The organism is Nostoc sp. NMS8, assembly GCF_017115045.1.
Classification (GTDB): Bacteria; Cyanobacteriota; Cyanobacteriia; order Cyanobacteriales; family Nostocaceae; genus Nostoc.
Genome location: NZ_JABXKK010000116.1, coordinates 98,135 through 213,477, shown reverse-complemented (window position 1 = coordinate 213,477; position 115,343 = coordinate 98,135). Strand labels below are relative to the sequence as shown.

103 protein-coding genes, 1 tRNA gene and 1 pseudogene (1 of these 105 cut by a window edge) are annotated in these 115,343 nt (G+C 42.3%); 41 read left to right on the top strand and 64 right to left on the bottom strand.

Annotated elements, in window-relative coordinates; genetic code table 11:
- Both HWQ39_RS31920 and HWQ39_RS31915 read left to right on the top strand, forming a co-directional pair.
- Nucleotides 1-110: the 3' portion of a glycosyltransferase family 2 protein gene (locus tag HWQ39_RS31920; protein ID WP_292853956.1), read on the top strand. Its footprint begins 904 nt before the window's first position; 110 of the gene's 1,014 nt are visible here — the last part of the coding sequence; the start codon falls outside the window, past its left edge; the stop codon is at nucleotides 108-110.
- Between the two features lie 132 nt (nucleotides 111-242).
- Nucleotides 243-1,496 (top strand): MFS transporter, encoded by a 1,254-nt coding sequence (locus HWQ39_RS31915; RefSeq protein ID WP_292853955.1) that lies wholly within the window; start codon nucleotides 243-245, stop codon nucleotides 1,494-1,496.
- Nucleotides 1,497-1,527: 31 nt separating this feature from the next.
- Here the strand turns inward: HWQ39_RS31915 and HWQ39_RS31910 are convergent.
- Nucleotides 1,528-1,601: transfer RNA gene (locus HWQ39_RS31910), tRNA-Arg, on the bottom strand.
- Between the two features lie 34 nt (nucleotides 1,602-1,635).
- Here HWQ39_RS31910 and moaC point away from each other — a divergent pair.
- Nucleotides 1,636-2,145, top strand: coding sequence for a cyclic pyranopterin monophosphate synthase MoaC (moaC, locus tag HWQ39_RS31905; RefSeq protein ID WP_292853954.1), 510 nt, complete (start codon nucleotides 1,636-1,638; stop codon nucleotides 2,143-2,145).
- A 185-nt stretch (nucleotides 2,146-2,330) separates the two neighbouring features.
- Here the strand turns inward: moaC and HWQ39_RS31900 are convergent, their stop codons facing one another.
- Nucleotides 2,331-3,644, bottom strand: coding sequence for a TldD/PmbA family protein (locus HWQ39_RS31900; RefSeq protein ID WP_292853953.1), 1,314 nt, complete (start codon nucleotides 3,642-3,644; stop codon nucleotides 2,331-2,333).
- A gap of 299 nt (nucleotides 3,645-3,943) precedes the next feature.
- Nucleotides 3,944-4,804 (bottom strand): Tab2/Atab2 family RNA-binding protein, encoded by an 861-nt coding sequence (locus tag HWQ39_RS31895; RefSeq protein ID WP_292853952.1) that lies wholly within the window; start codon nucleotides 4,802-4,804, stop codon nucleotides 3,944-3,946.
- A 257-nt stretch (nucleotides 4,805-5,061) separates the two neighbouring features.
- On the opposite strand from HWQ39_RS31895, the gene HWQ39_RS31890 reads away from it, so the two are divergent.
- Nucleotides 5,062-6,018: an aldo/keto reductase gene (locus HWQ39_RS31890; protein ID WP_292853951.1), complete on the top strand. Its 957-nt coding sequence runs from the start codon at nucleotides 5,062-5,064 to the stop codon at nucleotides 6,016-6,018.
- A gap of 73 nt (nucleotides 6,019-6,091) precedes the next feature.
- Here the strand turns inward: HWQ39_RS31890 and HWQ39_RS31885 are convergent, their stop codons facing one another.
- Together HWQ39_RS31885 and HWQ39_RS31880 are read right to left on the bottom strand one after the other, a co-directional pair.
- On the bottom strand, nucleotides 6,092-6,751 hold the full coding sequence (locus tag HWQ39_RS31885; protein WP_292853950.1) for a class I SAM-dependent methyltransferase: 660 nt from the start codon (nucleotides 6,749-6,751) through the stop codon (nucleotides 6,092-6,094).
- 258 nt (nucleotides 6,752-7,009) lie between these two features.
- The gene (locus HWQ39_RS31880) at nucleotides 7,010-7,270 is read right to left on the bottom strand and encodes a hypothetical protein (RefSeq protein WP_194043036.1); all 261 of its coding nucleotides are present in this window, start codon (nucleotides 7,268-7,270) and stop codon (nucleotides 7,010-7,012) included.
- Between the two features lie 311 nt (nucleotides 7,271-7,581).
- Between HWQ39_RS31880 and HWQ39_RS31875 the strand changes: the two genes are divergently transcribed.
- Nucleotides 7,582-9,651, top strand: a complete 2,070-nt coding sequence (locus tag HWQ39_RS31875) for a tetratricopeptide repeat protein (RefSeq protein WP_292853949.1) — start codon at nucleotides 7,582-7,584, stop codon at nucleotides 9,649-9,651.
- Between the two features lie 25 nt (nucleotides 9,652-9,676).
- Here the strand turns inward: HWQ39_RS31875 and HWQ39_RS31870 are convergent, their stop codons facing one another.
- Complete coding sequence (locus tag HWQ39_RS31870) at nucleotides 9,677-10,489, bottom strand: hypothetical protein (protein WP_292853948.1); 813 nt, start codon at nucleotides 10,487-10,489, stop codon at nucleotides 9,677-9,679.
- 249 nt (nucleotides 10,490-10,738) lie between these two features.
- On the bottom strand, nucleotides 10,739-12,235 hold the full coding sequence (locus tag HWQ39_RS31865) for a DUF1565 domain-containing protein (protein WP_292854026.1): 1,497 nt from the start codon (nucleotides 12,233-12,235) through the stop codon (nucleotides 10,739-10,741).
- Nucleotides 12,236-12,276: 41 nt separating this feature from the next.
- On the opposite strand from HWQ39_RS31865, the gene HWQ39_RS31860 reads away from it, so the two are divergent.
- On the top strand, nucleotides 12,277-12,456 hold the full coding sequence (locus HWQ39_RS31860; RefSeq protein ID WP_292853947.1) for a hypothetical protein: 180 nt from the start codon (nucleotides 12,277-12,279) through the stop codon (nucleotides 12,454-12,456).
- Nucleotides 12,457-12,761: 305 nt separating this feature from the next.
- On the opposite strand, the gene HWQ39_RS31855 is transcribed toward HWQ39_RS31860, so the two are convergent.
- The 6 genes from HWQ39_RS31855 to HWQ39_RS31830 form a co-directional block, all read right to left on the bottom strand.
- Nucleotides 12,762-13,292, bottom strand: coding sequence for a pentapeptide repeat-containing protein (locus HWQ39_RS31855; RefSeq protein WP_292853946.1), 531 nt, complete (start codon nucleotides 13,290-13,292; stop codon nucleotides 12,762-12,764).
- Between the two features lie 227 nt (nucleotides 13,293-13,519).
- Nucleotides 13,520-14,731 (bottom strand): bifunctional phosphopantothenoylcysteine decarboxylase/phosphopantothenate--cysteine ligase CoaBC, encoded by a 1,212-nt coding sequence (gene coaBC, locus HWQ39_RS31850; RefSeq protein ID WP_292853945.1) that lies wholly within the window; start codon nucleotides 14,729-14,731, stop codon nucleotides 13,520-13,522.
- A 75-nt stretch (nucleotides 14,732-14,806) separates the two neighbouring features.
- On the bottom strand, nucleotides 14,807-15,019 hold the full coding sequence (locus tag HWQ39_RS31845; RefSeq protein WP_094351471.1) for a DUF2555 domain-containing protein: 213 nt from the start codon (nucleotides 15,017-15,019) through the stop codon (nucleotides 14,807-14,809).
- Nucleotides 15,020-15,173: 154 nt separating this feature from the next.
- Complete coding sequence (locus HWQ39_RS31840; RefSeq protein ID WP_292854025.1) at nucleotides 15,174-15,794, bottom strand: alpha/beta hydrolase; 621 nt, start codon at nucleotides 15,792-15,794, stop codon at nucleotides 15,174-15,176.
- Between the two features lie 408 nt (nucleotides 15,795-16,202).
- Entirely contained in the window at nucleotides 16,203-17,360 is a 1,158-nt protein-coding gene (locus HWQ39_RS31835) for an AAA family ATPase (protein WP_292853944.1), read from the bottom strand.
- Between the two features lie 78 nt (nucleotides 17,361-17,438).
- Complete coding sequence (locus HWQ39_RS31830; protein WP_292853943.1) at nucleotides 17,439-18,224, bottom strand: RNA ligase family protein; 786 nt, start codon at nucleotides 18,222-18,224, stop codon at nucleotides 17,439-17,441.
- Nucleotides 18,225-18,889: 665 nt separating this feature from the next.
- Here HWQ39_RS31830 and purH point away from each other — a divergent pair.
- Nucleotides 18,890-20,410, top strand: a complete 1,521-nt coding sequence (gene purH / locus HWQ39_RS31825; protein WP_292853942.1) for a bifunctional phosphoribosylaminoimidazolecarboxamide formyltransferase/IMP cyclohydrolase — start codon at nucleotides 18,890-18,892, stop codon at nucleotides 20,408-20,410.
- A 382-nt stretch (nucleotides 20,411-20,792) separates the two neighbouring features.
- Here purH and HWQ39_RS31820 read toward each other — a convergent pair whose 3' ends face one another.
- Entirely contained in the window at nucleotides 20,793-21,305 is a 513-nt protein-coding gene (locus HWQ39_RS31820) for a DNA topology modulation protein (protein WP_292853941.1), read from the bottom strand.
- Nucleotides 21,306-21,432: 127 nt separating this feature from the next.
- Between HWQ39_RS31820 and gatB the strand changes: the two genes are divergently transcribed.
- Entirely contained in the window at nucleotides 21,433-22,932 is a 1,500-nt protein-coding gene (gatB, locus tag HWQ39_RS31815) for an Asp-tRNA(Asn)/Glu-tRNA(Gln) amidotransferase subunit GatB (RefSeq protein ID WP_292853940.1), read from the top strand.
- A gap of 561 nt (nucleotides 22,933-23,493) precedes the next feature.
- Here the strand turns inward: gatB and HWQ39_RS31810 are convergent.
- A complete protein-coding gene (locus HWQ39_RS31810; RefSeq protein ID WP_292853939.1) occupies nucleotides 23,494-24,816 on the bottom strand; it encodes a serine hydrolase in 1,323 nt (440 codons plus the stop codon).
- Nucleotides 24,817-25,222: 406 nt separating this feature from the next.
- The gene (locus HWQ39_RS31805) at nucleotides 25,223-26,401 is read right to left on the bottom strand and encodes a GNAT family N-acetyltransferase (RefSeq protein WP_292853938.1); all 1,179 of its coding nucleotides are present in this window, start codon (nucleotides 26,399-26,401) and stop codon (nucleotides 25,223-25,225) included.
- Between the two features lie 417 nt (nucleotides 26,402-26,818).
- Between HWQ39_RS31805 and HWQ39_RS31800 the strand changes: the two genes are divergently transcribed.
- Both HWQ39_RS31800 and bchM read left to right on the top strand, forming a co-directional pair.
- Entirely contained in the window at nucleotides 26,819-27,139 is a 321-nt protein-coding gene (locus HWQ39_RS31800; RefSeq protein ID WP_292853937.1) for a multidrug efflux SMR transporter, read from the top strand.
- A gap of 507 nt (nucleotides 27,140-27,646) precedes the next feature.
- The gene (gene bchM, locus HWQ39_RS31795) at nucleotides 27,647-28,333 is read left to right on the top strand and encodes a magnesium protoporphyrin IX methyltransferase (protein WP_292853936.1); all 687 of its coding nucleotides are present in this window, start codon (nucleotides 27,647-27,649) and stop codon (nucleotides 28,331-28,333) included.
- Between the two features lie 52 nt (nucleotides 28,334-28,385).
- Here the strand turns inward: bchM and HWQ39_RS31790 are convergent, their stop codons facing one another.
- On the bottom strand, nucleotides 28,386-28,637 hold the full coding sequence (locus HWQ39_RS31790) for a hypothetical protein (protein WP_292853935.1): 252 nt from the start codon (nucleotides 28,635-28,637) through the stop codon (nucleotides 28,386-28,388).
- A 553-nt stretch (nucleotides 28,638-29,190) separates the two neighbouring features.
- Between HWQ39_RS31790 and HWQ39_RS31785 the strand changes: the two genes are divergently transcribed.
- The 3 genes and pseudogenes from HWQ39_RS31785 to HWQ39_RS31775 form a co-directional block, all read left to right on the top strand.
- Nucleotides 29,191-29,670, top strand: coding sequence for a hypothetical protein (locus tag HWQ39_RS31785; protein WP_292853934.1), 480 nt, complete (start codon nucleotides 29,191-29,193; stop codon nucleotides 29,668-29,670).
- Between the two features lie 93 nt (nucleotides 29,671-29,763).
- Entirely contained in the window at nucleotides 29,764-30,144 is a 381-nt protein-coding gene (locus HWQ39_RS31780) for a DUF423 domain-containing protein (protein ID WP_292853933.1), read from the top strand.
- 147 nt (nucleotides 30,145-30,291) lie between these two features.
- Nucleotides 30,292-30,486 (top strand): annotated as a pseudogene (locus tag HWQ39_RS31775) (ATP-binding protein); the annotation flags it as partial.
- Between the two features lie 20 nt (nucleotides 30,487-30,506).
- On the opposite strand, the gene HWQ39_RS31770 reads toward HWQ39_RS31775, so the two are convergent.
- Nucleotides 30,507-31,259: a nucleotidyltransferase domain-containing protein gene (locus tag HWQ39_RS31770; RefSeq protein WP_292853932.1), complete on the bottom strand. Its 753-nt coding sequence runs from the start codon at nucleotides 31,257-31,259 to the stop codon at nucleotides 30,507-30,509.
- Between the two features lies 1 nt (nucleotide 31,260).
- Here HWQ39_RS31770 and egtC point away from each other — a divergent pair, with 1 nt between their 5' ends.
- The gene (gene egtC, locus HWQ39_RS31765) at nucleotides 31,261-32,049 is read left to right on the top strand and encodes an ergothioneine biosynthesis protein EgtC (RefSeq protein ID WP_292853931.1); all 789 of its coding nucleotides are present in this window, start codon (nucleotides 31,261-31,263) and stop codon (nucleotides 32,047-32,049) included.
- A 615-nt stretch (nucleotides 32,050-32,664) separates the two neighbouring features.
- Here the strand turns inward: egtC and HWQ39_RS31760 are convergent.
- The 3 genes from HWQ39_RS31760 to HWQ39_RS31750 form a co-directional block, all read right to left on the bottom strand.
- Nucleotides 32,665-32,982, bottom strand: a complete 318-nt coding sequence (locus tag HWQ39_RS31760) for a hypothetical protein (protein ID WP_292853930.1) — start codon at nucleotides 32,980-32,982, stop codon at nucleotides 32,665-32,667.
- 1,011 nt (nucleotides 32,983-33,993) lie between these two features.
- Nucleotides 33,994-35,679: an NAD(P)H-quinone oxidoreductase subunit 4 gene (locus HWQ39_RS31755; protein ID WP_292853929.1), complete on the bottom strand. Its 1,686-nt coding sequence runs from the start codon at nucleotides 35,677-35,679 to the stop codon at nucleotides 33,994-33,996.
- A 168-nt stretch (nucleotides 35,680-35,847) separates the two neighbouring features.
- The gene (locus HWQ39_RS31750) at nucleotides 35,848-36,567 is read right to left on the bottom strand and encodes a response regulator transcription factor (protein ID WP_292853928.1); all 720 of its coding nucleotides are present in this window, start codon (nucleotides 36,565-36,567) and stop codon (nucleotides 35,848-35,850) included.
- 397 nt (nucleotides 36,568-36,964) lie between these two features.
- On the opposite strand from HWQ39_RS31750, the gene HWQ39_RS31745 reads away from it, so the two are divergent.
- Nucleotides 36,965-38,059: a hybrid sensor histidine kinase/response regulator gene (locus HWQ39_RS31745; protein ID WP_292853927.1), complete on the top strand. Its 1,095-nt coding sequence runs from the start codon at nucleotides 36,965-36,967 to the stop codon at nucleotides 38,057-38,059.
- Nucleotides 38,060-38,097: 38 nt separating this feature from the next.
- Nucleotides 38,098-38,238 carry a hypothetical protein gene (locus HWQ39_RS31740; RefSeq protein ID WP_292853926.1) on the top strand — a complete coding sequence of 47 codons (141 nt, stop codon included), beginning with the start codon at nucleotides 38,098-38,100 and terminating at the stop codon, nucleotides 38,236-38,238.
- Nucleotides 38,239-38,363: 125 nt separating this feature from the next.
- Here the strand turns inward: HWQ39_RS31740 and HWQ39_RS31735 are convergent, their stop codons facing one another.
- Both HWQ39_RS31735 and HWQ39_RS31730 read right to left on the bottom strand, forming a co-directional pair.
- Complete coding sequence (locus HWQ39_RS31735; RefSeq protein WP_292853925.1) at nucleotides 38,364-38,546, bottom strand: CsbD family protein; 183 nt, start codon at nucleotides 38,544-38,546, stop codon at nucleotides 38,364-38,366.
- Nucleotides 38,547-38,976: 430 nt separating this feature from the next.
- Nucleotides 38,977-40,905: an alpha-amylase family glycosyl hydrolase gene (locus HWQ39_RS31730; protein WP_292853924.1), complete on the bottom strand. Its 1,929-nt coding sequence runs from the start codon at nucleotides 40,903-40,905 to the stop codon at nucleotides 38,977-38,979.
- Nucleotides 40,906-41,382: 477 nt separating this feature from the next.
- On the opposite strand from HWQ39_RS31730, the gene HWQ39_RS31725 reads away from it, so the two are divergent.
- The 3 genes from HWQ39_RS31725 to HWQ39_RS31715 all read left to right on the top strand — a co-directional run bounded on the left by HWQ39_RS31725 (nucleotide 41,383) and on the right by HWQ39_RS31715 (nucleotide 45,185).
- A complete protein-coding gene (locus HWQ39_RS31725) occupies nucleotides 41,383-42,444 on the top strand; it encodes a hypothetical protein (RefSeq protein WP_292853923.1) in 1,062 nt (353 codons plus the stop codon).
- 350 nt (nucleotides 42,445-42,794) lie between these two features.
- On the top strand, nucleotides 42,795-44,624 hold the full coding sequence (locus HWQ39_RS31720; protein WP_292853922.1) for a serine/threonine protein kinase: 1,830 nt from the start codon (nucleotides 42,795-42,797) through the stop codon (nucleotides 44,622-44,624).
- A gap of 342 nt (nucleotides 44,625-44,966) precedes the next feature.
- The gene (locus HWQ39_RS31715) at nucleotides 44,967-45,185 is read left to right on the top strand and encodes a hypothetical protein (protein ID WP_292853921.1); all 219 of its coding nucleotides are present in this window, start codon (nucleotides 44,967-44,969) and stop codon (nucleotides 45,183-45,185) included.
- 25 nt (nucleotides 45,186-45,210) lie between these two features.
- On the opposite strand, the gene ribD is transcribed toward HWQ39_RS31715, so the two are convergent.
- Entirely contained in the window at nucleotides 45,211-46,422 is a 1,212-nt protein-coding gene (ribD, locus tag HWQ39_RS31710) for a bifunctional diaminohydroxyphosphoribosylaminopyrimidine deaminase/5-amino-6-(5-phosphoribosylamino)uracil reductase RibD (RefSeq protein ID WP_292853920.1), read from the bottom strand.
- Nucleotides 46,423-46,838: 416 nt separating this feature from the next.
- Here ribD and HWQ39_RS31705 point away from each other — a divergent pair, with 416 nt between their 5' ends.
- The 4 genes from HWQ39_RS31705 (at nucleotide 46,839) to HWQ39_RS31690 (ending at nucleotide 51,754) form a co-directional block, all read left to right on the top strand.
- On the top strand, nucleotides 46,839-47,600 hold the full coding sequence (locus HWQ39_RS31705; RefSeq protein WP_292853919.1) for a DUF2993 domain-containing protein: 762 nt from the start codon (nucleotides 46,839-46,841) through the stop codon (nucleotides 47,598-47,600).
- Nucleotides 47,601-47,709: 109 nt separating this feature from the next.
- The gene (gene crtO / locus HWQ39_RS31700) at nucleotides 47,710-49,404 is read left to right on the top strand and encodes a beta-carotene ketolase CrtO (protein ID WP_292853918.1); all 1,695 of its coding nucleotides are present in this window, start codon (nucleotides 47,710-47,712) and stop codon (nucleotides 49,402-49,404) included.
- Nucleotides 49,405-50,047: 643 nt separating this feature from the next.
- Nucleotides 50,048-50,791, top strand: coding sequence for a tetratricopeptide repeat protein (locus tag HWQ39_RS31695; RefSeq protein WP_292853917.1), 744 nt, complete (start codon nucleotides 50,048-50,050; stop codon nucleotides 50,789-50,791).
- A gap of 78 nt (nucleotides 50,792-50,869) precedes the next feature.
- The gene (locus HWQ39_RS31690; protein ID WP_292853916.1) at nucleotides 50,870-51,754 is read left to right on the top strand and encodes an NAD(P)-dependent oxidoreductase; all 885 of its coding nucleotides are present in this window, start codon (nucleotides 50,870-50,872) and stop codon (nucleotides 51,752-51,754) included.
- 20 nt (nucleotides 51,755-51,774) lie between these two features.
- Here HWQ39_RS31690 and gcvP read toward each other — a convergent pair whose 3' ends face one another.
- The 3 genes from gcvP to gcvT form a co-directional block, all read right to left on the bottom strand.
- Nucleotides 51,775-54,732 (bottom strand): aminomethyl-transferring glycine dehydrogenase, encoded by a 2,958-nt coding sequence (gene gcvP, locus HWQ39_RS31685; protein WP_292853915.1) that lies wholly within the window; start codon nucleotides 54,730-54,732, stop codon nucleotides 51,775-51,777.
- A 226-nt stretch (nucleotides 54,733-54,958) separates the two neighbouring features.
- Complete coding sequence (gcvH, locus tag HWQ39_RS31680) at nucleotides 54,959-55,348, bottom strand: glycine cleavage system protein GcvH (protein WP_179065104.1); 390 nt, start codon at nucleotides 55,346-55,348, stop codon at nucleotides 54,959-54,961.
- Between the two features lie 124 nt (nucleotides 55,349-55,472).
- Entirely contained in the window at nucleotides 55,473-56,609 is a 1,137-nt protein-coding gene (gene gcvT, locus HWQ39_RS31675) for a glycine cleavage system aminomethyltransferase GcvT (protein ID WP_292853914.1), read from the bottom strand.
- A gap of 186 nt (nucleotides 56,610-56,795) precedes the next feature.
- Here gcvT and HWQ39_RS31670 point away from each other — a divergent pair, with 186 nt between their 5' ends.
- Nucleotides 56,796-57,293, top strand: a complete 498-nt coding sequence (locus tag HWQ39_RS31670) for a pentapeptide repeat-containing protein (protein WP_292853913.1) — start codon at nucleotides 56,796-56,798, stop codon at nucleotides 57,291-57,293.
- Nucleotides 57,294-57,374: 81 nt separating this feature from the next.
- Here HWQ39_RS31670 and HWQ39_RS31665 read toward each other — a convergent pair whose 3' ends face one another.
- Together HWQ39_RS31665 and HWQ39_RS31660 are read right to left on the bottom strand one after the other, a co-directional pair.
- Nucleotides 57,375-58,715 carry a tetratricopeptide repeat protein gene (locus tag HWQ39_RS31665; protein WP_292853912.1) on the bottom strand — a complete coding sequence of 447 codons (1,341 nt, stop codon included), beginning with the start codon at nucleotides 58,713-58,715 and terminating at the stop codon, nucleotides 57,375-57,377.
- A 222-nt stretch (nucleotides 58,716-58,937) separates the two neighbouring features.
- Nucleotides 58,938-61,328, bottom strand: coding sequence for a tetratricopeptide repeat protein (locus tag HWQ39_RS31660; RefSeq protein ID WP_292853911.1), 2,391 nt, complete (start codon nucleotides 61,326-61,328; stop codon nucleotides 58,938-58,940).
- Between the two features lie 134 nt (nucleotides 61,329-61,462).
- On the opposite strand from HWQ39_RS31660, the gene HWQ39_RS31655 reads away from it, so the two are divergent.
- Nucleotides 61,463-61,723 carry a hypothetical protein gene (locus HWQ39_RS31655; protein ID WP_292853910.1) on the top strand — a complete coding sequence of 87 codons (261 nt, stop codon included), beginning with the start codon at nucleotides 61,463-61,465 and terminating at the stop codon, nucleotides 61,721-61,723.
- Nucleotides 61,724-61,871: 148 nt separating this feature from the next.
- Here the strand turns inward: HWQ39_RS31655 and HWQ39_RS31650 are convergent, their stop codons facing one another.
- The 4 genes from HWQ39_RS31650 to nfi all read right to left on the bottom strand — a co-directional run bounded on the left by HWQ39_RS31650 (nucleotide 61,872) and on the right by nfi (nucleotide 65,598).
- Nucleotides 61,872-62,171, bottom strand: a complete 300-nt coding sequence (locus HWQ39_RS31650) for a hypothetical protein (RefSeq protein ID WP_292853909.1) — start codon at nucleotides 62,169-62,171, stop codon at nucleotides 61,872-61,874.
- A gap of 95 nt (nucleotides 62,172-62,266) precedes the next feature.
- Entirely contained in the window at nucleotides 62,267-64,225 is a 1,959-nt protein-coding gene (locus HWQ39_RS31645; RefSeq protein WP_292853908.1) for an FHA domain-containing protein, read from the bottom strand.
- 48 nt (nucleotides 64,226-64,273) lie between these two features.
- Entirely contained in the window at nucleotides 64,274-64,825 is a 552-nt protein-coding gene (locus HWQ39_RS31640; protein WP_292853907.1) for an FHA domain-containing protein, read from the bottom strand.
- Nucleotides 64,826-64,932: 107 nt separating this feature from the next.
- Nucleotides 64,933-65,598, bottom strand: a complete 666-nt coding sequence (gene nfi / locus HWQ39_RS31635; protein ID WP_292853906.1) for a deoxyribonuclease V — start codon at nucleotides 65,596-65,598, stop codon at nucleotides 64,933-64,935.
- Between the two features lie 243 nt (nucleotides 65,599-65,841).
- Between nfi and HWQ39_RS31630 the strand changes: the two genes are divergently transcribed.
- On the top strand, nucleotides 65,842-66,363 hold the full coding sequence (locus HWQ39_RS31630) for a hypothetical protein (RefSeq protein WP_292853905.1): 522 nt from the start codon (nucleotides 65,842-65,844) through the stop codon (nucleotides 66,361-66,363).
- A 362-nt stretch (nucleotides 66,364-66,725) separates the two neighbouring features.
- Here HWQ39_RS31630 and HWQ39_RS31625 read toward each other — a convergent pair whose 3' ends face one another.
- The 3 genes from HWQ39_RS31625 to lpxA form a co-directional block, all read right to left on the bottom strand.
- Nucleotides 66,726-67,994: a DNA cytosine methyltransferase gene (locus tag HWQ39_RS31625; protein WP_292854024.1), complete on the bottom strand. Its 1,269-nt coding sequence runs from the start codon at nucleotides 67,992-67,994 to the stop codon at nucleotides 66,726-66,728.
- Between the two features lie 56 nt (nucleotides 67,995-68,050).
- Nucleotides 68,051-69,241: a lipid-A-disaccharide synthase gene (lpxB, locus tag HWQ39_RS31620; RefSeq protein WP_292853904.1), complete on the bottom strand. Its 1,191-nt coding sequence runs from the start codon at nucleotides 69,239-69,241 to the stop codon at nucleotides 68,051-68,053.
- Nucleotides 69,242-69,373: 132 nt separating this feature from the next.
- Entirely contained in the window at nucleotides 69,374-70,192 is an 819-nt protein-coding gene (gene lpxA / locus HWQ39_RS31615; RefSeq protein ID WP_292853903.1) for an acyl-ACP--UDP-N-acetylglucosamine O-acyltransferase, read from the bottom strand.
- Nucleotides 70,193-70,251: 59 nt separating this feature from the next.
- Between lpxA and HWQ39_RS31610 the strand changes: the two genes are divergently transcribed.
- Nucleotides 70,252-70,425, top strand: a complete 174-nt coding sequence (locus HWQ39_RS31610) for a hypothetical protein (RefSeq protein WP_292853902.1) — start codon at nucleotides 70,252-70,254, stop codon at nucleotides 70,423-70,425.
- 81 nt (nucleotides 70,426-70,506) lie between these two features.
- Here HWQ39_RS31610 and fabZ read toward each other — a convergent pair whose 3' ends face one another.
- The 4 genes from fabZ to purC form a co-directional block, all read right to left on the bottom strand.
- Nucleotides 70,507-71,031, bottom strand: coding sequence for a 3-hydroxyacyl-ACP dehydratase FabZ (gene fabZ / locus HWQ39_RS31605; RefSeq protein ID WP_292853901.1), 525 nt, complete (start codon nucleotides 71,029-71,031; stop codon nucleotides 70,507-70,509).
- Nucleotides 71,032-71,130: 99 nt separating this feature from the next.
- A complete protein-coding gene (gene lpxC, locus HWQ39_RS31600; protein WP_292853900.1) occupies nucleotides 71,131-71,979 on the bottom strand; it encodes a UDP-3-O-acyl-N-acetylglucosamine deacetylase in 849 nt (282 codons plus the stop codon).
- A gap of 204 nt (nucleotides 71,980-72,183) precedes the next feature.
- A complete protein-coding gene (locus HWQ39_RS31595) occupies nucleotides 72,184-74,700 on the bottom strand; it encodes a BamA/TamA family outer membrane protein (RefSeq protein ID WP_292853899.1) in 2,517 nt (838 codons plus the stop codon).
- Between the two features lie 128 nt (nucleotides 74,701-74,828).
- Nucleotides 74,829-75,566, bottom strand: coding sequence for a phosphoribosylaminoimidazolesuccinocarboxamide synthase (purC, locus tag HWQ39_RS31590; RefSeq protein ID WP_292853898.1), 738 nt, complete (start codon nucleotides 75,564-75,566; stop codon nucleotides 74,829-74,831).
- A 654-nt stretch (nucleotides 75,567-76,220) separates the two neighbouring features.
- On the opposite strand from purC, the gene HWQ39_RS31585 reads away from it, so the two are divergent.
- A complete protein-coding gene (locus HWQ39_RS31585; protein ID WP_292853897.1) occupies nucleotides 76,221-76,496 on the top strand; it encodes a hypothetical protein in 276 nt (91 codons plus the stop codon).
- A 50-nt stretch (nucleotides 76,497-76,546) separates the two neighbouring features.
- On the opposite strand, the gene HWQ39_RS31580 is transcribed toward HWQ39_RS31585, so the two are convergent.
- The 6 genes from HWQ39_RS31580 to HWQ39_RS31555 form a co-directional block, all read right to left on the bottom strand.
- Nucleotides 76,547-79,132, bottom strand: coding sequence for an adenylate/guanylate cyclase domain-containing protein (locus HWQ39_RS31580; RefSeq protein WP_292853896.1), 2,586 nt, complete (start codon nucleotides 79,130-79,132; stop codon nucleotides 76,547-76,549).
- Nucleotides 79,133-79,331: 199 nt separating this feature from the next.
- The gene (locus tag HWQ39_RS31575) at nucleotides 79,332-80,471 is read right to left on the bottom strand and encodes a glycosyltransferase family 1 protein (protein WP_292853895.1); all 1,140 of its coding nucleotides are present in this window, start codon (nucleotides 80,469-80,471) and stop codon (nucleotides 79,332-79,334) included.
- Nucleotides 80,472-80,477: 6 nt separating this feature from the next.
- Nucleotides 80,478-80,630 carry a hypothetical protein gene (locus HWQ39_RS31570; protein WP_292853894.1) on the bottom strand — a complete coding sequence of 51 codons (153 nt, stop codon included), beginning with the start codon at nucleotides 80,628-80,630 and terminating at the stop codon, nucleotides 80,478-80,480.
- On the bottom strand, nucleotides 80,627-81,121 hold the full coding sequence (locus HWQ39_RS31565) for a DUF4291 domain-containing protein (RefSeq protein WP_292853893.1): 495 nt from the start codon (nucleotides 81,119-81,121) through the stop codon (nucleotides 80,627-80,629). The genes HWQ39_RS31570 and HWQ39_RS31565 overlap by 4 nt, the downstream gene beginning before the upstream one ends.
- Nucleotides 81,122-81,133: 12 nt before the next feature.
- Nucleotides 81,134-82,288 (bottom strand): NAD-dependent epimerase/dehydratase family protein, encoded by a 1,155-nt coding sequence (locus HWQ39_RS31560; protein ID WP_292853892.1) that lies wholly within the window; start codon nucleotides 82,286-82,288, stop codon nucleotides 81,134-81,136.
- A gap of 210 nt (nucleotides 82,289-82,498) precedes the next feature.
- On the bottom strand, nucleotides 82,499-83,029 hold the full coding sequence (locus HWQ39_RS31555; RefSeq protein ID WP_292853891.1) for a hypothetical protein: 531 nt from the start codon (nucleotides 83,027-83,029) through the stop codon (nucleotides 82,499-82,501).
- A gap of 140 nt (nucleotides 83,030-83,169) precedes the next feature.
- On the opposite strand from HWQ39_RS31555, the gene HWQ39_RS31550 reads away from it, so the two are divergent.
- From HWQ39_RS31550 to HWQ39_RS31525, 6 genes are all read left to right on the top strand, one after another.
- Nucleotides 83,170-83,436 (top strand): hypothetical protein, encoded by a 267-nt coding sequence (locus HWQ39_RS31550; RefSeq protein WP_292853890.1) that lies wholly within the window; start codon nucleotides 83,170-83,172, stop codon nucleotides 83,434-83,436.
- 223 nt (nucleotides 83,437-83,659) lie between these two features.
- Complete coding sequence (locus HWQ39_RS31545) at nucleotides 83,660-84,013, top strand: hypothetical protein (RefSeq protein ID WP_292853889.1); 354 nt, start codon at nucleotides 83,660-83,662, stop codon at nucleotides 84,011-84,013.
- A 78-nt stretch (nucleotides 84,014-84,091) separates the two neighbouring features.
- The gene (locus HWQ39_RS31540) at nucleotides 84,092-85,603 is read left to right on the top strand and encodes an AAA family ATPase (protein WP_292853888.1); all 1,512 of its coding nucleotides are present in this window, start codon (nucleotides 84,092-84,094) and stop codon (nucleotides 85,601-85,603) included.
- Between the two features lie 141 nt (nucleotides 85,604-85,744).
- Complete coding sequence (locus tag HWQ39_RS31535; protein ID WP_015136553.1) at nucleotides 85,745-86,095, top strand: DUF1257 domain-containing protein; 351 nt, start codon at nucleotides 85,745-85,747, stop codon at nucleotides 86,093-86,095.
- Nucleotides 86,096-86,386: 291 nt separating this feature from the next.
- The gene (locus tag HWQ39_RS31530; RefSeq protein ID WP_292853887.1) at nucleotides 86,387-86,539 is read left to right on the top strand and encodes a hypothetical protein; all 153 of its coding nucleotides are present in this window, start codon (nucleotides 86,387-86,389) and stop codon (nucleotides 86,537-86,539) included.
- Nucleotides 86,540-86,572: 33 nt separating this feature from the next.
- On the top strand, nucleotides 86,573-86,773 hold the full coding sequence (locus tag HWQ39_RS31525; RefSeq protein ID WP_292853886.1) for a hypothetical protein: 201 nt from the start codon (nucleotides 86,573-86,575) through the stop codon (nucleotides 86,771-86,773).
- Between the two features lie 82 nt (nucleotides 86,774-86,855).
- Here HWQ39_RS31525 and HWQ39_RS31520 read toward each other — a convergent pair whose 3' ends face one another.
- The 5 genes from HWQ39_RS31520 to HWQ39_RS31500 form a co-directional block, all read right to left on the bottom strand.
- Nucleotides 86,856-88,232, bottom strand: coding sequence for an alkaline phosphatase family protein (locus tag HWQ39_RS31520; RefSeq protein WP_292853885.1), 1,377 nt, complete (start codon nucleotides 88,230-88,232; stop codon nucleotides 86,856-86,858).
- Nucleotides 88,233-88,247: 15 nt separating this feature from the next.
- Nucleotides 88,248-89,474: a metabolite traffic protein EboE gene (eboE, locus tag HWQ39_RS31515; RefSeq protein WP_292853884.1), complete on the bottom strand. Its 1,227-nt coding sequence runs from the start codon at nucleotides 89,472-89,474 to the stop codon at nucleotides 88,248-88,250.
- Between the two features lie 293 nt (nucleotides 89,475-89,767).
- Nucleotides 89,768-90,700 (bottom strand): UbiA-like protein EboC, encoded by a 933-nt coding sequence (eboC, locus tag HWQ39_RS31510; RefSeq protein WP_366932316.1) that lies wholly within the window; start codon nucleotides 90,698-90,700, stop codon nucleotides 89,768-89,770.
- Nucleotides 90,701-91,021: 321 nt separating this feature from the next.
- Nucleotides 91,022-91,903 carry a TatD family hydrolase gene (locus HWQ39_RS31505; RefSeq protein WP_292853883.1) on the bottom strand — a complete coding sequence of 294 codons (882 nt, stop codon included), beginning with the start codon at nucleotides 91,901-91,903 and terminating at the stop codon, nucleotides 91,022-91,024.
- 91 nt (nucleotides 91,904-91,994) lie between these two features.
- Nucleotides 91,995-92,885, bottom strand: a complete 891-nt coding sequence (locus HWQ39_RS31500) for an EboA family metabolite traffic protein (protein WP_292853882.1) — start codon at nucleotides 92,883-92,885, stop codon at nucleotides 91,995-91,997.
- A 479-nt stretch (nucleotides 92,886-93,364) separates the two neighbouring features.
- Between HWQ39_RS31500 and HWQ39_RS31495 the strand changes: the two genes are divergently transcribed.
- The 3 genes from HWQ39_RS31495 (at nucleotide 93,365) to HWQ39_RS31485 (ending at nucleotide 96,025) form a co-directional block, all read left to right on the top strand.
- Nucleotides 93,365-94,567, top strand: a complete 1,203-nt coding sequence (locus HWQ39_RS31495; protein WP_292853881.1) for a 3-dehydroquinate synthase — start codon at nucleotides 93,365-93,367, stop codon at nucleotides 94,565-94,567.
- 502 nt (nucleotides 94,568-95,069) lie between these two features.
- A complete protein-coding gene (locus HWQ39_RS31490) occupies nucleotides 95,070-95,765 on the top strand; it encodes an IS5 family transposase (RefSeq protein ID WP_292853880.1) in 696 nt (231 codons plus the stop codon).
- Nucleotides 95,766-95,797: 32 nt separating this feature from the next.
- Nucleotides 95,798-96,025: a transposase gene (locus HWQ39_RS31485; RefSeq protein WP_292853879.1), complete on the top strand. Its 228-nt coding sequence runs from the start codon at nucleotides 95,798-95,800 to the stop codon at nucleotides 96,023-96,025.
- A gap of 3 nt (nucleotides 96,026-96,028) precedes the next feature.
- On the opposite strand, the gene HWQ39_RS31480 is transcribed toward HWQ39_RS31485, so the two are convergent.
- Complete coding sequence (locus tag HWQ39_RS31480; RefSeq protein ID WP_292853878.1) at nucleotides 96,029-96,463, bottom strand: hypothetical protein; 435 nt, start codon at nucleotides 96,461-96,463, stop codon at nucleotides 96,029-96,031.
- A 44-nt stretch (nucleotides 96,464-96,507) separates the two neighbouring features.
- Here HWQ39_RS31480 and HWQ39_RS31475 point away from each other — a divergent pair, with 44 nt between their 5' ends.
- Nucleotides 96,508-96,750: a type II toxin-antitoxin system Phd/YefM family antitoxin gene (locus tag HWQ39_RS31475; RefSeq protein ID WP_292854022.1), complete on the top strand. Its 243-nt coding sequence runs from the start codon at nucleotides 96,508-96,510 to the stop codon at nucleotides 96,748-96,750.
- A complete protein-coding gene (locus HWQ39_RS31470) occupies nucleotides 96,747-97,055 on the top strand; it encodes a Txe/YoeB family addiction module toxin (protein WP_292853877.1) in 309 nt (102 codons plus the stop codon). The genes HWQ39_RS31475 and HWQ39_RS31470 overlap by 4 nt, the downstream gene beginning before the upstream one ends.
- A 1-nt stretch (nucleotide 97,056) precedes the next feature.
- Here the strand turns inward: HWQ39_RS31470 and HWQ39_RS31465 are convergent, their stop codons facing one another.
- Entirely contained in the window at nucleotides 97,057-97,755 is a 699-nt protein-coding gene (locus tag HWQ39_RS31465; protein WP_292853876.1) for a YdcF family protein, read from the bottom strand.
- A gap of 311 nt (nucleotides 97,756-98,066) precedes the next feature.
- Between HWQ39_RS31465 and ctpB the strand changes: the two genes are divergently transcribed.
- Both ctpB and HWQ39_RS31455 read left to right on the top strand, forming a co-directional pair.
- Nucleotides 98,067-99,407, top strand: coding sequence for a carboxyl-terminal processing protease CtpB (ctpB, locus tag HWQ39_RS31460; RefSeq protein WP_292853875.1), 1,341 nt, complete (start codon nucleotides 98,067-98,069; stop codon nucleotides 99,405-99,407).
- Between the two features lie 95 nt (nucleotides 99,408-99,502).
- Nucleotides 99,503-100,492, top strand: a complete 990-nt coding sequence (locus HWQ39_RS31455; RefSeq protein WP_292853874.1) for a glycosyltransferase — start codon at nucleotides 99,503-99,505, stop codon at nucleotides 100,490-100,492.
- A 203-nt stretch (nucleotides 100,493-100,695) separates the two neighbouring features.
- On the opposite strand, the gene HWQ39_RS31450 is transcribed toward HWQ39_RS31455, so the two are convergent.
- The 11 genes from HWQ39_RS31450 to HWQ39_RS31400 form a co-directional block, all read right to left on the bottom strand.
- Complete coding sequence (locus tag HWQ39_RS31450) at nucleotides 100,696-101,553, bottom strand: MetQ/NlpA family ABC transporter substrate-binding protein (RefSeq protein WP_292853873.1); 858 nt, start codon at nucleotides 101,551-101,553, stop codon at nucleotides 100,696-100,698.
- A 17-nt stretch (nucleotides 101,554-101,570) separates the two neighbouring features.
- Nucleotides 101,571-102,467 (bottom strand): MetQ/NlpA family ABC transporter substrate-binding protein, encoded by an 897-nt coding sequence (locus tag HWQ39_RS31445; protein ID WP_292853872.1) that lies wholly within the window; start codon nucleotides 102,465-102,467, stop codon nucleotides 101,571-101,573.
- Nucleotides 102,468-102,868: 401 nt separating this feature from the next.
- Nucleotides 102,869-103,690, bottom strand: coding sequence for a hypothetical protein (locus HWQ39_RS31440; RefSeq protein ID WP_292853871.1), 822 nt, complete (start codon nucleotides 103,688-103,690; stop codon nucleotides 102,869-102,871).
- A 67-nt stretch (nucleotides 103,691-103,757) separates the two neighbouring features.
- Entirely contained in the window at nucleotides 103,758-105,113 is a 1,356-nt protein-coding gene (locus tag HWQ39_RS31435; RefSeq protein WP_292853870.1) for an LLM class flavin-dependent oxidoreductase, read from the bottom strand.
- A 28-nt stretch (nucleotides 105,114-105,141) separates the two neighbouring features.
- Nucleotides 105,142-106,194: a PhnD/SsuA/transferrin family substrate-binding protein gene (locus HWQ39_RS31430; protein ID WP_292853869.1), complete on the bottom strand. Its 1,053-nt coding sequence runs from the start codon at nucleotides 106,192-106,194 to the stop codon at nucleotides 105,142-105,144.
- Nucleotides 106,195-106,419: 225 nt separating this feature from the next.
- The gene (locus tag HWQ39_RS31425; protein ID WP_292853868.1) at nucleotides 106,420-107,475 is read right to left on the bottom strand and encodes a hypothetical protein; all 1,056 of its coding nucleotides are present in this window, start codon (nucleotides 107,473-107,475) and stop codon (nucleotides 106,420-106,422) included.
- Nucleotides 107,472-108,254 (bottom strand): ABC transporter ATP-binding protein, encoded by a 783-nt coding sequence (locus tag HWQ39_RS31420; protein WP_292853867.1) that lies wholly within the window; start codon nucleotides 108,252-108,254, stop codon nucleotides 107,472-107,474. Before HWQ39_RS31420 ends, HWQ39_RS31425 begins: the two co-directional genes overlap by 4 nt.
- Nucleotides 108,241-109,119 (bottom strand): ABC transporter permease, encoded by an 879-nt coding sequence (locus HWQ39_RS31415; RefSeq protein ID WP_292853866.1) that lies wholly within the window; start codon nucleotides 109,117-109,119, stop codon nucleotides 108,241-108,243. The genes HWQ39_RS31420 and HWQ39_RS31415 overlap by 14 nt, the downstream gene beginning before the upstream one ends.
- Nucleotides 109,120-109,860: 741 nt before the next feature.
- On the bottom strand, nucleotides 109,861-111,195 hold the full coding sequence (locus HWQ39_RS31410) for an LLM class flavin-dependent oxidoreductase (RefSeq protein ID WP_292853865.1): 1,335 nt from the start codon (nucleotides 111,193-111,195) through the stop codon (nucleotides 109,861-109,863).
- A gap of 611 nt (nucleotides 111,196-111,806) precedes the next feature.
- Entirely contained in the window at nucleotides 111,807-114,308 is a 2,502-nt protein-coding gene (recG, locus tag HWQ39_RS31405; RefSeq protein WP_292853864.1) for an ATP-dependent DNA helicase RecG, read from the bottom strand.
- A 130-nt stretch (nucleotides 114,309-114,438) separates the two neighbouring features.
- Nucleotides 114,439-115,281, bottom strand: a complete 843-nt coding sequence (locus HWQ39_RS31400) for a hypothetical protein (RefSeq protein WP_292853863.1) — start codon at nucleotides 115,279-115,281, stop codon at nucleotides 114,439-114,441.
- Nucleotides 115,282-115,343: the final 62 nt, after the last annotated feature.

Here is a 115,343-nt window from a genome sequence, read left to right as displayed (position 1 = left end):
AGTTGTTTTGCTTCGGTCTTTTAGCAGAATTACTCATGCGTACATACCACGAATCCCAAGGACGGCCCATATATCGCGTGCGAGAAGTAGTAGCAAAAAATGTTAAGTAAGGTAACAATAGTAGTCATTAGTCATTGGTCATTGGTCATTAGTAAATAATTAAGAGTAAATATTGGTTGACTCTAGACAAAGGACAAATGACAAATGACTAATGACTAATGACCAATTAAATCGCATCTACCTTGAAAGCATTTAATACCTTTGACACCGAACTACGGCCTAGCCTGCTTGTTTTATTTACAGCAGGTTTATTATTCTGGTCGAGTATATCTTCGCTCTTACCAACCCTACCGCTTTACATTGATGAAGTGGGCGCAAGCAAGCAAGAAATTGGGCTGGTTATGGGCAGTTTCGCCATTGGGTTATTACTATCTCGCCCGACGCTGGGACGGCTAGCCGATGAACGTAGCCGCAAAATTGTCTTGCTGATTGGGACAATAGTTGCTACAATCGCACCCTTTGGTTACTTAGCAACCCAATCTATTGGATTGTTAATTCTGGTGCGAATTTTTCACGGCATTAGTGTTGCTGCTTTTACCACTGGCTACAGTGCCTTAGTCGCAGATTTAGCTCCCGCCCAAACTCGTGGTGAAATCATTGGTTACATGAGCCTGACAACTCCCATTGGTTTAGCAATTGGCCCTGCCTTGGGAGGGTATTTAGAAGCTACAAGTGGTTACGGCCCGTTATTTTTGTTATCTGCTGAATTGGGTTTTGTCGCCTTCTTGGGGATTGTACAAGTCACTAATCCGCCAGTGCAAACACAGGAGCAAACTGAAGGAGGGAATCGCAACTTTTGGCAAATTTTGGTCAGTCCACGGGTGAAAGTTCCAACTATAGTTATGTTGCTGGTTGGTTTATCACTTGGTGCTATACATACCTTTGTGTCGCTGTTCCTCAAATCCACTAATGTGGACTTCAATGGCGGACTGTTTTTCACAGCTGCGGCAATTTCTAGTTTTAGTATCAGAATATTTTCTGGTAAGGCAAGCGATCGCTTCGGTCGGGGTTTATTTATTACCTTTGCTATTTGTTGCTACGTTGTAGCGTTACTACTGCTGTGGCAGGCTAACAGCGCGATCATTTTCTTACTGGCTGCGATCGCTGAAGGTGTGGGTGGTGGTACACTCATCTCGATGATGATCACGATGATGGCAGACCGCTCCCTGCCTCAAGAACGGGGAAAAGTTTTTGCTATATGCATAGCTGGGCTTGATATGGGGATTGCGATCGCTGCTCCTCTTTTGGGTATCATCGCCGAACTTGTAGGCTACCGGAATATGTTTGGCTACGGTGCTGCAATCACTTTTTTAGCACTTGTGATCTTTCTCACCCAATCGAGCAAAAATTTATCCAATTCCCTACGCTTCGCACTAGGTCTAGCTCCAGATGCTTACGCCTTAAACGACTTAAAACTTAGGAGTGATGAAATTTAACTCATCACTCCTAACTCTCAACTCTTAAAAACGGGCGAGGAGGGATTCGAACCCCCGACACCGTGGTCCGTAGCCACGTGCTCTAGTCCACTGAGCTACACGCCCTCACCGACAATCTATATTAACACGTTCTAACCAAATGACGCAAGATAAATTTCCATCTAATTTTGCGAACCTAACCCATCTAGATCGCCAAGGACAGGCACAGATGGTAGATGTGACGGGTAAAGCACCCACCATTCGCCAAGCCGTAGCCGCCGCCAATGTGCGGATGTTACCAGCCACCTTCGCTGCCATTCAAGCCGGAAATGTACCAAAAGGGGATGTGTTGGCAACTGCAAGATTGGCTGGAATTATGGCAGCCAAGCAAACAGCCACTTTAATTCCTCTGTGTCATCCCTTGCCTTTGCAAAAAATCGCAGTCGAAATTACACCCGATCCCCAACTACCTGGTTATCAAATTCAAGCCACAGTCAAAACTAAAGCTGAAACTGGTGTAGAGATGGAAGCCTTAACCGCTGTTTCTGTCGCTGCCCTGACTTTATACGATATGGCAAAGGCTTTAGAAAAGTCGATTCAAATTGAATCCATTCGTTTAATAAGCAAGAGTGGCGGGAAATCAGAAGATTATTTCTCGCCGATAAGCTGACTATTTCAGGGCATTGAAAAGAGGCAGAGGGGCAGGGTGCGGGGTGCGGAGGGGAAAATTCTAAGAATTAATGGGACAGACCACTAGTGGTGTTAGCGAAGCGATCGCAAGTCAGGTCAACAAAAAAGTCACCGTCCCCCTACCAAGAAGCAAGAGTGTCTTGATTCTGAATTCTGAATTCTTCTTCAATTGTTTCTCCCTGTGGTGGATAGCCCTTCTACTATCAAAGATGGAGTATAACAAGAACCATTCCAATCACCATCGTTGCCCAATGTCACCAATTGCTTTAGAGCTGTGTAGACATTACCTGCAACCATAGTATCTTTTACGCGCCCAATTACGTGACCATTTTGGACGCGGTAGCCTAAATCAACGTTGATTGAAAAATCTCCAGAAATACTGCCGCCACCACCCAGCATTTGATCCACAATTAAGCCATCATCTAATTGTCTAATCAAATCTGGTAGTGATGCCGAACCTGGCTGGATGAGAAAATTAAATAAACCAGGGGTGGGATAGCTGCCTAAACCGGGACGAAAGCCATTTCCGGTGGTGTTAGTACCGAGTTGGCGTCCAGTGGTGCGATCGCCATAGAAGTGCTGTAAAACCCCATTTTGGATAAATACTAAAGATTGAGTCGGAGTGCCTTCATCATCGAAAGGACAACTGTAAGGGCCAGCTTCCGGGTCTTGGTAGAGGGTGAGGCTGGGTGCAACTACTGCCTTACCCTGGTGTTCTGCCCAAGGAGAAGCTACTTCTAAGACTCGCTTGCCATTTAACGCTGCTTGCACAGTACCCCAAAGCATATCAGCAGCTTTAGAAGTGAACAAAACCGGGATGCGACCAGTCGGAGGTGAGATATTTTCTCTAGCCCAAATTAACCGTTGTAAAATTTGGTTAGCTAATCTCTCCGGGTCGAGTCCACCCCGTTGAGTTTGTCCATCGGCAACATTCAAAAAATCATCGCCACGTACCCATTCGGCGGATACATAGCAACTGAGGGTAGTGTCAGTATAGTGACAATCTAAACCTTTGGTATTGACTAGTCTAGTGGTTTCAATATCACATTCCCAGTCACCATTGCACACAATATCGGGATAGGAATCACGGATGAGTGCGATCGCTTCTTTGCCCCAATCTACCAAAACCTCTATGGGCACACTTTCCCCTAAATCTGGGTAGGAGGGCTGAAAGTTAGAGCCCAATTCTACTGGTTCTGGTTGATTAAGTTGACTTAATGCCAGAGCTTTTTCCACCATAACTTCGGCCGTGACAAAACCGTAAGCTACCGTCAGTCCCGGACGCCCGTTTCGCCAAAGCCTTAGTGCTGTACCTTCAGATTGGTTGGTTTCTAGCTGTTTGAGCCGGTTTGCCTCAAAAAACACTGGACGAGAAAGCGATCGCGACTGATACACCTCAGCTGCTTCTGCTCCAGATTTTATAGCTAGTTCCAGCAGCTGTTCTGCTAGTGTATCTTGTGACAAATTTTCAGAACCCATGACCCTTAGTGAATTGTGGATTTTGAACCGCATATCAACGCTGTCCAAGAAAATCTAAATTGCCAAAAGCCGACAATTACACTTTCCGCTGATAAACGCAGATAACCATCCAAAAATCATCAGCATGTTTCAGCAGTTGCGTTGAAACCACAGATCAACACTGATGGACGCAGTTAATTATCCCAAATCATTGCCATGTCTCAACGTTTCTAGTCATTAGTCATTGGTCATTGGTCATTGGTCATTGGGCATGGTTATTCTCTTTGTCTCCTCAGTCCCCAGTCCCCCAATACCCATATTCAAAGATTAACCTCTTGCAACAGCCAAAAACCAGCAAAAGATTGGGCTTTGGGATCAGACTGTACACCGATAAAATGCACACCATTAGCTTTTTGCTTGGCTTCTTCAAAACCTTTGGCTTCTGCTAAAATTTGAGGTTTTTTGATATTTGCTACAATCCAGCTTTCAGTTACACCAGTTTCTAACAGCAATCTTGCCTCTTCACTGTTATCAAATCTTAAGAAAGCCAATTCTAAACCAGACATCCAACCTGCCAAGGGCAAGGCTCTTGGTGAGAAAATTAAAATACCAGGAATACGAGCTTCGGGTGACACTTGCACCAAATCTAAAGGGAAAGCTTCACCAAAGCCAATTTCCCACTCTGGCATTTCTGCCAAATCCGCAGCATCTAAGGTGACAAATACCCACTGCTGTCCTTCCAAAGCATCTGGTAAACGTTGCGGCAAAGGTTTTTCTAAGCGGACTGAGGGATTAGTCCCCCCTTGATACCCTGGTTCTTGGGGATAGAATTCCTTGAGCCGATGTTCTAACCATTGGTTGAGAACTAAAGTCCGGCGGCTAGGCTGGGCGGGAATGCCCAAATCTTGGCAGGCTTTAGTAATCATATTGTTCATTTGGCGGCGGAAAAAGCGGATTTTAGTTGGTGCTTTTCCAGCTTGGTTAATAGCCTCCTGCAACGCTGTCCGCAACCAGCCCGAATTTACCTGGGTACTGGGACAATATTGAGCATAACGAAACAAAGAATCTGCTTTTGCGCCAATATCTAAGGGGCTTTCGCAGACTAAGACTTCCCAAACTTTTTTTTGGTTAGCGTCCAAAATCGGACGAGAGTAAAAATCGATTTCCCAAATACTGCCCATGTTTTGCGGTAAAAATCTGGCTGTTATGTTTTCCTGATATGTTGATCATACGAGTCTTGGGGCAGCATTTGGCATTGAGAATTGGGATTGGGGATGGTGGGGCCCCCTCTGGGGATAAGGGGTAATGGGGAGTGGGCGATGAACGTTTGTAATTCCGCCTTGCTGTACTAGTAGTAATTCACACTTCAGATAGCTGTTGAGCAAATATTTGCAGCTTAAACTAACAATTGACTCAAAAATTCTTAAAGAAGGTAGATATGCAAACCAAACAGCTTGGTAATTCAGAGCTTCACATTACTCCAATTGGCTTTGGGGCCTGGGCAATTGGTGGAGGTGGATGGGCTTTTGGTTGGGGAACGCAGGACGACCAAGAATCCATTGAAGCGATCAATCGCGCTCTCGATCTCGGCGTTAATTGGATTGACACCGCAGCTATTTACGGTCTGGGACATTCGGAAGAGGTTGTTGCTAAAGCGCTCAAAGGTCGATCTAGTCGCCCCTACGTTTTCACGAAATGCTCAATGATTTGGGATGAAAAGGGCGAAATTGGTCGTAGCCTCAAGGCGGATTCTGTGCGGCGCGAGGTTGAAGATAGTCTGCGCCGACTTGAGATTGAAACCATTGATCTCTACCAGATCCACTGGCCCAATCCTGACTCAGACATTGAAGAAGGTTGGACAACTCTGGCCAAGCTCAAGGATGAGGGGAAGGTTCGCTATATCGGGGTTTCAAATTTCAATGTAGAACAGTTGAAACGTATTCAGGAAATTGCACCAGTTACGTCATTGCAACCGCCTTATTCTCTGGTGAAGCCCGATGTAGACAAGGAAATTCTGCCTTTTGCTAAGGAAAATAATATCGGCGTGATTGTGTATTCACCTATGCAGTCTGGCTTGCTCACAGGAGCGATTACACCTGAGCGGGTTGCTAATTTGCCAGATGATGATTGGCGCAAGAATAGTAGTGAATTTCAGGAGCCACGCCTATCTCGTAACCTGAAGCTGGTGGAGGTGTTGCAGCACATTGGTCAACAACACGATCGCTCGCCGGGTGAAGTAGCGATCGCTTGGACTTTAAACAATCCGGCGGTGACAGCTGCGATCGTTGGTGGACGCAATTCTAAGCAGGTGGAAGGAATCATCGGTGCTGGTGAATTTCGCCTTAATCAGCAGGAATTAGATAAAATTACTGATTTCTTGCGCGAGAATCCCTAAAATTATTAAATAACTCCACCGCTCAAGCTGTGGGGTTATTTAATAATTTATTCCGCAACCCCAAACAGTTTTTTCACTTTGTCGCTACGCCAATAATATGAGGACTAACAATCGGCAATGTTGCATCAAATCGCTCATAATTAATGCTGCTAAAACCAGCATTTTCTAAGGCTATCCAAGTTTCTCTATCTGGATAACAACCATCACCGATTGCTTTCCAAATCGGACTAATTCTGTTTTGCATTTGTCGCAATAAACTTCCTTGAGGTGCAGCGACATGTTCAATAAATAAGAAGCGTCCACCTGGTTTCAGTACTCTTAAAATTGCCTGTAATGTATAGTCTATATTCGGTACTGAACACAAAACTAATGTACTAACAACAGTATCTATGCTGTTATCTTCTGCATCTAACCATTCTACATTGCCAATGCGGAGGTCGATGTTTAAATTAAGTTTTTCTGCCTGTTTTTTGAGATAGGAATGAATATGTGGGTTTGGCTCAATTCCTATCCAGTGGATATCTTTAGGGTAGTAGGGTAAATTAAGGCCTGTTCCTGGGCCAATTTCTAATACTTTACCTTGGAGATTCGCAAAAAGTGAACGTTTGCGATCGCCGATAATTTTATCATACGTGCCGCTACTTTTCGCCATCATCCAGGCAAAAAAACGTTTACCAAAATTGCCATAAATCTGATTTGGTGAATCTCCCATAATTTGGTTTACAGTCATCATCTACTTCCTAAATTTTGAGTCTATAAATTGCTGTATCAAGCAACCAGTTCTAGCCTTAAGGTACTATATTTTGTATTTTTTCTGCCTCACCCATTAGATTCACCTAATAGGGTGAATCGGATTAACTTTAGATACTTTAAAAGATATTTATGCTCCATCTCAAGATAATAAAGAGCGTTCCGCAATTGGGAACGCCCTATTTTTGTAAATTCTATTAAGATAGTATGGATTTAAATTAAAAATTGCTTGTTGCCAAAATCAAGCATGGAGATTTGCTTGTTCTTGCAACCAAGGATCTACAGGTTGTCCATCTTTACGTCGTAATTCAATTTCCACTACCATCACTTCTTTGGAACCAGGAGGCGCAGGTTTTTTATGGAAAATAATGTCATAATCTTCTGGATTATGTTTGCGTTCTTTTAACCATTCCTGTACTTTTGTTGTGGCAAAAAATGATTGCCCTTGTTCAAACATTCGGGTAATCTGCAATTGCAGTGTATAAGGATTGATGCGACCCATTTTCTACCGCCTTTGTTAAGTTATTTTTCGGATGAGTAATCTGTTTACCCTAGATAATCTAATGCTAGTGCCAATTGGTTTTTGCCCTCTTTGGCAGTAGGTACAACTTAAGTAATGTTATAATGATAAGTCCAAAAATGACTGCACTCCACTACTGAAGTTGTATGTACAATAAAGTACGAAGAAACAAATTAGTTAAGGATTGTTCAGCATTTCTCATGGTCTCTACAACATTTCACTACTTAATTCTGTTATAGATTGAAAAGAGGCACGCCGCTTCAAAAACTGACCGACAGACTGAGATGGTTGTTATGAAGAGCAAAAATCAAGCTGTTTTCGCTTTAATTGTCAAAAGCACTATTGTTTTTTTACCCTTACTGTTATCCGTTGGAATTGCCAGTGGACAATCTGCACCATCACCTAATCCAGTATTAACTCCTACTCCGGTGTTATCGAATCAGGAACGGGAAGAACTAGCACGACTACGAAGGGAAAAGCGAGTTCAACAGCAAGTCCAATCTGATCTTAATAGCGCTTTTAGCCGTACAACTATCTTACTTGATGTTTGGCTAGTTATATTGAGTCTATTTCCAATTGCAGTCCTGGCCTCGTTATGGCTTCTGCGACGAACGGTAATTCGTGAAATTGTTGATAGGGCAATGCAACAACTACAGGGAATGGAAAAATTACAAAATCAGCTTACCACTGCTAAAGAAGAGGCTGAAAATGTTATTCAAGAAGCCAAAAAAATAAACTATGAATTAGAACAGGAAACTATTGCTTTACAACAAAAAATTAAAAGCGAACAAGAGAATGTATCTATTTTTACATCTGAGCTAAATTTAGCTAAATCACAGGTATTAAGTAAATTAGAAGCTGAACTCCAAAAATCTCAAGAAAATATAGAAAATTTAGAGTCTAAATTTGCTTCTAGTCTATCTAATTTAGAGTTAGATTATCAACATAAAAGAGATATAGCACTGGAGAATCTCGGAAAATTAGCCTCTGTCATAGCAGAAGAACTAGCTGATTTGAAGTTAGGTGTGCAACAACAGCAAGAATTAGCTATTGCTGATTTAGAAGTATCAAAGTCTGAGTTTACATCTCAACTTTCTGGATGGCAGTCTGATGCTCAAAAGCAAAGAGATATAGCTTTTGAAAACTTAAATAGATTGCAGTCAGAATTTGCTGCAAAATTATCAGAATTACAGATAGATGCTCAAAACCAAAAAGATATCACGCTGGGAAATTTAAGAATATTCGATAAAGAATTGAAATTTCAATTATCTGAATTACAAATAGATGCTGTTGAGCAAAAAAATAAAATTGTTGATAATTTAGGAGCATTACAATCAGAGTTTGCGGTTCAGCTATCTGAGTTACAAGTAGATGTTCAAAAGAGTAAAGAACTAATCATTGAAAATTTAGAAAAATCTGGTTCTGAATTTACTTCGCAATTCTCAGAATTACAATGGAATACTCAACAACCAAAGATTCTAATTTTGGAGAAGTTAGAAAGATTAGAAACTGAGTTTGTCTCTCAACTATCTGAGTTACAGTTAGATGCTCAAGAAAGAAAGAATCTCATCCTTCAAGAATTAACTGAAGTTATACCTGAATCTGTTTCAGAGGTAGTGAATTCTGAAATTGAAGAAGAAATACAGGAACAGCCACAACAACCAGAATTCACTGCTGATGAGTATGTAAAACAGGGAGATGCCTTGTTTTCTCAAAGACGCTATGAAGATGCGATCGCAGCTTACAACCAAGTGGTTAAAATCCAAGCTGATGAACCTGTGGCTTGGTTAAAACGAGGGCTAACTCTCGGAAGGTTAAAACGCTACAAAGATGCAATTTCGTCCTACGATCGCGCTATTCAGATTCAACCAGATTATCATCAAGCTTGGTGCGATCGCGGCGTTGCTTTGGGAAACTTACAACAACATCAGCAAGCCTTTGCCTCATTTGAGAAAGCTACACAAATCAAGCCTGATGATGCCGTTGCTTGGTTGAATCGCGGTCTTTCTCTAATAGCATTAGAACAATATGAAGAGGCAATAGTCTCCTTCGATAGAGCTTTAGAATTCCAGCCCAATTCTCCCAAAATCTGGGATAAACGCGGTTATACTTTAGTGAGATTGGGACGCGATGATGAAGCGATCGCTAGTTTTAACAAAGCCTTAGAAATTAAGTCAGATTATGCCAGTGCCCATTACAACAAAGCAGCTTGTTACGCACTGCAAAGACAAGTTGAACGATCTCTGCTAACTCTACAACAAGCAATTGAACTCGATCCCAGGTATAAAGAAGACGCAGCAACCGACCTAGATTTTGATGAGATTGCCGACGATGAGCGTTTTAAGCTCTTAGTTACAGAATAAAAACCTAAAATGCATTGGGCATTAGTTATTCCGCTCTTGCTTCCCCTGCTCCCCTGCTCCCCTGCTCCCCTGCTCCTCTTCGCCCACTCCCCACACTTGAATTCTGTTCCCCAGACATCGCTTTAAGTTTAGAGGTAAAAGAGTCAGAGCGATCGCTTGTTTCTGGAGTAAATTGCCCGATTGGGGCATGAATAGTAGCAGGCGGCAGCAGTTTTGGCTGTCGTTGATGATGGCTTAGTGATGGGGAAGGTGGAGGACTTTCTTGTGAAGTTTGCCTTTGGCTGACAGTAGATGCTAGCTGAAGGGTTGCCGAAGAGGCAAATTTCCCAGAAAGCGAAGACTTCAAAGCAGTTTTATTCTCTCTATCTTCCTGCTTTCCTTCTTCTTCAGCTAAAGATGCCTTTGATTGGGAGCTTTTCAGTTGTAGAGTTGCAGTATTGCTGTATTGATAGCCGTTGCGAATCTTTGATGGTGGTAATTGAGGACTCGTCACTTTCTCTACAGTGGGATTTTTCTTCGCTGGTGCTAGGGCTGGTGTCGGCGATGAGGTTAAGCTTTGGGGAAACTTGCTACAAACCATACGTTCAAATTCCATATTGAAATGATATGTAGCCTGATCCCGGCGCTGCCAAAATACTAAGATTTGTTGTACAGAAACCGCTTTATAACGACCTTGATATAGTGCCTCAATCACTGCCAGGTGTAGCCAATTAAGTGGGTATTGCGTTTGCCAACGCTCAACTAGCTCATTGGCACTATATCCACTGAGATCAAAACTATAGTTAATTAATAAGGCGATCGCCAAGTTGGCAGAAGTATCTGGAAGTGTTGTTAACATGGGGCTATTAGCTTTAGGCAATAGGTCTAAGATTTGTCACCCACTGCATATTAGCCTAACGTGCTTTTAACTACATGGTTTTTTTCCCACAAGTTACCAAAACGATAAGCAGTGTCCCCTATTTTACTTGCCAACTCCTAGAATGCAACCCTACATAGACTGATTTATATAAATTTTCAATTATTTACACTATGAATGAGATGGGGATTGGGGACTGGGGCATTGCATTGGGCATTTAGTGTACTTTAATTAGTTTAAAAGCTCTGTAATCGGCGGTGTTCTCCCAATGGCGACTAATGCCTGATAAACCATTGCTGCAACTTCGGCGCGTGTTGCTAAACGTGAAGGTGCAAGCACTTTCGGATCTGGATAGTTGACAACTATTCCCCATCGTGTAGCAGTAGCAACGGCTTTTCGGGTATAGTCGGGAATGGTATGACGATCGCTATATACTTCCAAAATATCGCTATCAACTGCTGGTAGTCCCACTCCATTCACTAGGGAGACAATCACCTGTAGCCGCTGCACATGTTGATCGGGGCGGAAAGTGCGATCGCTAAATCCGCCAACAAAGCCACCGCTAGCCGCAATTTGGATAGCGCTATAAGCCCAAAAATCCTTGGGTACATCCGTAAAATCAGGTGCTAGGATTTTGGAAAATGGGTTAAAGGCGATCGCCACCATATCTGCATACTGGGCGCGAGTCATGGATTTATCTAGCTGGTAGCGACTATCAGCAAAAGCATGAGTTAAATTCATGCTCACTAATGCCTGAATAAATGGTTCTGCCCAATGTCCATTTAGTTCGGGAGATGGGGATTGTGTCGAGGTATCAAAATAACTAGTGCTAACTGCTACTTGATTGATTGGGAGCAATTCTATCAAACCCTTGACTAGAAGAGGATTTAATTGATTACCTACGGAAACTAATTTTTGTGTAGTAGCATTATATAAATCAAATTCATGATTATCACGAAAAATATTATTGGCGGGATTTTGGGTATTACCTAAATCGGGGACTGCATTGCCATTGACTAATAGACCACCTTGGGTATTTTGAGCAATGAGATTTTGACGCAGTAGAGGTTGGGCGTTGCGAGAAAGTGCGATCGCTGTGCGATTTTCTGATAATTTATTATTGGCGATCGTTGGAGCCGCAAAATCACTAATTGCTATGCCTAAAGGGTTTCTTTGAAATACATTCCGCAGTACTTCTCCCTGGCTATGACCTGCCATTACTAAACCGCTAGCAGTATTTTGCACAAATATATTATCTGAAATTGTGGGCTTGGCAGTACCAGTGGTAAACACACCTTCTCGCCCACAGTCACTTAAAGTATTGTTAGCTAAAGTAGGTACAGCCGATTCAATCCAGATACCAGTACCCTTGACCGAAGGATTGGTAACAGTTACACCTAAAACACAGGCATTATCTACCAAGAGCAGTGTAATATTTTGCATACCAAAGCTGAGACTTTGATACTCACCACTCCCGTAAATTACAATCTCTGCACCCTTTTTTGCTTCATTACCCACCACTGTCGTCCCTCCAGGGATGACCAGTGGGAACATCTCACCACTAGCAGCGCTGTAATTTCCCGATTCCAGATGAATTATCGTCTGGATTTTGGTTAATTTTAAGGCACGGGTGAGGCTTTTAAACGGACTCAACCGTGAACCAGTATTGGTATCATTCCCTGTCAGAGGGTTGACATAGAGTGTGACAACGAGGGTAGAGTTCACCATTGATAGTTGAGAGTCAATTGTTTTAATTATGACAATCAACAGTGACATTAAAGCGGCTCGTTGCTCTTTTGGAAGAGGATGAAACAGATGAATATGGAATTTTACAACCGAGCCAATCCGCTTTTAAATTAGCTATGCGATTGGTTGTAGATGCCTATGATACTATGGGCGATCGCTTCCCCAAACCATCGGTTTCAACGGATGAACAAGGCGGCATTTGACTAACATGGAGCAAACAGCCACCTGAATGTGAAGTTAGATAGGTTTGCCCAGCCTCAGATGAACAACAAGCTTAAGTAGGTGGGTGAGAAAATTTATAACTATGTCATTGCGAACGTAACGAAGTGGAGTGAAGCAATCACAAGGTTTTCACCACTTTTACTTTTCGTTACATAGTTATATTTATTTGTGCCTGCCTACTTATCTGTATTATGAATTGGGAGATAATTACGCCGTCGAACGGGATGTATGTGACAGCATCGATATTGGTGCAGTGGTTGGAGTGGCTAAACCAAGTATGAGTGTGTCAAACATTCTCATCAAGGATTGTTCCTTCTATATTGGCTCCATCCAAATTTGCTCCGCTCAAATTAGTCTGGTTCAAATCTGCTTGAGTAAGATTCGCCTGAGACAAGTCAGCTACAGTTAAATCTGCACCACTTAAATCGGCTCCATCTAGATTCGCCGCTATCAAACTTGCTTCCTGTAAATCTGCCTCACTCAAGTTAGTGTCAATTAGTTTCGCAACCGTCAAATCAGCGCGATTCAAATTAGCTCCTTCCATTGCAGCTCCATCCAAGATAGCTCCCTCCAAAATAGCTCCGCTTAAGTTGCTACCACTGAGATCGGCATTGCTCAAATCTGCTCCATTTAAATCTGTCTCAATCAAACTGGCGTGGCTTAAATTAGCGTGACTCAGATTAGCTCCATCTAAAATTGCTTTATCTAAAATTACACCACTGAGATTGGCTTCCCTTAAGTTGGCCTCGCTCAAGTTAACACCAGTAAAATCTCTGACACCTGCGGCATAGTTTTTCAGAAGTTGATCTGCTTTCATATTTGTCGCTATGCTAAAGAACATTTAATTGAGGCTATTAACTGAGGCTATCCAGAGAGGCAGTGAATTTCCCTCCAGTACGCGCCACTGAAGATTTGTGTGGTGAATCAAACCAGAGTGAGTAGTGAATCAACTTTATCTAGATTAGCCATCCTTAACCACTAACGCCACTATCTAGAGTTATGAGTTACTTTCACACTTAAGAGGGATGTTGAGAGATTTAAAATCTAAAATTCCGTAATGACAAAATCAAATAATTGATGAGCCATTTCTAATTTAGAACAAGGTGCAATTTCTAGCTGATTTCCTTGACTATCTAAAAATATCGCTTGATTATTATCGCTACCAAAACCACTATCAGGTCGATCGATGGGATTGGCAACGATCGCATCGAGTTTTTTATTTTCTAATTTTTCTAACGCAGGCTTGACAATCTCCCCAGTTTGTGCTGCAAAACCAATTAATATTTGATGCGGCTGTTTATGTTGTGCTAACTGGGCGACTATATCCGGTACTGGTTCCAAAGGTAAAGCTTGGGGGAGCGATCGCTTGGGCAATTTTTCTGTACTATAATCTCGTGGCTTCACATCTGCCACGGCTGCCGACATCACAATGACATCAGCATTGGGTAAACATTCCACCATAACCTGCTGCATTTGCTCGGCACTAATGACAGGAATTGCTTGCACTCCCAATGGGACATCCCAATTAGCTGGGCCATGTACCAAGGTGACACTTGCCCCTCGATGAAGTGCCGCCTGCGCTAAAGCTAATCCCATTTTACCTGTGGAAGGATTACCAATAAACCTTACTGGGTCAAGATACTCTCGCGTTCCCCCAGCGCTAATTAACACTCGTTTACCGACTAAATCTCGTTTACCTTGAGTGTGTAACAACGATTGGACATGAGCTAAAATTTCTGGAGGTTCTGCCAATCTACCAGCACCGACGCGATCGCACGCTAATAATCCTGATGCTGTACCCATCCCATGATATCGGTAATCTATCAATAGCTGTTGCCAATTCCGCTGCACCGATTGCTGTTCCCACATATCCGTATTCATTGCAGGTGCTAACAGCACGGGACAAGTAGAAGCCAGCACAGTATTTGTGAGTAAATTATCCGCCATCCCGTAGGCTAACTTTGCTAATGTATTAGCTGTTAAAGGGGCAATTACCATGACATCTGCCCATTCACCCAACTCAATATGCAGCGGACGAGAGTGAGTTGCTTGCCAAAAATCATCATCTGTGTAGGCGGGATGACGAGATAGGGTTGCTAGAGTCAGAGGTGTGATAAATTCTTGTGCCGAACGGGTGAGGATGACTCGGACTTCTACCCCAGTTTTAAACAGTCTCGAAACCAGTTCACAAATTTTGTAGGCGGCGATACCGCCACCTACACCAATTAGAACCCTGTTCAATTTTGGATTAGTCATGGTAAAAAGTTAGGAGTAAGTAGTTACAAAATAGTTATAAATCCTAACTCTTAACTCCTAACTCCTAACTCTCAACTAGGCTTCATCGTAAGGTTCTAAGTCTAAGAGGTAGATATAGGGTTCAACTAACTCTGGACGCTGAAATGCGATCGCTCGCAATAGATGCCAATCATTTAAACCCTCAAAAGCATTACTATAATTATCCAGTTCCAGACGTGTAGCTAGTTCTTCTACTTCTACTGCGCTCATGGCAGCAATTTCTTTTTGGGAAATGCTTAGAGTTGTCATAATGCTTGCCCCTCCCTTATGCAGCACTCGCCTTCAGCCTGGGTTAAGTTGCACCAAACGCAGCCACCCAATATATATTACTCATTAGAGGCCATTATTTTCGTGAAAATTGTCAGAATTTGTACGAGAATTTATCAAAAATTTGTAATGCTGACTAGCCAATGGTATTGACAACGAAATTTCGTAGCACTTCTAACGTTGGTAAATGTATTTCATGCCCCATATCAAATTCGTGGTATTCTACCGCCACTCCTAGAGACTTGAGAGTTTCCTGTGCCTTCAAAGCAGCTTGCAGGGGAACAACTTCATCATATCTACCGTGAGTGATTAAAGTCGGCGGAATTTTACTTTTAGCTGCTGTTAGTGCATCAGGATGTAAATATCCGCTCATGACAACTAAACCTGCTAGGGGTAATTTTGAGCCGACATCCAAAGTCATTGCTCCGCCTTGAGAAAATCCACTTAAAATGGTGCGTGATAAAGGTATGCCAGTGCTACTTTCTAAAGATTCCAAGAAATCTGTTAACAGTTGCCGACTTTCTGGCAACCCTTCATACATATTTTCCACCCGTAGATCATACCATGCCCTCCCTATCGGGGAATAGGCATAAGGAAAAGGTGCATTGGGCAATACAAACTGGTAATCAGGTAAGTTGAGCGAGGGTAACAAAGATGCTACATCCTCAGCGTTAGCACCCCAACCATGCAAAGTGACAATTAAGCCTGCGGGGGGTTGAGAAGTTGCTGTGGGAACGGTAATAGCTTGTAAAGACAGAGGTTTACTCCTAAATTCTACTTTTGTACATAGATCCTATCTCTTCAAGCAGCTTAGTATTTAGCGGTATTTGCTACTAGACCAAAGAATGCGATCGTCATCTTAGACACTAGTTGGAGTTGAATCGGCAAAATAACTAGATAACTCTGAATAGGTAGGTATAAAATAATTATGGACGAGCAGCTAATTGCCGCTATTGAGTCACGTGATGCCCAGCGTGTAAAAGAATTATTGGCTACAGGCGCAAACCCCAATGCCAAAAAAGGTAATGAAACAGCCTAAGCTGTTGGTTAAGGCAAGAGACGCGATGAATCGCCGTCTCTACAATAATGAGTCTTTTGTTTTAATGACGATTTATGAGTCTTTTGTTTTAATGACGATTTATCGCGTCTTTGTGATCTCGAATTTTCATTTTACTATCCAATCTATAGCAGATGCTTCGGTAATATCAGGCACTTCTAGACGATTTTTCATCCGGTAAAGTACTTTTTCTGGCAGTTTTGCAGTCCGATCGCCATTTCTTCTCAGCAATTCTTCCCAAGCTGCCTCTAAATACACAATCCGAATACTGGCTTGGTAACTGCCAAACAAACGAACTAGCATCCCCCGCAGTTGGCGGCTGAGGTTGGTTGCATTCCATACAAAGGATTGTCCACTTCGCATATACTCTTTAGCGATCGCCTTCGCTGCATTTGCTACTGCACCTTGGTCGTCTTTAGGATTAATTCCCATTGTCTTTCGCAGTTTATCTAAAGAAATTACGCCCCACTCAGGGAGATTTTCTTGAATCCAAGTATCTTTTCCAGAACCAGGTAATCCTGACATCATCACCACCTGAAAGCGTGTATCATCATAAGCTGCATAGTCTGGGTTGCCATCTTCTTTTTGAAAATAAACAAACCGACTATGGGCTGACGAAAATACTCGTGGCCGATCAAAACAGTGATTTTCCTGGCAAAATTCCCGAAAAAACTCAATTCGTTCCAATAACTGTATTTGATCGTCACAGTTGCGCCCTTTCACATCTGCTTCTGCAAGTAAACCCAGTAAATCGCAACGAATAATTTGACTTGTTTTAATGACTGCCCGTTCGGGGTTGGGTTTGTCCCAAAACCACAAGGGCAAGCTACCATATTTCACCAAAGCTACAATTGCCTGTCGTTGATGAAAGGGCACATCCAAATCCCAGAGAATCTCCTGTGCCATTTTTGCACCTTGCAGTACATGACCTTTGGAGGTGATGCTGCCATCTGTTTCTATTTGAGTAGAAGCAGGTTTAGCGACATCGTGTAGCAAAGCCGCAGCAAACAACACAGAACGTTCTGTAGCTGGCAATGCCCGCCATTGGGGTAATGCCACCAATGCCTCGCATACTAGCTTTGTGTGGGTGAGAACATTTCCTTCAGCATGATAACGTGGGTCTTGGGGGCAATCAGCAAGCAATCGCAACCAATCAAATTTTGCTTCCAATGCTGACCAATCTATCGACCAGTTGCGTAGGCGCAGCCCGTCGTAGACATCGCTGGGGCAATAAGGAAATGACCAAAATTGCACCGAAGTATTCATATTGCTATCCTCAAATTTACTTGTTTGTTTTATATTTTTAATGACCTTTAACTACCTTTCGCCACAAAGTCCAGAAGGTCATGCGAACAAATCAGCACCGATACACAACTGATTTGGTATTATTGGGCGGTTCAGCCAATGCCTATCCGATTGCAGAATGGTTGTTAAAAAGCTCGAACGCACATATTTATACCGATGAGTAACGATATGTCTCGGCTCAACTTTGATGTATAAACCTTCCATCAAAGAACTTTGGTCAGTTTGTTTTAGGGAACGCTCAACATCAAGTCCAAGTTCCTGACAAATTTGCTGGAAACGTTGCATATATGCAGCAGTTTGATAATGGGACTCACCCACCAACTTAATAAGTTGCTTGTAAGATTGGAGTTCACCAGCAAACAATATGGGTACTGAAACTAGAGGTAGCCCAGCAAGTAACTGCTGACGGCTTTTAGTGGACAGAAAAACTTGCTTTTCTAAATCCAGCACATCGTATTCTAGAAAGTAGTGGGGTAAAGCATCGTAAAAAACCGTGTGCTTGGCATACAGCCATTCTCCAAAGAGAATAAAATGACTTCCCAAAACTTCCCAAAATGCTGCGGCGTAAGTGTGTGCCCACTGTTTAAATAAATTAAAGTGCTTTTCTCGCGCCCCACCAGTTAAGTAGTGTCCCCGGCTTTGCAGTCGGATTTGTCCATCAGATGTAAAGCTAATAGCTGCGTTTGCACCATCAACTTTTTCTTCAACTACTACATACTGGTTTTTAATCGCACTAAAAGGAATGCTATTGAGGTCTTCATCCCCAGGTTGCAAACGCGAACCCTCAATGTGATGGGTACGCGGATATTTATAAATTTGTTCCATGACTTTTCTGCCTTGGTGACTGCAATCAAATAATTTCTTGGCAAATTTTCACGAACAAGTAATTCTCCTAGAGTCCGTTATCTAAGGATTGTTAGCATTCGCCATTGAAGTAAGTTTGATTGATACCAGGGACTACATAAGTCTTTACCGCAGATTTTCAATAGTAGTATTCTTATAATACATATATTTCACAGTTTGAGGTATCGTTTTCGGAAACAAGCAATGTTTTACATTAACTGTATGTTATCTGCTTCATCTTCAAGCAGGATGGTGTTCAGAAGATTCAATTCGCTGGATGCCAGAAAATAGCGATCGCTAAAAACTGTTGATTTCTAATGAAATTTTAGGGATTTAATCCAGCTTGCTGAAAGATTGCATGAGGGGTAATTTCCAATTCTGGTAGTAAATCATCAGTAATTATTTGATGAGATCGATAAGTAATCGGTAAGGAAGATGGCTACAGTTACAGTTCTAGCTTTTGATATTTAGAGACTAATACCAATTTGAAAAATGATTGCCACAGATGGTTTCACAAAACCCAGACACAGAAAGCGATTCCCAATCCAAAATCTAAAATCTAAAATTCAAAATGGTCTTGAAGTAAACCAAGGCTTATGCAAAACTTGAGATCCTTCGCTTCTAGCCTACTTTTAAGGAATTGATCAATGGCGCGTCTAGCCCTGCTGAGTGTATCTAATAAAACTGGTATAATTGACCTAGCCCGTAGCTTGGTTGAAGAATTCGACTTTGATTTAATCAGCAGTGGGGGAACAGCCCAAGCCCTCAAAGATGCGGGACTCCCTGTCACCAAAGTTGCAGATTATACAGGTTCTCCAGAAATTTTAGGTGGACGTGTAAAAACACTACATCCCCGAATTCATGGCGGGATTTTGGCACGGCGAGATTTTCCCGAAGATATTACAGATTTAGAAAATAACCAAATTCGCCCGATTGATTTAGTGGTGGTGAATCTATATCCTTTTGAGGAAACGATCGCTAAACCAGGGGTAACATTATTAGAGGCTGTTGAACAAATTGATATTGGTGGCCCAGCTATGCTACGGGCATCATCGAAAAACTTTGCCCATCTCACTGTATTATGCGATCCAGCACAGTATGACGAGTATTTACAGGAATTGCGCCAAAATAACGGCGTAGCTTCCCTAGAGTTTCGGCAGAAGGCGGCATTAAAAGGATTTTCGCATACTGCTAGTTACGATCGCGCGATCGCCTCTTACCTCGCAGAAGCACAACAGTACACCCTGAACGGTACACAATTGCAATCTCTGCGTTACGGTGAAAACCCTCATCAACCCGCCACTTGGTATCAAACTGGTACTACTCCAACAGGATGGGCAGCTGCGACAAAACTCCAAGGTAAAGAACTTAGTTACAATAACTTAGTTGATTTAGAAGCCGCACGCCGAATCATTGCTGAATTTACTGATACCCCAGCAGCAACGATTATCAAACATACAAATCCCTGTGGTACGGCATTGGGAAGTACAATTTCCGAAGCGTACCAAAAAGCTTTTAACGCTGATTCTACTTCTGCCTTTGGCGGTATTGTCGCACTCAACCGTCCGATTGATGCGGCTACGGCTAGCGAGTTAATCAAAACATTTTTAGAATGTGTGGTTGCACCAAGTTGTGATGCGGAAGCCCAAAAAATCTTGGCAAAGAAATCTAACGTCCGGGTTTTGACTCTAGCTGATTTGAGCAGCGGCCCTAAGGATACAGTGAAAGCGATCGCAGGTGGTTTCCTTGTCCAAACTAGCGATGACATCATTGCTGATACCAGTCAATGGCAAGTTGTCACCGAACGCCAACCTACACCCGACGAATTAGCCGAATTGTTGTTTGCTTGGAAAGTATGCAAACATGTGAAATCTAATGCCATTGTTGTGACCAGCGATCGCACTACACTAGGAGTAGGCGCTGGTCAAATGAACCGCGTTGGCTCAGTTAAAATAGCTCTAGAACAAGCCGGGGAAAAAGCCAAAGGTGCAACTCTCGCCAGCGATGGATTCTTCCCCTTTGATGATTCAGTCAAAACAGCCGCAGCCGCAGGAATTACAGCCATTGTCCAACCAGGGGGAAGTTTGCGCGATAAAGATTCTATCATTGCTGCTAACGAACTGGGTTTGCTGATGGTCTTAACTGGTGTACGTCACTTTTTACACTAAATTATTGACCATAAAGTGTACACTTTTAAAAGTGTCACATTATGTACTTGCTTTTGATAGAAGCAGTGATATGTTAAAGTCGTGTGTGAGGAGCAAGTTAAAAATAAAAAGCGTTTGGGGTGGAAACACGGCAACACTCCCAAGCGCTTTTTAATTTGTCAGAAGTTGGATTGCCTGTGCAGTTTTGAAAATGTTACTCAATATACTTGCCATTTAATAGAAGTAGTGATAATATCTATTTGTGTGTGAGGAGCAAGTTAAGAATAAAAGATGTCTGGGGTGGAAACACGGCAACACTCCCAGGCATTTTTTAGTTTGTATACCATTATCGCTAACCCAAGGATATTGTTTTAGTCGTAGGGATGCTAGGCGAGAGCTAGTGTTAATAGTAGGAAATCTTTTCTAAAAGCTCTCTGACTTCAGTTGGGTTGCGGAGAATAATAACTTGCTGGTTTGGTCTTGGCTGACTAAGTTTTTCTAGAATTCCAGGACGACGAGTAATTGGGTATGACCAGATATATTTGAGAAATTCCCAGTTCAATCTCTCAGGGCAATCTGATGCCATATCAGGTCTAGATTGTCCAGCATAGATGAAACGACGTTTAATTACTCGCGACAAACATAAAATCCGGGGAAAATCCAAAAAAATTACCGTATCTGCAACCGACAAACGAAGGTCGAGAGTACCGCCATAGTTACCATCCATAATCCAAGATTCTCGTAGGGTTAGGTCTTGGATTATGCTTTGCCATTCAGTTTTTGGAGTCTCAACCCAACCAGGATTCCAGTACCAAGCATCCAAGTGAATTACTTCTAAACCTAAAATGCTTCCCAGTGCGCGAGCTAGAGTAGATTTACCAGCACCCCCAGAACCAATAATCAAGATTTTCTTCACTTTAGGTTTGCACCTTCTTCAAGCTCAACACGGTAAGCATTGCTCACCCAAATAACCGTCTTCAGCGCAACTCAATACGCCGCTACAATAGTACCACTACAAGGATTATGCCCAAATTATTGATATTATGACGACTGCTACGACTGTAAAAACTGAGTATGAAGCGATTATTGGTCTAGAAACCCATTGTCAACTGAGTACCAACACCAAGATTTTCTCTAATAGCTCTACGGCATTCGGTGCTGAACCCAATACTAACATTGACCCGATTTGTATGGGTTTACCTGGGGTTTTACCTGTACTCAATGAGAAAGTATTAGAATACGCTGTCAAGGCTGGTTTGGCACTAAATTGTCAAATCGCTAAATATAGTAAATTTGACCGCAAACAGTATTTTTATCCAGATTTACCCAAAAATTACCAAATTTCTCAATACGATCTACCGATCGCAGAACATGGTTGGTTAGAAATTGAGTTGGTAGATGGTGAGGGGAATCCAATTCGCAAACGCATTGGTATTACGCGTCTGCACATGGAGGAAGATGCGGGAAAATTGGTACACGCAGGCAGCGTTGGCGAAGCCTCTCGGAACGAGACTCGCCTTTCTGGTTCTTCCTATTCTCTGGTAGACTACAATCGCGCAGGTATCCCATTAGTAGAAATTGTTTCAGAACCCGATCTGCGTTCTGGAGTAGAAGCTGCTGAATATGCCGAAGAATTACGCCGGATTGTCCGGTATCTCGGCGTGAGTGACGGTAATATGCAGGAGGGATCTCTGCGTTGCGATGTCAACATTTCCGTGCGTCCGGTGGGACGAAAGGAGTTTGGCACCAAGGTAGAAATTAAAAACATGAACTCCTTCAGCGCCATCCAACGGGCGATTGACTATGAAATTGAGCGCCAAATCGCCGCCATCGAAGCAGGCGATCGCATTATCCAAGAAACTCGTCTCTGGGAAGAAGGCGCTCAACGCACAAGTAGTATGCGGATTAAGGAAGGTTCAAGCGATTACCGCTACTTCCCCGAACCAGATTTAGCACCAATTGAGGTGTCAAATGCACAATTAGAGCAATGGCGGAGCGAACTACCAGAATTACCAGCCCAAAAACGCCATCATTATGAAAGTGAGTTGGGGCTTTCCCCTTACGATGCGCGAGTGTTGACAGAAGATCGTTCAATAGCCGAATATTTTGAAACTGCGATCGCATCTGGAGCAAATGCCAAAGCTGCTGCTAACTGGATTACTCAAGATATCGCCGCACACCTCAATAAGCAAAAACTCAGTATTACTGAAATCGCCCTGACTCCCACCAATTTAGCGGATATCATCACTCGCATTGAAACGGGTAAAATTAGCAATGCTCAAGCTAAAGAAAAGCTCCCAGATTTGCTGAGTGGTATTTCTCCTGAGAAAGCCTTTGCCGATCAAGAGTTAATCACCGATCCTAGTGTACTGGAACCCATTGTTGATGAAGTCATAGCCGCCAATCCCAAAGAACTAGAAAAGTATCGCAACGGTAACACCAACCTCAAAGGCTTCTTTGTCGGACAAGTTCTGAAAAAGACAGGCAAACGTGCCGATCCTAAGCTGACTAACGAATTGGTCGAGAAAAAACTGAATGTTTAAGTAGTTCGGGGTAAATAATTATTGTTGGCATAAGGTAGGGGGCAGGGGAGAATAACCAATGCCCAATGCCCCATACCCAATTCCCAAGTAAGTATTTTCCCGGTCTTCCTTCACAAAGTCTTCATATAAAAGCTGGTGACAACCCTCATACCTAAAATGATATGCTGTGGTAAGTAGATGCACCCTGATGATCTGGAGAGCTGCTTAAGTAGCTCTCTTTTTTATTTTATTTTTGTGGTATTTACGTATATGATTCAATACAGTTCAGAATGAGCAACAAAACACTTGTATAAACGGCGATTTATCGCGTCTCGAAAACTCAAAATTGTTGCCAGTAGCCCTTAACGCAAGCGTATTGGGATATCATAAAATTTTTAGAAATAATCTCAATAAATAAGTATTAACCCTTAAAAAATAGATGAGAGAGAGTACAATACTGCTGGGGTTTTGTATTTTTAACTCGGAATTGGGTTTTGGGAAAAGGTTAAAGGTTTCCCCTTTTCCCAAAACTCGACAAGTATTGAGAGGTTGTATGAAATATTAACTCCCCGCTTCCCATTGCTAACGAGTGCGTAGGCGTAGCCCGCCGGAGGCATCGCTAGAGTTCGGTTCTATATTGCTAACTGTGGTTTGGTTTAGGTAATTGTAGACTCTTCTCGAAACTTCACGGACAAAATCTCCAGCTTTGCGATCGTAGTTTGGTCTTTGCACCAAAATGCCTGCTAAATAGCTTTTTCCGTTGGGCATTTCAATAATACCTGCATCCCCAATGATAAATCTCAATGTGCCAGTTTTGTGAGCAATGGTAGCTCCTTTACCAATACCAGCCGGTAGCAAACTATTAGTTTTGACACGACGCATGATCCCTAAAACTTGATTGCGGCTGTTTGGGGATAGTAAACGATTGTTAGAAACTAACGCCGCCAATCTGACCAAATCTTTGGAACTCGTTGTATTTGTGCCAGCGATGTCTGGAAGTAGATTCCGCATTGCTGTATTTTGTAATCCCCAACTACGAAAACGTTGACTAACTTTTGCTGCACCACCCAAGCGATCGAGAACCAGATTTGTGGCGGTATTATCGCTGATTGTCATCATCAAGGTAGCAGTTTCTAGGACGCTAAATTTACTTCCAATGGGTTTATATTGCATAATTCCAGATTCGCCAACCTTTAAATCGCGCCGCATCACTAATTTATCTGTTAGTTTAATTCTACCAGCATCTATTTCTTGGAAAAGAGCCACTAACAAGGGAAATTTTATTGTACTTGCAGCAGCAAATCTTTTTTCGCCATTAATATCTATATAGTTACCTGTATCTAAATCTAAGAAAAATATTCCAGGGTTTAATGATTTATAAGTTGCTAACAATGCGCGAATTTGAGAACTGATGCCCTGCATTTCTTGACCAAGATTGACAACTCCTGCAAATGTTAACGCATCAGTGGAATTAATGGCAATATCTTCTCTGTTTTCCCCAAAAATGCTATTGCTTTGGCGGTCAAAAGAGTTAAACTTTACAATCCAATGGGAACGAGAATCTCCCTTAATGGATAAATTACGAGAAGTAATATGATAACCTGGAGCAAATTGGATGACAAAACGAGTTGTTTGACTGTCCAGTTTACCAATTCTAATTTCTTTGATCGCATTACCAAAAGCTTTTTTAACACTATCTGAATTAAAATTAGTTCCAGGTAAGTCAATTACTAATCGATTAGGATTATCTAATAAAAAGGCTTTTGGTTGGATTCCCGAAGTTGTAGTTAGGTGTAATTGGTTTTGCTGAGAGTCAAAATACCAAGACTGTAATCGTGAGGCTTTAGCTTGTCCTGCAACTAGAAGCAAACTGCTTAAACCGATCGCAAGTAAATGTGATTTCATGTTGTGATTGTAGGTGTGCAACGATGTAGCAACTAATCAACTTTACCTTAGATTGTTTTCTGAGGATCGTACTGGAATTCCGGAGAAAAATTCAGAAATGCTGTTGAGTTATTTTTTAAAATGATGTTTAGGATTAGCTCGGCACAAAAAATCATCATTACTTATTAAAGTAAATCGCTCACAGTTTCATTGATGATCTGAGTTGACAACCACAGAAATTGTTAATCTAGCGGAACGACGAGCCAAAGATTAATTATGTTTCCAACTTAGGGATTATCAAGAAATTATCCAATTTTATGGGGTGGGGTCTCGCTTGCTCATAAATAAGGGCGGACAAGATGTCCACCCCACAAGAAAAGTTAGATGTTTTTTTATTTGGAAGTCCCTTATATTTTATACACTCATGTTAAAAGAAATCAGCCACCCAAGGCGATGCACCTGCAAATATTTGCGTAGCTGCTGATATAGCTGTTTCTGTTCCATGCAGTTTTCCGGCTATTTGTAAATGGTAGGGAGTGAACAAACTTGTATATAGTGGTGCTAGTTCTCTGACATCTAGCTGCAATTCACCTTTTCCACCTTTTGTAACTTCACCCCGTCCATTGGCAACAGAAAGGATGAATTTACCATTGTTTGCATCTAGCAAATTATCCTGAATATCTAGGTGCAATTCAGCTTGAATACCCGATGGATAACCACGCATTTCCAATGCCTTGACTACATCTACTACCCGCAGCATCCAACGCATCGTATGTTTGAGTTTGGCAGTTTGCTCTGGTAGCAGCAATGTCAAGGAATCGCTCACAGAACTCCTCCATCGCACCTGCTCAATTTGGGAGCGATGACTGGCCAGAAAAGACCAGAATGATTGTGCAGCCGCAACTGTGAGAATTACCCAATCCTTGACTCGCAGGATGGTGCTATCTTCTGTTGAATGTTGACTGAAGAGGATATATCCTTGGGGTTTCTCTTTAGTACCAATAAAATATGCGTAAAATGTTTCTTTATCATCTGGCTGGATTAAGCGCTCCCAAATTGCTGGATGTCGGTCTAAATATCCATGCGTTAGTCTCGCCTGCTGCTGATATAGTTCGTGAAAGACTTGATGATTTAGCGGAAATATTGGTTGCAAAGGTAGAGGTTGCTCTCGCAATTGGATACTTTTAGTCGGAACTTCCCAATTACACCAGCTACCCCCCTGTTCATACCCGACTTTTCGGTACAAGCCTTGAACTGCTGGATAGAGAGCAGAGAGCGGTATACCCCTAGCATAAAGTTCTTTGAGGGTATGTTCCATAAGAGCGATCGCAGCTCCCGAACCACGATACTCTGGAGCAATGCCCACTACTGCAATTCCTGTCATTGGTACACGCAAACCACCCCACCACTGGCCCATATCCAAAGTTGCCAATCCACCAATTAATTGCTCTGACTCACGAATAATACGGAAATTTTCCACGCCAATCAGATTGATATAAGCTTCCTCACCTCCAAGTGCGCTGATAAAACACTGCTCAAAGATATGCCCAAGGTGCTGGATATCTTGTGAATCGGTAAGAGTGCTGTATTCAAATTGAGCCGTCATCTCTTATACCATTAGTAGAACAAAATCACAATCATAGTACAGCAGGCGTTGCCTCAATGCTTTACGGAATTCTAGATTTTAAATTTGGGATTTTGGAATTGAAGATTTAAAATTAAAAAGTTACCTCCAAATTTAACGCCAGAATAAATCTAAAATCCAACAATTAATCAATGAACCTCTGACTTGATTGCTGGGGTCAATCTAAAATCTAAAACCCAAAATTGTTTGACCAATCTCATAGTCACAAATCCCCAAAATCAAGCTAAAATATACTACTGTGCCTTTACGTTTAACTGTCGAAAGACTTATACTTAATTAAATGTATTTGTTAATAGGTGGCTTCAGGACTGTTTTTTACATTCATAAGGTGTGGTGCATCACCCGTCAGTTGCTCTTAACAAATCACTTACAAAAAATATGTTCCTAAGCTGGATTTACCTCATCATCGCAATCCTCTTTGAGGTTTCAGGCACAACATGCATGAAGTTATCGGAGGGATTTACAAAAATAGTTCCTTCAGTATTAATATTTGTCTGCTATGGATTTTGTTTTACTTTTTTGACCCTTGCTCTCAAGAGACTTGAAGTAAGTGTCGCTTATTCCGTTTGGGCTGGATTGGGAACTATTCTAATTGCTATTATTGGGATTATTTGGTTTCGTGAATCTGCCACATTCATTAAACTTTTGTCGATTTGCTTAATAATCATAGGGGTAATTGGCATAAATGCAAGTCAATAAAAATACCTCGTAAATATTATAAAACGAGGTAAACAAACTAAAACCGTTCATTCTGCTTGTTGCTATTGTAGTGAATAAGTAAGTCGGCGCGAAAAAACCAAACTATATTCAATACACTTTAGATAAAGCCAAAACACTTGTAGAGACGACGATTTATCGCGTCTTTATAACCTAAAATTGTTGCCAGTAGCCCTTAACCCAAGCGTATTAAACTATATTTTACGAAAAGAAGTAAGGATTTTTAGAATAATGGGATAGCTTTTTAAAAGAAGTAAAAACAAAACTTTTGAATCATGGTAAAAATGAAAGGGTCAGCTATACAAACGACAATGGAAAAATAAGTGCAAGATGTAAATCTACCCAAGAATTCGGCACTCTAATTTCTCTACATACGTAAGTATTCTTGCCCATCGGCAAACTATCATCTAGAAAAATCTGGAAGGCCGCTCTTATGGGTTCCTATCAATGATAATTTTAAGCATTGGGAACCCCTAAAAATCAAAGTTTATGAACGTAGCCGACGACAAAACGATTGTTCGCGAGTATTTCAATTCCACAGGGTTTGACCGTTGGAAGCGAATCTACGGTGATGGCGAAGTCAACAAAGTCCAACTAGACATCCGCACTGGACACCAGCAAACCGTGGATACAGTACTCGGTTGGCTGAAGGCTGATAACAATTTAGCAGAGCTATCAATCTGTGATGCTGGGTGTGGTGTCGGTAGTCTCAGCATTCCTTTAGCGGTAGATGGTGCTAAAGTCTATGCCACCGATATTTCTGAAAAAATGGTGGAAGAAGGCAGGGATAGAGCCAAGCAAACCTTGGGAAATGATGAAAATCCAACTTTTGCTGTACAGGATTTGGAATCGCTGAGTGGTAGTTACCATACTGTTATTTGCCTGGATGTTCTCATCCATTACCCTCAAGAAAAAGCCGATGAGATGATATCTCACCTCTGTTCTTTGGCACAGTCACGGATAATTCTCAGTTTTGCGCCGAAGACCTGCGCCCTGAGTATACTCAAGAAAATTGGCAGTTTTTTTCCTGGGCCAAGTAAAGCCACTCGTGCATATTTGCACCGTGAGGCTGATGTGGTAAGAATCTTGGAAAGTAACGGCTTTTCTTTGGAAAGACGGGCAATGACGAAGACTCGCTTCTATTTTTCTCGACTACTGGAAGCTACACGCAAGTAAAGTTAAAATCGCAGCAAAGGTCTATCATATCCTTTGCTGCGATTTGACAATCTCAAACCTGAGATATGGTAGATATTGCCGTTGGCATCAAGCTTTGTTTTTTCTCTAAATGACCGTTGTTCTGCTTTGCAAAATTATACATGATTACAAAGGTAGCGATCGCAGCTGCTCCTAAGAAAATAATTCCAGTAAGTAACCAGATTTCTCCTCTATTCTGATAAACTTTATCTTTAGGAGCTTTAACAGAAGATACATCTTGTTCAGACTTCTGGGGCTGTTGACTCAAAGCACCGCTTTGAGTCATTTTGCTTTTGATTTTGCCTAGTTTCAGGTATTTGATTCAGAGTTTCGTAGGTATATTTAACTTCTTGTTTATATAGTTTCTCTGATTCCATAATCTCATGCCATAACGGGTGACGTTGTATTAACCAACGCCGGACTAATTCGATTTTAAGTTTACTGCCTTGCTTGTTTAAAAAGCCCTTTGATGCTAGTTCTTTAGTTAATTTTTTCTGCAAATCTCTTGACAAAACATCATCATGACTTTGAAGTAACATCAACGGGTTTTTCTCTAGCTGTTGGTCTTTTTTTTTCTATAGCTATTTTTTGCGCCTCAGCCACCACCGAAAAAACTACTTTCTCTGGTACAGATAAAGCTTCCCAAGACCATGCAAAACCAGCTTCGGCAAGCTCAACCGCCCTATCTATAATCTTAATAACACTGTTTCTTCAAGCAAGGTAGGCAAAAAGTCTAATGGAAAAGCTAAAAAACTGTCGCTGGCATTAGATTGATATAGTGGAACCTTTGTGAAAGTCAGGTTAAAATCACTAGCAAAGTGTAAATCTGAAGTGAAATTATGAAAACTGCTGAAAAATTAGCTGCCGGTTGGCTACTGACACTCGGATTCATGTTTGTAACGCTATCAGCAACAGCGGTATTTGAAAAATTTGCTACACGTAAAGTGATTATAGTGCCTGAAGATAAGTATGATTTCCCCTCACCTTATGGTACTTATGAAAATAATGATAGTGCTGTTAGTGGTCTAATTTTTGGTGTCCCTACCCTAACACTGGGCACATGGTTAGCATTGGGATTATACCGTCAAAGTCGGCAGGAGAAAAAGGCGCTTAATCAACAAGTTAGCGATCGCCTGCAATCGATTTTTTATGAGATGCTACAAGAAAATCAGGGACGCGTAACTGTTTTAGGCTTTGCGATGCAGTCACAATTACCCGCAGCCCACGCCAGACAATATTTAGATGAAAAAGCTAAAGAATTCAATGCAAACTTTAAGGTGAACGAAGAAGGGGCTGTATCATATCATTTTGATGTCTAATTGTCATTTGTCATTGATTATTTGTCCTTTGTTATTAACTAATGATTAATGACCAATGACTAATGACTAATAATCAACTTACGGCTAAGTCTAATGACGCAGATTTTTTTGAGCGTAGCTGCCATTTTAGGCGGTTTGTCGGTTGCTGCTGGTGCTTTTGCTTCCCATGCCTTGCGGGAAAAAATTAGTGAGCGATCGCTAGAAATTTTTGAAACTGGCGCTCGCTACCAAATGTATCATGCTTTAGCACTTTTTCTAGTAGCCATATTAATTAGTCGTACCGAGTCTCCTCAACCCACTCTAATCGCCAGTGGATGGCTATTTCTCATTGGCATTGCTATTTTCTCAGGAAGCTTGTATACCCTTAGCTTAACCGGTATTAAATCCTTAGGAGCGATCGCACCACTAGGCGGTGCAGCTTTTCTTGCTGGCTGGGGCACTTTAGCTTTTGCCGCCTGGAATTTGAAGTTGTAAAAAATTAGAGTTAGGAATTAAAAACTCTTAATTCCTAATACCAATTCTTTTTAAAGATGCACATAATAAATCTCCCTGTAGTCTCCTAAATGCATCGGTAGATAAATTATGTAGCTTCAATATACAAACTTTATTGTGTTATCTTTGCGGAACTTTTCTCGCTTTGACCCTTTTTTTACAACTAAGCCAGTTGGGAAAGGTACTGGTTTACGTTTAAACATTTGTTATCAAATAATTGATAAACACCAATAGAAAATAGAAGTGATGTCGCAATTTGAACAAGGGATGGAGTTTGCAATCATTTTACCTAAAACACAAACAAACTGGTACCGTTGTCTATAGGTAATGTATAATTTAACAACTCATAATTCACTCCTCAATCTCAGGTGTACCAGCAAATTATGCAAAGCCACAGTACATGAAGGTGCTTCAGGTAATTGGCTAGATTGAGATGCCTCCTGTAACTGATTACGCAGACGCTCATATTCTCTTTGATGAAAAGGTACATTAATATCTGGCAAAATAGACCTTTCTGTACCTGCTAGTTTTTGGGCAATTAAATCAGGAATATATGATAAGTTAAAAACCTCATTTAGCTTAATTAAATTAGCCTCGATTACTCCTGTCTGCATCAAGTAAATTCCAGTTAACAATACTCGGTAAACATAAAGTAATGGCTTAACTTGATGCGTATATTCTTTATGAAAAAGTTTCCATTGTGTTGTGGCAAAGCCAAGATAATGGTAGCTATGATGACGAGTAATACAATCTCTAGCAATAATTTTCAATTCCTGATGTTCTGGTGAAGTTGTTAATATTAAAGGAGAATATAATTGTTCTAATACATAACCATTCTTTTTAATCAGCATCAAAAAGAATTTTTTGACATCATGAGTTACTAAATCAATTTCTAAAGAATCGCGAACTTCTGAAACTTCAATAGTTTCATTTATAGTTTTTAATCCCACTACTTCTTGAACTGGTAAAATATGCACACCACGCAAATCATAATCATGTGAAGGAAAACCATATAAGTGGGAACCACTGATAGTGGTGAATAAAAACGGGTAAGGCTGTTGCCTAATAATTGTGTTGATAGAAGGTGGAATATTCATAATGTGCCGTTTACTTGCTTACCTCGGTTCGCCTGTTTCTTTAGAACATCTTCTGTATAAACCAGAACACTCACTCATAGTCCAGAGTTATCGACCCCGCGAAATGCTATCTGGGGTAGTAAATGCAGATGGCTTTGGTGTGGGTTGGTATCATAATCAAAAAGATACTGATCCTTTTATCTATAAAAATACTCTACCTATTTGGAATGATATAAACCTACCCAGTCTCAGCCGTTACGTTGAATCAAAGTGTGTACTTGCTTATGTCCGCAGTGCTACACCAGGACAAGCTGTAGATTTTGCTAATTGTCAGCCTTTTAACCATCAACAACAGCTATTTATCCACAATGGACGAATTGAGAATTTCCGCAAAACATTACACAGAAAAATCCGCAGCGCTTTAACCCAAGAATTTTACGAAAAAATTAATGGCAGTACTGACTCCGAACACATTTTTGCATTATTACTTTCACAAAGTCAAATTAACAAACATCGACCTCCAGAATATGCTTTACGCACTACATTATTAACGCTTTTAGAGATGGCAAAACGCTATCAAGTAGAAGCCTCACTCAACGTGATTTTTAGTGATGGAAATCGTTTAATAGCTTCTCGTTTTGCTACCACTTCACCGCCTCCATCTCTTTACTGGATAAGAGATGATCCGACTTTTCCAAAATCCGTAATTATTGCGTCTGAACCGCTATTTATAGGTAATTGGATTGCTTGCCCAGAAAACAGCATTATTAGTGTAGGAACAGATAGTGAGATCAAAATTGAGCAAATCTGAGCAAATTTAGTGTGAAGGAGGTTATTTTTCAAGCCTTCGATGAATGTCGCCCGAAAACTTTTGCACTATTCCAGGATGATGGCGAGTTTCTGTACTTTGTAATTTTTCACAATACATACAACTGGAAATTGTACAGTATTTTTTTAGTGAGTACGTTACTTTTAAGTGCGTACTTTTCATTTTATATATTTGTTCTATTATTTAAATAGTATTGAAACAAATTCGTGTCATCAAGTCATTTCCGAAACCACTAATACCATTTCTTTATAAGAGGTTGTTTGAAAAGTGTTTCGCTGTGGCCTTAGGCACTTTAGATCCCCCCTAACCCCCCTTTTTAAGGGGGGAACCGGAATCAAAGTCCCCCTTTTTAAGGGGGATTTAGGAGGATCTAAAATTTTTGATACCGACAAGATAACTTTTCAAACATCCTCTAAGGTGTAGCGGCTTCCCGCATAATACGAGAGCCGCTATAGATGATATTTGTCCTACCCCAACAAAGGAGAAAAATTAAAAATCTCTCACTAGTGTAGTATTTTCACCAGGTAATATTGTATATCATGTATGAATTTAGATACCTGTCAGCCCAAGCAAGTAAACTCAATATTTAGCCGCTAATTATTGCTGCATTGAAGGTGTGGGAAAAATTCTGCTGGAAATAGGAACCCGTAGCTTCTGCTTATTTTCTGTTATATTGGCATCAGCCACAGAAGAGTTACTAGATGATGCTTGAGAGAGAATAGATGATTTACTATTAGTAGAATTGACAAAATCACTCAATTCAATAGTAGAAGATGAATTTGGAGATATGGAATTAATCTTATCAGTATTTTGACTGTTGGGTTTTGCTGGAGTTTGAGCTTGACACGGAGTAATGATGAAAGTTGAACTTGTTCCTAGTATTAGTAGGAGCAAATGAGAAATATATTGTTGCATGGGAATTGCTAAAATGGGTTGATAAATATTCAAAACTGAAAGAAGTTGTGTTTGTTATTAATTGGAAAAAAACCGCAATTTGCCAACATAAATCATGACGCTGTTGTTTAAAAAAACCTGATTACAGCGATTTCTAAATGAATAGACCTACTAATTATTAGTACGTTAATCCGCTACCTTTTATATCAGGCAAGGTGAAAAAAACTTTTCCTTCGTAAAAAGAGAGCGCTTATTTTAGTACTAATGAATCGGTATAGTAGAGAGTTGACAAATAGATACACCTGGAATAATTGAAGTTTTTTATCAACTAAGCCAGCACAACTATTAATATTTTAGTTAAATTTAACTTGTTACTAAAAGAGCAATGTTACTGAACTTTTTTAAAATGCTGATTTATCTAAAATCAACTCTTAATTCGCATATTTAACTAACTCAAACAAAAAGTATATGAATTTTTAACACAACCTGAGTTTGATTAATTAGCTTTCGTCAATAAATACGTGTATATGTTCAGCAATAGATACAAATCTGACTATAGCAATCCGATTGGATTTTTAAAATTATTTGCGTGGTGTGCGTTGGCGTTGGCGAAGCGTGTCGTAGAGAAGCGCAAGCCCGATAAGTGGGGAGTAGGCTTCTGCTGTGAGCCGACTGAGGCTTTGCCTGCCGAACGTCCTGAGCTTTTTTAAATTAAATAGGAGTTCTATAGTGTCAGGTAAATGCTGATACCAATTTTTTATAAAGCTGTGTTAACGATCGGGTGATAAGCGTTTGTTAATCAAATATCAGGATGCAGATACTCTCAACAATTCTAGTTTTTATAAAGATTGCTTTTCTGTCCATAGAAGAAGCAAGTATTACTCATACGCAACCTAATTATTTATACTATCATGCAGTAATTATCGGTTGCGTAGAGCATTTAGGCAAAGTCATCACCTAATAAAAACCCATAGACGGGTAGTAGCTAGTTGTAGACAAAACTCTTTTAGACAAATCTATTAGTCAAAAACCTTACTTCAAAGTTCCCAAAATGGGCGCTACCTCAACCTCTGAAATTTGCGGAACCAATAAATTAGCATAAATCTGGGGATTTGTTTGCGAGACTATGGCATAAGACTGGCGAAGATTAGCATTCACTGCAACTGTCTTCACGTCGTACATCTGCATCGCCATTTTGGGATAGAAACCAATACCAATAATCATTAGCAGAAAGCAAGCAGCGATGAAGACCTCACGGGGTCTAGCATCCTCGTAGACTGCATCTTCTGGTACCAGACAGTCTGTACCAAAACAAACTGTTCCGTCATCTTCTTGATTTTCCAAGCCTGCGTTATTAATGTCGCATAGCAGTGCTGCGTCTTTACCATAAAACACCTCTCGCAGCATAGAAAGTAGATAGATTGGTGTGAGGATGACTCCAACTGCGGCTAGAAAAACTGTGACGGTGCAGAAAGTTGAACTATAAACATCGCTGCTTGTCATCCCAACAAATACCGATAGTTCGCCAGCGAAGCCACTCATACCGGGAAGTGCTAGGGATGCCATTGTTCCGATTGTGAACAAGGCAAAGACTTTGGGCATGGCTTGACCAATACCGCCCATATCTTTCATTACCATTGTGTGGGTGCGATCGTAAGTAACGCCTGCCAAGAAGAACAGCACTGATGCAATCAAGCCATGCGAAATCATCTGCAACATCGCGCCGTTGATTCCCAAATCAGTGAATGAGGCAATTCCAAGCAGTACAAACCCCATGTGAGAAATCGACGAATAAGCCAAACGCCGCTTCATATTGGTCTGAGCAAAGGAGTTCAATGCACCATAGATAATATTGACAACACCCAGAATGGCTAGAACGGGCGCAAAGTAAATGTGTGCATCGGGAAGCAACTCAAGATTTAGGCGAATCAGTCCATATCCGCCCATTTTCAGCAGCACACCTGCCAAAATCATCGACACAGGAGAGGATGCTTCGCCGTGGGCATCAGGCAACCAGGTATGCATGGGGAAAACAGCAAGCTTGACACCAAATGCAATCAACAATCCTGCATAAAGTAGCAGTTGTAGACTCAGAGGATATTCCTTGCTGGCGAGGGCGGTGATGTCAAATGTCATATTCCCGCCGCCATATAACCCCATTGCCAGGGCTGCAACTAAAATGAATATAGAAGCCGCTGCGGTATACAACAAAAATTTCGTAGCCGCATAACGACGCCTTTGCCCACCCCAAATGCAAACTAGTAAGTAGACGGGAATTAGTTCTACTTCCCACATAATGAAAAATAGCAGCAAGTCTTTGGCAACGAACACCCCTACCTGTGCTGAATACAGCACCAGCATTAAAAAATAGAAGAGGCGCGGTCGATGATCAACTTGCCATGCCGAAAAAATCGAGAGTGTAGTGACAAATCCTGCTAGAAGCACAAGTGGCGCTGAAAGTCCATCCACCGATACCGCCCAGTTAAAACCTAACTGAGGCACCCAAGCATAATTTTCCACAAGTTGAAAACTAGCACTACTGGCATCGTAATGGTTCCAAAAGGCGTAGCACATTAAGGCAAAGTCTGCAATACCTACACCCAGGGCATACCACCGCACGCGCTTGCCATCTTTATCAGGCAGTACAGGGATGAGCAGGGAAGCAAAGAGTGGCAGCAAGACAATTGCGGTAAGCCAAGGAAATTGATCCGCTATCATGTATATGATAAAAAATACTTATTTGCCAATTATGTCATTCTACTAAACTTTGTAACAATTTCTTAATAAATCTTTGTCCTAGATAACGGGGATTGGGGAGTTACGTTAATTGTTTATTTATTTGTTGAGTGTTCTTGTGTAGGCAGTTGATGATGACTACGTTATTGCTCACGGTACTAATCCAGCACGCAAAGCACGGACAGCAGCTTGTGTCCGGTCAGCAACACAGAGTTTATTGAGAATACCTCGAACATGAGTTTTGACAGTACCGACTGTTAGATAGAGTCTTTTGGCAATTTCTGCATTGTCACACCCAGCGACAATCAACTCTAAAACATCCATTTCCCGATGAGTTAAAGGATAGCTGACTATACTTTTCTCAACATCTGGGTCAATGCCTTCAATCAAGACTCTTTTTCCAGATGCTCCTCTGCTACCATCGGGGAAATCTTGACGTATTTGTTGTAATACAAGGTCTGCGATCGCTGGATCGATCCATGAGCTACCGGCATAAGTCGTTTGCACAGCCTCTATTAGTTTTTCAGTTTCTATATCCTTCATGCAATAAGAATCTGCACCTGCTGCAAATGCTGCTAAAACTGCTTGTTCGCTATTTTGCATCGTTAAAATTAGCAGCTTTGTTGTATAGTCCTCATTCTCTGCCTGATGTTGCCTAAATGTGCGTGTTAGCTCAATACCATCCATGTCAGGCAAACCAATGTCAATAGTAGCAACATCCGGCTTGAGAGTTTTCAGAAGCTTGATGCCGTCGGCTGCATTGGCTGCTTCACCAACAATGTTAAACTCTGGCTGAGTTTGTAAGGCAGACCGCAAGCCGATTCTTGTCAGGTTGTGATCTTCAATCACAAGGATCTTGATTTCACTCATAGTTGCTTAACTTTACTGTTATTTATCTAAAGTACAGATTAAAATAATCTCGTTCTTCTATTCGGGATCTTATACAAAAAGCAATGCAGTTGCTATTATTCCCTAAAGTTCATCTCCCATGAGACATAAATAACCTTATCTTGTAAGCCTTTCTAAGGCAAGAGTTTCGGTGTCAACAACTCAGATATAAAGACAGTGGGATTCTAGACTAAAACAAACTAAGTTATAATTAACACACTTAATTTGAGTTTAGATCGTATAAATACTTAAAAAGTAGAATATTTAGCTCAGGAAACTCTAAAAGAAAATCTAAATTCTTAATAATGTCAGCGCTCGTAAAGTAAGCTATTACTAGATTTGCTAGGAATAGCCAAGCACTTCTTTTTTTATTTAGCCTATGTCTTTAACTAAAACTGTCAAAAAAGATAAAATCCTTGTTGTCGATGATGTTTTTGACAATCTACTGGTCTTAGAAGCAGTCCTAGAAGATGAGGACTATGAAATTACGTTGGTGGAAGATAGCAAAATAGCTCTGGCTATGGTTGAGGAGTCACCACCTGACATAATTCTTTTAGATGTGATGATGCCGGAGCTTGATGGCTATGAATTTACTCGACGCATCCGAAAGAATCAGGCGTTGCCATTTATCCCCATTCTGCTGCTCACGGCTCACTATCAGTCTAGTGTTGTGGAAGGACTTGATGCTGGTGCAGATGACTTTATTCGTAAACCATTCGATCCTGATGAACTACATGCACGAGTGCGATCGCTCTTGCGTCTCAAGCATAGTATCGACGAACGAGATCAGATGGCTAACCTCCGGGCAGATTTTGTCTCACGTTTTACTCACGATTTACGCATACCCCTAGTAGCTTCTAACCGCGTATTAAAATTATTGCTAGAAGGCAGGTTTTGCGAAGTCTCGCCACAATTGCAAGAAATAATTGATACCATGATTGGCAGCAATCAAGACCTGCTGGAAATGGTAAATACCTTGCTAGAAGTTTATCGTCATGAAGCGGGCTGTAAAATCTTAAAAATTTCTCCCTGCAATATTCAGGAATTAGTGAGTGAAGTTTCCCAAGAATTAACTCCCCTAGCTGAAGAAAAAGGATTAGTTGTAAACCTTGATAAAGACAAAACCGCAAGCACCATCATGGGCGATCGCGTTGAACTGCGGCGAGTTTTGACAAATATCATTGGTAATGCTATCAAATTTACAGACAATGGTTCTGTAGATATTCACTGTCATCTCACTCCTGTAGCTGTGAATATTGATATCCAAGATACAGGGCCAGGAATTTCTAAACCAGATCAGGCAATATTATTCGAGCGATTTCGTCAAGGGAAACACCAACGTTCTGGTAGTGGTTTGGGACTATATCTATCTCGCTATATTATCGAAGCACATCAAGGCACTATCGATGTGATATCTGAACCAGGCAAGGGTAGTACATTCACTATACGTCTACCTGTGGCTGGTGAACACTAAAAACAGGTAAATAGAAGAGTAATCATGAATTAGCAGCTGTGAAAAAATCAGTGAAAGCTTTGAGAAAATATTTTGCGATCGCTGTTGTCCAAATTCCTAAAAATCTCAGACAAAACACAGATTTAATAACTAAAGAAGGTTCAGCAAATAACTATTTACTGAACCTTCTGACTAAATAAATTTCTACCTAGTATACTACGGTGTAAATCCAGCTAAAATTTAAACTAACGAGACAATTAGGGGAAATTCATGACTTGCCCCTAATTGAGCAAATTATTAAAGCTAGGGGAAACTTCCGCCTGCATTAGTCTAAAGTCTTTTTAACTTCATCTTTGATATTCTCAGCAGTGTTGCGAACTTCAGCTTCAGCTTGTTTTGCTTTACCTTCAGCTTTATCTTTAGGATCGCCAGTTACTTCGCCAATTGCCTCTTGTACTTTTCCTTCGACATTTTTAGCAAAAGCTTTTGCTTTATCTTCAATACTCATTTTATTTGTTCCTAAAGTATGTTAATTGTTGATTTTTTTGCTCACTTGAAAAGCGCTGCAATATCTATAATTTACTTTTAAACAAGTTTTAATTCTTCTATCTGACGATGTTATTATGACAAATATTTGTGTCCGTTGTACATAGTTATTCAACGCTTAAATTCATCTTTGAGAATTCAAGTAATATCCAAAAGAGGGAAAGGTATCATTATATTGTTCTATCTTGAGACAAAAATAATTTATAACTTCAGGTAGATAGCGATGATGGTGAACTGCAAATTGGCTTATTACCACTGGATATGGTAAATATGTCAACAGGATGCCAACAGGGTACGCAAGCTTGCAACTTAGTGGTGATAGTGCAGGGTAAAGCCTTCTCTTCAAGAGGCTTTACCCCGCGCTATCTGCTTCCTGCCTTTCTTGATAAACTCTATGATTCTCTTCCTGATGCCCAGGTATCACGCCATTTGACAGTACCTTCTTTCGCAATCACCCAGCGGCGGTTTACCAGATTTTCGCGCAGAGGCGATCGCCCTTCCCGCCACATGGCATATTTATAAGCAATCAGCTTACCAGTACTTTCATCAAAGGGAATCTCCGCAGACCAGGTATTGGTGTTGATGTACTCTAAGGGATACGCTTTGCTGATATCCCAGTTACCTAACTCTGGGCAATCTCCTGTCACTACAATGATTTCACCTGGTTGGGTTTCTACGCCATTGAGTTGGACGCGGACAATTGTTTGTGCTTTGATCCGTTCGCCAACGTGGCTGAAAACAAGCACTCCTCGTTCTTCTAATACCAGATTATAAATCTTGCCGTCTTTCACTTCATACTTGTTGCGAGTCACCACGCAGGTATGTTCTCCATCGGGCAATTCTGTTTCTACTTCTGGTAAAGTAACTTCTCCTCCCCGGTTTAAAGCTACAAAACACACAGAGTCACGATAACGGCGTACATAGCAGTAAACATCTGGTGTTAAGTATTTTTGCCAGTGGCTACCCATTGATACGGCTGGATTCAGTCGCCGTAAGCCAGATAGCAGCCTGATGCAACGATAAATTTCACTATCAGTATCCCAATTTTCCATCATTGGGCGGTTGTATGGGTCGTTACCGCCATCGGTGTCGTCATGGAGATACTGTTCTGTACCGTAGTAAATGCAGGGAATGCCGCGACAGGTCATAATTAAGGCGATCGCAACCTTCAACATCGCTGGATCGGGGTTCAGCGATTGAAAGCGAGACATATCATGATTATCGATGAAGGTAACTAGCTCTGTTGCCCCCTTGTAGCGATGATCTTGGTCAAAAATGTATTGAATTGTCTGGAATCCCATTTCTGAACCTTGCCCTAATGCGGCTCGAATTGCCACACACAAGCCAAAGTCTAGAAGTGTCATCCCTGAGTGGTTAACAAATTCCACTGAGCGATCGTCAGTCGGATTACTATAAATCCATTCACCAAAAATGAATACATCTGGTTTGTGATTGGTCATCTCGCCAGTGAATTCTTGCCAAAACCAAATCGGCATGTGCTTGACAGTATCCACCCGCAGTGCATCCACACCCCGATCTAGCCATTGTTTGATTGCTGACTTAATATATTCCCGATATTCTGTATTGTTTTCATTAAAGGTTGCTAGACCACATAGTTCACAGTTCTGTACTTGCCAATCGTCTTCCCAGTTTTGCACTTCACCATAGTGGTGATACCAATGATTGACATCATCATTGAAATCAGCAATTTTAACGCCATCGTCATACAATTCGCCTTTGCTACCACTAGTGTCAGGACTGCTATGGTTGCAAACAATATCTAGCACTAGCTTCATATTCCGCTTGTGCAGTTCTGTAATTAACCAGTCAAAGGTGGTATTTTTTTCTTCTTGAGTAGCGTTTAAAGAAGGGTTCTCTCCGTCAGCAATGTAGCGAGGATTAATCCGCTTAAAGTCTTTTGTCCAATAGCCATGTAGCGCTGCATTTCCAACAAATAGCTCTTCAACCTGCTCAAACAGTGGAGTTAACCAAATGGCTGTCACTCCCATATTTTTGAGATAATCTAATTTATCGATGACACCTTGCAAATCGCCACCCCAATACTTACCCCAATCTTTTCTAGTTGGATCGTACAGTTCTGAGTTTGCACCTTCGCTATTATCTGGATCGCCATCATAAAAGCGATCGACCACAAGAAAGTAAATGGTTTCCTGACGAAATTCAATATCTCTGGTGTAAAGAAACTCTAGGTCAATCTCACTTTCTGATGGTGGTGTTTCTATGATAGCGTCTACTTTTTCTTGTGCAGAATCAACTTTATATTGATCTGGTGAAAACTGAGATGGAGGGGTTTGTACCATAAAATAACTCAAAATTTAATGTAATTCATACTTGTAGACCACACTACAACGTTTCGAGTATTGTGTATTGCTACAAACTTTGGTATTGTGGCATCCTGCCAACGGTATAGGTATCTATCGCTAGCTAGTTTATAATTCTATCGATAGATATAATTCATCTGCTAGAGGATAAAAACAAAGAAATATAGCAGTTATTAACGATAATTGCTCGATCATAAAAATTTACAATATTTAGTTAAATTGACTTGCGGTAAATATTGAGACTATCTAGTGTTTAAGTGTATATTTGAAAACAGATTTTAGAACACCTGAAACCTTTAGAGATTAGCTGTCAACAAGGTTTTGTGACATCTGAGCAATACTGAGTAAACCACGTATTAGCCAACTTTTTCTCTAGAAGATTCGCTCCATTGGTAAACTGACCATTGTCACTTTCAATCTGTTATTACTATCAAGGAATTAATTTAGGTAGCAAATATGACTAAATATGACAAGGTTTTTAACTCACCAAAGACATCAGAGGAATCACTAAGTCCAGAGGAAGCGGTGGCGGCGATCGCAACTGTCACTGCGATCGCAGATTCAGTGATTGACGAGGTAGATGCAGAAAGTTTAGCGGGTATTCTCTGGGAATTCGAGGTTTTCGAGGAATACTCAGAAGATGAAATCACAGAAATAGTTGATAGACTCATCTCCATTGCCGAAGAAGAGGGAATTGGGCCTTTGTTTAATGTCGCTAAAGTATCTCTCTCAGATGAATTAGTGCTAGATGGTTTTGCGGCTGGGGTAATAGTACTTTTAGACGATGAACTCGCCATACCCAAACCGAAACAAGCCTACCTCAAAAAGCTACAAGCAGCCTTAGAACTGGAGGATGAAGAAGCAGAGGAAATCATCAAGGAGGTAATTGCAGCCTTTAAAGAAGCAGAAAATGAAGAATATATAGACGATGATGATGACGATGATGATGAAACAGTAGTCATCGAAGATTTTAGTGAACAGGCATATCAATCCCCACTAGGTAATTTTACCGTGCCGATTCCGGTTGATCCCCAGCAGGGCGGTAGAATTCAGAGCCAGGAAGGAGTAGTTGGCTTTTCGGATGACATCGGTACTTTGCTGAGAATCGATTATTATCCTTTCCCCCTGGAACAGTTAGAGGAATTGGAGGCTGTTGGACAAGAAGAATATTTACAAACAATTTTAGTAGACAAGTATGTACCGCAGGCGATTTTTGCCAATGTACCAGATGCTTCTGTGGAGCATACGGAATATCTGGAAAATACTTTGCGAGGCGCTTACTACGTTTTAATCGATATGCCCAAAGGTTCCACAATTTCTAAGCAAGAAAATAATGGAACTGCGATCAGATTAGATGCGTACCGAGGACTGCTTACCTTTATCAGGGGTGAATTTTTGTATATAGTTAGTAGTCAACACAGCTTTATTGACGGCGAAACTCCCGATTCTGTTGAAGAAGAGGCCGAAGACATCAAGGAGAGTATTTTAGAGTTTGTTGAAACTATAGAGTTCGCCTAGTAAGAATTATTATTGGGATAAGGCAGTTCTTGCTGGGAGCAGGGGGAAAGAGGGTTTGAGCCTTGTTTACTTTTCTTCACACAGTTTGGTTTTATTGTGCCGACTTACTTAGACACTCCGAGACTCTTTACTGAAGATTGGGCAAGAAATTTCTTGATGTTTTGCTTAGTATCTGAATCCCCATTACCCCTTATCCCCAGAGGGGGCCCCACCTTCCCCAATCCCCAGCCCCTAATTTAATGTCCATAACTCATCTGATGTACATTTGGAAAGGGCGATGTCTGACGACAAGCCTGGAGAAGACAGGAAGTCTCTAGCTCCACATTGGGTGTCTACGCTTATAATTTTTCATGACAATAACCCTGCTGAACAATCGCTATCAAATTATCCAGGTAATCGGCGCTGGTGGGTTTGGCGAAACCTTTCTAGCAGAAGATGTTCACATGCCTTCTCGCCGTCGCTGTGTGATTAAGCAACTCAAACCAGTCACTAATAATGACCCGCAAACCTATCAACTTATTCAACAGCGATTTGAAAGGGAAGCCGCAACCTTGGAGTATTTGGGTGAAAGTAGTTACCAAATTCCTAAACTCTATGCCTACTTTTCTGAGAACGGGCAATTTTACCTCGTCCAAGAATGGATTCACGGCCAAACCCTGACAAAAATTGTCGAAGCCAAAGGATCTGAGAGTGAAAGTGTGGTTCGTCAAATCCTCTTGAGTCTGCTTTCAGTTTTAAATTATGTTCACAGCAAAGGGATTATTCACCGCGATATCAAGCCAGATAACATTATTCTTCGTTCTGTTGATAGCGAGCCAGTTTTGATTGATTTTGGGGCAGTTAAAGAAACAATCCGTTCTGTGGTGAATCCTTCAGGATACCCGACGCGATCGCTCGTTATTGGTACACCCGGATATATGCCTAGCGAACAAGCTGTTGGCCGCCCAGTTTACGCCACTGATATCTATAGCTTAGGTTTAACAGCCATTTATCTATTGACTGGCAAACACCCGCAAGAACTACTAACCGATCTGAAAACTGGGGAAATACTTTGGCATCAGCACGCGCCTCATGTCTCTTCTCAATTGGCGGCGATACTCAATCAGGCAATTAGGCCTCATGCTGGCGATCGCTACAGCACTGCCAGTAAAATGCTATATGCCCTGCAATCTGCTAGCAATATACCTCCTGAGTTAGCTGCAAATACTGCCACAGTCAGTTTTTCTGCTACTGCGACATCGACTCGACAAACTCAGCCATTATATTCTCCGCAAAAAAATTCTGCAATCGCAGGATCTTCCGCTCCTGGAAACTGGCAAAAATCTGCTGTAATTGTTGGTAGTTTGCTGGTAGGCGGTTTGATTGGTGCAGTCGTCATTCCTAGCATCATTCGTCAGCAACAGCCAGAAACAACCATTGCCAAAAGTCCTACCCCATCGCCAGAATCTTTTCCGAATCCTATATCTAGCGAACCGCCCATTTCTTCCCAAACTTCTCCACTTTCAGTTCCAGCTGTACCGATCTCACCACAACCACAGCCAGTAATTCCCGAAACTTTGCCAACTTCTAATCCTCCGGTTATATCTATACCACAGCCAAAAAGGAAGCCTATAACTTCAAATACCCCAACACCAGTAGCAGTACCTATACCACAGCCAGAACCAAAGAATGAGGCGAGCGCAGTTCGCACACCAGAAGCACCTTCAGCGCCACAAACCAACGAACAGCCGCCCAGTAAAGTCGCTAGCGTTCCGGCATTTCCTACAGGTACACCAAGAAGCGCTGTAGAGGCTACCCTTGGCAAACCAAATCAAGATTTAAGAGGCGCATGGGGTAAGACTCGTGCTGTCGTTTACAAACTAGTGCCAAACAAAATTGACCTTGGCTACTTATTCGATCGTAATTCTAAATCGCTGCGCCAAACTGAGGTATCTTTTGCCCAATCAGTAGACCCACAAGTAATGGAAGATACCTTGAATGGAATGTTAAGTGGGCAAGCCACTGAAGAAATTAAGCAGGGACTTAAACAGGTACAACAGCGTAAATCTGATAATTTTAGTTTTAAGAATGGCTCAGTTAAAGGCCAGATTATCCGCCAACAATGTGATTTTATTTATATCAGCATTTGGGATGTAGATTTACATGATTTTGTCAGTCCATCTACAGCCAAACAGTGTTAATTTTCTGAAAAATATTGTTCTCAAAAGCTAAATTTTTGTATCCTATAAGACAGATTCAGTATTCAAGATAGTGCTTACAAAACTGTCTTAATTGGGCTATGATCGAGACAATTTCAGTCTTCACAAGCACAAAGAACTAAATTTTTAGAATTAGCCCGTTTGTTTTCTTGCCCATTGCCCCATGCCCAATGCCCATTTCAAATTCTTAATCTTCATAAAGTTATAAATACCATTATTAAGTTTTTAATAATACTTGTCTCAGCTTCTACATTCATGTCGTAAATTGCGATTGAAATTGTGTAATCTAAAAAGAGCAAAGCTAAATTATTCAATTGAGGTCTGATGACTCCTACAATAATGCGTCAGCTTTGGTCAGTGGTTGAAACCGCCCAAGCCAAGCTCCTCTTACAACTGGATGATGCTAGCTTGGTGCAGTGGTTAGTGAAACAAACCGAAACGCAAGTTTTGTTAGATTCTCACGAAACTGATTATCTGTGCCACTACATTCAATCTCGGCTAGCCCTAATACGCGATATTGCCCATGAACGCCAGTGTTCATAATCGCAAAATCATCATGAATTGATAGTCAACTGGCTTTTTGAGGAAAATAACCTTCCACTAAGCAGTCAGAGCCTACTACACGCCAACGAACACGTTCTAGAGATAACGCCTCGGTCATGGTAGTAAAACCTAAATCGCCCACTGGTGTGGGAGCAATGTTACCACCAATGATTTTTGGGGCAATAAATGCCAAAACTTTTTGTACTGCTCCTTGAGCGATCGCACTAGCAGCTAAGGTACCACCACATTCCCATAGCACGCTACAAAAGCCTCGTTCATATAAGTATGCCATTGCCTTATCCGGTGTCAGTGATGTTAATTCCACCACCTCCACACCCTGTTTGAGCAACAGTTCTTGAAAATTGGGGTTAGCACCTTTCTGTGTCAACACCAAAGTTGGAGCATCCGTAGTTTGCCACAGATGGGCACTTTCCGGTAAGTTAAGATGGCGACTCATCACCACCCGCAGGGGATTATGTGCCTCTAGTTGATGGCTGGTTAAATAAGGATTATCCTGTCGGACTGTATTACCGCCGACAATTATGGCATCACAACCCGCCCGCAGTTGATGTACTTCATTGCGGGCCTCTTGGCTTGTCACCCAAGCGCTATGACCAGAGGTAGTAGCAATTTTCCCATCTAAAGTCATGGCATATTTTAAAATTCCTAAAGGTCGTTTGTAGAGAATGCGATGCACAAAAGCTTCATTTAGCTGACGACAAGCTTCTTCTTCTACTCCTACCAAGACTTCGATCCCCGCCGCCCTCAAGCGGGCGATACCACCTCCAGCTACCAATGGATTGGGATCAACCATACCCACTACTACTTTTGCTACCCCTGCTTGGATCAATCCTTCCGAACAAGGCGGAGTACGTCCGTAGTGATTGCAAGGTTCAAGTGACACATAGATTGTTGCACCACGAGCAGCGCCAACGCCTGCTGCTTTTAAGGCAAACACTTCTGCATGAGGCTCACCTGCACGAGGATGAAATCCTTCGCCGATAATCTGGCCATCCTTGACAATGACTGCTCCCACTAGAGGATTTGGCGAAGTCCGCCCTAAAGCGCGGCGAGCAAGTTCCAAACACCGCAACATCATGCGAGAGTCAAAGTCAGTTCCTACTTTTTGCTTTGGTGGTGAATTTGAGCCAACTGCTGACTGCACTATTCGTATATTTTCCTGAGTGTAGTTTGGTAAGGATGCATCTGCTTGAGCGACCACTGGGGAATTATCCATAATTTTAGGCAATACTGTAAATATTCTGCACGCGATCGCGCAGCCTCTCCACAGGAGAATCGCGCTTTGATCCTGGTAATTAAACAGTAATATCCAGGCGCTATTATTGCCTGTCTTAACTTGGATCAGCCTGTCATATTGACATTACAATTCAGCGTAACTGAAACTTTAGCAGATTTGAACTGGGGATTGGGGATTGGGGACTGGTACTAGGTACTGGGGACTGGGGAGTTTTAAGATAACTGGGTTCGACGAGTTATATAGTATCCAATCTAATTAGCGGTAAAAAAATAGACTACTAAGACAATACTGTTTGGTTCCGAGTCGGAGAGGACATATACCCGAATATAGATTCACTCTTCAGAACTAGCCTTTACAGTAACTAATAATAGGATGTTTAGGAGATTACTACATTTATGCCTGAAGAGCATCGCTTGGAGGAAAAATTTCTATCTCAAGAAGCTGAAAAAAGAATATCCAGTCAGCTAGATGAAGTAGAACAAATAGAAATAGATATACAAACCGATCTATCGAAAATAGTTCAAGGACAGGCTGATGGAGTTTCGCTTACAGGTCAAGGATTAGTTATCCAGCAAGACATTCGCGTACAGGAAATAGAACTGCAAACAGATAGTATTGCTATCAATCCTTTCAGCGCTCTTTTTGGTCAAATAGAACTCAATCAGCCACTAAATGCCATTGCTCGAATTACACTCACTGAATTAGATATTAATACTGCTTTGGACTCAGCCTTTGTTCGCAAGCAAATACAGAATTTTGAGTTAAATGTAGATGGTGAAATTGTAAATTTTGAGCCGGAAGAAATTAAGGTATTTTTACCTGGTGATGGCAAAATAGAATTTAGGGGAAAGTTGCTGTTAAAGCAAATGGGAAATACTCGCCCTTTAGCTTACACTGCGATCGCACGCCTACCAAGTCATTCACAACCCGCGATGCTGGAAGGTTTTAACTGCACTGAGGGAGAGGGAATTTCAATAGAATTAATTGTAGCATTGATGCAGAAAGCTAAACAATTAATGAGTATACCATATTTTGAATGGGAAGATATCTCTTTTAATCTCAAAAATATAGAAGCACAAAAGGGTAATTTAATCCTTATGCTAGAAGCTCAGGTAAGGCAAATACCCTCATCATCAACTCTACTACTATCTCCTTAGTAAGATTGACAGGAGTTAAAGATAATTTTTGTTACTGAAGGATGATGTCAATATCAGAAAAGTTTTCTAACATAGCTTTGGAAAGCTAGTTATTTTTAAATTTCAAGTTATGCAAGAGTATGATGTTGTCCTGATCGGTGCTGGACATAATGGGCTAGTTTGTGCAGCTTATTTACTAAAAGCTGGTTATAGCGTTCTGTTACTAGAAAAACGTCCTGTTCCAGGTGGTGCAGCAACAACTGAAGAGTGTTTACCCCAAGAAGCCCCAGGATTTAAATTTAATTTGTGTGCTATTGACCATGAATTTATTCACTTAGGGCCAGTTGTTGAAGAATTAGAATTAGAAAAATACGGCTTGCATTATTTAGAGTGCGATCCAGTTGTTTTCTGTCCTCATCCTGATGGCAAGTATTTCTTAGGACATAAGTCGGTGGAAAAAACTTGTGCCGAAATTGCTCGTTACAGTGAACGTGATGCTAGAAAATATGCAGAATTTGTAGATTTTTGGCAGCGAGCGCTAGGTGCAATGGTTCCGATGTTCAATGCACCGCCAAAGTCAATTATAGACATCCTTGGTAACTACGACATCACAAAACTGAAAGATTTATTTTCGGTGATTGGTTCTCCAAACAAAACGCTGGACTTCATTCGCACGATGTTAACCAGCGCTGAAGATTTACTTAACGAGTGGTTTGATGAGGAATTTCTAAAAGCACCACTAGCCAGACTAGCAGCAGAACTTGGCGCGCCGCCATCACAAAAAACCCTTGCTATTGGTGCAATTATGATGGCAATGCGTCATAATCCAGGAATGGCCAGACCTCGCGGTGGAACTGGCGCACTTGTGCAAGCTTTGGTGAATTTAGTCACAAGTAAAGGTGGCGTGATTCTCACAGAGCAGCATGTTGAAAAAGTTTTAATTGATGATGGCAAAGCTGTAGGTGTACGCGTTGCTGGTGGTAAAGAATATCGCGCTAAATATGGAGTTATTTCTAATATTGATGCCAAGCGATTATTTTTACAAATGACTGATCAAAGCGATGTTGATGCAGCCGATCCAAATTTATGGGAAAGACTAGAACGCCGCATCGTTAATAACAACGAAACTATCCTCAAAATAGATTTGGCTTTAGATGAACCCCTACGCTTTCCACAGCACGACCACAAAGACGAATATCTCGTCGGTTCTATCTTAATTGCAGATTCCGTAGCTCATGTAGAACAGGCTCATAGCAAATGTACCTTGGGAGAGATTCCTGATGCTGACCCATCAATGTACTTGGTAATGCCTAGTTATTTAGATCCCACATTAGCACCATCAGGTAAGCATACCCTATGGATTGAATTTTTTGCCCCTTATCAAATTGCTGGCGCAGAAGGCACTGGTTTAAAAGGTACTGGTTGGACTGATGAATTGAAAAACAAAGTTGCAGATAGAGTAATTGATAAGTTGGCAGACTATGCACCAAATGTCAAGAATGCAACTATTGCCCGTCGTGTAGAAAGTCCAGCAGAACTAGGAGAAAGGTTAGGTGCATATAAAGGCAACTATTACCATGTTGACATGACTCTAGATCAGATGATCTTTTTCCGCCCCTTGCCAGAAATAGCGAACTACAAAACACCAATTGATAATCTATTTTTGACTGGTGCAGGTACTCATCCAGGTGGTTCAATTTCGGGAATGCCGGGACGCAATTGTGCCCGCGCATTTTTACAGGCAAAACATCCCATTAGCCAAACTTTAAAGGATGCGCGAGATTCGATTAAGTCAACTGTTGAGTCAGTTTTTGGTATCAATTAAAGCTTGCAAAAATAGAGCCTATTCTCTTCTATTTTTTGCCTTCGTGTCTTAGTACTGAAAATATTATTTTGGTATTACAAAGACATGAAGGCAAGTTATTGCACCTACAAATTGCATTTTACAGCTATTTTCAGGTAAATAGACCACGCACTAGGGGCAAAGCAATGCTGTGCCCTTACGACAGATGTGGTTCAAATACATGAAAACTGCTGTAAGCTGCATATTTTTAATCGCAAGAAAGATGCAAAGACAGAATTTGAATAATGATTAGCTTAGACAATTGCTTGATATAATAAAGCAAATAACAGCCTTTTATCATCAAAAGCTACTACAATCGCACCCTTGTTAATTAAAGGGAAATACTACATATAAGAGTGCTATGTCTATGACGAGCTATGCTTACGTAACGTATGTAGCAACACAAATATATTGTTTTTTGATTGAAATAGAACCTAAGTGATTGCTTTGTGTGTATCTAATATGATAACGTGATGTACGTTTGATTTTAATAAAAATCTCTGCATCGCTAACAAAGCTCTTTCTTAAAATATAAATAAATTAATGGCTAAAAACTAGTGTATTTTGATAATACTCAAAAAACAAACAGATTTTAACATCATTTAATAAGTTTTGTAGGTACAGCATGGTTTTTCGGCACTGCTTCGTTGCATCTAACATGATAGTTTTCTTAGCATTTGGTTGTAGTAGTGGAGCAAATTCATCGATAGAAAATACTACACAATTTGTTCAAGAAAGTAATGTAACCCAACTTTTCATAGAAGCGAAGGCTACGCAAAAAGCAGAAGATTTATTTCATCAAGGCAATCATTTATTAGATGGACAACTTTATGAAGATGCGATAAAAGCTTATGACAAAGCGATCGCCATCAAAGTTGAGAATCCTGAAGCTTGGATTAACCGTGGCATAGCCTTAACATCGTTGCAACGCTACCAAGATGCTCTTGTATCTTACGACAAAGCGATCGCTATCAAGCCCGACAAATATGAAGCTTGGTATAATCGCGGCATCGCCCTAACATCGTTGCACCGCTACCAAGATGCTCTTGCATCTTACGACAAAGCGATCGCTACCAAACCTAACAAATATGAAGCCTTAATTAACCGAGGCATAACTCTGACAAAGCTGCACCGCTACCAAGATGCGATCGCATCTTATAATAGAGCGATCGCCATCAAGCCAGATTTGCACCAAGCATATTACAACAAAGCTTGCTCTTATGCTTTACAAAGCAATCTGGAATTAACAATTGAGAACCTAGACAAAGCAATTAAGTTTGTTCCTGATAAATACAAGAAATTAGCAAAAACTGACCCAGACTTTAGTAAAGTGCGTAGTGAAAAGCAGTTTCAAGAATTACTGCAATAGTATTTCATCACCACACTTCAGTGTAAAATACAAGCGTAACAAGATTTTTTTCGTGATGCTAGCGGTTTACGATTAGACATGAAAAAATTGTTAATCACCGGAGCAAGTGGTTTTTTAGGATGGCATCTTTGCCAGCTTGCAAAAGAAGAATGGGAGATTTATGGCACTTATTTATCCCATCCTTTAGAGATTCCTGACATGAAAATGTTAAAAGCAAACTTAACAAATTTTCAGGAATTGAAACGTATATTTAATGATGTCAAACCGACGGCAGTTATTCATACTGCTGCACACTCGCAACCAAATTTTTGTCAAACCAACCCCAAAGAATCCCACGCAATTAATGTTATAGCATCCTGCAATATTGCCGGACTGTGTGCAGATAATTCTATTCCTTGTGCTTTTACCTCAACCGATTTAGTTTTTGATGGCTTAAATGCCCCATATCAAGAAACAGATGCCGTGTGCCCTGTAAATCTTTACGGTGAGCAAAAGGCGATCGCAGAAGCAGATATGCTAGAAAGATATCCCATGACCGCAGTGTGTCGGATGCCGTTGATGTTTGGTGCAGCAACACCCACAGCTAAAAGCTTTATTCAGCCATTTATTCAGACTTTACAAGCCGAACAAGAATTAAGTTTATTTATAGATGAATTTCGCACACCAGTAAGTGGAACAACTGCTGCCAAAGGGCTTTTATTAGCATTAGAAAAAGTGAACGGCATCATTCACTTAGGTGGCAAAGAGCGGATTTCGCGTTATGATTTTGGACAAATATTAGTAGAAGTATTTCAACTTCCTAGAACTGGTCTTAAATCCTGCCAACAACAAGATGTGAAAATGGCAGCACCTAGACCAGCGGATGTTTCTTTGGATAGTTCCAAAGCTTTTGCGTTGGGGTATCAGCCTTTATCTGTAAAGGAAGAATTAGAGGAGTTAGAAATTAAGATTCCTAACTCCTAACTCCTAACTCCTCACTTCAGTTAATAAGCATCCATTGGCAGACAAGAACAAACAAAATTCCTGTCGCCAAAGGCTGCATCAATGCGACCGACAGCAGGCCAGAATTTATATTCACGAGTCCAAGGCGCAGGATAGGCAGCTTGTTCGCGAGAATAGGGATGATTCCATTCTCCAGTAATCAGACTTTCGGCTGTGTGGGGTGCGTTCTTCAAAACATTATCTTGAGCATCCACTTTACCAAATTCTATTTCGGCGATTTCTTGGCGAATAGAAATCAACGCATCACAGAAACGATCTAACTCTTGTTTAGATTCACTTTCTGTAGGTTCCACCATGATTGTACCCCCGACAGGCCAGGAGACAGTCGGCGCATGGAAACCGTAATCCATCAGACGCTTGGCGACATCATCGATTTCGATCGCAGCTGATTTTTTGAGCGATCGCAAATCTAAAATACATTCATGGGCAACTAGACCATTTTTCCCCTGATACAAAACCGGATAATACGATTCCAGTTTCTTAGCAATGTAGTTAGCGTTCAGAATCGCCACCTTCGTTGCATGGGTTAAACCATCTGCACCCATCATCGCAATGTACATCCAAGAAATTACCAAGATACTCGCACTACCCCAAGGCGCAGCAGCCACAGCACCAATATGCTGGGTACTGGGGATGGGGGATTGGGTATCGGGAATTTCCTCTTTCCTAGTCCCCAGCCCCCAGTCCCCAATCCCTACCACAGGATGTCCAGGTAGGAACGGTACAAGATGAGATGCAACCCCAATAGGCCCCATACCAGGGCCACCGCCACCATGAGGAATACAGAAGGTTTTGTGCAGATTCAAGTGACAGACATCCGCGCCAATATCTCCAGGACGACAAATCCCCACTTGGGCATTCATATTTGCCCCATCCATGTAAACTTGTCCACCGTGACTATGTACAACAGCGCAGATTTCCTGAATTGGTTCCTCAAATACACCATGAGTTGAGGGATATGTCACCATTAAGGCGGCGAGTTCATTACTATGTTTTTCTGCCTTACTCTTCAGGTCATCAACATCAATATTACCTTGTGAGTCACAAGCAACAGCTACCACCTTCATCCCGCACATCACCGCACTTGCTGGATTTGTCCCGTGTGCCGAAGTGGGAATCAAACAAACGTTGCGGTGTGCTTCACCTCGATTTTCGTGATATTGACGAATTACTAAAAGTCCAGCATATTCGCCCTGAGAACCAGCATTTGGTTGTAGAGAAATTCCCGCAAAACCAGTAATTTCAGCTAACCATGCCTCAAGTTGCTGGAATAGGATTTGATAACCTTGTGTTTGTGACGCAGGTGCAAATGGGTGAATCTTGCCAAATTTCTCCCAACTTACCGGAATCATCTCAGCAGTTGCATTCAACTTCATTGTGCAAGAACCCAAAGGAATCATCGAAGTAGTTAACGACAAGTCCTTGCTTTCTAGCTTGTGCAGATAACGTAATAACTCCGTTTCTGAGTGATAGCGGTTAAAGACTGGGTGAGTGAGATAGGTACTGGTGCGGGAGAGAGAGAGATGAGAGGATGAGGAAGTTAATTCTTCTAAAGTGAAGGGTAAATCATCTGTGCCAGCAAAAATCTGCCAAAGGTCGATTAAGTCTTCTGGTGTTGTTGTTTCATCCAGCGAGATACCAACAGTAGTTGCATCAAAAACCCGTAGGTTAATTTCAAGCTGTTCGCTAGCTGCCAGAATATCTTTTAAATTTTGTCTTTCCAGTTCTACTCGCAGCGTATCAAAGAAATCTTTGGAACTGATGCTATACCCCAAACGCTTCAGTCCTTCCGCCAATAACACCGTTAAAGAGTGGATATTTTCGGCAATTTGCTTCAGTCCAGTTGGGCCATGATAGACGGCGTACATACTCGCCATTACCGCCAGTAGCACCTGTGCAGTACAAATATTACTAGTGGCTTTTTCGCGGCGGATGTGCTGTTCGCGGGTTTGCAAAGCGAGACGTAATGCAGGCTTACCTTGAGCATCTTTTGATACTCCCACAATTCGCCCTGGAACCAGCCGCTTATACTCTTCCTTCGTAGCAAAGTATGCCGCATGAGGGCCCCCAAAGCCCAAGGGAATACCGAATCTCTGAGTGCTACCGACAGCAATATCAGCGCCAAATTCCCCAGGAGGGGTTAGCAAAGTTAAACTTAGAGGATCTGCTGCTACCGTCACCAATGCACCCTTAGCATGGGCTTTTTCTATAAAAGCGCGGTAGTCGAAAATGGTGCCATCACTTGCAGGGTATTGCAGAACAGCCCCAAAAATTGGTTGATCGAAATCAAATGTTTGATGATCGCCGACAATAATTTTAATCCCCAATGGTTTAGCGCGTGTTTGCAACACGTCAATAGTTTGGGGATGACAATCATGAGAGACGAAATAAGCATTTGCCTGATTTTTGGAGACACCATAGCTTAGACTCATTGCTTCAGCTGCGGCTGTGGCTTCATCAAGTAAGGAAGCATTGGCAATTTCTAAACCTGTGAGGTCAATAATCAGGGTTTGGAAATTCAGCAGCGCTTCTAGTCGCCCTTGGGCAATTTCTGGCTGATAAGGAGTGTAGGCAGTATACCAACCGGGGTTTTCTAGAATGTTACGCCCAATCACAGGTGGGGTAATACTGTCGTAATATCCCATACCAATGTATGAGCGAAAAACCTGATTTTTGGCTGCAACTTTTTTTAACGATGCCAGTGCTGCATACTCACTTTCTGCTGCTGGTAACTTTAGCGGTTGCTTCAGCCTGATTGACTGTGGAACTGTTTGGTCAATTAGGGCATCCAGGCTAGGAAACCCCAAAACTTTCAGCATTTGGTGGATGTCATCAGTGTTAGGGCCAATGTGTCTTGGCACAAAACCACTTAACTTTTGACTTTTTTCGTCCAGCACTTGCTGCTCATTAGACTTGAGAATAGGGGCGTGTGATACCACAAATTACTCTCCAGATGGTACTATTTAATATTTTGCAATAAATACTGATGAGAAGTAGGTGTAACTTTTCAGTTCATCTAAATTTCATGACTTATTTTCGAGGGGAGTGGAAAGAGGCAGGGGGCAGGGAGCAGGGAGCAAGGGGGATAGAAAAGAGGCAAGGGAGCAGGGAGCGGGCAGAGTTGGGGAGAAGAATTTGTAGTTTTTCCCCCTGCCCCCTTACTCCCTACTCCCCTTCTACCAGTGCGCGATACTGAGCCGCTGTCAAGTCGTCGTCAACTTCACCAGGATCATCGACGCGTACTTTCAAGAACCATCCTTCGCCGTAGGGGTCATCTGAGACTTGTTCGGGATCGTCAATCAAAGCATCATTACGTTCTATGACTGTGCCGGTCACTGGTGAGTTCAATTCTTCTACGGCTTTCACTGATTCAATTGTGCCAATTTTATCTCCCTTGCTAATAGCTTCGCCGATATCTGGCAGTTCCAAAAACACGATATCACCCAATTCATGTACGGCAAACTCAGTAATGCCAATGGTGGCAATTTCACCATCTAGTCGCACGTATTCATGAGAATCTAAGTATTTGAAATCTTCAGGATATTCAAAAGACATATCACTTTCTCTCCCTTATTAAAAAATTATTGCCTCGATAGTCATCCAAGCCATATCTGGTAATGAACCTTAGTGTAGATTGAATAACTCACAACACATTATTCCTCAAAAACCTTGGCGCTTGTTAGTTGGCAACACGATTTTTTGACCGATAGAAGGGACGTTTAACCACAACTGCTGGATAAGGTTTGCCGCGAATCTCAACTTCTAGCTGTTGACCGATACCTGCTAGCTTGGTAGGAACGTAAGCTAAGGCAACGGGATAACCAAGTGTAGGTGACAAGGTGCCACTGGTAACTTCTCCCACGATTTTACCTGCGGATAAAACTTGATAGCCATGACGGGCAATGTTACGTCCTTGGGTTTGCAAACCGACCAATCGGCGCTGCACTCCAGCAGCTTTTTGTTGTGCTAAAACTTCCCGACCAATAAAATCGCCTTTGGTATCTAAGTGAACTAGCCACCCCAAACCTGCTTCTAAGGGTGTGGTGATGTCATCGATATCTTGTCCGTAAAGTGCCATCGCCGCTTCTAGGCGCAGAGTGTCTCTCGCACCGAGTCCACAAGGGATAACACCAGCTTTATAGAGACTTCGCCACAATGCTATCCCCACATTTGGGTCTACCATCACCTCAAAGCCATCTTCTCCGGTGTAACCTGTGCGGGCTAAGAAAGCAGGTTTACCTAGTAGGGTTGCTTCCAAATGTCCAAAGGCTTTGATTGGTTGTAAGTCTTCTTGCACTAATGGCTGGAGATATTTAATCGCTTTTGGCCCTTGGACGGCGATTAAGACTTTATCTGGTGAAAGGTCTTGGAATTCCAACTTATCTAGGTCAAGGTGTTGCAATAGCCATGCTTTATCTTTGCTGGAGGTTGCCGCATTAACTATGATGAATGCTTTCTGTATCCCAATGGTGTCTTCACCTTGATAATAAACAATGATATCGTCAATAATTCCGGCTTGGGGATTTAACAATACGGTGTATTGTGCTTGACCAGCTTGCAAACGACTCAAGTCAGAAGGCACTAGTGGCTGGAGTTGGGAAATTAGGTTTTTACCTTGGAGGGTAAATTTGCCCATGTGGGAAATATCGAACATTCCGGCTGTATTTCTTACAGCTTCGTGTTCGCGAGTAATTCCACTAAATTGCACAGGCATTTCCCAGCCGCCAAAGCTGGTAAAACGGGCTTTGAGTTCTACACCCAATTGATATAAAGGGGTTCGCGCCAAGGATTGGGCGTTGTCTTCTTGATTAGCCACAGGTAATTATTTTGCGATCGCACCTCAACATCTATCATCCTACGAGAGATTAGGGAAGAGGTGACAGGGGACGGGTGATGGGGAATAATCTCTACCCTGTAGTACCCTATTCCCTTGTCCCCTTTGTCCCCTTCTGTAAGGTTTAATAGTTAAGGTGAAAGTGTTGAGATTTATTAAGAAGACATTATGAAATATTGGCAACTGTTAGCTAGCTTTGCCTTAGCTATGGTTCTTTTTTTGTTTCCTCTATCGGCACAAGCTGCAAGTTCTTCCAGTATTACCCGTTCTGTGGGGAATGATGAACTTAAGGGCAAGGATTACTCTGGTCAAAGTTTAATTGGTACTGAGTTTACCAATCTCAAATTAGATAATGCTAATTTTAGCAATGCTGACTTACGTGGTGGCGTGTTTAACGGTAGCGTATTGGAGGGAGTAAATCTGCATGGTGCTGATTTTAGTGAAGGCATAGCCTATCTAACAAGGTTTAAGAATGCTGATTTAAGTGATGCTGTGTTGACCGATGCCATGATGCTGCGTTCTACTTTTGATGGCGTGGATATCACAGGTACCGACTTTACAAATGCAATTTTAGATGGGGTTCAAGTGAAAAAGCTTTGTGTTAAGGCAAGTGGTGTGAACTCTAAAACTGGCGTAGATACTCGCAAGTCTCTAGGATGTAAGTAGGGTTTTACCCCTCTTCATCAGGGAAGAAGAGGGGAATATTATTTTAACTAATTACGAATTACGAATTACACACAGCGATCGCTAATGATATGCTGCTTCTCTTAAACAGCTTGTATAATTTTCCCGAACTGTCATAGTTGTAGGATGACTTACACCTAAAGTTCGTTCACAAATTTTCAAAGCTTTCTCAAATAAGGGTTTGGCTTTCCTATAGCGTCTTGCATAACGGTAGAGTGCGGCGAGATTATTCATGCTAATGGCAACATCGGGATGGTTGTCTCCCAGCAGGCGTTTACTCAGTTCTAAAGCTTTCTGATACAAGGGTTCAGCTTTGGTATGGCGTCCGGTAGATTCGTAGAGTTGTGCTAAATTATTCAGGCTAGTGGCAACATCGATATGTTCTTCTCCCAGCAGGCGTTTTCTCAGTTTTAAAGCTTGCTCAAGCAAGGGTTCGGCTTCGCTGTACCGTCTTGTATAACAGTACAATGCTGCTAAATTGTTCAGACTTGTGGCAACATGGGGATGTTCTTCTCCCACGAGGCGTTTCCACAGTTCTAAAGCTTGCTGATACAAAAGTTCGGCTTTGGTATAGCGTCCTGTAGATTCGTAGATTAATGCTAAATAGCTGAGACTAGTGGCGACATCAATATGTTCTTCTCCTAGCAAGCGTTTTCTCAGTGCTAAAGCTTGTTCAAGCAAGGGTTCGGCTTCGTTGTAGCGTCCCGTAGATTCGTAGAGTCCTGCTAAATTGCTGAGACTAGTGGCGACATCAATATGTTCTAACCCAAGACGATTTTGAGTCAGTTCTACACACTGTTGTAACCAAGGTTCTGCTTGCTGATAAAGTCCTTGACCTTGATAAAACCAGGCTAATTTGGTAAACAGAGTAATGAGATTTTCATCACTGACATACTGGGACAGGTGGGTTGCAACTTCTGTAATGTGTGGGATATGTGGAGTCAGGTTGAGAATATCTTCAGGGTTAGGCTGTTGCGGAATTAGCTTTGCTACCTCGAACATCATGGCGGCGAATTTAGTTTTTGCTTCATCCGCCTCACTTGACTTATCCAACTTCATTTGGAAAAGTTGCCGAATATCTGGATTGAGACAATAAATTCCTTGACTTTTCTGTTGTAGCAAATGCAATTCCAGTAAATCGGCTATGGCTTTCTCGTTGAGTTCTTGTTTTTTGTCATCTTCTTCTATGGTCTCAATAGATAAGGGAATGTCAGCTAAGGCACACAAACTTAACAAACAGCCAAAGCTTTGGCCATTTACATCTAATTTTTCCCAACTCACTTCAAAAGCTTCAGCCACACCATATTCAGAAGGCATCAATGAATTAGCATTGACCACTGGTTCGTGTTCCACTCGTTTCTTCTCTAGCCGTGTCAGCAATGTTTCCAGAGATACATCTGGCATTTTATCCAGATATTCTCTCACTAACTCTAACGCTAATGACAAATATGTATGTTGTTAATAGCATGAGAATCGAACCGCCAAGAACGCCTTTGGATAGCGTCTCGCAGAGAAGGAAGAGTGAAGAAGGAGCGATCGCCCTTTGAGGTTACAATTGATGACGAAGCCTCTGGTTTTGATAGTAATAATACTTAATGCTCAATTTTGTGAGAAAGGGTGCGATCGTTAGCGATATGCTTCTCTTAAAAACCTGGCATAATTTCCCCGAACCGTCATTGTAGTGAGATGACCTACACCTAAAGTCTTCTCACTAATTGCCAAGGCTTGCTTATACAAGGGTTCGGCTTTACCGTAGCGTCCTGTATGAAAGTAGAGTTCTGCCAGATTGTTAAAGTTATTGGCGACATCAGGATGTTCTTCTCCCAGCAAACGTTTGCTCAATTCTAAAGCTTGCTGTAACAGTACTTCGGCTTCGCTGTAGCGTCCTGTATAAAAGTAGAGTAACGCAAGATTATTCAGGGTAGTACTGACATCGGGATGTTCTTCTCCCAGTAGGCGTTTTCTCAATTCTAAAGCTTGCTGATACAAGGGTTCGGCTTCCCTGTAGCGTCCTGTAGAACTGTACAGTCCTGCGAGACTGTCCAAGCTAGTGGCGACATCGGGATGTTCTTCTCCCAGTAGGCGTTTTCTCAATTCTAAAGCTTGCTGATAAAGTGGTTCGGCTTCCCTGTAGCTTCCTGTATATTCGTAGAGTCCTGCAAGATTGTGTAGACTAACGGCGACAAAGGGATGTTCTTCTCCCAGCAAGCATTTGCTCAGTTCTAAAGCTTGTTGATAAAGTGGTTCGGCTTCCCTGTAGCTTCCTGTATATTCGTAGAGTCCCGCAAGATTGTGCAGGCTAGCGGCGACAAGGGGATGTTCATCTCCCAGTAAGCGTTTGCTCAGTTCTAAAGCTTGCTGATACAGCGGTTCGGCTTTCCTGTAGTGTCCTGTAGATTTGTAGAGTCCTGCGAGATTGTTCAGGCTAGTGACGATATGAGGATGTTCTAAACCAAGACGATTTTTAGTCAGTTCTACACACTGCTGCAACCAAGGTTCTGCTTGCTGATAAAGTCCTTGACCTTTATAAAACCAGCCTAAGCGTGTGAACGGTGTGATTAAATCCTCGTCGCTAAGATATGGAAATAAATCAGTTGCAAGTTCTGCAAGGTGCGGAATATATAAAGTGAGGTTGAGAATCTCTTCACGGTTAGACTTTTGAGGAATTCGTTTTGCCACCCTTACCGCTTGCGCTGCAAAGGAGGTTTTTACTTCATCTGCCTCACTTGACTCATCCAGCTTCATTTGGAAAAATTGCCGAATCAATGGATGTAACTTATAAATTCCTTTACTTTGTCGTTGTAGCAAATGCAATTCCAGCAAATCGGCTATGGCTTTTTCCCATACTTCTTGTTGTTCATCATCTTCTATCGCCTCAACAGGTAAGGGAATGTCAGCCAACGCAAACAAACTTAATCCACAACCCATCTTTTGTGCATTTTCATCCAATTGTTCCCAACTCAATGCAAAAGCTTCAGCGACACCGTATTCATAACGCATTAATGGGTTAGCTTTGGCGATTGCTTCGTGTTCCAGTCGCTTTTTTTCTAGCCGCTTCCGCAGTGTTTCCAGAGACAAGTCTGGCATTGTATCCAGATATCGCCCCACTAACTCTAACGCCAAAGGCAAATATCCCAAGAATTTACAAATTTTTTTCGCAACCCAAGGGTCACTTTTCAGTCGTTCTCTGTCAACTAACGATTTTAATAATTTCATCGCCGCCAATGGTTTGAGAACACCTAAAGGTAATTGCGGCAAAGTTCTATCAAAGCCCAGGCGCGTTGTTAGCAATACTTTAAACCGGGGTGATTCTGGGGGTAGATAAGGCTGAACCTGTTTTTTGTAGTCGGTGACATCATCAAACACCAGCAGCACTTCACCTTGTTGCCAATTCTGCCAGCAGTATCTCTGCCTATCTGCTAATTCCCAATCGTCCGGTGCAATGAGTTTAAATTTCAGTTCAGCAAATCTGAGAATCTGGATTCCGACATCTATTCCCTGTGCAGATAACCAGCAAACCCCACCTTGATAATTCTGCAAATGCTGTTTGGCATATTGGCTAGCGAGTTCAGTTTTGCCGACTCCACCCATACCCGCAACAGCTACAATCGCAACTTGCCGAGATGTTTGTAATTGCTGGTGCAGTTTTTTTAGTTCCACCTCACGTCCCACAAATTTTTCAAATGGGACAGCAGGGGGAATATTTTGATGAATTTCTTTAATTGTGGGTTGGGCATCTTGCCCGCCATTATATTTTGCTGTCAGACAAGCCCGTAACTTTTCTAGCTTACCCCGGTTTTCAGAATTGGCTAATTCAGGATAACTCTTGGCAAACTTTTCATAAACCTCAGTCATCCGCTTTTTGAAAGCAGCAGCGCCAATGTTCAACTCGCTGGCTAGTTTTGCCTCACTCTTCCCTGAGTTTTCAGTCTTCAAACGCTCTACAAAAGCTGCCGTTTGCTCTGGGGATAAGCTATTAGTAGCAGCTTCATTGGCTAGAAAATCAGCCCATTGCATAGACAGCTTGTGAGATTTCTTCTCGATTCTACTTAATTTCTACCTTCTTTCTACTTTGTCTCTATTTCTAGGGAATCTCCTCTTCTTCTGGCAGAAATACGATTTGCATATAAAGATTTAGAAGAGGTTCTGCCGTGAAAACTGCCTTAACAACTCCAGTCAACTCCAATCAAACCACCCAAACTTCCCAATTAATCCCTGCCTCGCCAACATCGATAGAGAATCCATCTACTTGGATGCGAGATGGATATAGCCCTACTGAAATTATTCTGGCGGCGGCAATTTTAACTTCATTGTCCATTGGGGGAATTGCCACTGTGATTGTGGCGATTACGGGTTTAGTTAAAACTTTAGTGCCTGTGATGGTACAGCCGACAAGAGAAAATAAGAAGTAGTCAATTTAGAACTGGGGCGAATGGAATTCGCGGCTATACAAACAAAGTCCGCCTACGCGGACTAATAGAAAATTGAAGGTTTGAAACCCACGGAGGTGGGTTTTGCTTGTGTAGACGCGGTTTCTAACCGCCGATTTTATTCACGATATCAGAGAACAAGAATTCTGCGTAGGCGTAGCCAGTCGTAGACATCGCCACTTGAGCCTTTTATCCTCAACGTTGAGCCTTTTAACCTCAACGTTGCACCTTTTATCTTCAACGTTGCACCTTTTATCTTTAACGTTGCACCTTTTATCTTCAACGTTGAGCCTTTTATCCTCAACGTTGCACCTTTTATCCTCGAAGTTGCACTTTTTATCCTCAACGTTACACCTTTTATCTTCGACGTTGAGCCTTTTATCCTCAACGTTGCGCTTTTTATCCTCGAAGTTGCGCCTTTTATCCTCAACGTTGCACCTTTTATCCTCGAAGTTGGGATTTGCTACTCAAAACAGCCAGATAAATACTCTATCCCTCCTGCCCCCTGCCCCCTGCCTCCTAATACTAAGGTGACTGATTTAACACCCACTTCAACCACTGACTAAAGGAACTTACAACATTCAACTTTTGCACTCCAGTAGCACGGGCGGCGGCGAGTCCATCAACGGCGACTAATGCGGCGTATTGCAAGCCCAAAAAACTATCAACTGCTGCATAAGGGCCACCTAAAGTAATAGCTCCAGCCGCATACATTTGACCTCTATCACTACGCATTTCTACCAATTCAAAATTGTTCGCTACAGTCAATCGCCCCAGATGATTCACTGGGAGGTTGTAATGTTTCACCAAATCTGCTAATAGGGGATTGGTATCTACCTTGGCATCCAGTCCAGTAGCATCAACAATAAAGTCAGCGAGCAATTTCATTTCCCCAAAGCTTTGCTCTCGGATACTGGTAATAGTCCGGTTTTGGGCATCTCGTTCTACATCCAGCACTTCACCGAAGGTAATTTGATACCAACCTTCGCTTAACCCTTGGGCGGTAATTTGCTGCCAGTCTTGACGATCGGCGGTGGTAGTTCCACCCCAGTCTGCTAGTAAACGCTTGCGTTCATCGGGACTAGCTTTTTCTAACATTGCCCGGAGTTCGCCGCCCCAACAGGCTTTCGGCCAGTTAAAGGGTTGAAATTCGTAATGATTTTTGACTAGGCGCGTGGCTCTTTGAAATTTGTTACCTTGGGGTTTAGGCGATCGCATTAAATGCAAAACTGCAATATTCCGATTTCGTTTTCTGGCTTCATAAATGCGCTGCACAATCCGCGAAGCCACAATTCCCCGTCCCCGAATCAATACCGTACCACCATGTTGCTCTAGTTGTTCATAAACATGATCGTGGGCTTCATAAGCATTGACGACAGATTTAAAATCTTGATATTTTTCCCTATAAGCTTGCAAATCTGGGAGAAACTGAATTGCAGGATACCCAGTAGCTAAATGTAAGTAACGACTAACTAAAAAAGCATAATTTCCAGGGCCGCGAGAATAGGCTACGCAATATCTGCCATCATCAGTTTTGCGAATTCCCCTAACTCGCCCATAGCGATAAATTTGATTCCAGCCAATACGCTTTGTCTCCCTATCTATGGAATCAAAGACGTTACCCGCACGGGGAGTATAAGTTTCGGCAAATGTTGGTTCAGCAAAGACTTGCCATAAATACTTGAATGCTGACTTTATCTCTCCCTTGGCTAAGTCTCCCCAAGCTTCTCGCAAGGCATAACTAGGCCAACCCCAAATATTATCAGGACAAGAGTCAGAATTAGAACGCAGTCTTTCATATAAGGGAATTTGCGAATTCAGACAAAGGCGCTTGTAACGGGCATAAGGTTCCGCCTCTAATCCCAGAGCCACAATTTTTTCAGCACGTACACCACTAATTCGCAGCAAATCAGCCCATAAAAAGCTACCCAATCCCGCCCCGATCGCTAGATAATCAGATTCATCTACTGGCAATCCCGTAGCATGAAGTGCTTGCACAGCGACCTTTTGTGCTTGAAATGCCAATGGCGGGAAATTGCTTGTCAAAGGCGTTAGCGGCTGGACTACAGGCAAGCTGGGGTCTGGAAGATTGGTATTTGCGTTAAAGCGAATCGTTGAAGGGGGGCTAGTATCTGGTGCGGAGGCGTTAGCAACAAATGTCACTGTTATTAAATAGGGGCCAATTTGCAAGGTATCGCCATTAGCCAGGATACTCCGCGTTTGTGGTTGACCATTGACATAGACACCGTTAATACTGCCTTGGTCAATCACTAATAGATGGTCTTGTTCCCACTCAATTAGGGCATGGTAGCGAGAAACTTCGTTACTGTTAAGCAGCATCCGAGAAACGCGCACTCCCTTAAGTTCAGCAGGTAAACGAGCGAATTCTCGACCAAAAGCGATCGGCATATTCAACCTTGGTTCTCGCCGTTCACCTGTCGCTGGTTCTTCCCAACTTAATTGGATTTGTAAGTCATTTGTCATTTGTCATTGGTCATTAATTATTCTCCCCTGCTCCCTGCTCCCCACTCCCTAATTCCTTGCTACCAAAACACTTACAGCCGCAGCTAAAGATGTCCCACACCAATGACAGCCAATTTGTAGATTCTCTCCTGGGGAAACTTTATGACATTTGGGGCATTCTAAGCCATAAACTCCTGCTGGCGGTGGTGCGAAGGGTGTTGGTGGATGGTGGTGATGTCCGATGTTTACTGGTGGATGGGGTGGCAGCAAAATTGTTGCTGGAATGCTACCCGTCGAAACGCTAGTAACATTGAGTTTTATTTGTCCCAAAGTGATACTAGTGCCCTCACTTAAAGGCATTTCACCTTGGACTAATTGCCGTCCATCGACAACGGGGGGATTTTGCGATCGCAAATTTCTAATATAAAAGCGCTGTTGCTGGTGATGAAAAAAGATTTCAACGTGCAGTCCAGAGACGGTGGGATGACTCAGAACAATATCGCACCGGAGGGGGTCGCGACCGATGCGGACAGTGCCAGGATTTTGACTTGGCTGTTGCTCGTAAATATTCTGAGTTTTATCTTGACCTGCATCATGCCACTGTAAAGTTAGTGCGTTCATTGTTCTAACTTTGTAAATCGTATTTAGCTACTTCAACATCTTCCTGTGCGATTCCTAACACGATTGAGTAGGTGGAAGCAAGTATTTAGAAAAAACTTCAACAAGCTTTATCTGTCCGATGCTAATTTATCAGCAATGCGTGTAGTTTCAGGCAGACGATATTTTGGCGTGCAGCGTAATACATAGTCAATCGCTGTCGGTAAGCTAATTCGATGACCACTGGAGATGTAGAGAGGTTTTACTCCTGTGCGCGATCGCAAAACAGCCCCAACGGTTTCACCCTCATATATCAGTGGTTGCGTACTGCCTTTGGTTTCTGCCAATTCTTCATGTTTCCCTAACAACCTGGACTTAGCGACACCAATTGTTGGCATATCTATAAGTAAACCTAAATGGCTAGCTATACCTAATCTGCGGGGATGAGCAATTCCCTGACCATCACACAGGATGATATCAGGTGTTGTTTTAATTTTTTCTAGAGCATCGAGAACGGCTGGAATTTCCCGAAATGAGAGAAACCCAGGAACATAAGGAAAGGTCGTAGGACGATGTGCTAGGCTTGTCTCAATTACTTGCAAATCAGGAAAACTCAATACTGCGACAGCTGCACGGCTAATGGTTCCATCAGCTTCAAAACCCATATCTACTCCAGCAACGTACTGGATAGGTTCTTGTAGTTGATCCTCAGTAATTACTCGATTTCGCAGCGTTTCTTGGATAACTATCGCTTCTTCTAGCGTCGATGGCCAAGCATGATCTCGATAAAACTTCATATTGTTGAAAATTGGAAGTAAACTGATTAATCAATCTTGTTAATTTGGCAAGCACAAAAACACTAGTTTTTGATGTTGATATAGGGAAATATAATTTTTGTAAAAATCTGTGTAAAGACTATCTTTATACTAAATATTTTAGCTCAGATTAGCTGAGATTTTGCATCATAATGTTACTTAAGGCTGTCAAGAGGGAATCCTGAGAATATAAGTTTATTTTCCGAGATTTTTCTTTTAGTGGTTATGACACAGCCAAATATTCTCAAACTTGCAAAGCAGGGAGATGCAGATGCGATCGCATCTCTGATGAACCGCCACCTACACCCCAAAAGGATCAATGCAAAAGTTGCCTTTAATGATGCTTGCTTAGAGGTAATACTAGAATCTACCCAAGTACTAAATCAGCAAATTTTAGTTGCATTTATCCGCAAAGGTTTAACAGCTTTAGGGGCTGCATCTGTTGAAATAGTCAAAGTTTATGGACAACAAACGGGTAAGGATTTTCCAGATTGGAGTAAAGAGTTTGATTTGGGTATAGAAGAAGCTGAAATAGAAGCGGTAGAGAATGAACAGTCTTACAGTAATCTTCAAAATTTAACTATTTGTATTAACTTAAGTGGCGATACCGCACAAGGATTAACAAACCAAGATTTTGAATTTATTGCTAATCAAATCAGCACCGATATTTTATCATCTTCTACTAACGTTTTTATTCAAAAAGTAAGTATTAGTAATGGTAGCTCTGTAATTACAAAGGAACGTTAATGTTTAATTTATCTTGTGCGGAGAGAAAGCCTAAAATCCGGGCTTTTGTAATAATTTTAATAAATATATGTAAATTTTAAATATAGGCTGGAAAGATTTTCAAAATGTTGCTTTTACCTGTAAATAGGGAATCCTGAGATAGAACCCACATTCCGCAGATGTGACTGAGATTATTGATATTTTTGAAAAATCCCAGCCATAAAAATTTTATCTACCTAATTTTTTTGATTGAATTTAACTTTATCTGCTCAAAAATAGAGCATATTAAGTAAATTAATTTTACGAGTTTTGAAAAGAATGAGAGTGTATAATTAATTATTTAAACTATACATCTGGTGTCTGCTACACTACATCTGCTTAACTTAACAGTCACACTGATAATATTGTGCCGCTTGCGACATATTAAATTGTAATAGCTTTTCCTCTCCCAACTTGTATCGCAAACTGGGCTTAAAAGGCGAAATATTCAAACTGCGAATAATTTCTGACGCCACAGCCTTTGCTAGTAGCGGTGGTACAGAGTTACCAACTTGCCGAAATCCGTGCCATTTCGTTACATGAAATCTAAACCAATCTGGGTAAGAATGCAATCTTGCTGCTTCCCTGACGGTGACACACCGGGGCGTAGATGGATGAATCGGTCTTGGAGATGTGAAAGAACCCCTATACCTGTCTGTTCCGGCCCTTAAAGTATTGCAGACACCAGCAGGATGTAGCTTATGAAAACGACTAATTTTTTCTCTCTCGCCTTGTTGAGTATCCTGAAAACGTTTAATAGTTTCCGCAGAATGTTTTGTTCTTAAACTTGAAGAAAGTATTCGCAAGTCATATTCACGTTTATAAGAATAATCATCATCTAGGCACTTAAGACCACGAAGTACAAGAGCATATTTACTAGGTTTTTCGTATTCTGCTACAACCCAATCTCTTGTTAATAATTCAGGATATTTTTCTATTTCAGGTAAATCTCTAATTGCATCCCATACTGTAGGACTCGATGGAATATCAGATATTTTTTTAGAATTTAAATTATTTAGCAGTGCTTGTTTAGTAATCGGCTGAGGGTATCTTGGTAACTCTACATCTTCCCTTGCACCTATCAGAAATAATCTCTCACGAGATTGTGGTACTTCGTAATTTGCAGCATTGAGAATTTGGTAATTTTCTTCTACTTTATAGCCGTGAATTCTAAACTCGCTAATTAAAGTTTGGAGGATTTGTTTATGTTCGCCAACTGTGATACCCCGAACATTTTCCATCACAAAGAATTTCGGTTTTAGCTCAAAAACCAGCCGATGAAAGTGAAATACCAAAGAATTTCGTGGGTCATCAACAGCCCGTTTACCAATTAGAGAAAATCCTTGACATGGTGAGCCACAAATTACCACATCAATCTCGCGATCGCCAATCTTAGAGCGATTCCTAATTTCTTCCCCGGTTATATCCACAACACTTTTACATAACACTGAGCAATAAGGAAAGTTAAATTCATGTGTTGCACAGTGGATCGGGTCAATTTCCACAGAGGCTAGCACATCAAAACCAGCTTGTTCAAAGCCAAGAGTCATACCACCCGCGCCAGCGAACAAATCAACTGCGATCGCTCTTTGTTTTTTCATCTCATAAGCCATGACACCTCTTTGGGGATTGGGGATTGGGTATGACGTATTAAATATAGAAAATTTTCCTAGTCCCCAGTCCCCAGTCCCCAGTCCCCAGTCCTTGGCAACATTTGCAAAATTTCTAGAGCAGCGCGATCGCACACCCCAACTTCCCCTAAACATCGCCGCATTTCTTCATAATCTAGCAAAGTTTGCTCTCTACGACTGGGATTGAGTAGTAATTCCATTGCTGCTTGGATAATATTTTCTGCCGTAGCTTCCTCTTGTAAAAATTCTGGCACAATGGGCTTCATCACTACTAAATTAGGTGGCGATGCAAAGCTTATAGAACCTTGGAGGATTTTACGAGCTATCCAAGCAGTTAGGGAACTGAGGCGGTAAACTACAACTTGCGGCACGTTTAACAAAGCAAGTTCCAGGTTGACAGTACCAGATTTGCTAATGGCTAAATCAGCCGCAGCAAAAACTTCCTTTTGTTGAGCTAATAGAACTGTAGCCCGTAAACCGTAACGCTTAATAGCCTTTTCAATTGGCTGTCTATAGACTTCCAGCGACAGGGGAATCCAGAAACGAACTTTAGGTAATTTAGCTTGAATAGTTTGAGCAGCTTCAAAAATAATTGGTAAAAGATATTTTAGTTCTTGGTGACGAGAGGCGGGGAGAAGTGCGATCGCAATCTCTTCTGGCGCAATCCCCAGGGTTGCACGGGCTGCTTCCCGACTAGGAGCATCCTGCATCCGGTCAAGCAAAGGATGCCCTACCCAACTAACTTCTGCCCCTTTCTCACGAAAGTAACGGGCTTCTTGTGGAAAAATTGCCAACAGCTTATCTGTAAAACCAACAATTCGGTTAGTATTACGCACATTGATCGACCAAGCCCACTCTTGGGGAGCGATGTAATACACCACAGGTACATCTGGTAAATGTCGTTTCATGTAAGTCCCAATTCCCAGATTCGGACTCATGTAGTCGATTAGTATCACTAAATCAGGTGGATTTTGCTTTAAGGAAGCGATCGCTTGACGTTGCACCTGGAGAGTCGGTAAAAGATAAGGTAGCCCTTCTAGAATACCCATTGAGCCAATACTGCTAGTATTACCTAGCAGAACTGCTCCAGCCTCTACCATTTTCTCGCCTCCCAGCGCCACAATCTCTAATTCCAACCCAATCGCCCCAGCTTGACGCTTCAGCGCTGAAATTAGCAGCGATCCTTGTAAATCGCCAGATACTTCGCCAGTGCTGATAAATATCCGCATTTGATAATTAAAGTTAGAAGTTAGGAATTAAAAGTGAGGAGTTAGCAGTTAAAAGTTAGGAATGAGAGTGAAGAGTTAAAAAATTTAATTTATCAACTCATAACTCATAACTCCTAACTTCTAACCCCTAACTCACGATTCATCACTCACGCCTTTTTTCCCTTTACCAGGAATTAAGCCACGCCTTCCTGGCATCTGAGAAAGTAGCAGAAAACGGCGTAGATGCTGCAACTCTTCGCTATCCCCTAAAAATTCCAACTTTTCCAAGGCATCCTTAAAAGACAAATCAGAACGGTAGAGAATGCGGAAGGCTTTTTTCAGCGTCAGTAAATCTGCTGAATCCATACCAGACCGTTTGAGTCCGACAAGGTTAAGGGTTCGTACCCGCGCTGGATTTCCTTCCACCAGCATATATGGGGCCACGTCCCGATCAATACGTGCCATACCTCCCACCATTGCGTGTCTACCAATACGCACAAATTGATGGACACCTAAAACCCCACTCAGCCTAGCGCGTGACTCTATATGAACATGACCAGCCAACGCCACAGAGTTAGCAATCACTACTTGGTCTTCAATCACGCAGTTATGAGCCACATGGACATAAGCCATCAGTAGATTGCCATCACCAATTACCGTTGCTTCACCAGCACCAGTAGCGCGGTTAATAGTAACGTACTCACGAATCAAATTGTTATCACCAATTTTGACCCAGGTTGGTTCTCCCACAAACTTGAGATCCTGGGGTTCCATACCGATGGCTGCACCTGTAAAAATCTGATTTTGCGCCCCAATTTCACAAGGCCCCTCTAGCACTGCATGAGCGCCGATTATTGTTTCAGGGCCGACTTTGACATGCGCTCCAATCACAGCATAGGCACCGACTTGCACTGTATGGTGGAGTTCCGATTTCGGATGAATTACAGCAGTTGGATGAATTAGCGTTTTCAAGGGTGAATCTCCAGAACTGTCTTGATAAGCCAGCGCCGGGCCGGGTTTCTGGGCAGTGTATGACTCTCTTAAAAAGAGTTAGTTATACCAACTGCCGTCCCATCGAGGCGACTGACATTGTTGAGCGTGAAGTATTTTCAGTGAACGAAAGTGCCGGGCAAAGCAAGTTAAGTGTGTTTGTGAGTGCGTCTCGTAGAGAGGGCGGCAAAAATCAAGAAATTATCAGATGCTAGTGTGGATTTTTTGACTGTTATCCTTTTTCAGAATGCAGTAGGGGCATTTCACGGCTATGCCCACACCACGAAAGCAAACTTTTAGTTAACTAGAGAAAACATTAATTCCCCTTCACAAGCAAGTTGACCGTCAACTTCGGCACGACCTTGCATCTTACCGAAACGACGTTGTTTTACCCATAACAGTTCCACCGTCATTACTAGTTGATCTCCCGGTATGACCTGGCGACGAAAGCGGACTTTATCGATACCAGCGAAGACAAACAGTCTATCTTCTACCGGAGACATTTGAGTTAAGACAATGCCCCCAACTTGTGCCATTGCTTCGACAATTAACACCCCTGGCATCAGTGGACGCCCAGGGAAATGTCCTTGAAAATAGGGTTCGTTGATAGTGACATTTTTAACACCAACAGCTTTTTTACCTGGAACGTAGTCAATTATTTTGTCTACAAGTAAAAATGGGTAGCGGTGGGGTAGTAATTTCTGAATTTCTTCAGATGTGAAAGTTGTTTTAATCTCAGAACTGATTTTAGTCTCATTTATAGCCTGTGGTTCGGTAGATGTAGTCGTATCGATCGTATTCACTTCAGTGAGGATTGACATTGGCCGTGTAGTTGATTTTTCATCTGAAAGTTGAGTAGGCAGCCGTATATCCAAAGTCTTATTAATCCTAGATTTTAGGCTTTAGTTTGAATCTAAAATCTAAAATCCCAAATCTAAAATTCTTTGAGCCAGTTGAATGTGTAAATTATGACTGGCTTTATACGCCAAGAAATGAGCGCGAGGAAAAGTTCCTAGTAAACTTAAATCTCCTACTAAATCCAAAATTTTATGACGGGCTGGCTCATTTGCAAATCTCAATGGTGGATTTAGCCAGCCTTCAGGCCCACAAACGAGTGCATTATCCAAACTGCCACCTTTAATTAACCCTGTTTTTTGTAAGTGTTCAATTTGATGCAGTAACCCAAAAGTACGCGCAGGAGCAATTTCCACAGCAAAGCTAGCAGAAGTTGTTCCTTGTTCAGCTGTTAGTGACCAACTATGCCATTGATTACCAATGGCTGGTAGGTCAAAATCAATACCGTAACTAAACCGGGTTTCTGGTGCTGGGAGGGCAGATACAAAAGCATCTCCTTCATAGATCCATAAGGGTTCTGTAATAGCCAACGGAACTTGGTTATTAACGGGTTGTGATATTAAGCCAACTTGGGCAATGTTGGCTGTCCACACACTTGCTGAACCATCTAAAAGTGGGACTTCTGGGCCATCAATTTCAATTCGGGCATTATCCACGCCCATACCCGAAAGTGCTGCTAACAAATGCTCTACCGTGCGAACAGATATCTCACCCTTACCCAACTGAGTTGAGAGAACGGTGTGGCTAACTGCTGCAACTTGGGCTGGAATGATTGGCAAATCCGGTAAATCTACCCGCACAAAGTAGCGTCCACTTCCCGCCTCCGCTGGTAGTATCCGCACTTGGGTATTCACACCGCTATGCAGTCCCACCCCTATTTGGGTGATTTGGGCTGCTAGAGTGTGCTGCTGCATAGCCGAAAAGTCAATATATTTCCTTTAGTATTGTTCATCATCTGTTTTGGTAAAATCCCTGATATTCCCCGAAAAATGTCATTAATCCCTTTATCGGAACAGTATTGAGGTAAATGTAAAAATTAGCAAGCTAATCCAAAAAAGTTAATTGTCCTTTGTCCTTTGTCAGCTGTCCTTTGTGATTCACTAATGACTAACGACAAATTAAAACCTTTCGCCAATACCGAAATTAATCCGACTGTCACCATCATCGTTGATACCGTAGTCAATGCGAATTGGCCCCAGTGGAGACTGGACGCGAACGCCAAGACCATAGCCGAAACCACTACCATTTTTGTTCAACACTTCAGCGGCTCTAGTACTAGTTCCCAAGTCACTACCGAGATCAAAAAATAGTGCGCCGCTGACTACTGAAAAAACTGGAAACCGATACTCAACTGATGCTTGCACATAAGAGCGTCCACTACCTAATGCTCCTTCTTCATAACCACGAACGGAGTTGCTACCCCCAAGGGTAAAAGCTTCGTATGGAGGCAAGTCACCAAGGATGGTTCCTGCTTGCAGGTTAAATGCTAAGGTTTGTGCCCCTTTGCTGAAACTAAGCAGCTTGATGGGTAAATATTGGCTGTAGCTACCCCGGAATCTGGTAAGGAAAATGTTGCCTAGTCCGACGGGAACCGACTGATCAATTCCGAAGCGGAGATAAGAACCGCTAGTGGGTTGCAGGGGGTTATTACGGAGATCGCGCTGTGCCCCCACTTGCAGCAGTAGTAAATCGTCTTGACCTCCTGGAGACAGGGTAAGTGGAATTTCGATTGGTTGACCGTTGCTGGTGGGGTTTCCATTCTCATCGAGAGGAATTCCATTATCATTGAATACCGCTCCTGTTTTTTTGAGATTGCCATCGGCATCACGGGCGGAAACTCGCTGATACTGTATACCTGCCGAGGCAGTCCAGACGGAAGTTTTGTAAGGATTGGAGGATAGTGGACGGGTAAAGGTAACACCGCCACCTATACGGAGAATGCGGGGGCGATCCTGAGAATCTTCATTAGTGGGATTAGCTGGGTCAAATGTCCTAACATCTTCATCTTTGCCATCAAAAATCAACGAAATAGAACTACGGCGGAAAATATTGGTTGTGTAGGAAGTCCGGTAAGGATCTCCCGCAATCCAGGGGTCAGTATACCGCAGGTCAAACAGCAGTTCTCGTTCTCCCACCTGTACTTCTGCGCCTAGTTTTTGGTTCCTACCGTTCAGGTTTTGCTGTTGATAGCTTACTGTTCCAAAAAGTCCGCTAGCAGAACTAATCCCTGCCCCAGCTGCAATCGAACCACTGCTGCGTTCAGCTACATTTACTACTACATCTACCTTACTGGGGTCAGTACCAGGGTCAAGGGACACATTTACATCTTCAAACAGTCCCAACCCATACACACGCTGTAGGTCTTTTTGTACTGTGTTGCGATTGAATACTTGTCCTGGCTTCAATTCTACTTCTCGTGTAATGATGTAATCTTGTGTCCGTCCCCGAATCGGTTGTCCTTTCTCGTCTGTCTCTTGACCATCTTTATTGCGGAACCGGACTCTAATATTTTCTACTACCCCTTCTGCTACTTGCAAGGTAACAACTCCGTTTTCAGAGACTTGTGGCGCTCCAATCACGTTGGCTAGCACGTAGCCTTGGTCTTGATACCGCTTGTTTAACTGTTTGATGCCTTCTTGCAAGTCACGCAAGTTGAGGATTTTGCCATACTGCTCACGAAAAACTTCATCCACAGTATTAGCTGGTAGTACAGAAGCGACACCAGTGCCAGGATTGGCTTGCACTTCTACCTTGCTGAGGACAGGGTTAGGCTGCACTACAAAGCTGACTCGCACTCCCAAGGGGGTATCTTCTGGCGTTGCTTGGACGTTGGAGAAGAAGCCAGTACCAAAAATGGCGTTAATATCTTCTTGCAGTTGGCTGCGGGTTGTGGTTTGCCCTGGTTGGGTACGAATTACTTTGTAAACTTGGCTTTCTAGTTCTGGTGATAGTTGCCCAGCTTGCGATCTAACTAGTACTTCCGACACCAGTACGCGGGGGTCATTAGCTTCTGGGGCTGTGTTGGGTTGAGTATTTCCCGGAGTTGTCGGTGGGTTAACATTCTGCGGACTGGGAGTAGCGCCTGGGCGTGGGGCAGGTGTTCTTTGTTGATTACCTGGGAATGGAATGTCTGGAGTACTTGATGGTTCTGGAGTTGTGGGTAATAAAGGTTCCGTTGTGGGTGGATTGACATTTTCTGGGACTGGAGTGGTCTCAGGAGTTGGGGAAGGCGCTGGTTGTTGAATTTCTGGAGGGGGAGACGGCTGTTGAGTAGGGCTGGGATTGAGTTGAGAGGTTTGTGCCGTTTTTGGTGTTGTAGAGGCTGACACTTTTACCCCTGGGGTTGTGTATGCGATACCTGCCGCAGGCATCGCTGCTGGATTGGCAGGATAAATTGCGATAACGCGGGATTGGGGACGCTCCCCTTCTATAACCCCTGTGGATTTAGATAGAGATTCTAGACTTTTACTAGAGTTAAGCTGACCAGTGTCTTTTTCTGGCTGCTGATTTGTTTCTAGTGTGAAAACTTCTGTTGTCTGTTTTGAACTGTTGGCGGTTTCGGCATTTGCACTCAATGAACCACCCAAAGGGGCTGCAATTGCCACTGCTGCCAGCAATACGGGGGATAAACGCATTTTACTTATATTCCTCTTCACGACCACACACACCATCACAAATAGTCATTAGTTCATTGGTCATTAGTCATTGGTGAATAACAAAGGACAAATGACAATCCACACGAGTTTAATTTATTTTTGCTCACTTAATTATTACTCTCTACTGCTTTTAGCACTCTTTGTAAAACCTCCTGGTAGGCATCCTCTACTTTTCCTAAGTCCCGACGAAAGCGGTCTTTGTCCATTACCCGGCGGTTTGAGTCTTCTTCTGCGGTATCCCACAAACGGCAGGTGTCGGGGCTAATTTCATCTGCCAAGAGCAACTGCTGTTGTGAGTCCAAACCAAACTCTAGTTTGAAGTCTACTAGGGTAATGCCGCACCGCTGCCAAAATTTATTCAGAAATTCATTGATTTGCAATGCTAGATGTGTAATTGCGTCTACTTGTTCCGCAGTCGCTAGTTCTAGCAGGTACAGGCGATCGCGTGTCAACAAAGGATCTCCTAACGGATCGTTTTTGTAATAAAACTCAACCAAAGGCTGTTTCAGAATTGTACCCACTGGTAATCCTGTTTGCTGACACAGACTGCCAGCAGCAATATTTCTGATCACCACTTCTAAGGGGAAAATCTTGACTGCCCTCACCCGCATCTGATTTGGGGCAGGGCTGTCGATAAAGTGAGTCTTTATACCATAAGCCTCCAACTGTTTAAAAAGCTGGCTGGAAATGCTACAATTTATCTCTCCTTTACCTTGGATACTGCCACGCTTTTGGGCGTTAAACGCCGTGGCATCGTCCTTAAAATCAGCCAACAAGACTTCCGGTTCGTCCGTTGTATAGAGAATTTTCGCTTTGCCTTCGTATAACTTGGAATTAACAGACATGGTGGCAGGTAAAGTTTTAGGCGATGGACAAAAGTTGTCCTCTGAGGCTTCACCATTTTATCTTTAGTTATTAACTATTAGCCATTGGTGATTATTTTAATGAGGGAGAAGAATTTTCCCCTCTGCACCCCGCCCCTGTGCCTCTTTCCAATGCCCAATGCCTAATGCCCTCTTGTTGGTCATTCTTCAGTAGCTAGTTGCTAGAGATTTAGTTCTGAATCTCTAACTTTTAATAGAGGACAATTTGCTTTTCTGCATAGTATATTTACTTAAGTAAGTTTATTAAAATAATTGTCATTATTATTGCAAATATAATTTTGCTAAAATATCTGGGTATGTTTTATCATGTATCTAATTGTTTCGAGTGAAGTTGATTACAGTTTGAACTTCATAAATATAAGATGAGATAAATTGACAACTGGGAGGAAAGTCAAATATTCTCTCTGGTTACTTTAGCAGAAGGTTTTTTGTAACATTTACAACAAAAATATTTTAAGCTTTATCCTCTAGTCTCAAAATCTAAATTAACCAATTCCTAGATCACCAATTGGAAAAGGATTTGGATGATTGGGTTCACCCCAGTCTGACAAAAGAAAGATTAGGTTAGCTAGTGATTCAGCTTCAAAGATTCAAATAGAAGGAGAATTGAATAAATTGGAGAATAAAATAGTGAACAAGGATGATTTTCTCTTCCCTCGTGGTCGCTACTACGGTCAGGTAAAGCCAGAAAACTTGGTTTTTAATGCAAATTTACAGGAATTTGCTCAACGTGTCAGCTACATTTGCAACTTAGAAACAGGTGGAAAACTACCTCCAGGTTCAGCTTACGAACAAATAAAGGATCTATGGAAACAGTTGAAACGCTCAAAAAAAGAGCTAGGAATTGGCGAAGATCCGTTTCAGGATGATCAGGGAGAGGCTAAAGATTGAAGGAGGGACGCACGGAATTGGGCGTTGGTCAAAGGGAGAATGACTAATAATTACTTAGTAAGCATTGTCCATACACCATCCCAGGACTCTGGAGGCGGAGTTTGTTGATAATTACGCGCACGTTCTAGGTGCATATTAACAGCTTGGTCTTGGGGTTGGATGCCTTTGGCGGCTTCAAAACAGGCGATCGCTTGTGAGAAGTTGCGTGATAAATAAGCAGCGCGTCCAGTATGATAGTGAAATAGAAACTCTTGAATGTTGACATCTAGGGGAGTATTGCGATCGCCAATTAACTCGTAGATATTCACCGCTTGGTGTTTCCCTTTGACTCGAATTTTATCTAACTGGCGCACCCAAATGCGATCACTGCATAATTGGTAAGTAAATTCGCTTAAAATAATATCACAACCGTAATCCTTTGTTACCGCTTCTAAGCGCGAACTCAAATTTACACCATCTCCAATTACGGTGTAATCCATTCGTTTACGGGAACCAATATTACCCGAAACCACATCCCCAGAACTAATCCCAATACCAATATTAATTTGTGGTTGCGCCTGGATAATTCGCCGTTGGTTAAATTCCTCCAAGCGTTGCCGCATATCTAACGCGGACTGTACAGCCCTCCAAGCATGATTTTCTGTAAGTGGTAGCGGCGCACCAAATACCGCCATTAAGGCATCTCCAATAAATTTATCGAGAGTACCTTCGTGGTTAAAAACCGCCTCCACCATCGTTTCAAAATACTGATTTAGCAGCAATACCACCTCAGCTGCACCAAGATTTTCTGTAAGTGTTGTGTAGCCTCGGATATCAGAAAACAAGATGGTTACTTCTTTGCGCTCACCTACCATTAAAGCATCTTCCCCCAGAGCCATCACTTGTTCAGCGACATGAGGCGTTAGGTAGCGAGACATGGTAGTTTTCATCCGTTTTTCCTGACTGATGTCTTCCAACACCACCAAACCACCGCGTACACCGCCTTCTGGGTTAGTCAGGGGATTAACAGTGAGATTAGTACTGCGCTCTAATATTTGTACCTCATCAGCAGTGAGAAACTCAGATTGGGGAATAAGGGGTTGATTCCAGGGAATGAAAATATCGGGGTTAGTGCGATCGCGTACTGCTAAAATTGAGTGGTGAGTCCTGAGAGTCTCACTTTTAACTCCTAACTCCTCACTCATAACTTGGTATAGTCCCACCATCAAACTTTGCTCTGGCACATAATGTTTAGCTCCAGTTTTGAGACTATCTTCTAGTCGCATTTGGAGATTTTCAATCGGCACAACTTCCCAAACTAAGCGACCAATCAAATTTTGTTCCCACAAAAGCTTGTTGTTCTTGCTATTAGCGTCTCCTATCGGACAACCTAGCAACTCCAATGCTGCATCATTAATCGTGACAATTTGTCCTGCCATATCTGTAGAAATCACGGCATCTGACAGACTTTGTAAAATATCTTTTTGATACTGTTTTTCTAACAGCACATTTTCAAACAGACGAGCATTTTCTAAGGCAATTCCTGCTTGATTATTAAAAGCCCGCATAAACTCTTCATCAGAAGCAGTAAAACTCCCTTGTTGCTTATTAATTAATTGCGTAACGCCAATTAATTCATTTGCAGAATTAAATACTGGCAAACACAGAATATTGCGAGTTACATAGCCAGTTTTTCTATCTGTCGTTGGGTCAAAACGGGGGTCTTTGTAAGCATCAGAAATATTTAAGGCTTCACCCGTGGAAGCTACATATCCAGCAATACCACGGTTAGCAGAAATGCGGATTTCTATCAAGTTTGTGCCATCTGCCGCCGCTGCCACTTTCGTCCAGAGTTCACTCATCTCTTTACGATATAAAAATAGTGTGCTGCGGTCTGCCTGCATGAGAATTCGGGCTTGTTCCATGACTATCTGCAAAGTTGCTTCTAAATCCAGACTTTGCCCTAGTGTCTGAGTTGCCCGTAACAAAGCTGTTGCGCCTCTTTGATTACGAGCAGCGACATAAAAAGATTGGCAGGTTTCTAGAATAATACCAATAGAAGCGGCAAAGTCTCGAAACCGTTCTTCATCATCATGATTAAACGGAACATTCCCGGTTTTATTAGCTAGTTGCACTACCGCTACAGTCTTGTTTTTGCTACTAATAACAGGCATACATAAAATGTTACGTATTTTGTAGCCCATTTGTTTTTCAAGCTCTGGGCTAAATAGCGGATGAGTATAAGTTTCAGATATATTGAGATATTGACCTGTACTCGCAACATGACCAGGGATACCCACTGTAATGGGAGTACGAATTTCTAAGAATTTTTGAGTATTATCTTGAGGAACTTTTGACCACAATTGACCTTTGTCATAGTCAACTAAAAAAATAGCTGTATGTTCTGCTTGGAGAATTTGACCGATTTTGAGTGTGATGGCTTCTAATACTTTCTCCAACATAGTTTCTAGAGCTTCATTATTGATTAGTTCAATAGCTCTCAGAAATTGTTGGAACTCAGCAGTTATGAAGTCAAGTAAGCAAACAAATTCGTTAACAGATAAGTCTTTAACGCGACGCAGTAAGGCGTGAGTACGATTAACTTGAGTTAATTCAGTTAATGTAGCCAAGACGCTGCCAGGGTTGGGGAGTGTCACGTCGCTTCGCTCCGAATTAAAAATTCAAAATTCAAAATTAATAATCCCCATAAATAAATGAGCTTGTATCATGAGTCTGTTTCAGTCATGGGAATTTTAGATTTTAGATTTTGGGCATGGGGCGGCATTGGGGGTTAGAAGTGCTAAGTGCTGAGTTAGGAGTTTTGTTTATCTCCCTCATCCCCCCACTCCCTACTCCCTACTCCCCGATTTTCCCAACTGTTGAGAAAACTATCACTTTTTGATAGTAATCTTGTAGCTGACTAGTGGCAGCTGCCCAACCCCAACTTTCTGCTTCCTGGCGAGCATTTTTACGGATGATATCTCGTTGTTGTTTTTGTTCCAAGAGGCGAACAGTAGCAGCTAATGCCCCTTGAATATCTGCTGTTGGCTCAAAAAGATATCCATTTACGCCATCTGTCACAATATCAGGAATTCCCCCGGAACGGGCTGCTACCACTGGACAGCCAGCAGCCATCGCTTCTAGTAATACTAAGCCCAGTGTTTCTGTACGGGAAGGAAAGATAAAGGCATCAGCACTCGCAAAGGCAGAACCTAATTCTTGCCCCATAAGATACCCCACAAAATAAGTATTTGTGCCAGCAAAGTGTTTTTGCAATGCTTGACGGTGGGGGCCATCCCCAACCAATGCTAACCGCCCTTGGGGAATTGCTTCTAAAATTGGTTTGATGCGCTCAATTTCTTTTTCAGCCGAAAGCCGCCCAACGTAAAGTAGTAATGGACTTTCTGGATGATTTTGCGATAAGCGCGATCGCATCTCTACACTAGCTAAATCGGGGTGAAATAATTCTGTATCTACCCCGCGCTGCCATAAATCTACACGTTCAATACCGTGTGCTGTCAGTTCCTCAACCATTGCTGTGGAGGTACACAGATTCAAAGCTGCTTGATTATGAGCGCTTTTCAGTAATTCCCAAAGAAACCCTTCTAACATAGCCAAACCGTAATGTTGGAGATATTGGGGTAAATGGGTATGATAAGACGCTACTAAAGGGATTTTGAGGATTTTGCTATAAAATATACCTGCTAAACCTAAAACTGCTGGATTGACGACATGAATAATATCAGGCTTAAACTCTTCTAAAACATAACCAATAGCTGGGCGGGGTAATGCCATTTGCAATTCTGGATACAATGGCAAAGGAAAGCCAGTAACACCATAAACTTTAGCGCCTTTGTGTTCTGTGATGCCTCCATCTGGGGCAATCACCAACACTTGATTACCACTGCGCTGTAGATGGTCAACAGTATGACGTAGGCGCGTTACAATGCCGTCAACCTTGGGTAAAAAGGTTTCGGTAAATAGAGCAATTCTCATAAAAAACTATTCAGTCCAGGCAGATAATCTCAGCTTTGCTTGCGTTTCGCTATCAAACACAGAATAGACTCTCTCCTGTGGTGTAATCAACTCTGCACAGTCAGATTTAATATTTTGGCGCTGTTTTTGTACAAAGTCCGAGATGTCCTCAATGTTCACAATCCAATCTTTGGATAAGCAGCTAGTACTTCACCACGTAATCCAAACTGAATAGCGCGTCTTTCTAATTTTGTCCCAGATGGGTTATGGTCTGGATCCCATTGTAGGCGGACTTGCGATCGCTTCAATGCTCTTTGCCATGTACTTTTATCGGGATAAAGTTCTGGAACGTAGCTGGAATGAACAGCCGCCACTAAAATTTCATTAAAAGCCGAACGCTTCAGCCAAATAGCTAACACTACCTCTTGTCCATTTTGTGTGCCCCATCCAGAACGATATATCATCCAGAGGAAGTTAGGTTTTATCCAACTCATACGGTCAAAACTAAACTCACCACCAAAATAACCGTAGGTGGCGGCGAAGTTACCAATAGATGGACGATACGCAGAGTAAACAACAATTGAATGGTCGTCATATTGTGCTAAAACATGACGACCATTTTTAGGCCAATTACTGACTTGAGTTAAATAAGGTTCTGTTATCAGCCGCACGCAGAGTTTACCCTAATTTCTGTGCCAAGAGACTTTAGGCAGAATTTGTTTGCGATCGACTCGTTCTTGATACTTGATGGCAAAGTTTAACAGAGAATCAAGTAGAGAATCAGAGAGTAAGTGAGGCTGTAAGCCTAAATCGAGCAATTTAGTATTTTTCGCGTTGAAGTAATGTTCTTCTTTCTCAACTCTGGGATTATCTAGGTGATTGATTTCTACGTTCAATCCGATAGCGTTACCAGCTTTTTTTACCATCAATGCCAATTCGCCAACGCTGAATAGTTCGGTAAATTGGTTAAATACGCGGAATTCTCCAGCTTGAGCAGGGTTAGCGATCGCTAATTCCACACACCTTACTGTATCCCGAATATCCAAAAATCCGCGAGTTTGTCCACCTTTACCGTAGACAGTTAACGGATGTCCAATTGCTGCTTGAATACAAAAGCGGTTCAGCGCAGTACCAAACACACCATCGTAATCTAGCCGATTAATCAATAGTTCGTCTATCCCCGTTTCTTCAGTTAAAACGCCATAAACCACACCTTGATTTAAATCCGTTGCTCGCAATCCCCAAATCCGGCAGGCAAAGTGGATGTTATGACTATCATGGACTTTGCTTAAGTGGTACATTGAACCGGGCTGCTTGGGATAAGGTAAGGTATCCTTGCGTCCATTGTGTTCAATGGTGATATACCCTTCCTCGATATCAATGTTGGGTGTACCGTATTCCCCCATCGTCCCCAGCTTCACCAAATGACAGTCGGGGAAATCTTCGCGCATAGCGTACAGTAAGTTCAAAGTCCCAACTACATTATTGACCTGGGTAAGAACTGCATGTTCGCGGTCAATCATGGAAAATGGAGCCGAACGCTGTTCACCAAAATGCACTAGGGCATTTGGCTGAAATTGCTGTAATGTTTTATGGAGAAATTCGTAATTTGTAATATCGCCGATGAACAAGTCAATCGATTTACCTGTCAAATCTTGCCAGCGCTGGAGGCGTTGCTGAATTAGTGCGATGGGAGTAAGAGTTTCGACACCAAGTTCATTATCCCAGTGCCGCCGCACCAAACTATCTAAAATTCCAACTTCATAACCTCGATTGGAAAGGTAAAGAGCAGTTGCCCAACCGCAATATCCATCACCACCAATAACCAGGACTTTCATCTTCACTAGTTTTTACTCGCTGATAGCTAAATTTATCAGGTTTCTGTACCCTCTCAATCATCATTCTGAGGGAGATGTGGATTTTAGGCATTGGGTTGGGTATGGAGAAGAGGCAGAGGGGCGGGGTGCTGCTCTTGCTGGGGGAAAACTCTTCTCCCTTGCTCCCTGCTCCCTTGCTTTTTCATCTCCCTTATCCCCATGCCCCATAACTCAAGACTTCGTAATCCGATACTGTTGGGCAATGTAATAAAACAAACGATAGTAATCTTGAAATTTTTGGCTATTGCTTCGTCCCCGCAAATAGTATTTCACTTGACCCTGAGTTAGTGTCAGTGTCATCGAACCTACTTGTCGATCAACTTCTACAACTACCACCCCAGATACTCCTTGGGTGGTTTGAAAATTGGGTTTTATCTTTTTCACCGACTCTTGATCTGTAACAATCGAATTTGGTAACTGATGACTTGCCCATCCCCGAATTTCCACTGAGTTATCCTGTGATGAAATAAACGCAATTCCATCATCATTTGCTGGGGCTGCTAAAGGAGTCCAGTTACTCGGATATGGAAATTCAAAGCCATAACGAGAGTTAGTATAAGTCTTCCAAGCGATCGCTCCAGCGTTAAAATCATTCGCAGTACAACCCCACAGGATTATTAGCAGGGCAATGACTCCGCTAACGCTGGCGGCAAACCGATAAATTCTTCGCCCCAAACTACAAGTTTTATTAGCAGTAGCCATTTACTTACATATTTTGCCAAGATCAATACCTTGCACTAAAAAAGCACTCATTAAAAGTTCAATATTTTTTCAGGATATTTACCATTCTCTTTTAAGCTCTCAGTAGAGAAGCTTATAAAGAGTGCTTTATCAGACGGTTTATGTACAATGCATCTCAGACAGTCGAGCTAACTTTAGAGCTTTTTCACTTCCAAACCAACACATCTTTACAATTTCCAGCCAATCTTTCGGTAATTTGCATCGGTAAGCCAAATGACCCAAAACCACCTGATATTGATGTTTCTGGCTTATCAGGTTCGGATGTGGTGTCTCGCATTCACGCGCAAATTTGGATAAATGGGGATCTGGCATTTCCTGTAGATATCAGTTGTTTACAACCGGAAAGGTATTCAACTTTAATCCGCTGACGCTCCAAATCACTAGAAAATAAGCCAAGTCCGGCAATCATTACTTTATTGTTGTTGGTTTAGCGATCGCTAATTCCCTGTTTCAGCCTGATTCATTAGCATCTCATCTCCAAATGTAAATAAATGTAACGAAACTGCCGTTAAAACGTTTTACTGTCTTGACAAGCAAGAAAAGAACCGATAACTTGATATACATACCCGGGTAAGACCGTTAAAGAGTTATATGCAAACGCAAACTAAGCAAAAGGTTACTTTGTATTTATCGTCAGAGTTGCACAGAAAACTGAAGATTCGTTCAGCAATCGATTCCGAGCCAATGTCAGAACTTGCCGAGCGTGCCCTTGGTTTTTACCTGTCTAATCAAGAATTAGTTGAAGAGTTAGAAGATTCGAGTTATGGGCGGACTCATAGAGTCTATTCATGCCCGAGTTGTGATAGCTCACTAGTATTACGTGATGGGGAACTGGTTACTTTAGGCAATCAACCAGGAGTAGTTGGTCAAGAGCATCTTTCTATTGATGAGATGGATGAAGATGAAACCAATCCCAAGGGCGAGGAAGAGTTAGTTCCTTGCTAAATAGATATTCATGATTTGGTTGTCTTTACCAGAAGCAATGTCTCTACTGTCTCTATAAGGTCTCAAGTAGGTCGAAGTATGAAAGAAGAGCTCAGTATCCTAATTCAAGCTCAATACCCTTTAATCTACCTTGTGACCTCCGAGGAAGAGCGGGCCGAGCTAGCAGTTTCAACAATCGCCCAGGATTTAAAGCCCCAGCGCCGAGTATTTATTTGGACAGTAACACACGGGATTGTCGAGTATGGTCAACCCCGAAATGTCACCCAACATAATACCGTGTCTCCAGAGGCAGCGATTGAGTGGATAATTCGGCAGAAAGAACCAAGTATATTTATTCTTAAAGATTTACACCCCTTTATAGATGCGCCTGCAACAAATAGATCGTTACGTGATGCGATCGCTAGCTTTAAAGGTATGCAAAAGAACATCATTTTGATGTCACCGATGCAACAGGTACCAATAGAGTTGGAAAAAGAAGTTGTTGTTATCGATTTTACACTGCCAGATATGGCAGACTTGAATAAAGTACTGACTTATCATATAGACCAAAATCGTGGTCGGCGCTTGACAACAGAGGCTAGAGAAAAACTTCTCAGAGCAGCTTTGGGTCTAACTAAAGATGAAGCTGAGAAAGTCTACCGTAAGGCACAGGTAACTAAAGGGCGTTTGACGGAAGATGAAGTAGACATTGTTTTATCTGAGAAAAAGCAACTAATTCGGCGCAATGGAATCTTAGAATACATCGAAGAAGATGAAACCATTGATGCTGTAGGTGGCTTAGAAGAGTTAAAAAGATGGCTCAAGCAACGCTCTAACGCTTTTACAGAAAGAGCTAGAGAGTATGGTTTGCCTCAACCAAAGGGGATGTTAATTTTAGGAGTTCCCGGTTGTGGTAAATCATTAATTGCTAAAACTACTTCCCGACTGTGGGGTTTACCACTGTTGCGGTTAGATATGGGGCGAGTCTACGACGGCTCAATGGTGGGACGAAGTGAGGCAAATCTGCGAAACGCCCTGAAAACAGCAGAATCTATTTCCCCAGCGATTTTGTTTATCGATGAATTGGATAAATCCTTTGCTGGTAGCGGAGGTTCATCTGATTCTGATGGGGGGACTTCAAGTAGAATCTTCGGCTCCTTCCTCACATGGATGCAGGATAAGAAATCACCAGTGTTCGTGATGGCAACCGCCAACCGAGTAGAACGCTTACCTGGCGAATTCTTGAGGAAAGGACGCTTTGATGAAATATTCTTTGTCGATCTGCCAACACCGGAAGAACGGCAACACATTTTCAATATTCACCTGACGAAACGCCGTGAAGACATCTCTCGATTCGATCTTGAGCAACTAGCCAAGATGTCTGATGGCTTTTCTGGGGCAGAAGTTGAGCAAGCGATCGTTGCGGCAATGTATGAAGCTTTTGCCCAAGATCGGGAGTTCACCCAACTAGATATTATTGCTGCACTGAAGGCAACATTGCCGCTGTCTCGAACGATGCAAGAACAAGTAACGGCTCTGAGAGATTGGGCCAGACAGCGTGCGCGCCCCGCAGCATCCTCCGTAGCTGAATATCAGCGAATGGAGTTTTAAAAGCTTTCCTCTGCCATCCCAGGGGGAAAGGCTAGCAGAAAATGCTAGCAGTTTTAAGAAAAGCCGCATCCTGTTAAGCGCGGCTTCGCCCAAAACAAACCGTTGTCGTTTTTCTCAATCTTCTCATTGGAGGAAACCCAAATGTCTCACTTTAGCACCCTGCGTACCAAAATCACCGATGCCGAAATCCTCAAGGCTTCCTTGCGCGACCTCGGTATCAGCGTAAAGACTGAAGCTGATGTCCGTGGTTATAACGGCCAGCGTGTCCGTTCTGACATCGTTGCCGTGTTGGAAGGCGAATATGACCTCGGCTGGTCTCGCAATAGTGATGGTTCTTTTGACCTAATCGCTGACTTGTGGGGCGTTGCTAAGAAGCACAACCAAACCGAGTTGATCAACTCAATCAACCAAAAGTATGCCGTTAACAAAACTTTGGCTGAAGTAAAACAGCGCGGTTTGCAAAACGCCAATGTGAAGTTGGTATTGCAATAACAATTTCTCTGCGCGTTCCCAAAGCTGCACGGGTTAACCATATAAATAGCGGTTAGCCCGCTTTTTTATCGGGACTGAGATTTATTTCTCAGTCCCGATTTTTATTTTTTTGGGACACATAACTTGAAGCCAGTTCAACTAGATATTCCCTAATTTCTTGAATCGTTTCGTTGAGGAACTTTTCCCATAGTATATGTGCAAATTTTTTTCGCAGTTCTGGTGGTATCGCTGGAAGGCGATCACATTTTATCCATTTGCAAGTGAGAATAGAGAGAAGTATTTGCAAGAGCTATGAGTACCCAAATCATCATTACCCTGCCAGACTATATTTATCAACGTGCAGAACACTTTGCCCGGTTGGCAAATCGTGATGTTGCCAGCATTTTAGTAGATACCATTTCAACTTTCAATTCCGCCTGTCAGTGGCGAGATTACCGATCTTGAGCCTGTCTCTATCTTTTCTGATAACAAGTCCTAGTGCTGACCGAACTGCAAATGGAACCAGAACAGGATGCCCAGTTGAGCGAACTGCTTGATCGCCAACAATCAAGTATTCTTAGTGAAGGCGATCGCTCAGAGTTACAAACCCTGATGCAGGCCTATCAAGAAGGACTTTTAAGAAAAGCCACTGCGTTAAGCGAAGCTGTCAAACGTAGGTTGATTGAACTCTTAAGCTAGTGATCCAGATTCCTGAACAAGTCCGGGCGCAGATACGGATACAGGCAAATCATCAGTGTGGTTATTGCCTTAAGATATGTCCCTACTTCTGATTTAAATGTTTGAGAATCAATGAGAAAACATCTGTCGCCTCAATTCGATTTTCATCAACTAGGTGAGTTTGATGGGTGATAAATAGAGGACCTTCATTGGGAGAGGTGGTAATAGTACCATGAGAGCCACACACCAGGGAAGCATCTAAAGGAATCACGTCCATGAGGTAGCGAAAACCTAGTTGTTTCTGAAGTAACTTGAGAGCAATTTTTCCTTGAGGAAATTTAATTTGCGGATCGAGGAAAAGTTCTACAGGATCGTAACCAGGTTTACGGTGGATATCTACAGTTCTAGCAAAATCAGGCGCTTTTGCATCATCTAGCCAATAATAATAGGTAAACCAAGCATCAGATTGTGCGATCGCTACTAACTCTCCCGATCTAGGATGAGCAAGATGGTAGGCTTGTTTACCTTCGTCATCCAATACTTGGGCTACGCCTTCGGTTGCTTCTAAAACCGATCGCACTTTCGAGATATATGCTGGATCGTTCACATATACATGAGCAATTTGGTGATCGGCAACAGCAAAGGCAATACTAGCACCAAAATCGAGTAGTTCTCGCCCCAATTCTTCTCGTACAGCAATTAAACCATTTTCCCGCAATACACGGTTCAAATCTACAGCTTTAGAAACTGGCGTAATGCCATATTCAGAAAGAATAATTACCTGAATATTACGTGCTTGATAATATTCAATTAGATCGCCACAAACAGCATCAATTTCTTGTAAATCTGCTTGAATCTGTGTTTGATTGTTACCAAATTTTTGCAGACAATAATCTAAATGTGGTAAATAAACTAGTGATAGTGTCGGGCTGTAACGTTCCTCAATCCATTTTGCAGAATTGGCAATCCATTGACTAGAACTAATGGAAGTTTTTGGCCCCCAGAAATCGAACATAGGGAAGTTTCCTAAATCAGATTGAATTTGCGATCGCACATTAGCCGGATGGGTATAAATATCAGGTAATTTTCTCCCATCGGCGGGATACATTGGGCGCGGCGTAATGGCATAATCTACAGAAGAATACATGTTATACCACCAAAAAAGGTTGGCACAAGTGAAGCTTGGATCGATTGATTTAGCGATTTCCCAAACTTTGGGAGCCTGCACTAGTTTATTAGATTGTCGCCAAAACTTCACTTCACATTCGTCGCGGAAGTACCAACCATTAGCGACAATCCCATGTTCATCAGGCAATTTTCCTGTTAAATAAGTAGCCTGAACAGAACAAGTTACAGCAGGTAACACTGTTGCGATCGAAACTAATTGCCCTTTTGCAGCCCAAGAAGATAAAAACGGTGTATTTTCTCCTATTAAGTTAGGTGTTAATCCTACGACATTTAGAATAACTGTTTTTTTCATAAACTTAGTTCCTTATTAATTTGCAGCGAGTTCTTTTAATACCCACTCATATTCACGCTGAATAGAAGTCAGCAAATCTATCTTCATTTCTGATGGCAATACATCCCAAGTGTAAGTCTCAATTTCTAAATGTGAGCAAGCATTATTTGTCTGAAGTAGATGCAAAACAGTAGCAATGTCATCTTGGGTAGATTGCAAAATTTGATAATCATGAATAAAAATTGGGACATGAAAGTGAGTACGCCATTCTTCAGCTAGAGATTGCTCTAAATGTGGTAATGCAGTTATTAAGTCAGGATAGTGATGGAGTGTACCATCGTTACGAAGTTCTATTACCTGGTGAAGATAGGTAGATTCTGCAAAAGGACGTAAACGTTCAACTATCAAACTACGCTTCTCAACATCAGCAGGTATTTTTACTTTAATTGCAGCGCTGATTTGAATCTTGCCAATCTTAATTCCTGCCGATTGCAAACGTGTAAATACAGACTTTGGCTGCTCATATTCTACTGAAAAATGACAGGTGTCATAGCAAATACGAACATGTTCTAGCAATTTAGTCTCTGCTAAACTCTGTTGAATATTTAGCTTTTCTGATAAATAGTTACCGCCGATTGGCAATAACCAATTTTGATAGAAATCAATTATTTCTGAAGTGTTTTCAATTAAACCATCAGGTTCAGGTTCTAAATCAATATGGAGTGTCTTTCCTGTGTCTTCGCAGATGCGAATCATTTCTACAACAACTAGTGCTATATTCAAACAACTCTTTTTCAAAACTATCTCGAAAGTTGCTTGGTCTTCTTCGCACCAAGGTTTATAAGATAATGGTAGTGTAGAAATTCCGCCGTCAAGTTCTTCTGGTAATAGAGTAGCTAAAATTTGTGCCAAGTTTAATGTATAGTTAACTCGTTCTTCGGTAGACCAATCTGGTAAATAAACTTGGTCTTTTACCACCTGTCGATGAAATCCCCCAAAAGGGAATCCGTTTAAAGTAAAAACATATAAATCTTGTTGAGTCAGCCAAGTTTGGAATTGAGCTAAGTTATTACTTTCTAAAAGTTCTTTTGCGGCGAGATCTGCTAACCTCAAGCCAATACCAAAAGGTTCTATAGGCGATAAACGCGACTTTAGTTCAGGAATATAGATTTTTAAATTAGCGAAAACTTCTAGCCAACTTTCACCAGGATGAATATTGCTGCAATAAGTTAAGTGAAAATTATTGTTTTTTGTAATTTTCATTTTTTAGCTCTATCCCTTGTATGTATAATCTGTTGTCTCTGGCTTAAACTATTTCACAAAATACTTGCTACATATTCATGGGTAGTGATTTAACAAGAAATGGGCGGTTAGAAACCGCGTCTATACAAACAAAACCCACGTTCGTGGGTTTCAAACCCTTAATTTGACTTTAGTTCGCTGAGATAGAATTTGCTAGTGTAGCCGCGTACTCCTGCGGAGAAGCAAGCTACACGCAGTGTGCCGCAGGCAATTATATTCGCCATGTCTTAACATCTGGATGTGTACATTCAACTTTAAGTGACAGCAAATAGTTGTGCTAATTTCATCGAAATTGGTAGTAATATTAGCACTAATAAACCGTAATATAAACCAGCAAAGCCAGATGCAACAGTTGCATCCAAAACTATTAGAGATAAAACACCTATTTTCACGGCATTTCTAATATTTTCGGCTATTGGTTCACGTGCAGCTTTGATAAAATTAGGCAAGATTCTGATAGCTAAGAAAACAGCGAATGGTAGTGCTGCGATCGCTGTATACTCTCCTAATAATCCTAAAGCTAAAACTGCTGTCAAAACTATTGCAATTAGCAGTAATGCTAATACTCCTGTAACTTTCTTGCCTCCGTGAACTTCACCCTGACTAATTGCGGTGATCGCAGCGATATAAAGAACAGGAATCAGCGCTAAATACCAACGTTCTCCGATGATTTCGGGTACAGCACTGACACCTAACAATAAGTTACTACCACGGCACAAACCCATATTTAAAGGGCCAAAAAAAGGATGATGTTTGGCGAGTGAGTTATAGAGGAGGCATGAAAGAGTGATAAAAATAGCGATCGCAGCACTCAACTGCGATACTTGAAAAGCAGCTATAATCCCGATGGCAAACAGTATACTTCCCAATAAAGTAGCATTTTGACGAGATACACGACCACTCGGAATTGCTCTATTTGGTCGCTCTTTTGCATCTAATTCTGCATCAAAAACATCATTAAAAACTATACCACCGCCGTATAAACCAGTTGTAGCTAATAACAACCAACCTAATGGAATTAGTACGGCAAAACTTACTTCTCCGTTAATTAATTTAGTAAAAATAACCCCAGAGCCAGAAGCAGCAAAGCCAACAAGAATATCCGCCCAAGCAGTAACAATATTAGCAGGACGCATCAATTCTAGATAACCCCGCCAGCCTTGAAAATTTAAGCTTGCAACATTCACTTATCTGCCTCCTTGTCTAGTAATTTTTCAAAACAAAACCGCATATTATAGATTAATCAGATAGGTATCTATAGCTGTTCCAAATAATTCATGAATTTTCTTCTCATACAATTTCTATCCTTGAAACAAAAATATTGGTGTCACCTATTTTTGGAATGATTTTACTGTTTTTGTAGGGTGGGCATCTTGAGCATCCTACAAGAATCTTAGCAACACCAAAATATTTATCCAAGACACTGCATGAGTTACATTGACAATGCAAAGATGCAAATCTCTTTTATGATGCCTAATGCCCAATTCCCAATACCCTTTTTCAATTTTCTACTCAATCAATACATAATCTGAAACTGATTTGATTCCTGGTTCCTGTCCCCGCAGCACAGAATTACCACTGAACATTTGACGCTGATCGACAGATTGGGGATTGAGCCAATCTGAAGCTTTCATCTGCCCAGTTTGACTGTAAGCAGCTAGGGCATTTTCATAACAAACTGCTCGGACATGTTCTTCAGGAATGCCCCTATCTAACATCAACTGAGCCGTTTTTGGGACTGCCAAAGGATCGCTAATACCCCAATCAGCACTACTATCTACAATGATGCGATCTCGTCCATACTTACGGACAACTTCTACCATTCTGGCGTTACCCATTTTCGTCTGTGGGTAAATCGTGAAAGCTGCCCAAAAACCGCGTCCTAATACTTCTTCAACGGTTTCTTCGTTGTTGTGATCGATAACTACTTGTGAAGGATCTAAGCCATATTCAATGCAGCGATCCATACTCCGACTAGCACCCGCCTTTTTATTGCGGTGAGGAGTATGAATTAGTACTAACATATCGAGTTCTTTAGCTAGTTCTAACTGTTGACAAAAGTACTTATCCTCTGCTTCTGTCATATCGTCATAGCCAATTTCGCCAATGGCAACTACTCCTTCTTTACATGCATAAAGTGGTAGCAGTTCCATAACTTCTGTTGCTAGTGCTTCATTGTTAGCTTCTTTCGGATTTAATCCGATTGTGCAGTAGTGCTGGATGCCAAACTGACTAGCACGAAATCGTTCCCAGCCCACAAGACTACTGAAGTAGTCTTTAAATGAGCCGGCGTTGGTTCGGGGTTGTCCTAACCAAAAGGCTGGCTCAATGACAGCGACAATACCATATTCCCGCATTACTAAGTAATCGTAAGTAGTACGGGAACACATGTGAATGTGAGGATCGATAAACATCATGGTTTTAATGATTGGGCATTGGGATTATGGGAGAGGTGACAGGTGATAGAGAATAATCTGTAACCTATTCCCTTTTATTTGTAAACAAAGAGGCATCGCGGCTAAAACTGCTCCAAGTCAGATTACCTTGTTGGATGGATAACTGTAAATCTGGGTAATGAGAAAGTAATGCTTGCGCTTGGGGTAAAGGAGACTCAGCACAAGCTAATGCTGCTGCTTTTTGCTCGTCTATAGCCCCATTAGCCAGTACTTTTTCTAAATCTGTAATGATTGCGCTATCGGCAAACCGCCCTACAGGTCGCCAAAGTTCTGGTGTAACTGAGCGTTTAGCTGCCCAGCGCTCATGGGCATAGTCTGCTAACATCTTCGCCAATTCTGGGTTAGCACGCCGATCTAGACCCCAAATTAGATGCAACGGACTGCCGACAAACACAGCCTTCAGCACCATTTGATTCCAAGCAGCATTATCTAAATAATTCGCAGGATAGGGATTGCGTAATGCTATGGCTTGAAATACATTACTCATATTGCTGCGAATTCCCTCAGCAGTACGGTGGCGATGTAATTCTGGATGTGGTAGTAATGGCAAACTTTGATAAAGAACAACTAACTCCCCCATATCGGCAGTGGAGAAGAATTGATCGAGCGATCGCAAATACCCCTGAGTATCATCGTGGGGCAAAGCTAAAAGTAAGAGTGTGCGACCTGCTTGATCTACACTCCAATGACCAGGATACCAACCGGGAATTACATCCTGTGCTGCTTCTAAGTCCTGGAATGTTAGCTGCAAATCCTCTTTACCGAGATAGCGCGGCACAGCACTAAAAGCCGTAAAAAACACTCGTTCCGCAGCACCACTAGCAATCTGTGCCTGCTTTTGTTCCAGCCAAGCAAAAGCTTTTTGTGAAACAGACTTTAACAGCCATTGATGCAGTAACTTGTTTACTTTACTCATGATAAATTCAGGAGAAGTTGTCCAACTTCTTTATGACAACTAAGTATAAAATCTACCACTAAACTTGATACTTTGGATTGAAGTAGTTAGCTCGTATTCTACTGAGATCATAAATTCACTGAATCTATAAAAATCTCCCGACTTTAAAGAAGATATTGTAAAGATATTATTTGAATTAGATGAATACTGAATTATCTTACGGAAAAAATTTAGAATTCTATGTAACAATGATCCCTATTGCATTGCCAACATCAGATACAATATAAAGCTCAGGTATTGATAAGAATTGTAATCTAATGCTATTTTGACTTTATCTACTAAGGTGAAAGCACTTCAAAAGTGTGATTTTTTAGTAGTTAAATTGATGTACTAAATCATTTAATTTAACTATTTAATGGATTTATTATGTCCATTTTGCCGTCAAGTCTAATTGTAGTAATGCCTTTATTTACAGTTATTTCAAACACAATAATATTCAAATGGCTATTCAACAAAAAACCGCTCTTAATCTGCAACCAATTAACCAATGTGTCCGCGTGACCTTCAATTATGATGTTCACTTCACTAAAGGTTTATTTCAGTTAGATAATCCTTTACTTGCACAAGTGATTGCCGCAGATGGGGAAACAACCCCAAAGCAAGTGCTAGCAGTGGTAGATGGAGGATTTTTACAGTATCAGGATGGGTTGCTAAAAAAATTATCAGCCTATGCCCAGCGTTATGAAGACGTGCTAACACTAAGCGGTGAACCGATAGTAGTGCCGGGTGGAGAAACAGTCAAGAACGATTCTAGATTTATAGAGCAAATTCATCAGCAGATTAATGCATCTGGATTGTGCCGTCACTCCTACGTATTAGCAATTGGAGGTGGAGCCGTCCTAGATATGGCAGGATACGCAGCAACAACGGCTCACCGAGGAATTCGACTGCTACGAGTACCAACAACAGTATTAGGGCAAAATGATTCGGGTGTAGGGGTAAAAAACGGAATCAATGCCTTCGGAAAGAAAAACTTTTTGGGTACATTCATGCCACCTTATGCTGTCTTGAATGACTTTGATTTTCTGACTAGCCTTGACGATCGAGATTGGCGATCGGGTATTGCAGAAGCGGTGAAAGTAGCGCTGATTAAAGATGCCGATTTCTTCGATTTCATTATGACTAATGCCGATAAATTGGCTAATCGAAACATGGACATAATGGAAATGCTAATCTATCGCTGTTCTCAGTTGCACTTAGAGCATATTGCTGGTAGCGGCGATCCTTTTGAAATGGGTTCATCGCGTCCTTTAGATTTTGGACACTGGGCTGCTCACAAACTAGAGCATTTAACTAATTACAGCCTACGTCATGGTGAAGCTGTAGCGATCGGTATTGCTTTAGATACGACCTATTCATATTTAATAGGGCAACTCTTGCAATCAGAGTGGCAAAGAGTTCTAACTACACTCAAAAAATTAGGCTTTACTTTGTACGCATCAGCACTAACAGAGCAATTAGATCAACTAGACCATCCGCATTGTATATTTAGGGGGCTTACTGAGTTCCGTGAACACTTGGGAGGACAATTAACAATTACCCTTATACAAGGAATCGGAGAGGGAATAGAAGTTAACCACGTGGATTTGTCTTTGTATAAAGATGCTATTTTGATGCTGCAAGATTGGGAACTTTTGCATTAATTCTCCCTTGGATGTAATCAGGAGAATGCCTAGCAATCAACGAAGCTAGTCGCCCGATACTTACATGAAAAAATTAGTCCGGTGCTTGTAAAGTTAAAGCCAATAAATGTTACGGATATTATGGCGATCGCGTCATCTACAAGCACCAAACTTTTTACATAATGCCTTCTAGCAAGAATAAGGAAGCTTAATAACTAGTTATTGAAAGAATTTTTGACTAGTAAAAAATCTTTAGCATTTTCTATATCTGGATCTATTTCATTATAAAGATTACGATCTTCAAAATAACTATATCCATTGATTGCTCTATATTCATCAATACCCAGTAATAGCGCTAGTTCATAAGCAGCTTCTTGTCCTAGAAACTCAATATCTCTATTTTTATTAGATATTAAGATATGAGAGATTGATTGTAAGAGGATGTTTTAAAAGTGGGTAGGTATTGTAAGAAAGCTCACAAGGCTTATGCTGAGATTTGTAGATAACAGCACCTTGTGAGTGAATGACTAAAGCATACCGTAGCAATTTGACATGGGAACAGTGGGAATTGATTGCAGGAGAGTTTCCATCAGAAAAAGTCAGTGGTCGTCCACGAACTGTAGCTTTATTTGCCGTGGTCAACGCGATTTTCTATGTGCTTTGTGAAGGATGTACATGGAGAGGTAACCCATGGGATTTCCCGCCTTGGCAAACTGTTTATGGTTACTTCTGGAGATGGAGCAAAGATGGTACATGGTTAAAGATTCACGACAAATTGTACCAGTGGGTTCGGGTTGCTGCTGGACGGGAACCCAGTCCATCGGAAGCCGCAGTTGATAGCCAATCAGTAGAAACAGCAACTATGATTTCCATTGATGTGGGCTATGACGCAGGTAAAAAGATACATGGACGCAAGCGTCATCTAAGCGTGGATCTCTTGGGGCTGGTTTTGCGGGTTTTGGTAACGTCTGCTAGTCTTCCAGAACGTGAAGGAGCCAAAAAAGTCCTCAACCGAGTTCACAATACAGGCAATCAGGTAAAACAATTAAATACCATTTGGATGGATGGAGGATACCGAGGCGAGGAATTTATGCGTTGGGTGATGGATATGTTTCGGTGGATTGTGGAAATTGTTCCTAGACCTTTAGAAAAGAAGGGTTTTGTGCATTTACCTAAGAGGATGTTTGAAAAGTCCTCTTATCAGTATCAAAAATTTTAGATCCCCCTAAATCCCCCTTAAAAAGGGGGACTTTGATTCCGGTTCCCCCCTTAAAAAGGGGGGTTAGGGGGGATCTAAAGTGCCTAAAGTCACAGCGAAACACTTTTCAAACAACCTCTAAACGCTGGGTTGTTGAACGAACTTTTGGCTGGCTTAATTGGTGTCGCCGTTTGAGTAAAGATTATGAACGCCTTCCTAAAACCTCAGAGACATTCATCTATATTGCCATGATTCGTATTATGGTCAGACGACTAGCATGATTTTTAACTAGTTTTGACTTTTAAAACATCCTCTAAGGTAGTACTTGGTAGACAGTATTTTAATAATTTATCTGGATCACCTTTAAATCTTTCTATTACAGCATCATTTACATAATCAAAACCAAATTCAGATGCTTCAGGATCGTCATAAAACTCATCTACTAATTTTCCTGTATCGTATACTAAATATATAAAATGTAAGCCAGAAAAAACTATAAAAGCGAATGCTACAGTTAAAAGACTGGCAGATAAATTTTGAGAAAACTTACTAATCTCAGTATATTTAAATTCATAATCAGACATCTGATCGTAAACCGTAATCCAACCATTTTTTGGAGGAGATACATAAGCCTTTGTTCTAGTTAGGTTTTTAACAACGTCTACGACATTCTCTACTGAACTAGAACGAATTTGATAGTTGACAAATTTCTCTCCCATATTTTTATACTAAATTAAAGTTATCGTGAGCTAAAAAAGTTATGATGTCCTCGCTTCCCGTCAACGACGCTCAAAATAATTTGCAACAGATCATTGACCAAGTTGCAGAGCAGGGTAAACCTGTGATCATTCGAGGCGATCGCGGTAATGCAATTCTGCTTGCGGAAAAAGATTGGTCTGCAATTCAGGAGACTCTTTACTTATTATCTGTCCCTGGAATGCGAGAATCTATAAAAGAAGGACTAGCAACCCCGATTCAAGAATGTGATGAGGAGTTGGATTGGTGAGTCAACAAGCTTCTGAGGAGCCACTTGCAAACCCCGAAGGAGCGAGTTGGAGGTTGATTTACACAAAACAAGCGCAAAAAGACGCGAAGAAATTAGCTTCTAGTAATTTAAAGGAAAAGGCCGAGGAATTACTCGCAGTCCTTGAAGAAAATCCTTTTCAAAATCCTCCACTTTATGAAAAGCTGGTTGGTGACTTATCAGGTGCTTATTCTCGTAGGATAAATATACAGCATCGGTTGGTATATGAGGTCATCGAATCCGAGCAAGTAGTCAAGATAATTCGCATGTGGACGCATTACGAGTAAGTTATCTCCTCAACCCACCTTGGTGTTCACAATGGAAACCTCGATGCTCCCAAGCTTGCATATCTACTTCAGTAAGTTTTGTCACATTTGAGCATTGCGGTTGAATAATTTGACTTAAAATCGCCCAAAATAAGCTACGTGTTACATCTAACGCAGTTTTAAGCCAAGATTCATTATTACCAGGGACGCCCAACTCCTGAACAATCTCTGACTCTACCCAAATACCATGAGCGCCCAAAAGAATCTGTGCGATCCATACGGCTCTGGGTAAATGACTCGGTGAGGTAATCAACATGACTTTATGCACTCCCCAACGCCGCAAAATTGGAATACCATAATAAAAATTTTCAAAGGTAGAATTCGCACACTTTTCTAACCAAACGTTTTGTAACCCTGCCATTTCAGCCTGGAAAATTAACCTTATACAAGGATCGGGGGAACCATGAGAAATTAAAATTGGGGTTTGTGGATATTGTCTTGCTTGTTGGGCAACATAAGTCTCTCGACGAATACTGCCACCAAGCACAAAGAAGGCATCTACTGGCTGCAAGGAAGCAAAAACTAAGGTTATAGTAGTAAAAATCAGCCAAACACCCAAGATAGCGTACAATCCGTTAGTTAGTTTTTGTAACAATTGCCACAAATTAGCTGATTTTTTTTTAATAGAAATTAATGATTTGATGGTAATTTTGCGTTTCATGACTTAGGTAAGAAAAGCTGATTTAATGGCTATATAACAGTGCTGCAATTCAGTGAGCAAAGTGCTATCTTATAAAAGTAATCGAGAATGCAAATATGACGCTAATCAAAGTGTCATAAGGTCAGTATGGCCTTCCGGAGAAGGCTAACAAACTGAGAAATGGTTGTTAATAACTAATGCGGTATTTTGGCATCATTTACCCATAAAAATGATGAAGGAGCATAGTTTATTTTGGGGTATAAAAACTTAAAAATTTCTGGAAAGCCTGATTGCTAAACTGTCAACAACACAATTATTCCAGCTAAGTATACATGAACCAATCTGCGAAAAGTTACTCACCGCTCCAAGTAGCCTTGATTGGTGGAGCGATCGCCACGACTGCTACGATGTCTGTATTCGGCCCTGCTTGGACTCGTGATGTCCGTGCTGCTCTAGCCCTACAAGACAGCCCAAAAGTGATAGTTGACCAAGTTTGGCAACTGGTAAATCATGAATATGTTGATGGTAAATTTAATCAGCAAGATTGGCAAGCAACCAGGCAAAGCCTGTTGAGCAAAGACTACTCTTCTCGCGAAGAAGCATACACTGCCATCCGCGAAGCTTTACAAAAGTTGGGAGATCCTTATACTCGATTCATGGACCCCCAACAGTTTGAAGCTCTGACTAGCCAAACATCAGGGGAAGTCTCTGGTATCGGCGTTCGGATGGAAGTGAACGAAAAAACTCAGCGGCTCACTGTTGTCGAAGCCATAGAAAATTCTCCGGCACTGAAAGCTGGGATCAAAGCAGGCGATGAAATTTTGGCAATTGACGGCAAATCCACTCTCAAAATGAAAGTGGATGATGCTTCTAAGCTAATCCGTGGTAAAGCGGGTAGTCCCATCAAGCTACGACTGGGACGGGCGGGCCAAAATGCCTTTGATTTGAAGCTGACAAGGGCAAGTATTGAAGTGCCAACGGTACGCTATACGCTCAAGCAAGAAGGAAATCGCCGCGTTGGCTATATCCGTTTGCGAGAATTTAGCGCCCACGCGGCAGACCAAATGCAACGAGCCATCCGCGATTTGAACACCAAGAAAGTTGATTCTTATGTCTTGGATTTGCGGGGAAATCCTGGCGGTTTGTTGCAAGCAAGCATTGAAATTGCGCGGATGTGGTATAACGACGGTGGAATTGTCAAGACAATAGACCGTGTGGGCGGCACTGAGGAAACTAAAGCCAATCGCACTGCTTTAACAAATCGTCCTTTGGCAGTCTTAGTAGATGGTAATTCAGCTAGTGCTAGCGAAATCCTCACAGGGGCGCTCAAGGATAATAAGCGGGCGGTAGTCGTTGGTGGTCAAACCTTTGGCAAAGCCTTAGTGCAGTCAGTTCATGAACTCGCAGATGGTTCCGGCTTGGCTGTCACCATTGCCCATTACTACACCCCGGCGGGAACGGATATTAACCATAAAGGGATTGCCCCAGATATCAAGCTAGACTTGACAGAGGCACAAGAGCGGCAGTTGGCTTCTAATCCAGATTTAATCGGAACGAAGAGCGATCCGCAATATGCCCGTGCGATCGCAATTCTATCAAATAACAACTTTGCCCAACCACCAGCAAATCAGCCCACTCGACCCATGAGCCGCGCCGATAACTTGAAATTTTAGTTTCAATCCCTCACTAATTCTGACTCTTTTTAATTGTTCCAGGATTTGGATCTGGGCATACTAGCTAGTAATCCCATCTCCCAAATCTCAGATTTATGAATCATCAGTCAGTTGATGCAGCCATCGCCACCAGCTTTTTACCAATGGTGTCGGTGGTTGTTCCTATTTATAACGGTGAGGCGGATTTACCAGAGTTAATCAATTGTCTATTATCTCAAACTTACCCAAAAGAACGGGTAGAGTACTTGTTGGTGGACAATAATAGTAGCGATCGCACTCTCACCATCCTCAAAATATCTGCCGAAAATTGCCCAATTACAATTCACCCATTGAGTGAAAATCAAATTCAAAGCTCTTATGCTGCTCGTAATACTGGGATTCGCGCCGCTACGGGTGAAATTATCGTTTTTACCGATGCAGATTGCCGTCCACAACCGCAATGGTTAGATGCGCTAATTCAACCTTTTGTCAATAAAAAAGTGGTAATTGTTGCTGGTGAAATTGTGGCACTACCAGGCACAGCACTGCTAGAAAGACACGCAGAACTTCAGGAAACTCTATCGCAAAAGCATACCTTGAACCATTCTTTTCGTCCCTATGGTCAAACGGCTAATTTGGCGATTCGACGTATAGCCTTAGAAAAAGCGGGTTTATTTCGTCCTTATCTTACTACTGGTGGCGATGCCGATATTTGCTGGCGGATTTTGGGGGAAAACATCGGGCGTTTGGAATTTGCTCCCGATGCGATCGTTCAGCACCGCCACCGCGCTACACTTCAAGAACTGCAAAGTCAATGGCGGCGCTATGGACGCTCAAATCGCTATCTGCACGAACTGCACGGTGTAGATTTGATGCGAGAGATGACACCCAAAGAATACGGCTATCGTTTGACACGTTGGTTATTGAAAGAAATACCAAGAGATATTAAAAAGGCGTTGGCGCAGCCTAACCGAGGAATTGCAAGTCAAGCCACCCTTGTAAATATATTAAATACTCCCATTGGTTTGTTCACAGCTAGAGCGCGTACTGCTGGGCAAAGAGATGCCAAGCTACCAGATAATGCCAAGATAATTGATCGACTGTAACAATATTACTAGTCTGTCAAGCGAACAATGCTTGGTAAGGGCGGCGAATAGGGAAAGGTTTTTTCGGCGTTGGGCGTTACTGATTAGATATAGGATCGGCCACTGTTAGAGCGATCGCTATACCTCCTAACACAATGGCGATCTCAAATAGTTCCCGCGCGGTGCTGCACCATCAGCAACAGGGATTAGTCTCCAATCCCCGATTAAAATACAGGGATGATTGTGTCTTTAAAGGTGGTGTTAATAAAATCTCTAACTTTGGGATTGATAAACAGTTGATTGAGCTTTTGGATGTTGGGGTCATTTTCTTTTGAGTGCAAAGTTACCAAACCTGTTGCATATTTTTTATCGTTAGTTGGGGCTTGCAGGATGGGTGCTAGGTCTAACTTTGCCAGCTTCAGCAAGGTTGCGTATGTTACTCCTAAATCTACATCATCCAGCGCTCTGACAACGGCAGGCCCCTCTACTTCCTTGATTTGTAGTTTTTTAGGATGTTCGATCGCATCTCTAATAGTGAACAAGCCACTGGAATTCTCTTTCAAATTGATTAAGCCATTATCTCTGAGTAATTTTAAACCGCGATCGCGGTTAATTGGATCGCTGTGAACTACAGCTGTTGCACCCACAGGAACCTCATTGACTGATTTTATTTTTAGCTTTTTCGAGTAGAGTCCAAATACACTGATATAACTGCGATTGAGTATCACCAGATCCAAATTGAGGTTCTTAGCAGCATCCTGCATATAGGCTTGATGCTGGAAAAAGTTAGCATCAATTTCTCCACTCTGAAGTGCGTTGTTGATTTGCACCCAATCGCTAATCTTCACAATTTGAATCTCTAAGTTTTGGTTCGGGGCAAGATTTTTTTGAATAAACTTCAAAATATCTTCGGGAACAACACTTGCAACCCCGATTTTGACTCTATTAACTTGTTGAGATGGCTGGTTTTGAGTAGATTTGGATGAACAACTGGCAATGAGAGTAGATGCGATCGTCGATCCGGTTGTGAGAAGAAAATAGCGGCGTTTTATCCCTGTTGAAACTTTGTGTGTGACGCTCATCTCAATTATCTTGTAGTTTAGAATGAAGGCACGACAGTACCCTTATAGTTGGTGTTGATAAAATCTTTTAATTTCGGATCTATAAGCAATTTATTGAGTTTTTGGATGTTGGGGTCATTTGCTTTGTCGGGCAAAATTGCCAAGCCTGTGGCATATTTTTTGTCGGCAATCCCAATATCATCTAACGCAATGGGGGTAAGATTTATCTTGGCTTGGAGAAGGAAGGATGAATATGCCACAGCTAAATCGAGATCGTCCAACGCTCTAGCAAGGGCGTAATTGTCTAATTCCTTGATTTTGAGATTTTTCGGATGGGCAATTATATCTTGCACGGTGAAATACTCACCTGACTTTTCTTTCAAGTTGATTAAACCAAGGTGTTTCAGAAATTTTAAAGCGCGATCCTGATTACTATCATCATTAGAAATACCAACTGTCGCTCCTACCGGAATTTCACCAACCGTTTTTATTTTTAACCGTTTTGAGTAGAGTGCAAATACAGTAGTATAGCTGCGATTGAGCATAGTAAAATCCGCATTCAGTCTTTTAGCGGCTTGTTTCATAAACAGTTCATGCTGGAAAAGATTAGCATCAATTTCCCGATTTTTCAGGGCATCATTAATCTTTACCGAATCACCAATTGTCACAATTTGGAACTCTAAGCCTTGACTAGGAGCGAGTTCTTTTTGAATGAATTTTAAAACATCTTCAGTGACAGTATTTCGAGAGCCGACTTTCAGTAGTGATGTTTTAGCTGACTGAGTAGTTGACTGGCTGACTAATTGACTAGTTGGTGAATTTTGCTTGGGTGTGCAACTGGCGAAAAGAATCGATGCGATCGCTGACCCTGTTGTGACGAGAAAATAGCGGCGCTTTATCCCTGTTGAACTATTTACTTTGTGTTTTACACTCATTTGATCATCTCCTCATTTAGAATACAGGTCAATCGTGCCTTTGTAGATGGCGTTTATCAATCCCTCACCTTGGGATTGATAAACCAATACAGTTCAGATAGAGCAAAAAAACCCTGATGTAGAGACGCGATTTATCGCGTCTTGAAAGACCACTCATCTACACCAATACCCCTTATACCAATTCTTTATGAAGCTGCATAGAATTCGATCCCCCCTAGCCCACGCCAGTCGCTCATGGGGGAAACCCCCAAGACCGCGCTGGCTCCCCTTTTTAAGGGGGGAACTGGAAAAACGTCTATCAAAGTCCCTCTTTTTAAAGGGGATTTAGGGGGATCAAGATATCTGCAACTTCACATTAAATTGGTATTAACCCAAGCGTATTGATTAATAAACAAACATTACTAATTATTCACACTAACGAGTTTGGGTAGTTGAGCAACTGGAACATCAAGCACGTATGAGAGAATTTCTTGCCGCCATGCGTCATAAATTATTGGCAGTTCTTTCACTTCTCCAATACCAAGGGCAACTTGATTTATTTTCCAGTAGTTTTTCAGATAGGCATTGCGTCGTCGCTGACCTTCATTGTCTAATTCAATAATCTGTTCAATCAGTTCAGATTTTTGAAATGGGGAAATATTGCCGTAGTTGTTACGCCACCAATCAATCACACCAATCCGGTGTTCCGTCTCGTCTGGAAGAATTCTCTCAGCGACAAATTTACTAGTTTCTGGGTCATTAATTTTGGTTAAACGCCGATTAATTAGTAGGGTTGCAACAATGTGGAGTTCGTAATGAAACTCGTAAGCGAGAAACCCTAACAAGCTGCGAGTAGACAAATCTCCGATGAAACTCCAGTGTTCCTTTACCTGGCGTTTAATTTCATTAATTGGATCGTATCCCAAGATTGTTTGGACGCGATCGCGGCTATATTGAGCGTGTGCCCCATCATCTCCTAACTGTCGGCTTAAAAACAGTTGCAAGTTTAGGTCATCTGGAATTAAGTTAGCGATCGCATAGGCAGAAACTTGAACAATATAAGAATCATGCGCCGCTCCAGCAATGAGATACTGAGCAAAGTTTTCCAGTTCTTCTTTTGAGGCTATAGGGCGTGGTTCCTCAACAGGGGTGGCTGGAATATGGGGAGCAAGTCTAGCGAACAATTTGTTGGCGACTTCAGTTTCAAAATCACGATAGCCTGGACGTGCTATAGCTAGAGTCATATATAAACCTCAATGCAAAATTTACTGATTATTCTTGTAGAGACGGCGATTTATCGCGTCTCTTGCCTTAACCGAACACCGGAACAGCCTCACGTTTTTGGCGAGCATATCGGCTCTCTGGCCTTTCCAATCCATAGTGTTCTCGGAGCGTGCGGCCAGTATACTCAGTGCGGAAAATACCCCGACGGCGCAACTCTGGCACAACAAAATCAACGAATGTTTCCAACCCTGAGGCGATTACGTCTGGAACGACATTGAACCCACCGACTGCACCCGATAAAAACCATTCCTCGATGGAATCTGCCACCTGTTCCGGCGTTCCAACAATAATTCGGTGCATCGTACCACCACCGCCTAGCGCTTTAATCAACTCGCGCACAGTTAGATTGCCACGCCTAGCAACATCAACTGCAACTTTGAACATAGTTTGATTCCCATCTACTGGCAATGGCAAATTCTCAGGCAAACCCTTGTCCAACTGCAAAACCTCAGGCTCGACCTGAAGTATATTAGCTAACCTACCAAGCCCGTATTCAATTGGTACTAGTTCCCAAAGTTCTTGTTCGCGGCGCTTTGCTTCCGCTTCCGTACTGGCAATAACGGTGACAAGACCTGGTAGGATGACAATTGAATTTGGCGATCGCTTAAATTTCCTAGCGCGGTCACGCAAATCGTTGGCATAAGCAATTGCCTGTGGTAGCGATTGAGCAGATGTAAAGACCACTTCTGCATATTTCGCTGCCAAGTCTCGGCCATCATCAGAGCCGCCAGCTTGTACCAAAACTGGCCGACCCTGTGGCGATCGCGGCACATTCAACGGCCCTTGTACAGAAAAATACTTACCCTGGTGATTGATTTTATGTACGCGAGAGGTATCGATAAAACGCGCAGAAGCTTTATCACCAATGAATGCGTCGTCCTCCCAACTATCCCAAAGGGCTTGTACCACCTCAGTAAATTCCCCGGCTCTTTCATAGCGTGAGCCATGTGAAACTACATCGGTTTGGCTAAAGTTCTGAGCGGCTTCAACATTAGCCGTTGTGACTACATTCCAGCCGACGCGGCCGCCACTGGCATGATCTAACGACGCAAAGCGACGGGCAATATTATAGGGTTCATTATATGTAGTAGATGCTGTGGCAATCAAGCCAATGCGTTCGGTAGCTGCGGCCACTGTCGCCAGAGCGATCGTTGGCTCTAGCGATTGAAATGGTCGATATTCAGGATGATCGCTAAGAGCAGGATGATCGGCGAGGAAAACTGCATCGAAAGTTCCGCGCTCACACAGCTTGGCTGTACGCACATAATATTGAACATCCGCATTAAAAGCACCCGGATCGCTATCAGGCCAACGCCAAGCCGAGCTATAGTTGCCAGCATTATTAAAAAGTAAATTCAGGTGTAATTGAGGACGATTAGTCATTACCTTGATTCCCATTACGAATTACGAATTAGCCAGTCGTTACCGAATTGAACTTCCGGCTCAACTCAACACCGACATCAATTTTTTTAGTGATATCTCCCGATTCCAGCAAGATATCGGCAATACGTTGTTGACGCTTCACAAGCTGATCATCAATAGGAACGAATGCTGCTGAACTTACTGAAGCGAAGTATTTTGCTCGTTTGGGTGTCTGCTTGCGTTTCTCGACGTAAATCTTTTCCACAACATCAAGGTTTTTGGCAAACCAAGACCAGTGAGTGCGTAATCGGGTTAAAAATTCAGCCAGTGCTTTGCTCTTATCAGCATCGCCAATCACATCGTTGCGCGCCGCGAAAGCAGTAGCCCCTAAAATTCCGAGGTCTTCTCCATATACTAAAACACGGGATTTACCGCTATCAACATCTTCCTTGATCGCGCCCAAACTCCCTGAATACACATCAGCACGGCCTGATGTGAAGGCCGCCGCGGCCGCCGAGCCGTCAACAAGCATCACAGGTTCGATATCAGTAGGCTTCAACCCTGCTTTGCTCCGCGACAAAACGTATGTTAAATAATTTAATCCCCCAAAATTGGAAGCCCATTTCTTGCCACGCAAATCTGCGAGTGTCTTAATATTGGCGCTGGTACGCACGGCTGTGACATACGTCCGAAATGATGGATCGGGGTTCTTCCACAAAGCCACGATCTGGAGAGGGATATTCGCCTCCGTCCATTCGGTTTTTGCCCGGCCTTGCTCAATGATTAATGAAGTGTCACCCAACAAACCGACATCAATGGCTTTAGAATAGAGTGCCGAAAGTTGCGCGGCAGGGCCAGGAATAATTGCCCATTGCAAATCGAATGGTAATCCATCCAGCACCCCAGATGCGATTACGGTTTCTTGTAAGGCGTTATCTTGTAAACCGACAATCAGCTTGAGTCGGTCTGAGCTAGAACTCACAGGTTTGGCTGTGACTGAAGCTTTATCACTTTCGCTTTTGGAAAGATCGCGGCAGCTAGCAAGTACTCCAACAGTAAATGCTCCCAGAGATATAAGAGTGCGCCGTCTGTTAAATCTCATCAGTGGTCTCCAGTTCAACACTCCACAAGTTTGGCTGTACGTACATAATTAGGTGTAGTTGTAAATGATTGGTCAAATTAAAAGCTTGTGTAACCTCGTTCCCAGCCTCCAGCCTGGGAATGTATTTCCAGAGGCTCTGCCTCCAGTCAAGAAAGAGAAGGCGGAGCCTCCCAGAATGGTTTCCCAGCCTCTAGGCTGGGAACCAGTTAATTAGTAATTATTTGCTCATGCAGATGGTACTGTTGCCGAGTTGAACTTCCGGGTGTTATGAACGCTGACATCGATTTTTTTAGAAATCTCTCCCGCTTGAAACAATCTATCGGCAAGATTTTGGTTACGCTTGAGCAAATCATCATTAACGGGAAAAAATGCGGCAAAGCCTTGAGGAGCGAAATATTTTGCTAACTTGGGCTTTTGCTTGCGTTTCTCGATATAAATCTTTTCGACGACATCGAGATTTTTGGCATACCAGTCGTAGTGCTTGCGAACTCGCTCGAAGAACTCAGCCAATGCCTTGCTCTTATCTGGATCGCGAATGACATCTGTGCGGGCTGTGAAAGCACCACCAGCGAACATTCCTAGATCCTCTGCGTGAAGCAAAATCCGCGCTTCACCACTATCTAGGGCTTCCTTAATCGTGCCGACGCTTCCTGAAAACACATCAGCACGACCTGCTTTAAATGCAGAACCAGCAGCAGCTCCGTCAATGAGTTGTATATAGTTGATATCTGTCACTTTCAGCCCCGCTTCGATTCGTGACAAAACGTACATGAAATAATTGATCCCACCAAAATTTGAGACCCATTTTTTACCCCGGAGATCCGCCAATGTCTTGATATTGGCACTGTTGCGTACAGCAGTGATGGTGGATCGGTATGCTGGATCGGGGTTCTTCCGATAAGCCACGTTCTGGATAGGGGCGGTTTCCTCTGTCCATTCAAATTTTGCATTACCTTGTTCTACAATCAGCGTACTGTCACCCACCAAACCGACATCGATCGCTTTGGAATAGAGTGCAGCTAACTGGGCAGCAGGCCCCGGAATCACTGCCCATTGCAGATCGAAGGGCAATCCTTCTAGCACTCCAGAGGCCGCGACAGTTTCTTGTAAGGCGTTATCCTGTTGTCCGACAATCAGCTTGACTCGCCCAGTGCTAGAACTCACAGGTCTAGCTGTGACTGAAGTTTTGCCACTTTCGCTTTTGGAAGGATCGCGGCAGCTGGCGATCGCTCCCGCAGTCAGTACGCCAAGGGATACGAGAACTTTACGTCGGCGAATCATGATTGCCTCCAGTTCGACACAACTGTATTTTCGATGATGTGGTTTGGTAATACGCCGAGTTCTGCCAGGAGGCGAACGCGGAGAGCTACAAAAGCCGGATCGGCGCGATCGCGGGGTTTGTCCACATTGACTGTTAAATCAAGGCCGACTGAGCCGTTTGCCAGTACCAGAATGCGATCGGCAAGTAGGATTGCTTCGTCAACATCGTGGGTGACGAGAACGACAGCAGGATGGTGGCGTTCCCAGAGTTGAGCGACTAGTTCGTACATTTTGATCCGAGTCAGGGCATCAAGGCTAGCGAATGGCTCGTCGAGAAGTAGCAGACTCGGCTCTCTTACCAAGGCTCTAGCCAGGGCCACACGTTGAGCTTCCCCACCGGAGAGGGTTTTAGGCCAAGCATCAACATGGTTGCGAAGTCCGACTTCCTCCAAAGCTTGCACTGCATCTCGGCGTGCGCCACGTCCTTTGTGTCCCAATACCACATTTTCCCAAACTCGTTTGGCAAGAATGAGCCGTGGCTCTTGGAAAACAACTGCGCGGTTTGCCGCGACTCGAACTGACCCGCCATCGCTTCTGTCAAGTCCCGATAACAGACGCAGCAGTGTAGTTTTACCAGTACCGGAGGTGCCAAGCACTGCAACAAATTCTGCGGGACGGATTGTCAGATGAATACCGTCGAGAACAACCCGTTTGCCAAAGATGCGGCGGACGTTGGTGAGTTCAACCGCGTGGGACGAGCTAATTTGGGTTGGTGTGTAAATGTGATTAACTAAGGACAATGTTAGGCCTCCAAGGTAGAGCTAGCCGTTCAATTAGACGCATCACAACATCATTGGTAATGCCAAGCACTGCATAGACGATGATGCCTGCAATGATGATGTCGGCTCGCTGGTTAGCGTTGGCATTGTTGAGGATATAGCCGATGCCCGATCGCGCATTGATTTGCTCGGCTACAACTAGCGCCAGTAAGGAGGTTCCGGCGGAGAAGCGTAGACCAACCAAAATGGAAGGTAATGCGGTCGGGAGGATTACATGGCGCACTGTCTCCTGGCGCGAGAGTCCGAAGACGGTAGCAGCTTCTAAGAGTTTGGGATCAACACCGCGAACACCTGCGTAGGTATTTAAATAAATCGGAAAGATAGTGGCAACAGTAATCACAATAATCTTGGCTGTCTCATCGATGCCAAACCAAGTGATGAATAGTGGAACGAGGGCAATAAATGGAATCGTCCGCAACATCTGGAGTGGGGCATCAAAGATTTCTTCACCAATCCGCCAAAGTCCAGCAAATAGCCCCAGCCCCAGACCAATCGTGCCGCCGATGGCTAGACCGGTTAAGGAACGCGATAAGGAAGTTGGTAGTGCTTCTTGGAGGTCGCCGAGTCTGATTAACTCTGCAAATGCCGCTAAAATATCCGTCGGAGACGGGAGAATCTGCGGTGGGACGATGCCAAATACCGAAACCATCTGCCAGAGGATGATAATCAATGCTGGGCTGGCTACTCTCAGCAGCCGACCACGCCAAAGATCCCAGACCTCATGCCAGGGCGATCGCTTGCTTCTGGCGCTGAGATCGACAAGCACTAGTGGTTGATCGAATAGTTCTACGTCTGGTTGAACCCCGCTTGAATCGAAAGCACTCACGATAAAAACCTGAATTTTATTTATGCTGAATTAAGATAATCTGATACGGAATAAAGATGATTTCCAAAAAAAGATTTTCCTACTTTGGCGAGATCGGTGCTTTCGCCTTGAGATCCAGATAAATCTTAATCTACTAAAAATCTATCGGATTGTCGTAGATTGATAATCCCAAATTTTGTACAAGTTGTCAATTTGTTTTAATGTCTTTTTGCAACAAAGATTCAAGGTTGAAAGCAGAGATGTTGGAGCGATAACTTTTCTACGAGACGCTGTGCGAAGGTTAAGTTGCGTTAACGCATTTAGGCAATGGCTTCAAAATTTCGATCGCTGTGAATCAAAAGTCAGCTATTTTCCAGTTTTGTTTATCAGCATTATCAGGCAGTAGGCATAGCTCGTCGTAGACATCGGCTGACTTCAATTAAGTAAGCGAAACATTGCACTGGCTATTTCAACCTTTTTTATCCCCTTTCGGGGTGGTGCGATCGTAAAGCTCGAACAGGTTCTCCAATCTCGGTTACTGTGAGCAGTTTCCATCCCCTTTCGGGGCGATGTGATTGTAAAGTCTGATATTTTATTAAAATAAAACTTTTTAGGAATTTTGGTCAAATTTATTGCGTGAGATAAAGAGTAGCGATCGCACTTATGACAAAAACTAGGCTGTAATGATTGTAGTCTGTGCGTAAATCCTGAAAGAGTAGCGATCGCACTCATGACGAAAAACTAAGCTGTTAAAATCGTAGACTAACTATCAGACTTGAAAAAACGGTTGATGGGGCGGGTTAGTCCCAGATTTTCGCGCAGAGTGTTACCTTCATACTCTTTACGAAAGATTCCACGCTGTTGGAGTTCTGGGATAACCTTGTCTATAAAATCATTCAATCCTTCAGGCAGATAAGAGAACATGATGTTGAAACCGTCAGACCCCTCCTCAGTCAGCCATTGCTCCATGTCATCGGCTATGGTTTGGGGCGTGCCGACAAACGCCAGTCCGCCGTAACTGCCGACGCGTTGAGCCAGCTGTCTAATGGTTAACTTCTCACGTTGCGCCACCGCCACTACTCGTTCGCGAGAACTTTGTCCGGCGTTAGTCTGCGGAATTTCCGGCAATGGGCCATCTGGATCGAAGCTCGAAACGTCGTAGCCAAGTGCGCCATTCAGACTAGCAATACCACTGTCATAGTGTACTAGACTATCTAAATGGGCACGCTTGGCGATCGCTTCTTCCACAGTTTCGCCTACGATGACCAAAGCACCTGGAAGAATTTTGATGCTTTCTGGGTCGCGTCCAATAGCCCACGCTCGTTTCTTAATATCAGCAAATAAAGCCTTACCTGCTTCCAGATTACTAGCAGGTGCAAACACAACCTCGGCAGTTTCGGCCGCTAATTGCCGTCCTGCTTCAGAAGCACCAGCCTGAACAATCACCGGCCAACCTTGGACAGGTCTAGCGATGTTCAACGGCCCCCGCACTGAGAGATGTTTTCCCTGATGATCCAAAACGTGAATTTTTGCGGGATCGAAATAAATTCCTGATTCCACATCTCGAATAAAGGCATCGTCGGCGAAGGAATCCCAAAGACCAGTTACAACATCATAGAATTCCCTAGCGCGCACGTAGCGTTCATCATGCTCTACTTCTTCTTTCAAACCAAAGTTGAGCGCTGCATCTGGATTGGATGTGGTGACAATGTTCCAGCCGGCGCGGCCGCCGCTGATATGGTCAAGAGAGGCGAACCGACGGGCAATGTGGAAAGGCTGATCGTAAGTTGTGGAAGCAGTAGCAACGAGTCCGATGTGTTCAGTAACGCTGGCGAGGGCAGAAAGCAGAGTGAAAGGCTCGAAAGAAGTGACGGTGTGGCTGCGTTTTAGCGCGTTGATTGGCATATTTAGCACAGCTAAGTGATCCGCCATGAAGAATGCGTCAAATTTGCCCTCCTCTAATTTCTGGATGAATTGTTTCAGCGCTGGGAAGTTAAAATTGGCATCAGGTAAAGCCCCAGGATAGCGCCAAGCGCCTGTATGTATGCTGACTGGGCGCATGAACGCGCCTAGCTTTAATTGCTTTGATCTGCTCATTAGCTCTCCATAGACATTAGTTTTAAACGCGCCACTTTACTAATGGTTTATACAATAAACGAATTTAATTAAGAAGTAAAAAGATAATCCTCATAAATAAATTGAGGGGAAATGATTAAGGATGTATTATTTCTTTCTACGAGATGCCAAAGGCGATCGCGCTACGCCACGACGCTCGATGACTCGCTAACGCTGCGCTATCGTTATAAATGTTTTTATTTCGTTCCATAAATAAATTTAACGTGAGTTCGACTGGTCACATCACAATACAGTTCAGTTAAGTATTTCTTTCTTCTCTTTGCGTCCTTGGCGTCCTTGGCGGTAGCCTGCGCCGCGTCTACGTTAAAAAATAATTGGATTTGACAAAGAGTTTTAGCCTTAACCCAAGCGTATTGGGTCATATCATGTCCATCCAAAAGACCTCTCCCTGGTTTTACTACGCAAAACCTGTCCCTCTCCGAGTCGGAGAGGGACAGACTTGAACTTTAGTTCAAGGCAGGGAGAGGTCTGTCGAACTCACGTCACGTTAACTTTTTACTTTTGTCTTGTTCGGTCAAGTTAAGACAGATGCCCACCTTACAATATTGGATAATTTCTTTCTTGGAGTTCCCTTAGGTTAAAATTGCCCCACCCATCAATCGCTCATACCGATACTTCAACTCTTCTTTCATCAAATACCAACGCTCTAAAGTTGCATCCATCTCTATAATTTTTTCTGCTGCTTGCCGCGCTAAAAGTAAAACTTCTTCATCTTCAAGCAAACTCGCTAAGGTAAAATCTGGCACACCTGATTGACGAGTTCCCAGTACTTGCCCTGGCCCACGAAAACGCATATCCATCTCAGAAATGAAAAAACCATCCTGAGATTGTTCCAATACCTTCAAACGTTGTTGAGCATCAGGACTTCTGGAACTGCTCATCAACAGACAGTAAGACTGAGCCGCGCCACGACCGACACGCCCCCGCAGTTGGTGCAGTTGTGATAAGCCAAATCGTTCCGCATTTTCAATGAGCATCACCGTAGCATTCGGTACGTCTACACCAACTTCAACAACGGTAGTGGAAACTAAAATCTGTGTTTGGTTATCACGGAATTTGGTAATAGATTCGTCTTTTTCAGCTGAACTCATCCGACCATGCAGCAGCCCCACTTGAAAGTCGGGAAAAACGCTTTCCTGTAACTTTTGATGCTCATCAACAGCCGATCGCAAATCCAGTTTCTCTGATTCTTCTACCAAAGGTAAAACCACATAAACTTGTCTACCTTGGGCAATTTCTCGGCGGATGAGGTCATAAGCATGGTTGCGTTGCTGACCTGACAATACTGTTGTCTGAATCTTTTGCCGTCCTGGCGGTAACTCATCAATCTGGCTGACATCCAAATCCCCGTGTATTGTCAGTGCCAAGGTTCTAGGAATTGGGGTAGCTGTCATCGTTAAGACATGGGGTTGCTCGCCTTTTTGCTGCAAACGCGCGCGTTGTTCTACCCCAAAGCGATGCTGTTCATCTATCACTACTAACCCTAGCTGTTGGAAGTTTACAGGGTCTTGAATCAAGGCATGGGTTCCCACCAATAGGGGTAATTCACCAGTTCCTAATTGAGAATGTATTTGTCTTCGTTTAGCAGCTTTGGTGGAACCTGTCAGCAATTCCACTGGTAAATGCAAGAGATTAAACCAACTAACTAGCTTGCGATAATGTTGTTCTGCCAAAACTTCTGTGGGAGCCATCAGCGCCGCTTGGTAGCCAGATTGAATTGCTGCGAGGATAGCTAGCACGGCAACAACTGTTTTCCCAGAACCGACATCGCCTTGCACCAAACGATTCATTGGTACAGGTTTTTGCAAGTCGTTAAGAATGTCGTTAAGGACTCGTTGCTGTGCGCCAGTGAGTTGAAAAGGCAGTATTTCGTAGAATTTCTCTACAAGTTGACCGCGTGGGACGAGGATGGCGCTAGTTTGAATCGCTCTTGCTTGCTGTTGACGTTGCAGTAAACCAAGTTGCAGATAGAAAAATTCATCAAAGACTAGGCGACGACGGGCAACTTGTAGGGCGGTGCTATCACTAGGAAAATGGATATTAGCGATCGCATCTTTCAATTCCATCAAACCATACTTCTGGCGCAAACCACTTGGCAAAGGGTCTTTCAAGTTAGCCGCAGCAGGCAAAGCAGTAATTACCGCTTGTCGTACTGTATTGGCCACCACGCCTTCAGTCAGTCCATAAATTGGCACTACCCGCCCAATATTTAGCGACTCAATCGAATCTCCTGGATTTGCCAAAACCTCTAGTTCGGGATTATCCAGTGTCAAGCCATATTTACTTTCTTTCACTAACCCACACGCCGCCAGAATACTACCGACTGGATAACGGCGTTTTAAACTTTCTTGCCAAGCGCGACTGCTAAAGCGCGTACCTGCGTAAAAACGACCAATTTTGATTTGACCGCTATTATCTTTTACTACAAGTTCTAAAATTGATAATTTCTGATTTTTCGGGCTAGTAAAGCAGTTGCAACGCTTCACTGTTGCCACTATTGTCACCGTCTCACCCGCCTGTAACTCACGGATATTTACCTGACGCGCATAATCAATATGGTCACGAGGATAGTAAAAAAGCAAGTCGCGGACGGTGTGTAAACCAAGCCGTGCTAAATTATCAGCTTTTTTAAAACCTATTTCTGGCAAATCACTGAGTTTTTGCTCAATTGTTGGTGCAAGTCTCCGACTCACCTCAGCAACAATTGAAGATTTCGGATTTTGAATTTTTAATTGATTAATTCTTCCCTGCTCCCTCTTCCCTGCCCCCTGCTCCCTGCTCCCTGCTCCCTGCTTCCCCTCCTCTTGCTGTAGTTGTGATAGATACCTGCGAGTTTCAGCTACTAAGTGTTGTCTTTCTTCCAATTCTAGATGTGGATAACTGGCAAATTGTACCGCCAGTCCTTGCCAACGGCGGCGTTCAGTTTGGGGTAAGCCTGTTGGGAATTTGCCCAAAGTTAGGCTCAAAAATTCACTGAAACGATATTGTCTGCCCACCAAGTCTGTAAAGCCATGTTCAGCTTCTATTGCCAAGGCTTTATGCAATCGTATCCAATCTGGTTTTTCATTAGTCATTGGTCAGCAGAGTTAGAAGTTAGGGAGTTAGGAGGAGCCACTGCGTTGCGGGGGTTCCCCCCGTTGTAGCAAGTGGCGTTGAGGAGTTAGGAATAAATAACTCATAACTCATAATTCATAACTCATAACTTTATTCAAACCAACTAGAACGCCACGCGGCTTCAGCTTCCGCAATCGCTCTTTCCCGATGTTTCTTTTGATACTCTCGTCCTAGCTTGTTTAGCTGAACTAAAATATTGCGGATTTGCCTGCGTTCAGAGGAGAGTGTCACATCAGCAAATTCAATTTCCCCTAGCCGCAGGTTAATAGCCATAATTTGTGTGAGTCCAGAATCTTCTAACTGCTGCTCATTTTCAATTTCAATTACTAAGTTTAATAAGTTTGGTGGCCCTGGCATTACCTCGGCAGATGCTTCTGATGCCGCTGCCGCTGCTGCTAAAATCGGTTCTGGTAATTTTTTGGGTAATATACCAGTTTTTTGTAATAAAAGATTAGCATCGTGCGAAAGTTTTTTCAGTATCTCTTGCGTTACCTCTTCTAATTTCTGTTGCCATGTTGCCAGTTCTATAGGATTAGAGGTATCGGGTGTAAGAGGCTCAGAGATAGACTTGTCAAGAGTCACAGAAGATGAGGAAGTAACATTTTCCTCATCTCTCCCATCCCCCTCATCCCCCTCATCTCCCCCAGTTTCCTCACTTTTAATATAAATGAGCAATTGTTCAGCCGCCAGTTGACCTAACTTGCGGATGGCTTGTTGCAATTGTTGCCGCTGATTCAATGACAAGTGCAGAAAGTTTTCGGGATACCCTTGGGTACAGAGGTGGTAACTTGCGAGAATCAACTGTTTTCGTACAGCTAGCCCTAAGGTGGCTAGATAACTAGCATAAGCGGTCTGTAGTTCTACTGCGATCGCTCGGATCGCTTCTTTCAGTGCTGCAATATCCTGCTCAATTCGCTCGATTGCTCTTGCCATATATTTTCGTTCTTGCCCATCTGAACTATTACATAGTACAAATGTACAAATTTATTTTAGGA

Coding starts and splice junctions, on each gene's coding strand:
- moaC (WP_292853954.1), top strand. CDS start 1,636: ATGACGCAAGATAAATTTCCATCTAATTTTGCGAACCTAACCCATCTA.
- HWQ39_RS31900 (WP_292853953.1), bottom strand. CDS start 3,644: ATGGGTTCTGAAAATTTGTCACAAGATACACTAGCAGAACAGCTGCTG.
- HWQ39_RS31895 (WP_292853952.1), bottom strand. CDS start 4,804: ATGGGCAGTATTTGGGAAATCGATTTTTACTCTCGTCCGATTTTGGAC.
- HWQ39_RS31890 (WP_292853951.1), top strand. CDS start 5,062: ATGCAAACCAAACAGCTTGGTAATTCAGAGCTTCACATTACTCCAATT.
- HWQ39_RS31885 (WP_292853950.1), bottom strand. CDS start 6,751: ATGATGACTGTAAACCAAATTATGGGAGATTCACCAAATCAGATTTAT.
- HWQ39_RS31880 (WP_194043036.1), bottom strand. CDS start 7,270: ATGGGTCGCATCAATCCTTATACACTGCAATTGCAGATTACCCGAATG.
- HWQ39_RS31875 (WP_292853949.1), top strand. CDS start 7,582: ATGAAGAGCAAAAATCAAGCTGTTTTCGCTTTAATTGTCAAAAGCACT.
- HWQ39_RS31870 (WP_292853948.1), bottom strand. CDS start 10,489: ATGTTAACAACACTTCCAGATACTTCTGCCAACTTGGCGATCGCCTTA.
- HWQ39_RS31865 (WP_292854026.1), bottom strand. CDS start 12,235: ATGGTGAACTCTACCCTCGTTGTCACACTCTATGTCAACCCTCTGACA.
- HWQ39_RS31855 (WP_292853946.1), bottom strand. CDS start 13,292: ATGAAAGCAGATCAACTTCTGAAAAACTATGCCGCAGGTGTCAGAGAT.
- coaBC (WP_292853945.1), bottom strand. CDS start 14,731: ATGACTAATCCAAAATTGAACAGGGTTCTAATTGGTGTAGGTGGCGGT.
- HWQ39_RS31845 (WP_094351471.1), bottom strand. CDS start 15,019: ATGACAACTCTAAGCATTTCCCAAAAAGAAATTGCTGCCATGAGCGCA.
- HWQ39_RS31835 (WP_292853944.1), bottom strand. CDS start 17,360: ATGAATACTTCGGTGCAATTTTGGTCATTTCCTTATTGCCCCAGCGAT.
- HWQ39_RS31830 (WP_292853943.1), bottom strand. CDS start 18,224: ATGGAACAAATTTATAAATATCCGCGTACCCATCACATTGAGGGTTCG.
- purH (WP_292853942.1), top strand. CDS start 18,890: ATGGCGCGTCTAGCCCTGCTGAGTGTATCTAATAAAACTGGTATAATT.
- gatB (WP_292853940.1), top strand. CDS start 21,433: ATGACGACTGCTACGACTGTAAAAACTGAGTATGAAGCGATTATTGGT.
- HWQ39_RS31810 (WP_292853939.1), bottom strand. CDS start 24,816: ATGAAATCACATTTACTTGCGATCGGTTTAAGCAGTTTGCTTCTAGTT.
- HWQ39_RS31805 (WP_292853938.1), bottom strand. CDS start 26,401: ATGACGGCTCAATTTGAATACAGCACTCTTACCGATTCACAAGATATC.
- HWQ39_RS31800 (WP_292853937.1), top strand. CDS start 26,819: ATGTTCCTAAGCTGGATTTACCTCATCATCGCAATCCTCTTTGAGGTT.
- bchM (WP_292853936.1), top strand. CDS start 27,647: ATGAACGTAGCCGACGACAAAACGATTGTTCGCGAGTATTTCAATTCC.
- HWQ39_RS31790 (WP_292853935.1), bottom strand. CDS start 28,637: ATGACTCAAAGCGGTGCTTTGAGTCAACAGCCCCAGAAGTCTGAACAA.
- HWQ39_RS31785 (WP_292853934.1), top strand. CDS start 29,191: ATGAAAACTGCTGAAAAATTAGCTGCCGGTTGGCTACTGACACTCGGA.
- HWQ39_RS31780 (WP_292853933.1), top strand. CDS start 29,764: ATGACGCAGATTTTTTTGAGCGTAGCTGCCATTTTAGGCGGTTTGTCG.
- HWQ39_RS31770 (WP_292853932.1), bottom strand. CDS start 31,259: ATGAATATTCCACCTTCTATCAACACAATTATTAGGCAACAGCCTTAC.
- egtC (WP_292853931.1), top strand. CDS start 31,261: ATGTGCCGTTTACTTGCTTACCTCGGTTCGCCTGTTTCTTTAGAACAT.
- HWQ39_RS31760 (WP_292853930.1), bottom strand. CDS start 32,982: ATGCAACAATATATTTCTCATTTGCTCCTACTAATACTAGGAACAAGT.
- HWQ39_RS31755 (WP_292853929.1), bottom strand. CDS start 35,679: ATGATAGCGGATCAATTTCCTTGGCTTACCGCAATTGTCTTGCTGCCA.
- HWQ39_RS31750 (WP_292853928.1), bottom strand. CDS start 36,567: ATGAGTGAAATCAAGATCCTTGTGATTGAAGATCACAACCTGACAAGA.
- HWQ39_RS31745 (WP_292853927.1), top strand. CDS start 36,965: ATGTCTTTAACTAAAACTGTCAAAAAAGATAAAATCCTTGTTGTCGAT.
- HWQ39_RS31735 (WP_292853925.1), bottom strand. CDS start 38,546: ATGAGTATTGAAGATAAAGCAAAAGCTTTTGCTAAAAATGTCGAAGGA.
- HWQ39_RS31730 (WP_292853924.1), bottom strand. CDS start 40,905: ATGGTACAAACCCCTCCATCTCAGTTTTCACCAGATCAATATAAAGTT.
- HWQ39_RS31725 (WP_292853923.1), top strand. CDS start 41,383: ATGACTAAATATGACAAGGTTTTTAACTCACCAAAGACATCAGAGGAA.
- HWQ39_RS31720 (WP_292853922.1), top strand. CDS start 42,795: ATGACAATAACCCTGCTGAACAATCGCTATCAAATTATCCAGGTAATC.
- HWQ39_RS31715 (WP_292853921.1), top strand. CDS start 44,967: ATGACTCCTACAATAATGCGTCAGCTTTGGTCAGTGGTTGAAACCGCC.
- ribD (WP_292853920.1), bottom strand. CDS start 46,422: ATGGATAATTCCCCAGTGGTCGCTCAAGCAGATGCATCCTTACCAAAC.
- HWQ39_RS31705 (WP_292853919.1), top strand. CDS start 46,839: ATGCCTGAAGAGCATCGCTTGGAGGAAAAATTTCTATCTCAAGAAGCT.
- crtO (WP_292853918.1), top strand. CDS start 47,710: ATGCAAGAGTATGATGTTGTCCTGATCGGTGCTGGACATAATGGGCTA.
- HWQ39_RS31695 (WP_292853917.1), top strand. CDS start 50,048: ATGGTTTTTCGGCACTGCTTCGTTGCATCTAACATGATAGTTTTCTTA.
- HWQ39_RS31690 (WP_292853916.1), top strand. CDS start 50,870: ATGAAAAAATTGTTAATCACCGGAGCAAGTGGTTTTTTAGGATGGCAT.
- gcvH (WP_179065104.1), bottom strand. CDS start 55,348: ATGTCTTTTGAATATCCTGAAGATTTCAAATACTTAGATTCTCATGAA.
- HWQ39_RS31670 (WP_292853913.1), top strand. CDS start 56,796: ATGAAATATTGGCAACTGTTAGCTAGCTTTGCCTTAGCTATGGTTCTT.
- HWQ39_RS31665 (WP_292853912.1), bottom strand. CDS start 58,715: ATGCCAGATGTATCTCTGGAAACATTGCTGACACGGCTAGAGAAGAAA.
- HWQ39_RS31660 (WP_292853911.1), bottom strand. CDS start 61,328: ATGCAATGGGCTGATTTTCTAGCCAATGAAGCTGCTACTAATAGCTTA.
- HWQ39_RS31645 (WP_292853908.1), bottom strand. CDS start 64,225: ATGACAAATGACTTACAAATCCAATTAAGTTGGGAAGAACCAGCGACA.
- HWQ39_RS31640 (WP_292853907.1), bottom strand. CDS start 64,825: ATGAACGCACTAACTTTACAGTGGCATGATGCAGGTCAAGATAAAACT.
- nfi (WP_292853906.1), bottom strand. CDS start 65,598: ATGAAGTTTTATCGAGATCATGCTTGGCCATCGACGCTAGAAGAAGCG.
- HWQ39_RS31630 (WP_292853905.1), top strand. CDS start 65,842: ATGACACAGCCAAATATTCTCAAACTTGCAAAGCAGGGAGATGCAGAT.
- HWQ39_RS31625 (WP_292854024.1), bottom strand. CDS start 67,994: ATGGCTTATGAGATGAAAAAACAAAGAGCGATCGCAGTTGATTTGTTC.
- lpxB (WP_292853904.1), bottom strand. CDS start 69,241: ATGCGGATATTTATCAGCACTGGCGAAGTATCTGGCGATTTACAAGGA.
- HWQ39_RS31610 (WP_292853902.1), top strand. CDS start 70,252: ATGACTCTCTTAAAAAGAGTTAGTTATACCAACTGCCGTCCCATCGAG.
- fabZ (WP_292853901.1), bottom strand. CDS start 71,031: ATGTCAATCCTCACTGAAGTGAATACGATCGATACGACTACATCTACC.
- lpxC (WP_292853900.1), bottom strand. CDS start 71,979: ATGCAGCAGCACACTCTAGCAGCCCAAATCACCCAAATAGGGGTGGGA.
- HWQ39_RS31595 (WP_292853899.1), bottom strand. CDS start 74,700: ATGCGTTTATCCCCCGTATTGCTGGCAGCAGTGGCAATTGCAGCCCCT.
- purC (WP_292853898.1), bottom strand. CDS start 75,566: ATGTCTGTTAATTCCAAGTTATACGAAGGCAAAGCGAAAATTCTCTAT.
- HWQ39_RS31575 (WP_292853895.1), bottom strand. CDS start 80,471: ATGAGAATTGCTCTATTTACCGAAACCTTTTTACCCAAGGTTGACGGC.
- HWQ39_RS31560 (WP_292853892.1), bottom strand. CDS start 82,288: ATGAAAGTCCTGGTTATTGGTGGTGATGGATATTGCGGTTGGGCAACT.
- HWQ39_RS31555 (WP_292853891.1), bottom strand. CDS start 83,029: ATGGCTACTGCTAATAAAACTTGTAGTTTGGGGCGAAGAATTTATCGG.
- HWQ39_RS31550 (WP_292853890.1), top strand. CDS start 83,170: ATGTACAATGCATCTCAGACAGTCGAGCTAACTTTAGAGCTTTTTCAC.
- HWQ39_RS31545 (WP_292853889.1), top strand. CDS start 83,660: ATGCAAACGCAAACTAAGCAAAAGGTTACTTTGTATTTATCGTCAGAG.
- HWQ39_RS31540 (WP_292853888.1), top strand. CDS start 84,092: ATGAAAGAAGAGCTCAGTATCCTAATTCAAGCTCAATACCCTTTAATC.
- HWQ39_RS31535 (WP_015136553.1), top strand. CDS start 85,745: ATGTCTCACTTTAGCACCCTGCGTACCAAAATCACCGATGCCGAAATC.
- HWQ39_RS31530 (WP_292853887.1), top strand. CDS start 86,387: ATGAGTACCCAAATCATCATTACCCTGCCAGACTATATTTATCAACGT.
- HWQ39_RS31520 (WP_292853885.1), bottom strand. CDS start 88,232: ATGAAAAAAACAGTTATTCTAAATGTCGTAGGATTAACACCTAACTTA.
- eboE (WP_292853884.1), bottom strand. CDS start 89,474: ATGAAAATTACAAAAAACAATAATTTTCACTTAACTTATTGCAGCAAT.
- HWQ39_RS31505 (WP_292853883.1), bottom strand. CDS start 91,903: ATGTGTTCCCGTACTACTTACGATTACTTAGTAATGCGGGAATATGGT.
- HWQ39_RS31500 (WP_292853882.1), bottom strand. CDS start 92,885: ATGAGTAAAGTAAACAAGTTACTGCATCAATGGCTGTTAAAGTCTGTT.
- HWQ39_RS31495 (WP_292853881.1), top strand. CDS start 93,365: ATGGCTATTCAACAAAAAACCGCTCTTAATCTGCAACCAATTAACCAA.
- HWQ39_RS31490 (WP_292853880.1), top strand. CDS start 95,070: ATGACTAAAGCATACCGTAGCAATTTGACATGGGAACAGTGGGAATTG.
- HWQ39_RS31480 (WP_292853878.1), bottom strand. CDS start 96,463: ATGGGAGAGAAATTTGTCAACTATCAAATTCGTTCTAGTTCAGTAGAG.
- HWQ39_RS31475 (WP_292854022.1), top strand. CDS start 96,508: ATGTCCTCGCTTCCCGTCAACGACGCTCAAAATAATTTGCAACAGATC.
- HWQ39_RS31465 (WP_292853876.1), bottom strand. CDS start 97,755: ATGAAACGCAAAATTACCATCAAATCATTAATTTCTATTAAAAAAAAA.
- ctpB (WP_292853875.1), top strand. CDS start 98,067: ATGAACCAATCTGCGAAAAGTTACTCACCGCTCCAAGTAGCCTTGATT.
- HWQ39_RS31455 (WP_292853874.1), top strand. CDS start 99,503: ATGAATCATCAGTCAGTTGATGCAGCCATCGCCACCAGCTTTTTACCA.
- HWQ39_RS31450 (WP_292853873.1), bottom strand. CDS start 101,553: ATGAGCGTCACACACAAAGTTTCAACAGGGATAAAACGCCGCTATTTT.
- HWQ39_RS31445 (WP_292853872.1), bottom strand. CDS start 102,467: ATGAGTGTAAAACACAAAGTAAATAGTTCAACAGGGATAAAGCGCCGC.
- HWQ39_RS31440 (WP_292853871.1), bottom strand. CDS start 103,690: ATGACTCTAGCTATAGCACGTCCAGGCTATCGTGATTTTGAAACTGAA.
- HWQ39_RS31435 (WP_292853870.1), bottom strand. CDS start 105,113: ATGACTAATCGTCCTCAATTACACCTGAATTTACTTTTTAATAATGCT.
- HWQ39_RS31430 (WP_292853869.1), bottom strand. CDS start 106,194: ATGAGATTTAACAGACGGCGCACTCTTATATCTCTGGGAGCATTTACT.
- HWQ39_RS31425 (WP_292853868.1), bottom strand. CDS start 107,475: ATGATTCGCCGACGTAAAGTTCTCGTATCCCTTGGCGTACTGACTGCG.
- HWQ39_RS31410 (WP_292853865.1), bottom strand. CDS start 111,195: ATGAGCAGATCAAAGCAATTAAAGCTAGGCGCGTTCATGCGCCCAGTC.
- recG (WP_292853864.1), bottom strand. CDS start 114,308: ATGACTAATGAAAAACCAGATTGGATACGATTGCATAAAGCCTTGGCA.
- HWQ39_RS31400 (WP_292853863.1), bottom strand. CDS start 115,281: ATGGCAAGAGCAATCGAGCGAATTGAGCAGGATATTGCAGCACTGAAA.